Annotated in this window: 95 protein-coding genes, 3 tRNA genes and 2 pseudogenes (1 of these 100 cut by a window edge); 74 read left to right on the top strand and 26 right to left on the bottom strand. The window is 42.7% G+C overall.

Annotated features, from left to right (window positions below):
- Positions 1-80: 80 nt before the first annotated feature.
- From MHH46_RS24080 to MHH46_RS24025, 12 genes are all read left to right on the top strand, one after another.
- On the top strand, positions 81-1,334 hold the full coding sequence (locus MHH46_RS24080; RefSeq protein WP_076098555.1) for an LL-diaminopimelate aminotransferase: 1,254 nt from the start codon (positions 81-83) through the stop codon (positions 1,332-1,334).
- Between the two features lie 1,005 nt (positions 1,335-2,339).
- The gene (gene pyrR / locus MHH46_RS24075) at positions 2,340-2,903 is read left to right on the top strand and encodes a bifunctional pyr operon transcriptional regulator/uracil phosphoribosyltransferase PyrR (RefSeq protein WP_036683379.1); all 564 of its coding nucleotides are present in this window, start codon (positions 2,340-2,342) and stop codon (positions 2,901-2,903) included.
- Positions 2,904-2,907: 4 nt separating this feature from the next.
- Complete coding sequence (locus MHH46_RS24070; protein WP_076192043.1) at positions 2,908-3,813, top strand: aspartate carbamoyltransferase catalytic subunit; 906 nt, start codon at positions 2,908-2,910, stop codon at positions 3,811-3,813.
- Between the two features lie 109 nt (positions 3,814-3,922).
- Positions 3,923-5,206, top strand: a complete 1,284-nt coding sequence (locus tag MHH46_RS24065) for a dihydroorotase (protein ID WP_076128828.1) — start codon at positions 3,923-3,925, stop codon at positions 5,204-5,206.
- 115 nt (positions 5,207-5,321) lie between these two features.
- Positions 5,322-6,503 carry a glutamine-hydrolyzing carbamoyl-phosphate synthase small subunit gene (gene carA / locus MHH46_RS24060; RefSeq protein ID WP_051491286.1) on the top strand — a complete coding sequence of 394 codons (1,182 nt, stop codon included), beginning with the start codon at positions 5,322-5,324 and terminating at the stop codon, positions 6,501-6,503.
- A 1-nt stretch (position 6,504) separates the two neighbouring features.
- A complete protein-coding gene (carB, locus tag MHH46_RS24055; protein ID WP_076192041.1) occupies positions 6,505-9,732 on the top strand; it encodes a carbamoyl-phosphate synthase large subunit in 3,228 nt (1,075 codons plus the stop codon).
- A gap of 111 nt (positions 9,733-9,843) precedes the next feature.
- Positions 9,844-10,590, top strand: coding sequence for an orotidine-5'-phosphate decarboxylase (pyrF, locus tag MHH46_RS24050; RefSeq protein WP_076185241.1), 747 nt, complete (start codon positions 9,844-9,846; stop codon positions 10,588-10,590).
- Entirely contained in the window at positions 10,587-11,225 is a 639-nt protein-coding gene (gene pyrE / locus MHH46_RS24045; protein WP_076192038.1) for an orotate phosphoribosyltransferase, read from the top strand. The genes pyrF and pyrE overlap by 4 nt, the downstream gene beginning before the upstream one ends.
- Before the next feature lie 1,259 nt (positions 11,226-12,484).
- Positions 12,485-13,972: an ABC transporter substrate-binding protein gene (locus tag MHH46_RS24040; protein WP_076192035.1), complete on the top strand. Its 1,488-nt coding sequence runs from the start codon at positions 12,485-12,487 to the stop codon at positions 13,970-13,972.
- 112 nt (positions 13,973-14,084) lie between these two features.
- Positions 14,085-14,249: a hypothetical protein gene (locus MHH46_RS24035; RefSeq protein WP_167347621.1), complete on the top strand. Its 165-nt coding sequence runs from the start codon at positions 14,085-14,087 to the stop codon at positions 14,247-14,249.
- Between the two features lie 82 nt (positions 14,250-14,331).
- Positions 14,332-14,408 (top strand) — tRNA-Met (locus MHH46_RS24030).
- A gap of 44 nt (positions 14,409-14,452) precedes the next feature.
- Positions 14,453-14,526: transfer RNA gene (locus tag MHH46_RS24025), tRNA-Ile, on the top strand.
- Positions 14,527-14,965: 439 nt separating this feature from the next.
- Here the strand turns inward: MHH46_RS24025 and MHH46_RS24020 are convergent.
- Together MHH46_RS24020 and MHH46_RS24015 are read right to left on the bottom strand one after the other, a co-directional pair.
- Positions 14,966-16,183, bottom strand: a complete 1,218-nt coding sequence (locus tag MHH46_RS24020) for a sialidase family protein (RefSeq protein WP_076192033.1) — start codon at positions 16,181-16,183, stop codon at positions 14,966-14,968.
- 33 nt (positions 16,184-16,216) lie between these two features.
- Complete coding sequence (locus tag MHH46_RS24015) at positions 16,217-16,582, bottom strand: hypothetical protein (RefSeq protein WP_042191062.1); 366 nt, start codon at positions 16,580-16,582, stop codon at positions 16,217-16,219.
- Positions 16,583-16,992: 410 nt separating this feature from the next.
- Here MHH46_RS24015 and MHH46_RS24010 point away from each other — a divergent pair, with 410 nt between their 5' ends.
- A complete protein-coding gene (locus tag MHH46_RS24010; RefSeq protein WP_076192030.1) occupies positions 16,993-17,496 on the top strand; it encodes a hypothetical protein in 504 nt (167 codons plus the stop codon).
- An 863-nt stretch (positions 17,497-18,359) separates the two neighbouring features.
- Here the strand turns inward: MHH46_RS24010 and MHH46_RS24005 are convergent.
- The 7 genes and pseudogenes from MHH46_RS24005 to MHH46_RS23975 all read right to left on the bottom strand — a co-directional run bounded on the left by MHH46_RS24005 (position 18,360) and on the right by MHH46_RS23975 (position 22,225).
- Positions 18,360-19,349 carry a hypothetical protein gene (locus MHH46_RS24005; RefSeq protein ID WP_081387834.1) on the bottom strand — a complete coding sequence of 330 codons (990 nt, stop codon included), beginning with the start codon at positions 19,347-19,349 and terminating at the stop codon, positions 18,360-18,362.
- On the bottom strand, positions 19,346-19,840 hold the full coding sequence (locus MHH46_RS24000; protein WP_076192027.1) for an RNA polymerase sigma factor: 495 nt from the start codon (positions 19,838-19,840) through the stop codon (positions 19,346-19,348). Before MHH46_RS24000 ends, MHH46_RS24005 begins: the two co-directional genes overlap by 4 nt.
- Before the next feature lie 330 nt (positions 19,841-20,170).
- Positions 20,171-20,290, bottom strand: a pseudogene (locus MHH46_RS23995) (phosphomethylpyrimidine synthase ThiC); the annotation flags it as partial.
- A gap of 114 nt (positions 20,291-20,404) precedes the next feature.
- Complete coding sequence (locus MHH46_RS23990; protein WP_076192025.1) at positions 20,405-20,740, bottom strand: DUF3139 domain-containing protein; 336 nt, start codon at positions 20,738-20,740, stop codon at positions 20,405-20,407.
- 365 nt (positions 20,741-21,105) lie between these two features.
- Positions 21,106-21,267 carry a hypothetical protein gene (locus MHH46_RS23985; RefSeq protein ID WP_155288176.1) on the bottom strand — a complete coding sequence of 54 codons (162 nt, stop codon included), beginning with the start codon at positions 21,265-21,267 and terminating at the stop codon, positions 21,106-21,108.
- 66 nt (positions 21,268-21,333) lie between these two features.
- Positions 21,334-21,951 (bottom strand): ImmA/IrrE family metallo-endopeptidase, encoded by a 618-nt coding sequence (locus MHH46_RS23980; protein ID WP_405132523.1) that lies wholly within the window; start codon positions 21,949-21,951, stop codon positions 21,334-21,336.
- Positions 21,952-22,048: 97 nt separating this feature from the next.
- Positions 22,049-22,225 carry a YjfB family protein gene (locus MHH46_RS23975; protein ID WP_076098563.1) on the bottom strand — a complete coding sequence of 59 codons (177 nt, stop codon included), beginning with the start codon at positions 22,223-22,225 and terminating at the stop codon, positions 22,049-22,051.
- Between the two features lie 149 nt (positions 22,226-22,374).
- On the opposite strand from MHH46_RS23975, the gene MHH46_RS23970 reads away from it, so the two are divergent.
- Positions 22,375-22,524 carry a hypothetical protein gene (locus MHH46_RS23970; RefSeq protein ID WP_155288175.1) on the top strand — a complete coding sequence of 50 codons (150 nt, stop codon included), beginning with the start codon at positions 22,375-22,377 and terminating at the stop codon, positions 22,522-22,524.
- Between the two features lie 81 nt (positions 22,525-22,605).
- On the opposite strand, the gene MHH46_RS23965 is transcribed toward MHH46_RS23970, so the two are convergent.
- A complete protein-coding gene (locus tag MHH46_RS23965; RefSeq protein ID WP_076192139.1) occupies positions 22,606-23,037 on the bottom strand; it encodes a NucA/NucB deoxyribonuclease domain-containing protein in 432 nt (143 codons plus the stop codon).
- 106 nt (positions 23,038-23,143) lie between these two features.
- Between MHH46_RS23965 and MHH46_RS23960 the strand changes: the two genes are divergently transcribed.
- Positions 23,144-23,560, top strand: a complete 417-nt coding sequence (locus MHH46_RS23960) for a cytidine deaminase (RefSeq protein ID WP_076192022.1) — start codon at positions 23,144-23,146, stop codon at positions 23,558-23,560.
- Positions 23,561-23,734: 174 nt separating this feature from the next.
- Positions 23,735-25,210 carry a glycosyl hydrolase gene (locus MHH46_RS23955; RefSeq protein ID WP_076192020.1) on the top strand — a complete coding sequence of 492 codons (1,476 nt, stop codon included), beginning with the start codon at positions 23,735-23,737 and terminating at the stop codon, positions 25,208-25,210.
- Between the two features lie 73 nt (positions 25,211-25,283).
- On the opposite strand, the gene MHH46_RS23950 is transcribed toward MHH46_RS23955, so the two are convergent.
- Positions 25,284-25,772 (bottom strand): PH domain-containing protein, encoded by a 489-nt coding sequence (locus tag MHH46_RS23950; protein WP_076128858.1) that lies wholly within the window; start codon positions 25,770-25,772, stop codon positions 25,284-25,286.
- Between the two features lie 117 nt (positions 25,773-25,889).
- Between MHH46_RS23950 and MHH46_RS23945 the strand changes: the two genes are divergently transcribed.
- Together MHH46_RS23945 and MHH46_RS23940 are read left to right on the top strand one after the other, a co-directional pair.
- Positions 25,890-26,450: a hypothetical protein gene (locus MHH46_RS23945; protein ID WP_076192017.1), complete on the top strand. Its 561-nt coding sequence runs from the start codon at positions 25,890-25,892 to the stop codon at positions 26,448-26,450.
- Between the two features lie 214 nt (positions 26,451-26,664).
- Positions 26,665-27,000 (top strand): YolD-like family protein, encoded by a 336-nt coding sequence (locus MHH46_RS23940; RefSeq protein WP_076128863.1) that lies wholly within the window; start codon positions 26,665-26,667, stop codon positions 26,998-27,000.
- On the opposite strand, the gene MHH46_RS23935 is transcribed toward MHH46_RS23940, so the two are convergent.
- Positions 26,997-27,161, bottom strand: coding sequence for a hypothetical protein (locus tag MHH46_RS23935; RefSeq protein ID WP_169744799.1), 165 nt, complete (start codon positions 27,159-27,161; stop codon positions 26,997-26,999). The genes MHH46_RS23940 and MHH46_RS23935 overlap by 4 nt on opposite strands.
- A 117-nt stretch (positions 27,162-27,278) precedes the next feature.
- Between MHH46_RS23935 and MHH46_RS23930 the strand changes: the two genes are divergently transcribed.
- From MHH46_RS23930 to MHH46_RS23920, 3 genes are all read left to right on the top strand, one after another.
- Positions 27,279-27,965 (top strand): M15 family metallopeptidase, encoded by a 687-nt coding sequence (locus tag MHH46_RS23930; RefSeq protein WP_076192015.1) that lies wholly within the window; start codon positions 27,279-27,281, stop codon positions 27,963-27,965.
- Positions 27,966-28,040: 75 nt separating this feature from the next.
- Positions 28,041-28,517, top strand: coding sequence for a WGxxGxxG-CTERM domain-containing protein (locus MHH46_RS23925; protein ID WP_052097266.1), 477 nt, complete (start codon positions 28,041-28,043; stop codon positions 28,515-28,517).
- A 159-nt stretch (positions 28,518-28,676) separates the two neighbouring features.
- Positions 28,677-28,762 (top strand) — tRNA-Leu (locus MHH46_RS23920).
- Positions 28,763-28,930: 168 nt separating this feature from the next.
- On the opposite strand, the gene MHH46_RS23915 is transcribed toward MHH46_RS23920, so the two are convergent.
- The 4 genes from MHH46_RS23915 to MHH46_RS23900 all read right to left on the bottom strand — a co-directional run bounded on the left by MHH46_RS23915 (position 28,931) and on the right by MHH46_RS23900 (position 31,692).
- A complete protein-coding gene (locus MHH46_RS23915) occupies positions 28,931-30,142 on the bottom strand; it encodes a site-specific integrase (protein WP_076192012.1) in 1,212 nt (403 codons plus the stop codon).
- A 77-nt stretch (positions 30,143-30,219) separates the two neighbouring features.
- Positions 30,220-30,489, bottom strand: a complete 270-nt coding sequence (locus MHH46_RS23910) for a helix-turn-helix domain-containing protein (RefSeq protein ID WP_179086289.1) — start codon at positions 30,487-30,489, stop codon at positions 30,220-30,222.
- A gap of 529 nt (positions 30,490-31,018) precedes the next feature.
- A complete protein-coding gene (locus MHH46_RS23905) occupies positions 31,019-31,231 on the bottom strand; it encodes a helix-turn-helix domain-containing protein (RefSeq protein ID WP_256716537.1) in 213 nt (70 codons plus the stop codon).
- A gap of 74 nt (positions 31,232-31,305) precedes the next feature.
- Positions 31,306-31,692 (bottom strand): sigma-70 family RNA polymerase sigma factor, encoded by a 387-nt coding sequence (locus MHH46_RS23900; RefSeq protein WP_076192010.1) that lies wholly within the window; start codon positions 31,690-31,692, stop codon positions 31,306-31,308.
- A gap of 743 nt (positions 31,693-32,435) precedes the next feature.
- Between MHH46_RS23900 and MHH46_RS23895 the strand changes: the two genes are divergently transcribed.
- Entirely contained in the window at positions 32,436-34,211 is a 1,776-nt protein-coding gene (locus tag MHH46_RS23895; protein WP_076192008.1) for a family 43 glycosylhydrolase, read from the top strand.
- Positions 34,212-34,271: 60 nt separating this feature from the next.
- Here MHH46_RS23895 and MHH46_RS23890 read toward each other — a convergent pair whose 3' ends face one another.
- The gene (locus tag MHH46_RS23890) at positions 34,272-34,817 is read right to left on the bottom strand and encodes a TetR/AcrR family transcriptional regulator (protein ID WP_076192006.1); all 546 of its coding nucleotides are present in this window, start codon (positions 34,815-34,817) and stop codon (positions 34,272-34,274) included.
- A 160-nt stretch (positions 34,818-34,977) separates the two neighbouring features.
- Between MHH46_RS23890 and MHH46_RS23885 the strand changes: the two genes are divergently transcribed.
- The 3 genes from MHH46_RS23885 (at position 34,978) to MHH46_RS23875 (ending at position 39,976) form a co-directional block, all read left to right on the top strand.
- Positions 34,978-36,465 carry a carboxylesterase/lipase family protein gene (locus MHH46_RS23885; RefSeq protein ID WP_076192004.1) on the top strand — a complete coding sequence of 496 codons (1,488 nt, stop codon included), beginning with the start codon at positions 34,978-34,980 and terminating at the stop codon, positions 36,463-36,465.
- A gap of 22 nt (positions 36,466-36,487) precedes the next feature.
- Positions 36,488-37,573, top strand: coding sequence for a phosphotriesterase (locus tag MHH46_RS23880; RefSeq protein ID WP_076192002.1), 1,086 nt, complete (start codon positions 36,488-36,490; stop codon positions 37,571-37,573).
- Positions 37,574-37,717: 144 nt separating this feature from the next.
- Positions 37,718-39,976, top strand: coding sequence for a beta-glucosidase (locus MHH46_RS23875; RefSeq protein WP_076192000.1), 2,259 nt, complete (start codon positions 37,718-37,720; stop codon positions 39,974-39,976).
- Between the two features lie 94 nt (positions 39,977-40,070).
- Here the strand turns inward: MHH46_RS23875 and MHH46_RS23870 are convergent, their stop codons facing one another.
- Genes MHH46_RS23870 through MHH46_RS23860 form a run of 3 tightly spaced genes read right to left on the bottom strand, consistent with a single transcriptional unit; the run spans position 40,071 to position 42,849 of the window.
- Positions 40,071-40,784 carry a DsbA family protein gene (locus MHH46_RS23870; RefSeq protein ID WP_076191998.1) on the bottom strand — a complete coding sequence of 238 codons (714 nt, stop codon included), beginning with the start codon at positions 40,782-40,784 and terminating at the stop codon, positions 40,071-40,073.
- On the bottom strand, positions 40,781-42,175 hold the full coding sequence (locus MHH46_RS23865) for an MFS transporter (RefSeq protein WP_076191996.1): 1,395 nt from the start codon (positions 42,173-42,175) through the stop codon (positions 40,781-40,783). Before MHH46_RS23865 ends, MHH46_RS23870 begins: the two co-directional genes overlap by 4 nt.
- The gene (locus tag MHH46_RS23860) at positions 42,172-42,849 is read right to left on the bottom strand and encodes an SDR family oxidoreductase (protein WP_076191993.1); all 678 of its coding nucleotides are present in this window, start codon (positions 42,847-42,849) and stop codon (positions 42,172-42,174) included. Before MHH46_RS23860 ends, MHH46_RS23865 begins: the two co-directional genes overlap by 4 nt.
- A gap of 131 nt (positions 42,850-42,980) precedes the next feature.
- Here MHH46_RS23860 and MHH46_RS23855 point away from each other — a divergent pair, with 131 nt between their 5' ends.
- The 40 genes from MHH46_RS23855 to MHH46_RS23660 all read left to right on the top strand — a co-directional run bounded on the left by MHH46_RS23855 (position 42,981) and on the right by MHH46_RS23660 (position 102,008).
- A complete protein-coding gene (locus MHH46_RS23855) occupies positions 42,981-43,541 on the top strand; it encodes a TetR/AcrR family transcriptional regulator (RefSeq protein ID WP_076191991.1) in 561 nt (186 codons plus the stop codon).
- A complete protein-coding gene (locus MHH46_RS23850) occupies positions 43,534-44,748 on the top strand; it encodes a sensor histidine kinase (protein WP_076191989.1) in 1,215 nt (404 codons plus the stop codon). Before MHH46_RS23855 ends, MHH46_RS23850 begins: the two co-directional genes overlap by 8 nt.
- The gene (locus tag MHH46_RS23845) at positions 44,745-45,395 is read left to right on the top strand and encodes a response regulator transcription factor (RefSeq protein WP_076191987.1); all 651 of its coding nucleotides are present in this window, start codon (positions 44,745-44,747) and stop codon (positions 45,393-45,395) included. Before MHH46_RS23850 ends, MHH46_RS23845 begins: the two co-directional genes overlap by 4 nt.
- A 152-nt stretch (positions 45,396-45,547) precedes the next feature.
- Positions 45,548-47,761 (top strand): MMPL family transporter, encoded by a 2,214-nt coding sequence (locus tag MHH46_RS23840; protein ID WP_076191985.1) that lies wholly within the window; start codon positions 45,548-45,550, stop codon positions 47,759-47,761.
- Positions 47,762-48,000: 239 nt separating this feature from the next.
- The gene (locus MHH46_RS23835) at positions 48,001-48,435 is read left to right on the top strand and encodes a MarR family winged helix-turn-helix transcriptional regulator (RefSeq protein ID WP_076191982.1); all 435 of its coding nucleotides are present in this window, start codon (positions 48,001-48,003) and stop codon (positions 48,433-48,435) included.
- A gap of 83 nt (positions 48,436-48,518) precedes the next feature.
- Positions 48,519-50,702, top strand: a complete 2,184-nt coding sequence (locus MHH46_RS23830) for an ABC transporter ATP-binding protein (protein ID WP_076191980.1) — start codon at positions 48,519-48,521, stop codon at positions 50,700-50,702.
- Positions 50,699-52,522: an ABC transporter ATP-binding protein gene (locus MHH46_RS23825; protein ID WP_076191978.1), complete on the top strand. Its 1,824-nt coding sequence runs from the start codon at positions 50,699-50,701 to the stop codon at positions 52,520-52,522. Before MHH46_RS23830 ends, MHH46_RS23825 begins: the two co-directional genes overlap by 4 nt.
- 20 nt (positions 52,523-52,542) lie before the next feature.
- On the top strand, positions 52,543-53,253 hold the full coding sequence (locus tag MHH46_RS23820; RefSeq protein WP_076191976.1) for an AraC family transcriptional regulator: 711 nt from the start codon (positions 52,543-52,545) through the stop codon (positions 53,251-53,253).
- Between the two features lie 109 nt (positions 53,254-53,362).
- Positions 53,363-54,364 (top strand): zinc-binding dehydrogenase, encoded by a 1,002-nt coding sequence (locus MHH46_RS23815; protein ID WP_076191974.1) that lies wholly within the window; start codon positions 53,363-53,365, stop codon positions 54,362-54,364.
- 12 nt (positions 54,365-54,376) lie between these two features.
- The gene (locus MHH46_RS23810; protein WP_076191971.1) at positions 54,377-55,135 is read left to right on the top strand and encodes an SDR family NAD(P)-dependent oxidoreductase; all 759 of its coding nucleotides are present in this window, start codon (positions 54,377-54,379) and stop codon (positions 55,133-55,135) included.
- Between the two features lie 202 nt (positions 55,136-55,337).
- The gene (locus MHH46_RS23805) at positions 55,338-57,791 is read left to right on the top strand and encodes a glycoside hydrolase family 2 TIM barrel-domain containing protein (RefSeq protein WP_076191969.1); all 2,454 of its coding nucleotides are present in this window, start codon (positions 55,338-55,340) and stop codon (positions 57,789-57,791) included.
- A 101-nt stretch (positions 57,792-57,892) separates the two neighbouring features.
- Entirely contained in the window at positions 57,893-58,858 is a 966-nt protein-coding gene (locus MHH46_RS23800) for a sugar ABC transporter permease (protein WP_076191966.1), read from the top strand.
- A 12-nt stretch (positions 58,859-58,870) separates the two neighbouring features.
- Complete coding sequence (locus MHH46_RS23795; RefSeq protein WP_076191963.1) at positions 58,871-59,755, top strand: carbohydrate ABC transporter permease; 885 nt, start codon at positions 58,871-58,873, stop codon at positions 59,753-59,755.
- Between the two features lie 119 nt (positions 59,756-59,874).
- Positions 59,875-61,650: a sensor histidine kinase gene (locus MHH46_RS23790; protein ID WP_076191961.1), complete on the top strand. Its 1,776-nt coding sequence runs from the start codon at positions 59,875-59,877 to the stop codon at positions 61,648-61,650.
- Positions 61,625-63,229: a response regulator gene (locus MHH46_RS23785; RefSeq protein WP_076191958.1), complete on the top strand. Its 1,605-nt coding sequence runs from the start codon at positions 61,625-61,627 to the stop codon at positions 63,227-63,229. The genes MHH46_RS23790 and MHH46_RS23785 overlap by 26 nt, the downstream gene beginning before the upstream one ends.
- Before the next feature lie 132 nt (positions 63,230-63,361).
- The gene (locus tag MHH46_RS23780) at positions 63,362-63,787 is read left to right on the top strand and encodes a MaoC family dehydratase (RefSeq protein WP_076191956.1); all 426 of its coding nucleotides are present in this window, start codon (positions 63,362-63,364) and stop codon (positions 63,785-63,787) included.
- A 233-nt stretch (positions 63,788-64,020) separates the two neighbouring features.
- Positions 64,021-65,295, top strand: coding sequence for a glycoside hydrolase family 1 protein (locus tag MHH46_RS23775; RefSeq protein ID WP_076191953.1), 1,275 nt, complete (start codon positions 64,021-64,023; stop codon positions 65,293-65,295).
- Positions 65,296-65,429: 134 nt separating this feature from the next.
- Positions 65,430-66,977, top strand: a complete 1,548-nt coding sequence (locus MHH46_RS23770; RefSeq protein ID WP_076191950.1) for an ABC transporter substrate-binding protein — start codon at positions 65,430-65,432, stop codon at positions 66,975-66,977.
- 169 nt (positions 66,978-67,146) lie between these two features.
- On the top strand, positions 67,147-68,952 hold the full coding sequence (gene uidA, locus MHH46_RS23765) for a beta-glucuronidase (protein WP_076191947.1): 1,806 nt from the start codon (positions 67,147-67,149) through the stop codon (positions 68,950-68,952).
- A gap of 119 nt (positions 68,953-69,071) precedes the next feature.
- Complete coding sequence (locus MHH46_RS23760) at positions 69,072-70,652, top strand: glycoside hydrolase family 43 protein (RefSeq protein ID WP_076191944.1); 1,581 nt, start codon at positions 69,072-69,074, stop codon at positions 70,650-70,652.
- A 38-nt stretch (positions 70,653-70,690) separates the two neighbouring features.
- Entirely contained in the window at positions 70,691-71,449 is a 759-nt protein-coding gene (locus tag MHH46_RS23755; RefSeq protein ID WP_076191942.1) for an SDR family oxidoreductase, read from the top strand.
- A 386-nt stretch (positions 71,450-71,835) separates the two neighbouring features.
- Positions 71,836-73,641: an LTA synthase family protein gene (locus MHH46_RS23750; protein ID WP_405132522.1), complete on the top strand. Its 1,806-nt coding sequence runs from the start codon at positions 71,836-71,838 to the stop codon at positions 73,639-73,641.
- 47 nt (positions 73,642-73,688) lie between these two features.
- On the top strand, positions 73,689-74,399 hold the full coding sequence (locus MHH46_RS23745; RefSeq protein WP_076192133.1) for a glycosyltransferase family 2 protein: 711 nt from the start codon (positions 73,689-73,691) through the stop codon (positions 74,397-74,399).
- A 220-nt stretch (positions 74,400-74,619) separates the two neighbouring features.
- Positions 74,620-76,653: a beta-galactosidase gene (locus MHH46_RS23740; protein WP_081387831.1), complete on the top strand. Its 2,034-nt coding sequence runs from the start codon at positions 74,620-74,622 to the stop codon at positions 76,651-76,653.
- A gap of 245 nt (positions 76,654-76,898) precedes the next feature.
- Complete coding sequence (locus MHH46_RS23735; protein WP_076191938.1) at positions 76,899-78,503, top strand: extracellular solute-binding protein; 1,605 nt, start codon at positions 76,899-76,901, stop codon at positions 78,501-78,503.
- A 165-nt stretch (positions 78,504-78,668) separates the two neighbouring features.
- On the top strand, positions 78,669-79,523 hold the full coding sequence (locus MHH46_RS23730; protein ID WP_405132521.1) for an ABC transporter permease: 855 nt from the start codon (positions 78,669-78,671) through the stop codon (positions 79,521-79,523).
- Between the two features lies 1 nt (position 79,524).
- Positions 79,525-80,391, top strand: a complete 867-nt coding sequence (locus MHH46_RS23725; RefSeq protein ID WP_076191933.1) for a carbohydrate ABC transporter permease — start codon at positions 79,525-79,527, stop codon at positions 80,389-80,391.
- 58 nt (positions 80,392-80,449) lie between these two features.
- Positions 80,450-82,276, top strand: coding sequence for a sensor histidine kinase (locus tag MHH46_RS23720; protein ID WP_179086287.1), 1,827 nt, complete (start codon positions 80,450-80,452; stop codon positions 82,274-82,276).
- A gap of 1 nt (position 82,277) precedes the next feature.
- Positions 82,278-83,036 (top strand): helix-turn-helix domain-containing protein, encoded by a 759-nt coding sequence (locus MHH46_RS23715; RefSeq protein ID WP_256716535.1) that lies wholly within the window; start codon positions 82,278-82,280, stop codon positions 83,034-83,036.
- Between the two features lie 43 nt (positions 83,037-83,079).
- Positions 83,080-84,666 (top strand): glycoside hydrolase family 43 protein, encoded by a 1,587-nt coding sequence (locus tag MHH46_RS23710; RefSeq protein WP_076191930.1) that lies wholly within the window; start codon positions 83,080-83,082, stop codon positions 84,664-84,666.
- A gap of 1 nt (position 84,667) precedes the next feature.
- Positions 84,668-86,011 (top strand): GH1 family beta-glucosidase, encoded by a 1,344-nt coding sequence (locus tag MHH46_RS23705; RefSeq protein ID WP_076191928.1) that lies wholly within the window; start codon positions 84,668-84,670, stop codon positions 86,009-86,011.
- 930 nt (positions 86,012-86,941) lie between these two features.
- A complete protein-coding gene (locus MHH46_RS23700) occupies positions 86,942-87,514 on the top strand; it encodes a hypothetical protein (RefSeq protein WP_076191925.1) in 573 nt (190 codons plus the stop codon).
- A 32-nt stretch (positions 87,515-87,546) separates the two neighbouring features.
- The gene (locus MHH46_RS23695) at positions 87,547-90,612 is read left to right on the top strand and encodes a glycoside hydrolase family 3 N-terminal domain-containing protein (RefSeq protein WP_076191922.1); all 3,066 of its coding nucleotides are present in this window, start codon (positions 87,547-87,549) and stop codon (positions 90,610-90,612) included.
- A gap of 410 nt (positions 90,613-91,022) precedes the next feature.
- Positions 91,023-93,476 carry a beta-glucosidase gene (locus MHH46_RS23690; RefSeq protein ID WP_076191916.1) on the top strand — a complete coding sequence of 818 codons (2,454 nt, stop codon included), beginning with the start codon at positions 91,023-91,025 and terminating at the stop codon, positions 93,474-93,476.
- Positions 93,469-94,371 carry a LysR family transcriptional regulator gene (locus MHH46_RS23685; RefSeq protein ID WP_076191914.1) on the top strand — a complete coding sequence of 301 codons (903 nt, stop codon included), beginning with the start codon at positions 93,469-93,471 and terminating at the stop codon, positions 94,369-94,371. Before MHH46_RS23690 ends, MHH46_RS23685 begins: the two co-directional genes overlap by 8 nt.
- 246 nt (positions 94,372-94,617) lie before the next feature.
- Positions 94,618-97,062: a beta-glucosidase gene (locus MHH46_RS23680; protein WP_076191912.1), complete on the top strand. Its 2,445-nt coding sequence runs from the start codon at positions 94,618-94,620 to the stop codon at positions 97,060-97,062.
- A 6-nt stretch (positions 97,063-97,068) separates the two neighbouring features.
- On the top strand, positions 97,069-97,695 hold the full coding sequence (locus MHH46_RS23675) for a hypothetical protein (protein ID WP_076191910.1): 627 nt from the start codon (positions 97,069-97,071) through the stop codon (positions 97,693-97,695).
- Between the two features lie 21 nt (positions 97,696-97,716).
- A complete protein-coding gene (locus MHH46_RS23670) occupies positions 97,717-98,733 on the top strand; it encodes a glycosyltransferase family A protein (RefSeq protein ID WP_076191908.1) in 1,017 nt (338 codons plus the stop codon).
- Between the two features lie 123 nt (positions 98,734-98,856).
- Positions 98,857-99,972, top strand: a complete 1,116-nt coding sequence (glf, locus tag MHH46_RS23665; protein ID WP_076191905.1) for a UDP-galactopyranose mutase — start codon at positions 98,857-98,859, stop codon at positions 99,970-99,972.
- Positions 99,973-100,025: 53 nt separating this feature from the next.
- Entirely contained in the window at positions 100,026-102,008 is a 1,983-nt protein-coding gene (locus MHH46_RS23660; RefSeq protein ID WP_076191902.1) for a methyl-accepting chemotaxis protein, read from the top strand.
- A gap of 90 nt (positions 102,009-102,098) precedes the next feature.
- Here the strand turns inward: MHH46_RS23660 and MHH46_RS23655 are convergent, their stop codons facing one another.
- Complete coding sequence (locus MHH46_RS23655) at positions 102,099-102,839, bottom strand: alpha/beta hydrolase (RefSeq protein ID WP_076191900.1); 741 nt, start codon at positions 102,837-102,839, stop codon at positions 102,099-102,101.
- A 19-nt stretch (positions 102,840-102,858) separates the two neighbouring features.
- Positions 102,859-103,158, bottom strand: a complete 300-nt coding sequence (locus MHH46_RS23650) for a hypothetical protein (RefSeq protein WP_076191898.1) — start codon at positions 103,156-103,158, stop codon at positions 102,859-102,861.
- A 379-nt stretch (positions 103,159-103,537) separates the two neighbouring features.
- On the opposite strand from MHH46_RS23650, the gene MHH46_RS23645 reads away from it, so the two are divergent.
- On the top strand, positions 103,538-105,247 hold the full coding sequence (locus MHH46_RS23645; protein WP_076191895.1) for a glycosyl hydrolase family 95 catalytic domain-containing protein: 1,710 nt from the start codon (positions 103,538-103,540) through the stop codon (positions 105,245-105,247).
- A gap of 50 nt (positions 105,248-105,297) precedes the next feature.
- Here the strand turns inward: MHH46_RS23645 and MHH46_RS23640 are convergent, their stop codons facing one another.
- Complete coding sequence (locus MHH46_RS23640; protein ID WP_076191892.1) at positions 105,298-106,344, bottom strand: ketopantoate reductase family protein; 1,047 nt, start codon at positions 106,342-106,344, stop codon at positions 105,298-105,300.
- 169 nt (positions 106,345-106,513) lie between these two features.
- On the opposite strand from MHH46_RS23640, the gene MHH46_RS23635 reads away from it, so the two are divergent.
- From MHH46_RS23635 to MHH46_RS23615, 5 genes and pseudogenes are all read left to right on the top strand, one after another.
- Positions 106,514-107,044, top strand: a complete 531-nt coding sequence (locus MHH46_RS23635) for a TetR/AcrR family transcriptional regulator (RefSeq protein ID WP_076191889.1) — start codon at positions 106,514-106,516, stop codon at positions 107,042-107,044.
- A gap of 109 nt (positions 107,045-107,153) precedes the next feature.
- Positions 107,154-107,729 carry a LysE family translocator gene (locus MHH46_RS23630; RefSeq protein WP_076191887.1) on the top strand — a complete coding sequence of 192 codons (576 nt, stop codon included), beginning with the start codon at positions 107,154-107,156 and terminating at the stop codon, positions 107,727-107,729.
- A gap of 16 nt (positions 107,730-107,745) precedes the next feature.
- Positions 107,746-108,528 (top strand): AraC family transcriptional regulator, encoded by a 783-nt coding sequence (locus tag MHH46_RS23625; RefSeq protein ID WP_076191884.1) that lies wholly within the window; start codon positions 107,746-107,748, stop codon positions 108,526-108,528.
- A gap of 37 nt (positions 108,529-108,565) precedes the next feature.
- Positions 108,566-109,399, top strand: coding sequence for a 3-methyl-2-oxobutanoate hydroxymethyltransferase (gene panB / locus MHH46_RS23620; RefSeq protein WP_076191882.1), 834 nt, complete (start codon positions 108,566-108,568; stop codon positions 109,397-109,399).
- A gap of 123 nt (positions 109,400-109,522) precedes the next feature.
- Positions 109,523-110,268, top strand: a pseudogene (locus tag MHH46_RS23615) (transposase).
- 175 nt (positions 110,269-110,443) lie between these two features.
- Here MHH46_RS23615 and MHH46_RS23610 read toward each other — a convergent pair.
- Both MHH46_RS23610 and MHH46_RS23605 read right to left on the bottom strand, forming a co-directional pair.
- Positions 110,444-110,767, bottom strand: coding sequence for a hypothetical protein (locus MHH46_RS23610; protein ID WP_076191877.1), 324 nt, complete (start codon positions 110,765-110,767; stop codon positions 110,444-110,446).
- A gap of 174 nt (positions 110,768-110,941) precedes the next feature.
- Positions 110,942-111,721 carry a hypothetical protein gene (locus MHH46_RS23605; protein ID WP_076191875.1) on the bottom strand — a complete coding sequence of 260 codons (780 nt, stop codon included), beginning with the start codon at positions 111,719-111,721 and terminating at the stop codon, positions 110,942-110,944.
- A 180-nt stretch (positions 111,722-111,901) separates the two neighbouring features.
- Here MHH46_RS23605 and MHH46_RS23600 point away from each other — a divergent pair, with 180 nt between their 5' ends.
- Positions 111,902-112,234: a transposase gene (locus tag MHH46_RS23600; RefSeq protein WP_081387827.1), complete on the top strand. Its 333-nt coding sequence runs from the start codon at positions 111,902-111,904 to the stop codon at positions 112,232-112,234.
- Positions 112,235-112,442: 208 nt separating this feature from the next.
- Here MHH46_RS23600 and MHH46_RS23595 read toward each other — a convergent pair whose 3' ends face one another.
- The gene (locus MHH46_RS23595) at positions 112,443-113,297 is read right to left on the bottom strand and encodes an AraC family transcriptional regulator (protein ID WP_076191869.1); all 855 of its coding nucleotides are present in this window, start codon (positions 113,295-113,297) and stop codon (positions 112,443-112,445) included.
- Between the two features lie 266 nt (positions 113,298-113,563).
- Between MHH46_RS23595 and MHH46_RS23590 the strand changes: the two genes are divergently transcribed.
- Positions 113,564-114,025: a hypothetical protein gene (locus MHH46_RS23590; protein WP_179086285.1), complete on the top strand. Its 462-nt coding sequence runs from the start codon at positions 113,564-113,566 to the stop codon at positions 114,023-114,025.
- Positions 114,026-115,208: 1,183 nt separating this feature from the next.
- Positions 115,209-115,343, top strand: the beginning of a protein-coding gene (locus MHH46_RS23585) for a YolD-like family protein (RefSeq protein WP_076191864.1). 159 nt of this gene lie beyond the right edge of the window; 135 of the gene's 294 nt are visible here — the first part of the coding sequence; it begins with the start codon at positions 115,209-115,211; its stop codon lies off the right edge, out of view.

Genomic DNA, 115,343 nt, shown 5'->3' with positions numbered 1-115,343 from the left:
CGGAAACATACGCCATCCAAGGGACGGCGAAGCCGTTTCTTTTAAAAGTAGAATAGATATTCAGGAGATGAGATGACAGTATGAGTATTGAACAATACCAAGATAGCTTCATTCAGACTAATTTTGCAGACCGCATCGGCGGTGCCAATTATGGCAAAGACACTTCGATTTATAAATTCGAGAAAATCAAACGTGCTAAAGCATCCGCAAAACAGGATTTTCCTAACATTGAACTAATTGATATGGGCGTAGGCGAGCCGGATGAGATGGCTGATGCGGGTATCGTAGCTAAGCTTGCTGAAGAAGCAGCGAAGGAAGAAAACCGCGGATATGCGGACAATGGAATTGCCGAATTCAAGACTGCTGCTGCTGAATATTTGCGGGAAGTTTTCCGGGTGGAAGGAATTGATCCAGACACGGAGGTAGTTCACTCCATCGGATCGAAGCCTGCGCTGGCTATGTTGCCATCTTGTTTCATCAATCCAGGTGATATCACGATTATGACCGTGCCGGGTTATCCAGTCTTGGGTACACATACTAAATATTTGGGTGGACAAGTATTTACAGTGGAGCTGAAGAAGGAGAACAAATTCCTTCCAGATCTGAATGAAATTCCGGAAGACATTGCTCGTAAAGCTAAGCTTCTTTATCTAAACTATCCAAACAATCCAACGGGCGCTAGTGCCACTCCTGAGTTTTTTGCTGAGGTCGTTGCATGGGCGAAAAAATACGATGTAGTGGTTATTCATGACGCACCTTACGCTGCCTTGACCTATGACGGTTTGAAGCCACTTAGCTTCCTCTCCGTTCCAGGTGCAAAGGATGTGGGTGTGGAGCTGCATTCTCTTTCTAAGTCTTACAATATGACGGGCTGGAGAATTGGTTTTGTGGCTGGTAATCCGCTAGTGGTTAAAGCCTTCAGCGATGTGAAGGATAATAACGATTCCGGCCAATTTATCGCGATTCAAAAAGCAGCGGCTTATGGTCTTGCTCATCCGGAGATTACTGAAGCGATTGCGGATAAATACTCCCGTCGTCACAACCTGCTGGTTGATGCACTGAACAGCCTCGGCTTTAAAGCTGAGAAGCCAAAAGGTTCCTTCTTCCTGTATGTCGCTGCACCTAAGGGAATCAAAGACGGCCGTCGCTTTGAATCCGGTGAAGATTTCTCCCAATTCCTCATTCGTGAGAAGCTGATCTCCACTGTGCCTTGGGATGATGCAGGTCCGTTTGTTCGTTTCTCCGTTACCTTTATTGCTAAAGGTGAAGAGGAAGAGAGACGTGTCATCTCTGAAATTCAAAGACGTCTTAGCGATGTGGAATTTGAGTTTTAAGCATTGTTATTGAAATTAATGAGGCTGTCCCAAAAGTAGTGAATTCTACTTGGGGGCAGCTTCTTTTTTATGGAATAGGAAATGTTGTAGATGTTACTGTGCCCTATGACTATATACCACGTGTTGTGTATTGTAGTGCATTTTAGTGTAGTGTTCTGTTATTCGGGTGGGTGGTGGTTGACTGCAATATTTGATTTTCGTACAGCTTGCAGTAGATGATTTGTGGTAGCTGTGACGGTGGAATTTGTGCAGTGGACTTTCTGCGGTGGGCTTGTGTGGTGAGCGATATGCGTTCTGTGTTTGTGCGAAGTAAAGAGTGGGTTATAAACTAATTAGGGAAAAACTCCCTGAAATTAGCCGATATTCGCTCTAAATGTACGAAATCAGGGAAAAGTTCCCTAATAATCAGCGGGTTTTCTATATTATTTACTGAACTGGCCAATAATTAGGGAAGTTTTCCCTAATAACAAGTCTGATGAACAGAAATCACTGAATTTCAGGGAGAAATTCCTTAATTACTATATAAGTACCTCACCGATTGCATCATTTTCAGCATTACTAGGTGCGCCTTTTGAATCATTTGGACATTAAGTAGTGTTAAGAACATAAACGAGGCTGTCCAAAAAGCCATGAAACGGCAACTTGGGACCGGCCTCGTTTTTTATGCAGATATACTGAGTACCGCTTCCCCCTTGTTGTTAATAGAAGTAAGGAAGAGAAGTGCAAAAGTTTAGGCAGAGAAAGTTGACATGAGGGGGTTGTTCTGTCATAATTCTTGTTAAATGAATAGCGCCTTTAATTCAGTCCTGTGAGGCTGGCAAGGTAACGTGAATCGAGGTTCGCGACTCTTAGAAAGGTATCCGTGTGTAAATACGGAACTGTCTTTTTATGCGCGCGGCCGTCATCTTCCTCATCTGCGGATTTCACTCCTTGCCTGTTATAGGCAAGGAGTTTTTTGATTTCCGGGAACTTGAATAGGCGAACAAGCTGGAGGGTGACAAGATTATGGTTACTGAGAAAAATGTCATTATGGATGAAACGGCGATCCGCCGGGCCTTATCGCGTATTGCTCATGAGATTTTGGAGAAGAACAAAGGTATCGAGAATTGTCTGCTGGTCGGCATTCGGACACGAGGTGTGTATCTGGCACAGCGTATCGCTGAGCGCATCAAGGAGATTGAAGGCGTCGAGATTCCATACGGTGAGCTGGATATCACACATTACCGGGATGACCGTGAAGTGGAAGGCAGTGAAGCAGTAGTGAAGAGCAACGTCGTTATTACTTCAGGAAGTGCTGGCATTCATGATCAGAAAGTCATTTTGTTCGATGATGTACTTTACACCGGACGCACCATCCGCGCGGCGATGGACGCTTTGATGGATTGCGGACGCCCACGAATGATTCAACTGGCAGTACTGGCTGACCGCGGACACCGCGAGCTGCCGATCCGGCCGGACTACATCGGTAAGAATGTACCTACCTCAAAGCACGAGCAGATTGAAGTGGCGCTGAAGGAATACGACGGCAAAGATGAGGTCTACATTATTTCAAACCGGGAGGAACGATAACATCATGACACTTACCAAGGTAAAGGAACGTAGTCTGCTGGGAATCAAAGAGCTTGACCGGTCGGAAATTATCCAACTGCTTGACAGAACAGCATTTTGGGACAATCAAAGTGAAAAGCTAACGCCCATCTTGAACTCCCATTTTATTTCTAACATGTTTTTTGAGAACAGCACACGCACACGCTTCTCTTTCGAGATGGCAGAGAAACGACTAGGTGCGCAAGTACTTAATTTTACGGCTGCAGCTTCTAGTGTAGAAAAAGGGGAGTCGATCTACGATACAGTGCGCACACTGGAATCTATGGGGATCGATGCCGGAGTTGTGCGTTTGAAGCCTGCAGGTGTGCTGCAGCAGTTAGCTGAGAAGGTGTCCATACCGCTTATCAATGCGGGCGACGGCAACAATGAACATCCTACGCAGGCGCTGCTTGATTTATACACCATGACCAAAAGCTTTGGGGAACTAAAGGGCCTGACAGTCTCCATCATTGGGGACATTATGCATAGCCGCGTAGCGCGCTCTAATCTCTGGGGGCTTACGAAAATGGGAGCCAAGGTGCAGTTCTGCGCACCGGATAATATGAAGGCTCCTGAGCTTATGGAGTATGCGCCTTACGTAACTATGGAAGAAGCTCTTAAAGCGGATGTAGTAATGATGCTTCGAGTACAGCTTGAGCGCCATACTTCCGGCATTAAGCTGTCTGCTGAAGATTACCGTAGCCACTATGGTCTAACAGAAGAGCGGGCAGCTAAGCTGGCCAAAGACACAATCATTATGCATCCAGCTCCGGTTAACCGGAATCTAGAGATTGATGATGCAGTAGTTGAGTGCAGTCAATCGCGGATTTTCCCGCAAATGTCTAATGGCGTACCGGTCCGGATGGCGGTTCTCGAAAGAGCTTTACTATAAGCTTACAGAATGCTAACGTATAGAGACTAATAAATATACACAAAGATGAATTTTTATTATATAATAACGAGAGGGCCCGCAGCTGTGATCTGAGGGTAAAGGTAGAATCATGACAGTGATTATTAGAAACGCCAGCGTATTGAATAAGGAAGGCTTGCTTGAGCGCAAACACATCGAACTTCAGGAGGGTGTGATCTCGGCTATAATCGACGGAAATGAAGCTATCGGAGAAGCCACGGAGATCATTGATGCTGAAGGTAAGCTGCTCATTCCGGGACTCATTGATATGCATGTGCACTTGCGTGAACCGGGATTTGAACACAAGGAAACAGTGGAAACCGGAAGTCGCTCAGCTGCTAAAGGCGGATTTACAACCATTGCATGTATGCCAAATACTCGTCCGGTGACAGATAGCCCGGAGATCGTGCAATTTGTGAAAGACAAGGCGCGTGAAGCAGGACTAGTTAAAGTGCTTCCTTATGCAGCCATTACGAAAAATGAGCTCGGACGTGAGTTGACGGATTTTGCGGCGCTCAAAGAAGCTGGAGCTATTGGATATACAGACGACGGTGTGGGCGTACAAAGTGCTCAAATGATGAAAGATGCAATGAACATCGCAGCATCGCTCGATATGCCAGTCATTGCCCACTGCGAAGATAATTCGCTGGTTGAAGGCTGCTGTGTAGCTGAAGGTGAGTTCGCTAAGAAGCATGGCCTCAAAGGAATTCCGAATGAGTCAGAAGCGATCCATGTTGGACGCGATATTTTGCTGGCAGAAGCGACAGGCGTTCATTACCATGTATGCCATGTCAGTACTGAACAGTCGGTGCGGCTGATTCGCCAAGCAAAAGAGATCGGCATTAAAGTAACTGCTGAGGTATGTCCGCATCACTTGCTTCTTGCTGAAGACGATATTCCAGGCCTGGATGCCAATTGGAAAATGAACCCGCCGCTGCGCTCCCGCCGCGATGTTGAGGCGTGTATCGAAGGGTTGCTTGATGGCACACTAGATATGATTGTTACAGATCATGCGCCACATAGTGAAGAAGAGAAGGCGAAAGGAATGCAGCTGGCACCTTTTGGTATCGTTGGATTCGAGACAGCTTTCCCACTCTTATACACAGCGTTTGTAGAAACCGGAAAATGGGATTTATCCTTACTAGTACAAAGAATGACTGCCGATCCTGCACGGGTATTCAGATTGAACACCGGGGTTATGGAGATCGGAGCTCCTGCAGATTTGACACTGATCGATCTGGAGCAGGAAAAAGAAGTAGATCCAAGTTCCTTCGCAAGCAAAGGACGTAACACTCCTTTTGGCGGCTGGAAGCTTAAGGGTTGGCCAGTAAAAACTTGGGTGGACGGCAAAGCCGTATGGACTGAGAAAAACTAGCGGACTGGTGAGGCGAAATTGCTGATCTTTACAGATCAGCAATTTGAGCGCGTACACTCCGGAAGGCATGCAAGGCATACGTATTAGACTACAGAACATGAAGGAGTGGAAGGGAATGCAGGCGAGATTGCTGCTTCAAGACGGAACTTTATTTACAGGTACCGCATTTGGCGCTGAAGGTGAAAAGACAGGCGAGGTTGTTTTTAACACAGGAATTACAGGATATCAAGAGGTGCTGTCTGACCCTTCATATTGCGGACAAATCGTTACCATGACGTACCCATTGATCGGGAACTACGGGATTACGCGGGATGATTTCGAATCTGTTCGACCTTTCGTACACGGTTTTGTAGTGCGTCGTCATGAAGAAGTTCCAAGTAACTGGCGCGCAGAATACAGTGTGGACGACCTGCTGAAAGAATATGATATTCCTGGAATCAGCGAGATTGATACCCGGATGTTGACGCGGATTATTCGCCACTACGGAACAATGAAGGCGATCCTGACTACCTCTAACAAACGTGTAGAGGAATTGATGGAAATGATGGGCGACACTTCAATTGAAGAATTACGCAATCAGGTAGCTCGCACATCTACTCCAAGCATGTACAATAGTCCAGGAACCAAAGAGCGCATCGTCTTGGTAGATTACGGCGCGAAGGCTGGCATCTTGCGCGAGTTGAACAATCGCGGTTGTGATGTTGTAGTTGTACCTCATGACGTAACCGCTGATGAGATTCGTCGCCTCAATCCAGATGGTATCCAGCTGTCCAACGGCCCTGGGGACCCGAAAGACGTCCCACACGCAGTGAAGACGATCTCGGAATTGCTTGGTGAATACCCAATTTTCGGCATCTGCTTAGGTCACCAGCTGTTTGCACTGGCTTGTGGCGCGGATACAGAGAAGCTGAAATTCGGGCACCGTGGAGGTAACCATCCGGTTAAAGAATTGGAGAGCGGACGTTGCTTCATTACTTCTCAGAACCATGGCTACACAGTGAATGAAGATTCTGTGAAGAGCACGGATCTAGAAGTTACTCACATTAATAATAATGATAAGACCGTTGAAGGACTTAAACATACCCGTTACCCTGCATTTTCAGTACAGTACCATCCAGAAGCAGCACCGGGACCTCATGACAGCAGCTATTTATTCGATCGTTTCTTACAGATGATCGCTGATCATAAAGCTAACACACCTGTAAGCTCGCGCCAGGCGCAGCTTGCGGCAAACGCCAGAATCACGGCGCCAAAACCTACAGTAAAACAGCTTGAAGCCGTGAAAGGAGCTCTATAACATGCCTAAGAATGAAAAGCTTAAAAAAATATTAGTAATTGGTTCTGGACCGATTGTTATCGGGCAAGCCGCAGAATTTGACTACGCCGGAACTCAGGCCTGTCAGGCCCTGAAAGAAGAAGGCGTGGAAGTTGTGCTGATCAACAGTAACCCAGCGACTATCATGACTGACACCAATATGGCTGATAAAGTTTATATCGAGCCGATTACCCTTGAATTCGTAACTGGCATCATCCGCCAGGAGCGCCCGGATGGCTTGTTGCCAACTTTGGGAGGACAGACAGGTCTTAATATGGCTGTAGAATTGGCTCGTGCAGGAGTACTAGAACAAGAGAATGTTAAGCTTCTAGGTACCCAGCTTGAATCCATCGAAAAAGCAGAGGATCGCGATTTGTTCCGCGATTTGATGCGCGAATTGGAACAGCCTGTACCAGAGAGCACTATTATTACCACAGTAGATGAAGCGATGAAATTCGCTGAGGAAATTGGTTTCCCACTGATTGTACGCCCAGCCTATACGCTTGGCGGCACCGGCGGCGGGATCTGCGACAACGAAGAAGAGCTGCTTGAGACTGTCAAAGCAGGTATTCGTTATAGTCCAATTGGACAATGTTTGGTGGAGAAAAGTATTGCCGGCATGAAGGAAGTTGAATACGAGGTTATGCGTGATGCGAATGACAACTGTATCGTTGTCTGCAACATGGAGAACTTTGACCCGGTAGGTGTGCATACGGGTGATAGTATCGTTGTGGCACCTAGCCAAACGTTATCCGATCGTGAATATCAAATGCTGCGCAGCGCTTCACTCAAAATCATTCGTGCGCTGAATATCGAGGGTGGCTGCAACGTGCAGTTCGCACTGGATCCGCAAAGCTATCAATATTATGTAATCGAAGTAAATCCACGTGTCAGCCGCTCTTCGGCTTTGGCTTCGAAAGCAACCGGTTATCCGATTGCCAAAATGGCTGCCAAAATCGCGCTTGGTTACACACTCGATGAAATCGTCAATCCAGTTACTGGACAGACCTATGCTTGCTTCGAGCCTACACTTGACTATATCGTAAGCAAAATCCCACGCTGGCCGTTCGACAAATTCATTCATGCGAACCGTAAGCTGGGCACACAAATGAAAGCAACTGGAGAAGTTATGGCCATCGGTCGTACCTTTGAAGAGTCCATTCATAAAGCAATTCGTTCCCTGGAAATCGGTGTACACCGTTTCCGTCTGCCGGGCGCTGAGGATCTGGAAGAAAGCGTCCTGCGTGAACGTCTGGCAAAACCTGATGATGAGCGATTGTTCTTGATCGCTGAAGCTTTCCGCCGCGGATTTGGCTTGCAAGAGATTCAAGACATTACTAACGTAGACTGGTGGTTCCTGTCCAAAATCGAGGGACTGATCAACTTTGAAGAGGTCATCCGTGGGGATGAAAGCTTATCAGAAGAAACCTTGTATCAAGCTAAACGCAGAGGTTTTACAGACCGTGCGATTGCTGAGATACGTGCAGAAGGACAAGCGAACGGTAAATACACCAAAGAAGCTGATGTACGCGCGCTTCGTTTAGAGCGAGGATTAACGCCTGTATTCAAAATGGTAGATACCTGTGCAGCTGAGTTCGAAGCTTCTACACCTTACTACTACTCTACTTATGAGACTGAAAATGAGGTCATTCATTCCGATAAACAAAAGGTTATCGTGCTTGGATCGGGTCCAATCCGGATCGGCCAAGGGATTGAGTTCGATTACTCCACTGTGCATGCAGTGTGGGCGATTCAGAAGGCAGGTTATGAAGCAGTTATTATCAATAATAACCCTGAGACTGTATCTACGGATTTTAATACTTCGGACCGGTTGTATTTCGAACCGTTATTCTTTGAAGATGTAATGAACGTAATTGCGCAAGAGAATCCGATTGGGGTTATCGTACAGTTCGGAGGCCAAACAGCCATTAACCTTGCTGCACCACTAAGTGCGGCTGGCGTTAAGATTCTCGGAACTAGCCTAGACAGTATTGACGAAGCTGAAGACCGGAAGAAATTCGAAGCTTTGTTGGCTCGTCTGGATATTGCCCAACCAAAAGGAAAGACGGTTATCAACGTAGATCAAGCAGTAGAAACTGCACAATCGCTTGGGTATCCGGTGCTGGTACGTCCTTCCTATGTACTGGGTGGACGCGCAATGGAAATTGTATATAATGATGCGGAATTGCTTAGCTACATGGTAGAAGCGGTTAAGGTAAATCCGGAGCATCCGGTATTGATTGACCGTTACATGTTAGGTAAAGAGGTTGAGGTAGACGCAATTTGTGACGGTGAGACGGTAGTTATTCCAGGGATCATGGAGCATGTTGAGCGTGCAGGCGTTCACTCCGGTGACTCCATCGCTGTATATCCTCCGCAATATCTGGATGAAAGTCTGAAAGCAAAAATTGCTGAGATCACAATCAAGATTGCTAAGGAACTGAAAACGATTGGTCTGGTCAACATCCAGTTCGTTATCTATCAAAATGAAGTGTACGTAATTGAAGTAAATCCACGTTCATCGCGTACGGTTCCATTCTTGAGTAAAGTAACTGGAATTCCAATGGCGCATCTGGCAACCAAAATCATTCTCGGCGGCAAGCTGAAAGATGACGGTTATACAGAAGGTCTATGGCCGGAAAGTGATTATGTATCGGTTAAAGTGCCGGTGTTCTCTTTTGCCAAGCTGCGTAGAGTAGAACCAACGCTCGGACCTGAAATGAAATCGACGGGTGAGGTTATGGGCCGCGATAAATTGTATGCAAAAGCTTTGTATAAAGGTCTAATCGGAGCAGGAATGAAAATTCCAGCAACCGGCGCTATCATCGTTACAGTGGCAGATAAAGATAAAGCAGAAGCTGTAGAGCTTATGAAAGGCTTCCACTCGCTGGGTTACAAGATCATTGCTACCGGAGGCACCGCTCAAGCGCTTGAAGAAGCAGGTCTCAACGTAATGAACGTAAACAAGCTGGATGAAGGTGCGCCGAACATTCTTGACTTGATTCGTGGTGGGCAAGCCAACTTCGTCTTTAATACACTGACTAAAGGGAAAACACCAGAGCGTGATGGATTCCGTATCCGTCGTGAAGCGGTTGAGAATGGCGTCGTATGTATGACATCACTCGATACAGTAACGGCACTGCTCAGAATGCTGCAGACGATCAACTTCTCGTCACAGTCCATGCCTGCTTTTGTCGGTCAATTAAACTAATCTCATAAAGATGTATAGGGCGGTTTGCGTTTACGCAGACCGTTCCGCTATGCCTAGGGGCTAATAAATGAAGAGTGTGGATTTAAGTCTGCACTGGATGGGAGAACGGTTATGGGACAGGGAGATGCGAAGTGGAATGAAATGGCGAATCGCTTGATGATCGCCTTAGATTACCCTGATGTTGCTGGGGCAAGAACCTTGATTGACAAGCTGGAAGGGATTCCTTGTTATATGAAAGTGGGAATGCAGCTTTTTTATGCAGCCGGACCGGAATTCATTAATGAACTGAAATCTCGGGGGTATTCTGTATTTGCAGATGTCAAAATGCATGATATTCCTAACACGGTAAAAGGCGGGGCAGAAAGCCTTACGAACCTCGGTGTGGATATGTTTAACGTACATGCCGCAGGAGGCTCAGCGATGATGGCTGCTGCCCGGGAAGGCGCTGCTTCAGTAGTTAATGCGAATGCTGCGCTTAAAATGCCTTTGATTATCGCAGTTACACAGCTGACCAGCACGAGCCAAGAAGTGATGAATAACGAAATTGGAATCGCAGGAGAAGTAGAAGATACTGTGGTCAGATACGCTAAGCTGGCAGCCGCTGCAGGTCTGGATGGGGTAGTGGCTTCACCGCAAGAGTCTTCAGCGATCGCAGAGGCTTGTGGGCCCGCATTTTGTACAGTTACACCTGGTATCCGGCCAGCAGGTGCATCCCTAGGTGACCAGTCCCGGGTGATGACGCCGGGCAAAGCCATTCAGCAAGGCAGCCACTTTCTGGTGGTGGGCCGTCCTGTTACAACTGCGGCTGATCCACGTCAAGCAGCACTAAATATTATTGAGGAGATGACCCTAGCATGAGTACATTAAATAGAAGTGAACAAGTAGCAAGTTATCTGCTTACGATAGGAGCAGTGGCACTGCGTCCGCAGGAGCCTTTTACCTGGACCTCTGGTATTAAATCCCCGATCTATTGCGATAACCGTCTGACTATGGCTTACCCAGAGGTACGTAACTATATTGCTGATGCCTTCGCTGAGCTTATTAAAAGCCAGTATCCAGACGCAGAGGTGATCGCAGGTACAGCAACCGCAGGCATTCCTCACGCAGCTTGGGTAGCTGATAAACTTAATCTGCCAATGGCTTATATCCGCGATAAAGCTAAAGGTCACGGCAAGCAGAACCAGATCGAAGGACTGATTAAGCCGGGGCAAAAGGTAGTCGTTATCGAAGACCTGATCTCCACTGGCGGAAGCTCCATCAAAGCAGCTCAAGCTGTGCAAGAAGCAGGCGCAGAAGCGTTGGCTGTATTGGCAATCTTCAGCTACGAGCTGGACCGTGCGTTGGAGGCTTTTGCCGCAACTGAAATGCCATTACAAAGCTTATCCAACTATAGCACATTGATTGATGTGGCTCTTACACAAGGCAAGATCGCAGCTACAGATGTGGAACTGCTGAAATCTTGGAGAAAAGATCCTTCCGCATTTGGCGTTTAAACTAAATATCTGATTATAGTTTGGACGGGCCTCTCACATTTTGGTGGGAGGCTTTTCTTTTTAACTACACTGAGTGTAATAAAAAGGAAAGCTTAAAGCACACTCTGCTGTATAGGTGCATGAAGTACGTTGTTATTTATTGCAGAAAGATGCAATGATCCAGCCGCGGCAGGTGTAAACTCTGACACTCGGCATTCTGAAACTCTGCTGCTATGCGCTATCGCTCTATGATCTGGCTCTGAACACTCTGATACTCTGAAACTCTGCTGTTATGCGCTGTCGCTCTACGCTCTGAACGCTCTGACACCCGGTGATTCCATTGCGCTGTCGTCTCAAACGCAGAATAGTTGCAGTTTCTGCACTTAAACTAACCTTCCTTAGAGGATCTGGCGATATAGTTGCACTTTGTGCAATTACATCCACCAGAGATCCGCTGAAAGCACCTAATAACGTTTTTTAACTGCACATAGTGCAATTAAAAGGAGAAGCACAACACACTCAGCTGTAATAGTTGCACAAAGTGCAATTATCCTGCCGCAGAAGGGGCGATTTGTGCCGGTCACATGAAATGTAGCAGGTTAGTCAGTAGGTTAGTTAGTATGGAAGGAAAATGCTGTATTGGTAAAAGGAAAAGTAGAGTGGAGAGTAGGGTTTTGGTGTTTGCATTCACATTTCACATCTACATTTACATTCACGTTCTGACACTTGGCTGACCTGCGTTCTGTCGCTCTGGTATATTGCGCTCTGACACTCTGGATTCTGATACTCTGCTGCTCTGCGCTATCGCTCTGCGCTCTGAACGCTCTGACACTCTGACACTCTGGAATACTATACTCTGCCCCGGTGATGCCCTCGCAATGTCGTCTCAAACGCCGAATAGTTGCAGTTTGTGCACTTAAACTAACCTTCCTTAGAGGATCTGGCGATATAGTTGCACTTTGTGCAATTACATCCACCAGATAACCGCCGAAAGCACCTAATCACGTTTTTTAACTGCACATAGTGCAATTAAAAGGAGAAGCACAACACACTCGGCTTTAATAGTTGCACAAAGTGCAATTATCCTGCCGCAGAAAGGCATTTCAGTATCCTCAGGAAACTCCCGGAACGTTTTTTATAGAAATAATATGAAGAAATCGTAGCATAACTTTAAACAGCCTGTAACTTCCCCTCCTGAATAAAGCTATATACTGTTACTAGAATTATGGGTAATTATTCATAAGGTGGATGGATTGAGTATTTTATGGGAGGGTTCAAGAATGAATCATATAAATAATAATAGAAGGCTATGGCGGCGCTGGTTAAGCTTTGGAATATGTGCAGCACTCCTATTACCTTTAATTTCTGAAAGCAGGCATACAGCCTGGGCGGAGGCTTCTAAGCCATCTACAGAACAGCGCGTGTTACGTATTGGCAGCCTCTGGTCTGGAGAGGACGATTCTTCTTTTCGTCAGCAGTTTACAGATATGTATGAATTGCAGCATCCTGAAATCAAACTTGAGATTATTCCAGCCATCAATATGAATGAGCTTCGTTTTGACAGCACCTATCCAGAGGTTAACCCAGATAATCTGGAGAATATCCGAGCAATTATGGGCGGTGCACAGCCGGTTGATGTAATCGTCGGTGATAGTACATTGGTGAAGAGTTTGGTGGAACATAATCTGGTGCAACCGCTGGAGCCGCTTATCGCACGAGATCAATATGATTTAAGCAATATGGCGCCTACGATGCTAAGTGGAGTTCGTGAGCTGGGTGGAGGAAGTCTTTACGCGTTAGCGCCGACTTTTATGTCGAGTGCGTTATATTTTAACAAAGGTATTTTTGATGCTGCTGGTGTAGGTTATCCGACAGATGGAATGACTTGGGATGAAGTGTTCGCGCTGGCCGAAAAGGTGACCAAGAAATCGACAAATAAAGATAAGCGTATATATGGCTTTTCGATGAACCGTTATATGAGCGATCCTTTCTGGGATATGCAGACCTATGTCTCACCGCTGGAGCTTGCTATGTATGACAACAAGGGACATAAGATGGAGGTAAACCAAACACAGTGGAGTCAAGCTTGGACGACCTACAGCCAATTGGTGAAAAAGCAAATTACACCTGGGTTAAACGGTATGGATTTTATAGAAACAGAACGGAGTACCTATAGTCCTGTCCAAGGGGATCTCTTCCTTACCGGAAAAGCTGCAATGGTAATTGGAGAATACGATTATCTTAATGAGCTTGCAGGTGTGAGCCGCAATGCAGCAAAAATTAAAAATTATAATCCTGTCGATTGGGGTTTCGTTACCGTACCTACTTTTAAGGAGAAACCAGGAGTGGCTGTAGGTACTTGGGTAGGTAATATGATGGCTATCAACACTATGGCTGCTAATAAGGAAGATGCGTGGGATTTGATCAAATTCGTCAACAGTAATGAAGTAGCTAAAATTAAAGCCCATACCCGCGGGGAACTAACTTCCCGTAAGGATTACATTACTACGAAAGTACCTTCAGTAAATCTGGAGTCCTTCTATACGCTTAAACCATTACCAGCCAATGATCCTTTGATGAACGTCCTACAAACACAGAAGCCTGGAATTAGCCGTATTAACGATGTTGGGCGTCAACTGTTCACAGAAGTTTATCAGGGCAAGAGAACGGTCGAGAGTGCACTTAAAGCTTGGGAGAAGCAAGGGAATACGATGCTGGGTACGCTCGAAAAAGATCCCACATATTATTTTGACTCCATAGGGGATTGAGTTTTGGAATATGTAGAAGCCACCGGATTTCCGGTGGCTTATTTTGTGGAACTTGGGCATGATAAGTTCAGAGCAGCGTAAGATTAATTTGCGAAAAGGAGAAGAGGGCATCATGAATTGGATATACTTCGCGAAACTGTTCAGAACGAGATTTCAAGCAGGCTGTTTGGCAAAAAGACTGGAGCAAGATGGCTGGATTTATGGCTATCATGACCCAAGTTTTGTGGAGATTTATCGATCCCGCAAAGGAAGATATGGGGTTAGATTTTTGCCTTGAGAACTTTTACAAATTCATCCTTGACGTAGACCCATTTTGTACTGTATATTATTTATTGTCGCTGTTTGAATATTATTTCTGACGCGGGGTGGAGCAGCCCGGTAGCTCGTCGGGCTCATAACCCGAAGGTCGCAGGTTCAAATCCTGCCCCCGCAACCAATTTTATTACAACAGCAATTGTACATTCGGATATTTTTAGATCCGGGCCCTTAGCTCAGTTGGTTAGAGCGGTCGGCTCATAACCGATTGGTCGGGGGTTCGAGTCCCTCAGGGCCCACTTAGAGAAAACCCTTACGTAGTAAGGGTTTTTTGCTGTCTATAGGCTCCTTGTAAGTAGAAGTGGAAGAGTTGGAAAAGCGACAAAATAGAAAATGATCACATTTTGGTCACGGCGTTGTTAGATCCTCTGGTTTTATCACAGATCATCTGGAAAACGGTAAAAAGTATGTATTCTGTGGAATTGCCCTACTCTTGTATAGGAAAGGGGACAGTCATGACATATAGACTATTAAGTAGCAAGCACCATACGCCGTAGATTTTGATTGAATTAAAAGCATGTCCAATACGCTGAAATTGATGATTTCTTTGAACAGGTTAATGCTGAATTTTGATAAGAAGCAATAGAGGATGCCGCATATTCGCTCGGCATCCTTTATTGCAAGTGGATATACTAACTTAACAGCCTTTTAATTTATCATCAGAAGTTGATTAATAGCTTATTGATTATCACCAAACCAGATGTTCTCTGTACCGGTCCGCGTGTCTGTCCATACGCTCACTAGACGGCCTGTTTGAGGGACGATGGCATTACCGATGTAGTCCCCAATTAGGGGGATGCCGGTGACGTCAAAGGAAGTTGTTGTTATCCGGGTGTTTGTATACGTCATACCGCCATCTCTAGATGTTGCTAGATAAACATCAAGGTTGAGGGGGTTGACTCGATTAGTGTAATAGGTAACGAATATTGCACCATCCGCAGGGGATACGGTGATGGCTGGGAAAAAGTTTTGGGAGCCCACAGGACTACCTGTAATGGATATTGGTGCCCCCCAATCCACACCAAAATTAGTGGAGATAGCAAGAAAAATATCAGAATAACCTTCTCGAAAATCTTGCCATACAGCATAGACATTCCCTCGCGTCGTCGGTGCATTAGAAATATCTGCTGCGAGGGAAGGGTATGTCAGACATCTAAATGTATATCCCGGCAATGGATCTGGTGGGACTACAACGCTGGCGACCATGGTTTCAGGAGTAAAAGTGACCCCACCGTCTGAGGATGTGCGAATTTTAAGATCAGTATTACCGGGAGGCTGATTGATCCATCCCACGATAACAATCCCATTTAATGTAATTGCTATACCGGGGAATTCTTCGAATTCTTCGACCGAAGACAGCAGGGAGGGACTGGAATAGGTACTACCGTTATCTAGGGAACGATTGAAGAATATCGTATTTCCCGGTATGAATTGTGTGTTGTAATCATGCGTATAACCAGTATATACATTTCCAAAAAAAGGACTTGATCCAGCTTTGTCGGTGACAACGACCACCTGATCATCATTTACAAACTGCCCAAACCCTTGATTCACGATGACTGGCGGTCCGAATGAAGAGGCATTGTCGGCAGATGTATAGGAGACGATCGACCCGCTGAGACCGTCTGAATCGAAGGCGTGGGCTAATACTACGAAAGTGGTCGGGAAAATATAATCAATATGTGGTGCTTCGATGCCTGCAAATCCTGTCGGTAACGGCAATAACGTTGTTGTCCAAGTGGCACCTGCGTCAATAGATTTGTATAAACCTATATTAGGAGGGCCTAATCGAAGATCTACAGCTACGGCAACCATAACTGAAGGATTAAGCCAATTTACCGCGATGGTGGGCTCAAACTGAACGCTTGCGCTCGGTGAAAGTTGAATATTAACCATGCAAAGCTCCTTTCGTCATAGAGTTTTTGGTACTTACGGGTTCAGCTGAGCTATGAAAGTAAGTTCGGATTGAAGCACTCTTTGATGGGGGATGACGTTTCCTGACGAATCCGTTCCGAACACCGTGATAATCGTGTCTGCCGGTGCGTTTCCAGTTACGAGAAATTGGACTTCATAAGCTGAATTGCCTGCGATATTAAAACTGAGGAACTGGCTGGTGTTAGCATTAACATTTAATGAGTTGGAGTAGACTAAACCTTTACTAACCAAGGTATTCCATACGTAAACGTGATAGACTACGTTAGATGAAAAACTAAGGTTGTCATTATCGATATTAATGACCACGTTGGATGCTGGGGTAGTCCCTGTGTTCGTAATAATGCCTGTTGTTGTTGCCATGAGCTTCACCTCTTTATTAGTTTGCTATATATATATGAATTGAGATTCATTGTGTTTGGACAAGGGAATCAGAAAAATCGCGGAAATGAATACTGAGAGGTCTAATTAGGTGGGGAAATACAAATAAAATTTCAGCATGATCTGAAGATAACTTGATTATAAGTTGAACAGCAATTGACGATTTTTACGACTTCTCTGCCACTGCTGATCTTGTAAGGCGCATGCAGGTAACTATTCGCTATCAGGAGGAGAATTTTAAGAATTTTAAATAGAAGGTCTGACATTCATTTTAAATAAATGTTATAATTATAATATCAGTGTGTAGAGATATTGGTCTTTTTTATTGGGCCAAAAATATATGTCTCATGATACGTCTGCCATCTGAAATATTATTCACGGAGATGACAAACATGCATGGAGACACAAGACTGCCCAGAAACGGAAAAGAAGGTATACTATTTTTACTCATTATTTCAATCATTTCAGTTAACACTATTGCCCCTATTATTGTGGGTTTGGAACGCGGCTTCAGTAAGGAAGTGTATATAGATACACTAAAGGTTATTCCGTTTATGTGGATGATCGTAGTTTTATCCGTAAGATTAGTTGCAGGACCGATTGTTGGAAAAGTGATGCCGAAATTCATGGGACAAACCGATGGATTTAATGCAAGGATTCTGTTGAATACTTTATTGAATGTCACAGTGTTATCTATTTTACTATCAATTATCGGCACATGGGTTGGGACAAAACAAATAAGCCTGGATCCACTTAAAAACTTTCTTCACATCTGGCCGAGAAACTTTGGAATAGCATTTTGGATTGAACTGTTGGTTGCGCAGCCGATAGCAAGATTTGCAATGAAAACATTACACGCAAGACAGGATCGAAAATCGGAAAGTGTAAATGCGTAACTAGCTAGAATTTTGTAGACGAATAAGAAAAAAAGGAGCGTCCATGGTGGGCGTTCCTTTTTTGTAGCAATCGGAAGTACCGAGAGGGACCCTGTGTTCCTTTGAAATTTGATTCGATAACAATTACGTGAACGATGCTTCTCCTGTCGGACACAGCTGACCCTTAAAGCGGTTTTTTTCCACATTTGCAATTCTAACGGACTCCATAGTCACTATTGGCATAAAAAGTACCGCATTTGAGCCTCTTTCTAGGCATTAGCGTCCATGGAGTCCGAAACCATGCTCTAAAGGCTGAAGATCAGCAAATAGCGACATCTGGGTCCGATAGCTCGAGGTGGAGGAGGTTAGTTCGTTAATTCGTTAGCTCGTTAGTGCCGTGCTCCTCACAGATTTAGTTGCAGAAATTACAATGAGAAGCAGCTTTTAAAGGAACAATCAGTAGTCTCACCTCTACAACCAGTATATCTAGTATGCGGGCTCGTAAACCATACAGTAAAGCACAAAACGGCACTGCTCCAAACCATGAAATGGTTTTGAAGCAGTGCCGTTTTTGTTAGCAGCCAGCTAAATTGTCCAATGGAGAGCAGGGCGACCGAAACGAGGTACTCAATTACTTCCGATCGCAGTCCCAGTCGCCGTCCCGATCGCAGTCCCGATCGCAGTCCCAGTCGCAGTCCCGATCGCAGTCCCGATCGCAGTCCCGATCGCAGTCCCGATCGCAGTCCCGATCGCAGTCCCGATCGCAGTCCCGATCGAGTCCCGATCGCAGTCCCGATCGCAGTCCCGATCGCAGTCCCGATCGAGTCCCGATCGCAGTCCTGACCGCCGTCCCAACCGCCGTCCCTGGGTTTCCACCAGCATCCCTAAAGTTTCATGCTGTCCCACAGCTGCTGGAATGCCCCGGATTCGACCTCGAAGAATGCCGGTGCTTGACCGTAGCGTACAAGTCCTTGACCGAACAGCGTCAGCTCTACTCGGGCGTTGTCTTCCAGCTGCAAATAGATGATCTTACGGTCTTCGCTGTCGTAGATGCCTTGCTCGATCAGCGGCTCTGCTGCCAGCGGTTTGGCAGCTTGGAGGGCTGTCAGGAAGCCATCAAGCGCCTCGCTATTGGCGATTGGCGCCTGCTGCTGGAGGCCGTTGTTCCAACTGTTGAAGCTTTCCCATTGAGCTGAAGTAACTCGGCCTTCAAGATTCAGCTTGCCGAACAGGTCGGCGCCGCTGTTTATGGTGATGCCGTTCGTGTGCTCATACAGTTCGGCGAATACCTCGCCGTTGATTACCGAATAGGACATAATCAGGAAGCTGGAGTCATAGCCCTTCACGGAATAGAGATCCGTTTCGCCGATGTTCGAGGCTAACTCAATATATTCGTCGTTACCGCTCCATTCGTTGATGCCGCCTGTGGTGCGTCCCAACTTGTCACCGCGCAGAGCAGCAGCATCGGCAGCGTCAATGCGAGTCGCTGACTGTGTATAAATATTATTTTTATACACGACCAAGGCGATCATATCTGCCTTCACGCCGGACTCCTTATCTGGCAGTTTCAGCTTGGGAATGACAATGCTGCCGGATGTAGCTGTGCCTGAATTGCCAGCATTGCTTGCTCCCGGAGTTACCTGGGCAACCTGCCCTGGGGAGCTCTGACTGTTCAACTGCTGCCATATACTAGGCCCAGCCAGACCGATTCCTGTGGCGAGCACGACACTTGCTACGATATAAACGGTTTTGCGCGGACGCTTCCGCTCCTGCCGCTGCTCTATTTTATTGAACAATTCTTTTTTCATCTCTTCACCTGGTTTCATCGAATCCACCGCTTTCTTATATGTTGTTCGAAACTGATCTTCCTTCACTGTGGTTCCGCTCCTTCCAGCTCCAGTTTTAACAGTTGCCGTCCCCGCTGAAGTCTCATCTTCACGGCAGACTGACTAATCTGCAGAATCTTGCTGATCTCCTGGATGGGATAGTCCTCGTAATAATAAAGATGGATTACGGTTTTATACTTCATGGGCATCGCCATAACTAACTGCAGCAGAGCCCAGTCTTCGGGGTTGTCTGCCGCAATTGGCTCAGCGCTCTCCAGTTTAACCTCGCGCTTGCGCCAGCCTCTGCCCAGTAGTGTTTTACAATGGTTGGTGATTACCCGGATCAGCCATGCCTTCTGATGTTCGGCATCTTTGAACTCCGGCGCTTTTTCTATTAGCTTGATGAAGGTATCCTGAGTGGCTTCTTCGGCATCTTGCCGGCTGCCTAGATGGACCAAAGCGATCCGGAACAGCATATCTGCGTAGATTTCGTAACTCTTCATCACATGATTTCCCGGCCGGGTCATGGATCGCTGCATGATACTGTGCCCCCCTTTACCTATAACACCATTTAGGACGGCATTAGGTCACATTTTGTTCCTGAGAAAATTCCTTTGTGTTTGAGCGTAAAGAATACCTATTCATAAATTATCTCCAGAGGCTTACGGACTCAGAAGTCGTTATTTGCATATTTATAGGCTTTTGAGCAGGTTCGCGGACTCCAGTGACGCTATTCCTTAAAAAGGAGGTCTTATATGGTGTTTTTCATGCCAATAAAGGCTATGGGGTCCGCTACACTTTGAAATGGAGGGTTATACCGCGCATAAGATCAACTGTGTCCGATAGCTGCTAAGAACCACGCCAATGTTATCTGTAGTCAGTGGACCTAATGTATAAAAAGGGGCTTCGTTACAAGTTTCAAGTTGCTTATCCATATCCTCTTTAATCAAGTGCATCGGCGCATGTCCTGGACCCTCTACCATCACCTGTCTACGCAAATGATGTTTACCTATTTAGAGCAGGGAAGATCAAAAAAACACGTTTGCCCAAGCAGCCAAGTGCTGACTGCTGGACAAACGCGTCTTTTTTATAGGGCAACTCCTTCACGGGAGATTCTCCTCGATATGTTTATATGTATAGCTAGGATCATTACCTTTAACAGGAGCCCTGCTGTATTGAAAGATCCTTCCGTTTTCTTTTCGATAAAAGTATCTTGCGTAGGGTTCGTCTGCAAAAATCACCGTGGTACTTACGAGGGGAGCTTTGGCAATCTGGGTGTATACTTTATCAAAATCTTCTTTCTTATAATTTCTCGTCTCTACTAGATAATGAATGACTTCTCTGTTCATATGATTTTGGAAGTAGTGGAAGGCTAAGGATGTTATCCCATAGATTAAAAGGATTAGAACGATGAAGATTAGTTTTGTTTTTTTCTTCATTAATTCCCTCCATATAAATAATTTGTATATAGTTATAAGATAATATACTGAGACTGGTATGTCATTCATAGATATATGGCGCAGGAAGAAGAGAAAATACTGGAGCTGAAGCAGCGAATTAAGATGCTGGAGGATCAGGTAAGTCCAAGGCTGCCGGGGGTGAAAATCTTTTAGTTTTTAATATGGGGTTTTGTAGGTGTATTCGTTATTCTAATTCTTATTGGTGTGATACAGTTTGTATTTGCATAACAGATTATACAAAAAGGCAGCAAATAACGATAGTAATCCAGGCGTAAGCGAACGAAGAATTGCCGGGACATACTATATTTGCTGCCTTTTAACTTATGAAGAATAATGATTCTCTTTTAGTCCTCTTTGGGTTCTTGCAATAAAATGGAGAAGGTCCCCGTTTCGTGATCCACCTCAATCGTCTCAATGCCCACGAAATCCGGGATTTCGGGGTGTACTGCATCTACATTATAATCCGGATGAGTCAGTAATAATTCAATTACTTTAATGGCTTCCATGTCGTTCCCCCTCACGAGAAATTCCACCATAAATGAATATGCAGAGCACTATTGCAACTAAGCTTATTATCTCCGTGATCCGTTGCGAATATGTGTCAGTCGTTCTTCGTTTCTTCCCATCACGGCCAATAATTGCCCTTGGAACACACGTCTTTGGATCTGATCAATCCGCTGTAAGGCTAGCTCGGCAGGTACTTGGAATTCTGCTGCAAGATAGGAGATGGCATCTTCCCGTTGCTCAGGCAATGTCATGCGGGAGATCATGGAGTAAGGCATCGCCGCATACAAGATAAAACGCTCGGATTCATCCTCCTGTGCCCGCGTGAAATGCTCTGGCATCAAGGTCTGATTATCACTGCCATGGCGAAGGAGGTGACACAGTTCATGAAGAAACTCTAGCCGTTGAAGATTGGCTGGAAGGCGGTTGTCGATAAACAGGCTGTACATCCCTGCAGACGCTTCAATGCTCTTGCTTTTCACATCCAAATAATGAACCCAGATATTAAGCCGTTCTGCAATATACGATATTGAAATTTGTGAAGGCTGATGAAGATTTAATCGCTTGTATAAATCCTCCGTCCATTTCTCAAGCACAGTCATTTGATAATATGATTTCATGTTCTCCAACTTATTCACCTCGTTTAAAATCACTAATAAATCACTAATGGGATCGTATGTTCGCATAAATGCGCAAAAGAAAAGCCCGAAGGGCTATGTAGAGTAAAAAAATGCTAAGGATACACAGGAACATTCGTTCTCATGTATCCTTAGCATAAAGCAATTACACACTAATATCAAGTGTTTTTCCCAAATTCGGAGCAACGCTTTTGCCCAGCATTTCCACCATGGTTTGGCTCTGGGTTTCAGCCTGATTCTTGGCAATATTCATGACCTGTATCCCAACATTTTGAGCTAAGGATGCTTGGCTCATTGCCATTGATAATGCAGCTATATCCATATTGCACCTCCTTTGTGTATATCCTGTTTATCGACTGTCCACCTTCAATTCATTAGGTGATTGGCATTTGTTTGCCAATTCGCCCAAACGGCTTATCTCCTTTTTACATATCTTGTGCTGTAGTCATTAATCATTAGGAGGAATTGAAAATGGGAATGGAACATGGTTGTGGTTGTAACGTAGGTCCGGTAGTAAGTCCAGCATCAGTAGGTCCGGTGTGTAGTCCTTGGACTTCAACAGGAGCAATTCTGGTACTTTTCATCTTGCTGGTTATCATCACTAAAGCTTGCTTATTCTAAGTTAGCTGATGTGCAGTGTAGCCCTATCTGGCGAATGCCAGGTGGGGCTATTCTATTGCCTGGGGCTGGTCAGACAGACCGTTATTTAAACATAAATTCTACCCGGGTTCCGTCTGCATAATCCTCCAGCTGATTGCCAACCCAGCTTCCTGCCCCGCGGTTATCGCTTGGCGTTATGTATTCAATGTCGGCACCAACGCCGCCTTCCTTACACATAGCCATTGGCCATTCATCCCGGTCATATCCCTTTTTAGTGGGAATCCCTTTTAAGGACTCTTTACGGTTCTCTTCAGCCTGCTCTCGGTTAATCGTACATGTGGCGGATTCACCCTTCGCAATGGCATCCTGAATATGTTTGGCGGTCTCAGGATAGCGGTCTGATGGGAAGGTTAGCTGAACAACACTCGAATCGGATGGAGACGAGGGGTCTGTAGGCTCTCCGTTTTGTTCAAACCAGTAACTAGCCAAAGCAAGTAATGCAACAATGATGAGACTGGAGATCCATTTTTTCACTTTCAATTCTGCTCCTCCTTTTTTGGCACTTAAAATAGTATATCTTATATCATAATTCAGTGCGATTTAATATAATTAGGTAAAATAAAGGAGGGCGGAACTGGATATGGAGTACATAATTACCATTGAGGATCAGACGCTTATTGCGGCTGCCGAAGATATAATTACCAGGCGTTATGAATGGGGACGGCACCATGTGGGTGCAGCGCTTCGTACTAAAACAGGAGAGATTTTTACAGCGGTACATGTGGAAGCCAGCATGGGGAGGATTACAGTCTGTGCAGAGGCGATGGTGATTGGCAAAGCGATATCCGAAGGTTATAAGGAATTTGATACGATTGGTGCTGTAAGGCATTCTGACCCAGACAGCGAGGAAAAAGAGATTAAAGTAGTCTCTCCCTGCGGCATGTGCCGAGAGTTAATTGCGGATTATGGAATAGACTGCAAGATAATTGTATCGGAGGATGACCGATTAGCTAAATATGAAATCACTGAACTATTGCCTTTAAGGTACACGAGATAAGAAAAAAAGTAATGAGGAGCCGCGGAGCTCCTTTTTTTGTTGAGCCGTGAATTTATTCAGCAGTTCCTTATATCGTCCCAACTTATTTTACAACTTCATGTCCATTCGCTGAGTTCATGTCACTATCGTCCCCATACTATAACTTAAAAAGATTTAAAAGGATGGTGAGAATAGATGGAGCAGCGGATTATTCGTCAGATGGTTGATTCAGCATCAAGGTTCGTGGGCGATGTGCAGTGGCAGATGGCTTTTCGCAGATTACAAATGGCTCCGGCGGATTCGGGGCTGTCGTCCTCGGCTGAGCTATTGCTGAATACCCTCTATTACTTGCAGGGAAAGGGTGTGATAAGCGGCCAACATGATTATTTGGAAAGTGCAGACGAGCTCATGGAGAAGCTTAAAAATACGAGTGGGCAATATGCTGCGCTTCATGGCTACGAGCTGGGCGCAATCAATAATCAGTCACAGGCTCTAATTGACAATCAACGGAATTGGGTCGTCAGCAGTGCGATACGCTGGTCTAGGGCCGGCGGGATCGTAACGATGTGTTATCACGCTGCATTACCGGGGACAGCGCCAACTTGGGGGAATGTAAATACGAGCCTAAGCAATGCTGATTTTGATAAATATATAACCCCAGGTACCACCCAGTATAATGCTCTGTTAGCTGATCTGGATAAGATAGCCCTGTCGCTGAAAAAGCTTAATGACGCAGGGGTTCCTGTACTTTGGCGGCCGTATCATGAAATGAATGGTGGATGGTTTTGGTGGGGGCAAAAGAGCAATTACGCTGCATTGTGGAGCCTTATGTTCGATCGTTTTACCAATTATCATAAGCTGCATAATTTATTGTGGGTTTGGAGTCCAAATGCAAAAAATCAGTGGTGTGATGAGCCGGCAGAATACTATCCGGGCAGTGATAAGGTAGATGTGCTGGCGCTCGACATTTATGACGCGGATTTCAAGATTAGTCATTATGATAATTTATGGGATCTGGGTCGTGGCAAGCTGATTGCGATTGGTGAGAATGGAGAGCTTCCGTCTGCTGAACTGTTGTCCAAAACACAGCCCAAATGGTCTTATCAGCTGACCTGGGGGAAACTCCTCTATGAGAAGAATACCGATGCTGTGATAAAAGCTTTTATGAACGATAAAATGGTATTCACACGAGAGGAGTATGCTGCTGAGACCGCCGCTTTCGCTGCTATCGGGGATAGTGTGCTGGAGAGTGGACTCTGTGGCCAATATTACAATAACATGACGCTTAGCGGCACGCCTGCACTGTTGCGTACGGATGCCAATATTAACTTTTCATGGAGACAAGGTTCGCCTGATCCTGCCATTCGTGTAGATGCGTTCTCTGTGCGGTGGAGTGGGAAGCTGACGGCTGCTTTTAGCGAGGTGTATACCATTTATTCCTACTCTGATGATGGGATACGGGTATGGATTGATGGCGGGCTAGTCATTGATAGTTGGGTGAATCAGAGCGGCCAGGAACGAAAAGGGAGCATAAACCTGATTGCAGGTAAGCCGTATGAAATAAAGGTGGAGTATTATGAGAATGCGGGCGACGCCAGGGTTGTTTTGCAGTGGGAGAGTCCGAGCCAGATCAAGGGGGTTATCCCAGCGGGGGCATTTTATCTTCCTTAAAAAAGAGTACTTCAAGTGTGCAAGCGCAAGCAAAAAGCCCCGGTTTTCCGGGGCCTTTTTACGTATGAACGTCTTAAATTTGCTCGCGGTAGCTAATGTTGTTGGCGATCTTCTCGTCACGAACGGCTTTGCGCAGAACATCTTTGACGGTTTGGGCATCATGGATTTTTCGAAAAAGAAGCTGAGGCGCTGAGGCATCATCAGAAAATACAGTTAATGATCCAATGCCAAGCATCCGGTCCATTATAGACTGTTTTACGGATAAATCGCGTACGCGCAGCAATTCGATTTCTTCAACATTTTTACCGATAAGTCCGGTCTTTACCATAATACGCTGACTTGTAATGGTATATGAAGTTGTGTTAAGTCCTACGATTCCTTTGAGTCGATCCGAGATGCCGGCAGGTTTGCCTTTCCAGAGCACGACTTCTTGAATGACATGATTATCTACTGCGGGTCGATGAGCGGTTACTGGAGCGGTACCGTCAAGGCTGGTTCCACATTCTCCACAAAATTTAGCGCCCTGCTTGTATTCCGCTCCACAGGTGGTGCAATAAGGCATAAATACTCTCCTTTCCTGATCACAATTAAAATAATTATAACATAACAGTCATTTTACATATATTTCATTTGCGCTTTACACAAACCGACATTATCCTGTTAAGTGGAGGGATAAATAATGAAAAAAGCTTTACTAATAGGAATGCTGATGATGACTGTCATCCTTAGCGCCTGCAGCAATAATTCAACTTCATCGGCACCTGCCACGGAGGAAGAAGTGCAGGAGACCGTGCAAAACTTCTACAATGAAATGTCTAAACTTGAAGAGTCAGGAAAAACTTCTTTAGCGGATTTCAACGAAGCCATTGCTGGTTATTCAGCAGGAGAACTCACGGACAAGCAGTTGGAGAAGAAAATTAAGCAATTCCAGAGTACCGCAACTGATTTATCGAATCAAGCCGAGAAAGTAAAAATTTCCTCCAGCTTGCCGGAAGACATTCGTAAGTTGCTCGAAGAGTCTAAAGTTGCCTTTGAAAGTGCTTATTCTTTAAAAGAAGAGGCCTCTCAAGGTGCTGATTCCGCAAACGTTACGGCTGAGCAATTTAATGAATTGAATCAGAACGCTGATGTAGCGATGTTATTCGGTATTTCCAAGCTTAACGAGGCAAGAGAAGCAACAGGACTTATAGATTCCGAAGGTCAGGCTACCTCAGAGTCTGGGGACGTTGTTCAAGAATAAATCAAATCAGGCGCTGCGCAGTTTATCTGTCAGCGTCTTTTTGCTGCGAATTTTATCTTGAATAGATATACATTAATATACATCTTTTGAATAAAGAGTGACCCTTAAAAAGGTATCTTTTTCCTGATTATTGATTAATATGCGAAGATGCGGATATAATACAAACATACGTTCGTGTTCAGAGGAATAGATATATAATTAAGGAGGGGTTACCATGGGCAAAAAGCTGGAGAAAAACGGGCTGTGGGAAAGCAGCCGCATGATGCTGCCGGAGCATAAGATACGAATTATAAGAGATGAACGGGAAACGCTGCGCCGCATCAAGCCTATTCTGGATGAGCAGAAGCTGGAGGAGATTGAATGTACACTGGCTTTGTCGTTGCGGAGTCATGTACGAGTGACAGTTGTTCTTTTTGACCCTTTTGAAAATACGATGTTAAGTGGTTTTGTGACTTCCATTCACACCCACTCGCGTGAGTTTAAGCTGCAGTGGGCGGAGGAATGGAAGTGGATCGATGTGGATGATATTGTCGAGGTCTACATCGTTTAATGCTGAGAACCGTTGCCTTCGCTTTTCTCATAAGCGATTAAGGTAACGGTAGGATTACCGGTCAGATGTGCAATGGAAGCTTCAGCATTCCGAATAATTTCCAGTGCTTCTTCCTGTTCACTAAGGGCTGCAACTTTATAGCTATCGCTATGAATATCCATATGTCTCCCACCTTTCGTTAAATATTTTGTCCTTTTTTGTGGAAATCATCCTAAAGGGGACAGGGGTACAGGCAAATAGGGCAGCGGCATCATTGAATATACCAAAGGGGTGATTCTATGCTGACTTTGGAGCAATTGAGGGAAAAATCCGCGGCGCGTCTGGTCGGGCTTCATCCTGTCTTGGCGGCAGGTGCGAATGTTTTGATTCAGCAAAGCCATGCGAGAGGAGTCCCTATCGTTATTACTCAGGGTCTACGGACCATTGCTGAGCAAAATGCTTTGTATGCGCAGGGTAGAAGCAAACCAGGACCGATAGTTACCAACGCTAAAGGCGGTACCAGCTATCATAATTATGGTCTTGCGTTTGATTTTGCGCTTTTGCTGCCGAATGGCACTAGCCTTTCTTGGGATATCAATCGTGATGGTGATAAGGATAAGACAGCAGATTGGCAAGAGGTTGTACAGGAGGCTAAGCGGCTTGGTTTAGAATGGGGAGGGGACTGGACCTCTTTTAAAGATTATTCACATCTGCAAATGACTTTCGGTTTAACTATAGATCAACTTCGGGCAGGTAAACATCCAACGACGGACCAAGCCAAAGAGGCTTTAAAAAAGATTACCGGAGGGGATGATCAGGTGAACAAAGACGTTACAGTGACCATTAACCTAAACGGCCGCAAGCTTACCGATGGCGTTCTCGATACCGGAACAACTTATGTACCCATACGTGCGCTGGCTGAGGCGCTTGGAGCAAAGGTTACTTATGATGCTGTGACAAAGACAGTTAATGTAGTAAAAGAGTAAAACCACCATGCATAGACAGTGCCGTCCAAGGGGAAATTATCAGTGATAACTAACCTTAAAGGGAGGCATAACACTGTGAACAAGCTGATAACAAGCCTTGCATGCGGTACTGTATTATCAATGAGTCTAATGGGAGCTAGCTATGCATCAAATGCCGTGGGATCAGCAGCATTGGGCGGTATCCCAGCCGCGAATACCGGGATGGATGGGACTGCGGAACACACTCGGATGATGAATACGGAAGGCAATTTAATGAACGGCACCACGGGAACAATGAATCAGCATGAGAGCATTATGAAAGATAAGATCCGCATCGATGATAATTACAGACCTAACAACTACAACACCAATAACTACAATGACACCCGGAACAACTACAGAACCAACAGCACTGTCAACCCGGCAACCAACACCACACAGACCGGCAAATACCGTGCAACTAGTACAACAACGAATGCTGCAACTAACAAAGGATCTAATTGGGGCTGGCTCGGTCTGCTTGGACTTTTGGGTCTTGCCGGAATGAGAAGCAGAAGTGACGAGCGTAGATAATCCGCGTTTATAATAACCCGTATCGGTTCTGGCTGAACGGGTTATTTTTATTGTGAATAAAATTTTTTCGAAAAAGGATTGCGCGTTATCGATATTCATGATATTATATTTCTTGTCGCGTTATATGTGAACAACGTATGAAGCTTCAACACATAATATGCCGGGGTGGCGGAACAGGCAGACGCACAGGACTTAAAATCCTGCGGTACGTGAGTACCGTACGGGTTCGACCCCCGTCCTCGGCATCCTTGATTTATAAGGGTTTTTTCCGGAAAACCTTGGTTTTTGAAACAGTTTGGGAGAGAACTTTTTATAGAGTTCTCTCCTGCAGTTCTCTCCTTTTTCCGGAGGAGAGAACGAGGAGAAGATCGCATGACTCTCAGTAGTATTGAGGGTTATTCGATCTTTTTTTATTAAAAGATCAGGATACTACTCATTGTTGATGCTGAAGATACTTTGGAACTGTATTCCAAGTGAGAATAAATGTCGGCTGTTGTGGAATAGTTGCTGTGTCCCAGCCATTCCTGAATTTCTTTCATACTGACTCCATTGGCGAGTAAGAGGCTTGCACAACTATGACGCAGGTCGTGATAACGGATATGACGCAAACCATTTTTTTTAAGATTTCTAGTAAAGTTTTGTGTGATATAGCCGGGTTTAACTCGTTGTCCTAACTTATCCAAATAGATATACTCCTCATAATCAGTACAATATGATTTACCACATATGGCTTTATTAAGAGCTTGAAGCTCACGAATACGTAGCAGTAATTCTTCAAAGGCTGGCACAAGAGGCAAGGTGCGGCGGCTCGGTTTGTTTTTAGTTCTCTCCTTTTCAATGATGTGTTCTTTTCCCTCAAAATAAACCGGAGTTACAGTATGACGAATACTTATCGTTTTGTTAACGAAATTGATGGCAGTCCACTTAAGTCCAATCACTTCACTTCTTCGCAATCCATAAAATGCAGCAAGAATGACCGCAAGTTCAATCAGTTCGCCCTTAACTTTTTCAAATAGGATATTAATCTCCTGCTTGTTGTAAAAACTGCCGACAAAATCATTCTTCTTAGGTCGTTCAATTTTATCTGCGGGATTAGTGTTAATTAAATCATTTTTGAGAGCATGTTTTAGTGCTTTGCGAATATTAGCGTGATAATGGAGAACTGTGTTGGTTGTCACTCCATTTTTGTCAAGCTCATATTGATAATAATCTTGAATATGACTTGGTAATAATTCTTTGAGAAAAAGTCCCTTTTCTTCAAAGTAAGGAACAACATGATTTGTTATAATATTGTGGTAAGATGCGTAAGTGATAAATTCAACCTTGTGTTTCATCATTGCTAGCCACTGAAGCATGAAGACAGAAAATAGTGGACCCTGATCAAATGGCTCATCGGCTGGCATTTCTTCGCTAATTTCTTCAACTATCGGTTCTTCCTCAGGAACATTTAAAAGAAGAGTAAATTCCCTCCTTGTCTCTAATAGCAATGCTTCTGCTCTTTTTTTGTTTCCTTTTACCGTAAGGCCAGTAGGAATCCACTTTGGTTTTCTCTGACCTTCCTCATCCTTGCAATTCAAGACCATATAAAAAAGACCTTTTTTTTCTTGTAGGTGGCCTGCTACCATGAATATTCCTCCTTCATAGCAGCCCGCATTTCTCCTACCATTGACGTGTTAATTATAACACGCGTGGAAGGGGCGGTTCAATGCACTAAAGTGTTAAAGTGAGGAGGGTTAAAAGTGTGGTTGAACAAATTAAGATATAGTAGGATATTTATTTTAGGGATTTTATAATTGCGCCCAATCTTAAAATGATGAATTTTATTCTCTTGTAAAAGCTTATAAGCAGTCTTATTACTTATACCGCCAAGCATCTCACGCATCTGTACAACAGTGACAATGTCAGGAAAATCATGATATATTACAGCGTACATATCTGGAAGTTCTTTATGTTGGTAAAAATCACTCTTCATTAGTAAATTCTCCTTTATAACGGAATCTTAAGTAAAATAAACTTAGAAAGTTGTTTTTTCAGAGATAAATAGTCTTTATCAAGCTGCTGATGGTGTGCAACATCATAACTCCGGCAGTACCGAAGTTCCCCCTCATCCGAGCAGGCCGCCCCCAATACAGTAACGTTGGCCGGGCGGAAGTATCATTATCCCTCTTACTTGTTATGGCGATTCAAACCTACCATGGATTGATTTGAGCCAGAAGATGATCGCTCAGAGCTTTGGGATTTGTATGTATAATCCTAAAACCCATCATGGCGCTTCTGCTGCGTCGCTTCTGTATTTTTACAGAGCAAAGAGGAACGTACTTGATAAAAGACTTCTTTAATTATCAAAGGACACCGAAAATTTAATTACTGATAAATAATAGAGGATGTATTATTTATCTATTACAATTAAAAAATCTCCTCTGTATTTAAATGGTATTTAGTATTTGTGAATACAACCAAAAATAATAACATTGGCAATTAAATTGCCAAAAATAAGTAAATTATTTCAATGAATTATTTATATAACGATCTAGATCAAATCGACGGACTGCCATTATAAAAGAAATAATTAGGTGCTGTCTACAGTCTTCATTATATTGACCGTTGTGCCATGCATATTTATAGATTAATCGCTCATATCGAAAAATTAATTCTTCTTCAGCTAGCCTATCCCCACCCTGAGCTAACTCAATAAGATCCATTACTTCCCTCAAACGATTACCTCCTTTCTATGGAAGGTTCCAGTTTATAGTAGAAATGGGGGAGGGCATTCGGGGGGAATTTAACTCTACAACTCCAGTTGGTGCCTAAGTTTATCCAATAATGATCTTTTGGCTTTACTGACAGCTTGTTGAGTTAATCCGAATAAACAAGCAATTTCAGAATCGGTCTTTCCTTCGAAATATTTTAAAGTTATAAGTTTCTTCTCCATTGGACTTAATGCTCTGATGACAGAACCTAAGTAATCTTGTATCTCTACTAATACAGTAGGAGAAAGGGAATAAGAATAGACCATAAGCTGAAAGTTATCAATATCTTCGCCCATTGGTTGAAGGTATTGAGCATCTCGATCCACTTTTCTGAAAAATTCACGACTAGTATGGAACAGACATGTTTGGATGTAACGACTAAATCCCTTTTCAACATCGGATGAAATTTTAGGTCTTTTGTTCATTATGAACATCTCCTCTCTTTCTCAAATAGAAAAAAAGTTCGAAAAAAACAACTTCAGACAAATAATTGTAAAAATATAAAAAATATTAATTATAGAGTCGAATTTGATCGTCGTGACATTATCGAAGAAATTTACAAATTCGGATTTTGCATGATTTAATTAGTTGCTTTAAAATTAAACCCACTTAGCTTGTAGTATAAAAACAGCAGGTCTCAATAAGGAGACCTGCTGTTTTTAATTTTTAATGTCTAGTGATTAAATTACAGGTAATAAATAAAGTATTTCAGATGATAGTGCGAGTGTATAGGGTTACACAAAAAGTGAAATGTTTCTTTAAAGGAGTATATATTCGGTTGTGAAAAAAAACACTTAGCAGTTCAATCGGCCACAACTTCTCATTCTATCTTAAAGAACTATTGATCGTCATTCTAACAGTTTGAAGACTTTTTCAATGACACTTTGACGACTATTACAGGATATGATTTTAAATTGCATCAACAAATAACAATCTGAATTCTATGAATATGTACATGGATTTAAGGTTATGTAGAAGAATTGTTATTGGGTCAAGAATAAGCTTGTAGAGTATATTTTTAATCTTTTATTTAATTAGTCGTAAAAGTGTTAGTCTATTAGTCGTCAAACCGTTAGAAGACCAATGGGTTATTCCTTAAAATGATGTTAGGCAACTTACAATACTTTGACAGCGGAGTAATAATCAACAATTCCTGTAGGAGGTTAATATGAAATATTTATGTAATCCAATTAACGTTGGCTACAAGTACCAGTTTAACCAGACTGAAAGTGGTAAAATATCTGTCTCCCGTGAGGCGGCTGATCCATCCATGATCAATTTTAAAGGCAGATATTATATGTTCCCGTCGATGACTTGCGGTTTTTTGTATAGCGATGATATCGCTACATGGAATTTTCATTCGCTTAAAAGTTTGCCCGCATACGACTACGCACCGGACGTGAGAGTTGTTGGGGATTATGTTTATTTCTGTGCATCCTCACACGAAATCTGCAACTTCTACCGTACTAAAGATTTGTTCAGTGATGAGTTCGAGGAAATCAAGAGTACTTTTCCATTTTGGGATCCTAATTTGTTTGCAGATGACGATGGAAGAGTCTATTTATACTGGGGATCGTCAACTAGTTTGCCCCTTTACGGCATCGAACTTAACCCTGCAGATATGACGTCTATTGGTGAGAAAAAGGAATTGATCTTCGGTAATGTTGAGGATATTGGATATGAAAGATCGGGGGAAAACCACATACCACCTCATTCACCAGGGAAAATGACCGAGATGCTGAAGAATTTTGAGGAAAGTAAAGACAACATACCAGAAGAATTGAGAGCTGCAGCGCTGGCTTATGTAACGGGGGCCCCCTATATCGAGGGAGTATGGATGAATAAGCATAACGATGTGTACTATCTGCAGTATGCAAGTCCTGGCTCCCGTTATAACATTTATGCGGATGGGGTTTATGTGGGGGATAGCCCGTTGGGGCCTTTCAAGCTTGCCAAAAACAATCCGTACTCCTATAAGCCCGGCGGATTTATAGCTGGAGCTGGGCACGGCTCCACTATGAAAGATGAGTATGCGAATCTATGGCATACAGCCACCATGCGCATAGCCAAGAACCATAATTTTGAACGCCGCATTGGTTTATGGCCGGCAGGATGGGATGATGACGGAGAGTTGTTCTGCAATCAACGTTATGGTGACTGGCCAATCAAGGTAGATTTGGCCAAGCACGACCCGTGGGCACAACCGGAATGGATGCTGCTCTCCTACGCCAAGCCGGCAAATGCCTCTTCTTGTGCAGAGGATTATATCACCACCAGTGTAACAGACGAAAACGTTCAAACCTGGTGGAAGGCAGCATCGAACAAGCCGGGTGAGTGGATCGAGATCGACCTCGGCCAAGAATATGATGTTCATGCTGTACAGATTAATTTTGCGGATGATGGTCTATTTCTGTCTCCTCCGGATGGAGTAGAGTTTAGGGGCGAACTGGGTCAGGTGCGATGGATAGATGAAACTCCGCAGCCGACGCGATGGGAGCTGGAGGGGTCGGCAGACGGGAACACCTACTTCTTTATCGAAGACAAGAGCGAAGTGAACACAGATCTCCCCCACGACCTGGTAGTCATAGAGGAGGGGATAAAGGCAAGGTATATTAGACTCACAATCACTTCTCTTCCATACGAACAGGTTGCTTGCGTATCCGGATTACGAATATTCGGGCTTGGCAGCGGACCGGCCCCCGAACAAGCAACGGCTATTACAATAGAACGATTAAGTGATCTAGACATTGAATTAAGCTGGAAGGGCAATGGCACGGGCTATGTTGTAGAGTGGGGTTACTCACCTGACAAGCTCTACCACAGCTATCAGGTTTTCGGACAGAGCGTAAGAATTGGCGCACTCGTGAAAGGCCAGGATGTCTATGTAAGAGTAGATAGCTACAACGACAATGGTATTACAGAAAGTGACGTAATCAAAGTATAGTTAGCGGTTGCAAGCAGGCAAGGTACAATCACTCAATAAAAATAGAGAGACTGTACCTTTTTAGTTAAGTAATCCATCATGGGGTACTCCAGATAATCTATGAATATAAGTAGTCAACATTACGGCAATTTCTTCAGGCAATTGCTGATAATCATTCAGACTCCACTGATAAATAATTGCAGTAACTCCACCAGAGATGAATTTATTTAGAGAGGATTCGTTTAGCTGATCACCTAAATTCTCCAATAATGCTTTATGAATAATAGGCATTAAAATTTTATGAAACTCCATATAAATCTTCATAATTTGTTTGTTCTCATAATGAATGCGGCATATATCTAACATCATACGATAAATATCTTCCTCTGAAGAAGTACCCTTCTTCTCGCTGTTTTGTTGCAAAGATAGTTCACACATCTCCTCCACATATTCCGTTAGGATATCTAGCGGCAGCGAATAATATTTATAAAAGGTGGTCCGGTTGATCTGAGCCTCGTTGCATATTTGGGAAACGGTAATGTCCTTGATGTCCAAACGTTCGATAAGAGACCAGAGTGCGTTTTGTAGAGCTTGTTTGGTTTGAAGTATTTTTTTGTTTGTTTTCATCATATAATTCCTTTCAAATCAACAACTTTAGTAGATTCTGTCTAGTTCATTCCTTCGTTCTGGGTCACCTTATTGACGACTGATGACATTAAACTTACTGTAAAGATGTAACGAAGTCAACAAATGTTGATTTAAATTGATTAAGGAGAGGGTTAATCTTATGATTATTAACACCAAAAAAGGAAAAGTAGAAGGTTTTGAAACAGAAGGTGTCAACGCATGGTTTGGTATACCGTTTGGTAAAGCACCGGTGGGAGACCTGCGCTTTAAGCGTGCACAACCGGCTGATCCGTGGGAGGGTGTTAGAGATTGTAAGGTTGCCGGTCATGATCCTATCCAGTTTATCGCTTTCCGAGAGGGTGAAGATGAAGATTGCCTTAATGTGAATGTGTGGGCACCCAAAAATGCTGAAAACCTCCCTGTTGTTGTGTGGCTATACGGCGGTGGCCTTCATTATGGCTTCAACACCGACCCGAGCTATGATGGTGCTCCTATGGCAGCAAACGGTGTGGTCCGTGTTAATCTCAACTTCCGCTTAGGGCCGCTCGGTTATTACGATTTTAACCAGTTCGACGATTCCTTTGATACAAATTGTACAATTTCCGATCATATTGAGGGACTAAAATGGGTCAAAGAAAATATCGAAGCATTCGGCGGAGATCCTGGCAATGTCACCATTTTTGGAGAAAGCGGCGGCGGAGTAGCGGTATTTGATTTACTTGCAAGCCCAGCAGCAAAAGGTCTGTTTCAAAAAGCGATTTCACAAAGCGGCCTTCCCCGTCTCAGCGGTGGCAGAGAATATACAAAGTTAGTGATACCACGTTTTCTTGAATATATCGGGTTACAGCCTGAAGAGGTCTACAAGCTTAAGACGATGGATATTGACATCATTAAAAAGGCGGGTAGCAAGTTTTATGAGGATTTCACAACATTATTTGCAGGAATTAACATGCCTGGTCCTTTATTCGGTGATGATTTGTTGCCAGAACGTCCTTGGACCGCTATCCAGAATGGCAGTGCCGAAGGCGTCGATGTGATTATCGGATATAATCGTGACGAGGGTGATACCTTCATTCAGTCAACCGAAGTGGTGCAGGGGTGGTTTCCTTCCTGGGAATGTGTTGAGACTATGCTCAAAAACAACGGCAAAGAACAGTATTATCCGGAACTCAGAGCAGCTTATTCCGATATTGAAGATGAGCGTAAAGCGCTTAGCAGCTTTGTTAATGATTATTTCTTTGCCATGCATTCCTATATCTGTGCAGACAATCAGGTAAACCACGGTAATGTGTGGATGTATCGCTTTGATTTTGTGCCTGTTGCTTATCAGCAGCTTAATATGGGTGCTGTTCATGCAGCTGAGATTCCCTTCGCACTTGATACTCTGGATAGAGGTTATTTCTCTTATGCCACGAAAGGAACACCGCAGGATCAGCTGGAAGCTATCCGTGACCAGATTAATGGAGCTTGGCTGAATTTCGCTAAGACGGGTAATCCGAATGGCGGATCCATTGAATGGCCGAAATATGAAGGTAAGAACAGTCCGCTGCATATCTTTGACCTCGAGCCATCCAACAGGGATGTGCGATTAAGTGAACAAGTATTCGCAATATGGGACGAAATCGGCTTACCTTATGATCAAGAATAAGGTATTTAAGGAGCATAACCACATGAAAAAAATTACAACCGTGCTAGGGGATATTAAACCGGTCGAATTAGGGTATACCACGATGCATGAGCATGTGCTTGCAGACGCTTCCTTGTTAAATAGACAGGTTATGCACTTTAAGGGCAGAATACCTGATTATATGCTGGAGCTTCGTATGGAAAATCTGGCGGGCTTAAGACAGGGAATGTCCATTTTTTCAGATGATTGTTCATTGGCCGGAGATATTGATTTCGCAGTCGCTGAATTCAACGCATTCCAAAAGATTGGAGGTCAAGCTGTCGTTGATGCATCTCCAATAGGATTGAGGGCTCCAGCCGGGCAGTTGAAGGAAGCTGCCGAGCGGAGCGGAATCCACCTTGTTACATGTACCGGAATTTATGTTGCAGCCGCCCGTCCGGATGAATATATCGGCAAAGACGATATATTTATGTACGAAGTATTCAAAAAGGAAGTTGAAGAAGGTATCGATGGCACCGATGTTAAACCTGGCTTTTTGAAATGCGCGGTGAATGCGATCAATGAAGATGGTTCCATCGACAAGAGTGAATTAGATGCGCTTCGTGCACAAGCAAGACTCTCTAATGAAACAGGTCTTTCCGTTCATGTTCATACGGGCTATCCAATGACAAATGAACATCTATACGAGGTTGTGGATGTGGCTCTTAAGGAATGCGGAATGAATCCTGACAGATTGTTAATGATGCACCAGGACCAGTTTTTGCGTAGAGGCTGTGAGAATAATGTATATCTGAGTAGTCCTGAAATGGGAAGAAACGTTAATACGGAGTATCTTGAGAAGATTCTAGATCATGGAGTATATATAGGCTTCGATTCCTGGGGGACATTTGTAACAACGCTTCCGGATGATTATGACCGGGTGAAGGGCTTGGTTGCTTTATTAAAAAAAGGCTATGGTTCTCAGATTGTCTGTGGGCATGATTGTATAACGAAGGCGTATGGCAAAACTGCCGGTTCCTATGGATATACCCGGTTCCCGGAGATGCTCGGACAATTGCACCAGTTCGGTCTTGGCGAAGAAATCCAGAAAATCACCGTTGAGAATCCGGCAAAGCTCTTATCATATTAACCTGCTAATGAATATAATCTTCACAGAAAAGGGTAGCACGGGTCTTAGTCCTAAATTCCACGGGATTTAAGGTCTTTTTTTAACATTAAAGTTAGTTGTGAAGCAGCAGCACAACTTAAAGATTATAACCAGGAGGGACGAATCATGGAAAGAAATATTGAACAATTGATTTCGGAAATGACTTTAGAAGAGAAAGCGGGTCTGTGTTCTGGATTAAACTTCTGGCAAACGAAGCCGATTGAACGATTGGGAATCCCGTCCATCATGATGACAGACGGACCTCACGGATTGCGGAAGCAGGAGGGACCTGCAGATCACTTGGGGTTACATGGCAGCTTGCCCTCCACTTGTTTTCCGTCCGCAGCAGGTCTGGCTTGCTCATGGGACGTGTCACTGACCCGTAAAGTAGGAATTGCACTTGGGGAGGAATGTCAGGCAGAGGACATTTCAATTCTGCTAGGACCGGGTGCCAATATGAAACGCTCGCCGCTTTGCGGCAGAAACTTTGAATACTTTTCTGAGGATCCGTACCTATCAAGCGAGATCGCGACCGGCCATATTGAGGGAGTACAAAGCCAGGGTGTGGGAACATCGCTGAAACATTTTGCAGTCAACAATCAGGAATATCGCCGAATGTCTGTCAGTGCGGAGGTGGACGAACGTGCGTTGAGGGAAATCTATTTGGCAAGCTTTGAAGGGGTTGTGAAAAAGGCGCAGCCATGGACAGTGATGAGCTCCTATAACAAAGTGAATGGAGATTACGCTTCGGAAAACCATCGATTGCTAACGGATATCTTGAAGGAAGAATGGGGGCACGAAGGATTTGTTGTTTCTGATTGGGGGGCTGTCAACGAGAGAGTCCGCGGACTTGCAGCAGGCCTGGAACTCGAAATGCCGTCCAGCAACGGTAAGGGAGACAATAAGATTATAGAGGCAGTACGCAATGGCTCTTTGACTGAAGAGGCACTCAACCGAGCAGCGGGTCGTCTACTCAAGGTCATCTTCAAAGCCGTTGACAATAAAAAACCAAATGCTTCTTATAGTGTGGAGGATCATCACCAACTGGCTCGGGAAGTAGCGAGAGAAAGCATGGTGCTACTTAAGAATGAGGATTGTATTCTGCCACTTAAGAAGGAAGGAAACATAGTGGTTATCGGCGAGCTTGCAAAAGCTCCACGTTATCAGGGTGGCGGCAGCTCTCATGTAAATCCTACTAAGTTAGACGATATCGCCGCGGAGCTTAAAAAATCTGCAGGCGGCGCAGCGGTCATGTATGCGCAAGGTTATGAGATTGCGAGCGATGAGGTAAACGAGCGCTTGGAAGCAGAGGCGATCCATTTGGCTCAGGCATCGGACGTGGCTATTATGTTCATTGGATTGCCGGAGCGATACGAGTCTGAAGGCTATGATCGTACGCACTTGCGTATTCCAGCAAATCAAATTGCTCTAATAGAAGCTATTTCTACAGTGCAGTCGAATCTCGTTGTCGTACTGAGTAATGGCTCTCCTGTCGAGATGCCATGGCTTTGTAAGGTGAAAGGGCTGCTAGAGGCGTATTTGGGTGGTCAAGCACTTGGCGGAGCGATCGCCGACTTGCTATTCGGTGATGTTAACCCGTCCGGCAAGCTGGCTGAGACCTTCCCAATGATACTGGAACATAATCCGTCCCATCTGAATTTTCCAGGGGAAGGCGATAGAGTGGAATACAAGGAAGGCTTATTTATCGGATATCGCTATTATGATATGAAGAAGATTGAACCGCTCTTCCCATTCGGCTTTGGCTTAAGCTACACAAGCTTTGAATATACTGGCCTTACGGTTAGCAACAAAACATTGAAGGATACTGATTTCGTCAACGTTACACTACAAGTGAAAAATACAGGTAATATGACGGGTAAAGAGATCGTTCAGCTGTATGTACATGACGTGGCGAGTAGCGTTATTCGTCCGGCAAAAGAATTGAAGGGCTTTGAAAAGGTTGAACTAAAACCAGGAGAAACTAAAACCGTGTCCTTCACACTTGGAAAGCGCGCCTTCGCTTATTATAATATCAAATTGCAAGATTGGCATGTTGAAACGGGGGAGTTCAATCTCTTGATCGGAATGTCCTCTAAGGACATTATACTGACAGAATCCGTATATGTGGAGTCTACAGTTTCTCTTCCGAAAAGCTACACTAGAACTTCAACGGTCGGTGATTTGATGGCAGATCCGGATGCTGCGCAGATTGTTCAAGCAATTCTTTCGAGTCAATCCAGAAATGGAATGGACGAGAATGCTTTCAGTTCAGAAATGCTTCAGGCTATGATGAACGGGATCCCGCTGCACGCACTACTCAATTTCAGTGGAGCTGATTTCACTGAAGAAATGCTGGATGATATGCTCGAGAAATTAAATAATTAAAAAACGGTAAGCAAACTATTTAATAGACATTAAGTTAAGAGGCAGCCGAAGGGAGCTGCCTCTTAACAATTAACATTCAGGATGTCGCATCGGTTCAAGAATTGTGTTCAGGCAATTCACATCCTGTTTCTGCAGTGCAAATGTCTGAAGAAGCCTGAGAATTCTCTACTGATTGTACATCTGTCCATGCTTGTTCCAGCTCTTGTAGAAAAACATCTGATGTCTGTGCACCGGATATTGCATATTTTCCTGCGATCAGAAAGAATGGAACACCGCGTACACCGACTTTTGTTGCCATTTTAGTATCGTTACGGACTTCTGTGGTATAATCCTCGCCTTTCAGTATTCTGAGCGATTCATCGCGATTCAGGCCTACTTGAACCGCTAATTCAGCCAGTACCTCGTGACGACCTATATGCAAGGTATCAGTAAAATAGGCTTTCATTAGCCGTTCGGTCATTTGCAGTTGCTTCCCTTGAACGGAAGCAAAATGCATCAGTCGATGTGCATCAAATGTATTAGTTCGTATCGTCTTGTCAAGATGATATTCAAGTCCAGCCGATTCTGCCAGGTGTATCATATGATTTACACTTGCCGAGGCCTGTTCGTTAGACATTCCCATTTTTTGTACCATCAATTCGTATGTGCTAGGGTTGCCGTCAAGTGATGCATGGGGATCCAGTTGAAAGCTTCTTATCGTGATGTCTACTCGTTCATTATGCAGAAACTTGCTCAGTCCCTCTTCAAATCGGCGCTTTCCTATATAACAAAACGGACATGCGAAATCCGACCATATTTCCACTTTCATAATTGCTCCCCCCTCTGCCAATTCTTATTACCTGTACGTCCAAAATGCCAAAAGTATAATAAAGACACGATTAATACAACTACGGCCATACCTGCACAGATATTGCTGTACACCGTTCCAGAGGCATACAGATGCAGCGGATTCAAGGTCAGTGAGGAATCCCCGTAATCAATAATCTTACCAATAATAACCGTCGACATTGCTCCTGAGAGAAACATTATCATAGAAAAAAGCCCCATGCCGATGCCGACCTGTTCCTGTGTTAATGTTCGTGAGACGGTATTAGATAGACCAAACTGCATAGAAACCTGACCAACACTTCCGGCAATCAGAATTAAGGCTACTACCCAAGGATCTGCACCTGCCATAAGCGACAGCAGGAAGAAGCAGAGAAACATCAGAGTCATAGCCAGACTCACAAGTAGCGGATTTCCATGGCGGTCGGCTAGCTTACCTGCACTTTTTCCAAACACCGCGGAGATGAATGCTCCTGGAAACACCACAAAACCAACCATACCTGGAGATAGTCCGTTCAACTCGGTCAATAATTGCGGTATTACAAATGAGACTCCCATTACCACCGCCGCATTCAAAAAACCGATGACCAGCGCTGTAACATAACGCCTATTGCCAAAAAGTGCCGGTTGAATAAATGGAGTTTTCGCCTTAGTCAATCTCCAGATAAGCAACAAAAGCATAAGAATTCCGGCTAGCGTTAACCAGCCGTTACTCCAAGTTATCGCTAATAGTAAGAAAGCAACCAGGGCAGCGAGCAAACCGGCCCCAAGCGCATCAATTGTACCGCTAGATGGGGGATGATCAGGCAAGTATTTTCGGAAAAATGGTAATGCAACAAGAACTATAAGAGTAAGGCCAAAGAGTACCCGCCAGTGGAAGGTCTGAACAATAAAGCCTCCTACAATTGGCGAGACAGCAGTTCCGATCGCTAATCCCATCGAAACCATGCCGAGTGCATGTCCCCGATTCTTTGGCTCATAATAGCGAACAGGAATGATTAAAGCTGCTGCCGGAATGACAGACGCACCTGCTGCCTGCAAGATCCTTCCGGCAATGACGGTTGAAAAATTGGTGGAGAAAAGTCCAATCAGTGAACCGCCGGCAAAAAAAAGCAATCCGATGGTTAATAAATTTCTTAACCTGAATCGGTCAGAAAGCTTTCCAAATACCACTGTTCCAATAGCATATAAAGATGTGAAACCAGTCATTACCCAACTGACTTGAGAAGCTGTCAGTTCGAACTCTTCGCGCATTTGCGGTAGTGCGACATTAAACATGGCAGCATTCATCACAGATAAAATCAAAGTGGCCATCAAGACCAGCAGAAGCCGCTCTTTCTGCTTACTCTCTATTGCAATTTGATGTTCCGTCATAATTCTTGAACAGGCTTGAAATCTTTAGGGAAAGTTTCTTCGAACTTATCTTTGTTGCGATACAGCTCATACCAAGCCTCTGCAATCAAATCCGGATCTCCTTCTGTTCCAGGTTTAATTAGGGTTCCTATGGCCAAGAAGCCTACATAGACCCCGTTAACCTTCAATGTCTCATGCAGATTGGATGCATAATTTCGTAATGCGGCCATAACGGCACTCCCATTACCGAGAAAGGGGAGTGGATATTGCGCAGACACCCCGCTAGAGAAAAGAATGGATCCTTCGCCTTTTTGTTGCATTTCAGGTAGTACTTCATTTACACATTGAATGGCTGGAAGCAAATAGCCGTTTACGTACTCCAAGACGCTTTGCGGTGTAGTCTCCAGTATATGTTTGTAAGTTTCAAGGCCTGCGGACGGGCTGAATTCCAGTACGTCAATTCCGCCAAAATCGCTTTTCACCTCACCAAGTGCTCGCTTTAATTGGGTCAACTGGCTGATATCAGCTAAGTAAAACTTGGCTTGATTGTCCATATTATTAAGTTCTTGAATGATTGCTGCCAATTTATCGGCGTTGCGGGCAATTAAAGCTACTTTGAACTGTTGTTTACCAAATCTTTTGGCAATAGATAATCCTAGGCCGGGACCGGCTCCGACAATGGCAATGGTTTTCATGGATAACCTCACCTTCCTTTGATATATTTAAAACAACTCATGTCGTTTTAAGTCAAGTCTATAAGTTGCTGTCTTACTAAGCAACCAACAATAATCCATATATGTGGAGATAGGGAGTTGTAGAGTTATTTATGACCATAAAAGTCAAGAATATCAGGAAGACTGGAACAAGGCAGGCAATAATTGAAGCGTTTTTAGCAATTGCCAGTAAAAAAAGTATTGAAAAAATAACGATTCTTGAAATAAGTGAACGTGCTAATGTAAATCGGGCTACATTTTACGCTCATTTTCTGGACAAATATGAAGTATTGGATGAAGTAATCGGGGAGTCCGCTGCACAGATGGTACAATTACATACAAAGGATGTCTATCTATTCAATAAAGAAAAAATTAATCAACTTGTTTATGCAGTGTTTGAGTATTATGAACAGATAAACAACACCTGCAAAGGCAATTATGAAAGCAAAATTCCACAGCTGCGTTCCCGAATGATTGATACTTTACGCAGTCACTTGGAAAAGTGTTTAGCAAATATATATGAGCAAGAAGATCGCACATTCTATGCACGGATTTACGCCGCTCTAAGCTATGAGGCAGGTTATCTATGGGCAACAGACCAAACGGGATTACTACTGGGGGAAGCAGCAGAGAAGGTAGCTGACTTAATTATGGGGGGATTGCCTAATGTTTAATTTGCTAAAATTCTATGGTAATCGTGAAACAACCTCATTTATCCAAACCATGAATGATTTTAGAATACCGGTACTCATTTGGTCCTCGCTGGTTTATGGTTCGACAACTATTCAGAGCATAAGGGAATTTCATTTAGCAGAGTATTTAATTTTCAGTGCATTATTCATTATTTTTCTTTATGTAAACTGGGAATCAGCTCTTTTTGCTAAGCGATATACATGGTCTTTTTTTATCCTGCAAGGTTCATTAATTTCAATTAGCTCAATTCTTATGCCTTCAGCTGCTGTAACTATATTAGTGGGTTTACTACCTGTCCTGGTGGGGCAGAGTATTGGATTCTACTATAATAAAAGAAAAACCATACTGGTCATTGCCTTAAGTATAACTATATTTATTAATGTATTAGTCTGCGTAGGGGAATTTCACAACCTAACTTTAGTGCTTGCTCCTTTTTTATTGTTAATTATTGTCGTGTCAGCATATACAGGTCTGTTTTTTCAGCAAGTACATTCACGATTGCGGACGCAAAAATATTTGCATGAACTGGAGGCTGCATACATGAAGGTTGAGGAATTAACACTAGCGAATGAAAGACAACGGATGGCTCGTGACTTACATGATACAATGGCACAAGGCGTTGCCGGATTAATCATGCAGTTAGAAGCTATAGGCTCTTTTATTACAAACGGAAATATTCATAGGGCACAAGAAATTTCTCTGCGTTCCACAGATCAGGCTCGCAGTATTTTGAAGGATGCACGTAAAGCGATAGATAACTTACGTCTCAAACCAGAATTTAACGAGAAGAGTTTTTCTGAAGAAGTTAGAGATGAGATCGATCGCTTTATCAGTTCAACAGGGATCAAGGTTTCTGTAAATCTCAAGGTGGATCATAAATTATCGAAGAATTTAACCGAGAATATCTTGTTGATAATAAGCGAATGTATGATAAACATTCTTAAACATGCTAATGCTACAAATGTCTGGGTTAGTGCTGAGGTCTCAAATGATTTTCTTGTGATCGAAGTTAAAGATGATGGTGAAGGTTTCATTATGGAAAAAATTGTAGAACAAAAGGGACATTACGGGTTATTAGGAATACAAGAACGGGCAAAGTTGTTACGAGGATCAGTAGAAATAACAAGTAATAATAGCGGAACCCTTGTAAGAGTGAAGGTTCCAATATTTGAAGGAGAAAATGAATGAAACCCTACAAGATATTAATTGTTGATGACCACAGTGTCGTGCGGGAAGGCATAAAATTGATCTTGGAAACGACAAATAAGTTTGAGGTTATTGGTGAGGCAGTCAACGGTGTCGAGGCTCTAAGACTCGTAACAGAGCTTTTACCTGATGCAGTGCTAATGGACTTAAGGATGCCGGTTATGGATGGAATAGAAGTTATGAAGGTTCTAAAAGACAAAGGTTCTTCTATACCAATTATTATTTTAACCACATATGACGAAGGTGATTTGATGCTAGAGGCATTGAATCTAGGTGCAAAGGGTTATCTGCTAAAGGATACAACAAGTGTGGATTTATTTCGCGTAATTGAATCAGCCATTGTTGGTGATACTATTCTACTATCAGATATGATGACAAAATTAATATCCATAACCAAAGAAAAGTTATCTCCCGTTGCAGAGGAAGAGAATGTATTAACAATTAAAGAATTGGAAATTCTGCGTTTAGTTGCGAGAGGATATAAAAGTAAAGAAATTGCGTTTGATTTTGGGATCTCAGAACGAACCGTAAAAGCACATTTAACAAGCATTTATAGTAAGCTTGAAGTTGATTCCAGATCTAAAGCTGTTGCAGTTGCACTAGAAAAAAAGATGATACATTTAAATTAGTTAAAATCCAGAAGGAGTAATATCTTTCTGGTTTTTTTTGTTTCTGTGTGGAATTGCCCAAAGGTACATGTACTTCTGCCTATTGGTACGATGTAATCACATGCTGAATTATCTAAAATATATTTATGTTTAAATAAAGGGGTGGTTGTTGAGTGGCGAAGTATTTATTTCGACTGGGATCATGGTCCGCGAAGAATAGTATAAAAGTCCTTGTAGGTGGTTTAGTTGTTTTATTATTACTTGTTGGTATAGCAATATCTTTAGGACCCTCATTTAGTTCAGAGATGTCAATACCTGGTTTAAAGTCAGAAGATGCCATGAAATTATTGAGTACTGAATTTCCGGCGCCTGCTGAGGAAGGTGGTCAGATTCAACTCGTGTTTAAAGCTCCGGACAAGGCGAATCTTACAACTGAACCGGAAAAACAATTTATTCAAAAGTATTTGAAGGAGATTGCTAGCGATTCTGAAGTAAAAGGGATTTCTGATCCTTATGAAAGTATGACGTTAAGTCCTGGGAATAACATAGGATATGCGATAATTACGTACATGCAACCGGATGTTTCTGACGAATCCAAAAACGCTCTAATCCACATTACAGAATCTATGCGTAATGAAGGATGGCAAGCTGAGCTAACAGGATCGGGATATGCAAGTTTGATAACAACTAGCGCCGGAGTTAGTCCTACCGAAACCATAGGTGTTCTTGTTGCCTTTATTATTTTGTCAATTACATTCGCTTCTTTTCTAACCGGCATTTTCCCTATCATAACCGCACTGGTAAGCCTATTGATAGGGATAATGTGTATATTAATTAGTTCAAATGTGATGGACATGTCATTAAACTCTATATCGGTAGCAGTAATGTTAGGGTTAGCTGTAGGAATTGATTATGCTATGCTTATGATTTCTCGATTCCGCCAACAACTCGGAGAAGGGTATGATGTGGAAACGTCAGCTGCAATCTCAAATGCTACGGCTGGAACCTCTGTTGTATTCGCGGGAATTACTGTCGTTATTGGTCTGGGAGGTCTTGCTGTAGCTAGAATCCCCTTTATAACAACAATGGGTATTGCAAGTGCATTTAGTGTTATAGCAGCCGTTTTAGTTGCAATTATAATAATGCCTGCAATATTCGGGGTCTTAGGTGAACGGTTTAGTTATAACAAGCAGAATAGGTTTTTAAAATTATTTAGTAGGTCTTCCAAGAAAAAAGGTTCGGAAAGCCGATGGGGGAGATTTGTTACTAAACGCCCTTGGTTAATTGTTATTTTTGGGGTTTCCTTCTTGTGTGTGCTGGCAATACCTTTTTTCCATATGAACCTGGGTATCCCGGATGATGCACAAAAGTCTACATCAAAAACAGAACGCCGTGCTTACGATCTTATCGCGGAAGGTTTTGGTGCGGGTTATAATAGCACAATAGTTATTTTGGCTAAAAGTAATGACGAAAACATATTGAATGCTTCCATTGAGCAGTTAACTGAGGAATTAAAAAGTGTTCCGGAAGTAAAAAGTATCACTCCTGCTATTCCGGGAAGTTCAGGGGAAGTAAAGATGATTCGTGTTACCCCTAATACAGGTCCAAATGATATTGAAACTAAAGAGCTGGTTCATCTTATCCGTGATAAAGCATCTACATTAGAAAATGATGGACAGGTGCAATTATTCGAGACAGGAAGTACCATTGTTAACATTGATATTTCAGAACACTTGAATGCGGCAATCGTCAAATTTGCAATAGTAGTTGTTGGGCTTGCGTTCCTATTACTAATGCTCTTATTCCGGTCATTGTTAATCCCTATTAAAGCAGTCCTGGGTTTTGTTCTATCATTAGTGGCAACATTTGGTTTCCTTGTATTCGTAATACAAGATGGTCACATGGGGAGCATCTTCGGCTTTCATGCAACTGGACCCATACTAAACTTCCTGCCTATTATGGTAGTTGGTGTTCTATTCGGTCTTGCCATGGATTACGAGGTATTCTTGGTCAGTAGAATGCGTGAAGAATACAAACATACTGGTGATGCCCGCCGTGCTGTTCTTGCCGGAATTAAAGGCAGCGGAGCTGTAGTAACGGCAGCAGGATTAATTATGATCTCTGTATTTGCCGGATTCATTCTGGCTGAAGAATCAATGGTCAAGTCCATGGGATTTGCTCTTGCTTTCGGAATCCTGTTTGATGCATTTGTTGTACGCTTAATGCTTGTTCCGGCTATTATGACTATTCTAGGAAAATCAGCTTGGTATCTTCCTAAATGGCTTGACCGTATCCTTCCGAATGTAGACATAGAGGGTGAGGCGATCATGAAGGAGTTGTCTGAGAAAAAGGGATCTGACAAAATAACCAACTCTTTGTGGGATTAGTCTCCCATTGACCATGACGAAAATAAAGCAAAAGCACTCGACTCGAAAGAGGTGGGTGCTTTTGCTTTTTATAAACTAATAAGTCGTCAAACCGTCATTCGAAAAGTCGTTATATCGTTAGAGAATGATGAAAACTTCCCCTATGCTTAACCCTAAGGAAAGTAAATATATAGGTCGTAATGGAGGTGGGTGCTTAAGATGACTATGCGACTGCACGATATACGAATGAGTTGGACTGCATGAAGCCGCCTAAGTCTATAGGATTTGAAATCAAGGTGTTGGCCAACTTAATCAAACGGAAATTAGACGATGGCTCATTAGATGATGGGGAGGAGAGCTTGACCGGCATGCAAGGTTGGATCATTGGTTACTTAAAAGCCAATCGGAATCGTGCTGTGTTTCAGCGGGATATTGAGAAGGATTTTAATGTCCGGCGTGCAACGGTGACTGGAATGCTGCAGTTAATGGAACGAAACGGACTTATTATTCGTGAACCGGTGATACATGATGCCAGGCTTAAGAAGCTGACCCTGACTTTGAAAGCCGATAGAATGCACGAACGGGTCGTTAAGAGATTTGAGGAATTCGAGAACCATTTGCGCAGTGGATTGAGTGAAGAAGAGATAGTTGTATTTATTGAACTTGCTGAAAAGTTAAAGAGGAATCTGAACTAGTGATTGCCATGCCTATATTGTTAGGAGCCTGACAGTAAGGGCAAGAACAACTTGTATCTGTCCGAGAAGGAAGGTGGAGTGGTATGAAGCTTATCTTACGTTATCTAAGACCTTTTGCCTTTACGTTGGCAGTTAGTCTGGCCTTTCTGCTGATTCAGGTATTCTGTGATTTAGGTCAGCCGAGATTAATGAGTGAAATGGTCGATATCGGCATTCAATCGGGAGGGATTGAGTCTGGAGCACCTGAGGCGATCAGTGCCGAGGGAATTGAACTGTTGAATATCTTTCTAGACGAGCAGGACGGAGCAATCCTTGCGGATGGATATTCTTTAGTTTTGGCTGGAACGAACAAGGAAATCTCAGCACGTTACCCTACTGAAGATAAGCAGGATATCTTGATTCGGGATGACCCGCACTCAGAGGACGTAGACCGGGCCTACACCCGCGCAGTTCATGCACTTGTGCTTTCATTAGAGAAGTCTGAGTCTAATGACGGAAATCTGAAACTGGAGCAATTGTACTCCATGCTGCCGTTCTTAGCAGAACGTAAAGCTTCTGGTGAGTTGACCTCCTTCATCAGCTCGGCAGCAACAGATAATTCCTTGGTCAGTTCTCGAATTGGAGTAACGTTCACCCGCCTTTTCTATAACGAACTTGGTGTTGATCTGAAGCAGTTCCAGCGGGCTTACATGATTGAAATTGGAATGAAAATGTTAGGGGTATCATTACTCGGGGGGCTCGCAGCAATTATGGTGGGCTGGTTTGGATCCAGGATCGGTACGTCGGTTGCGATGCAGCTGCGCAGAGACATCTTCGAGAAAGTCACCCGGTTCCCAAAAGTAGAGTATGAACAGTTTTCACCCGCATCGCTCATTACTCGAACCACTAACGATGTGCAGCAGATTCAGCAGTTGATCTTGACGGGACTACGTTTATTGCTCTTTGCGCCTATTATGGGCATCGGAGGTATCATTCTAGCTATTCGCAGTAGCTTGTCAATGAGCTGGATTATCGCAGTATCGGTCATTTCAATCTTTGGTATTGTCTTTGTCTTATTTTCCTTATCAATGCCGAAGTTTAAGACGCTGCAGAAATTAATCGATAAGCTGAATTTGATCACCCGAGAAAATTTATCCGGTATGTTAGTCATCCGTGCGTTTGGAAATGAAAAGTACGAAGAGACACGGTTCGAACAAGCCAATAGCAATCTTAAGGTGACAAACCGGTTTGTTCAGCGGACGATGGCATTCATGTTTCCGGCAATGACGTTGGTCATGAACCTTATTATCCTACTAATTATTTGGGTAGGAGCAGGAGCGGTAGCGACTTCCGAACTTCAAATTGGTAACATGATGGCCTTCATGCAGTACGCCACACAAATCATTATGTCTTTCTTACTCATGTCATTGATGTTCATGATGATCCCGCGTGCACTGGCTTCGGCGGAACGGATTCAAGAAGTACTTGACACCGAAGTGAGCATTTCCGATCCCAAACATGCGAAGTCAATTAACGTCGAAGAAGGAGGGAGGGTAGAATTCAAGAACGTTTCCTTCCAGTATAAGAATGCGGAAGAACCGGTTTTGGAAGACATCAGTTTTACGGCATGGCCAGGTCAGATGACGGCCTTCATCGGTACAACTGGTTCAGGTAAATCGACACTAGTGAACCTTATTCCTCGTTTTTATGATGTGACTGATGGCGTAATTACAATAAATGGGATCGATATTCGTGAACATTCACAAGAGGAGCTACACATTAATATAGGCTACGTTCCACAGAAGGGATTTTTATTCTCTGGAGATATTGTTTCAAATGTCCGGTATGGAATGGAGTCTGCAGATGAGTCGGAATTTGAGGAAGCATTGGAAGTAGCTCAAGCGAAAGGATTTGTACAGAATATGCCGGATGGAATAAAGACAACAATTTCTCAGGGAGGAGTTAACGTAAGTGGAGGTCAAAGGCAGCGGCTTGCCATAGCCCGTGCACTGATTAAGAAAGCGCCTATTTATATTTTCGACGATAGCTTCTCAGCACTAGATCTGAAGACAGATGCGGCTCTCCGAAGAGCGCTTAGACCTTTCACTTATACTGCGACTGTCTTGGTAGTTGCACAACGTGTAAGCACGATTAAGCATGCAGAGCAAATTATCATGCTGGATAAGGGGAGGATCGTTGGTAAAGGAACACATCCAGAATTGCTTAAATCCTGTGCTTCTTATCGGGAAATTGCAGAATCCCAGCTGGAGAAGGAGGCATTGGCATGAGCAAAGCCGGATTAAACCCACCCTCCGCCCAAAACTTCAAGGCTGGGATGAAGACACTGTTAACTTACCTGGCACCATTTCGCTGGAGGATTACTACCGTGGCTTTCCTTGTCGTAGGCGCTACACTATTTAACATTGTCGGACCAAAAATACTTGCTAAGGCGACGGATGAACTTGTGACGGGCATTTCATCGAATATGCAAGAGGTTTCCAGTACAATCGATTTTCACTTTATCGGTAGAATCGTGCTTTCGTTAGCGTGTTTGTATGTACTTGGGGCCTTATTTAGCTATTTTCAGGGACACTTGATGGCTGATCTTGCAACTAAGATTTCGTATAATCTCCGTAACGCAGTCATGACCAAGATCAATCGTATGCCTCTTGGATATTTTCAGCGTAATAGTCAAGGAGATATCTTGTCCAGAATGACGAATGATGTGGATACTATGGAACAAACTCTCAGTCAAAGTATCACCCAATTGCTCACTTCCATGGCTACGGTCATCGGAGTTGTGGTGATGATGCTGACAATTAACTGGCAACTGACGCTAATCACTGTTGTGACAGTGCCCGTCTCGCTGTTTTTCGTTATGCTTCTTGTTCGGGTGTCACAAAAGCATTTTCGGCATCAACAAGAGTTTCTCGGGCGTGTCAACGGACATGTAGAGGAGACGTACAGCGGCCACATGATTATGAAAGCTTTTAACGGCGAGAAGAAAGCACTGAAGCAATTCGATGCGGAGAATATAAAGCTTGCTGGATATGCGAAAAAAGCTGAGTTCTACTCCAGTTTAATGATGCCAATTACGATGATCATAAGTAATCTCGGATATGTCTTGATTTGCATCGCTGGTGGGTCGATGGCTGTTAACGGAAAAGTGAGCATTGGCGATATTCAGGCCTTTATTCAATACGTGAGGAATTTTTCCCAGCCAATCATGCAGTTGGCGAATTTATCAAGCCAACTCCAACGGCTGGTTGCCGCTTCAGAGCGCGTGTTTGATTTTTTGAATCAGGAAGAAGAAGAAGAGGAAGAAGCCTTTATACCCGTGGATGAAGTAATGATTCAGGGTAATATCCAATTCGAGCACGTAAAGTTTGGCTATGAGAAGGGGAAGCCGATTATTAAAAACTTTTCACTGGATGTTAAGCCGGGACAGCGCATTGCGATTGTTGGCCCGACGGGAGCAGGGAAAACAACAATCGTCAAGTTACTGATGCGATTCTACGAGCTGGACGACGGGAGGATTCTTATTGACGGGAATGATCAGGCTGAATTCAGACGGAAGGATATCCGCGGCAAGTTTGGCATGGTCTTGCAGGATACATGGCTGTTCAATGGTATAATTATGGATAATATCCGTTATGGAAACTTAAACGCATCGAATGAAGCAGTTATTGAGGCCGCCAAGGAAGCTCAGGTCGATCATTTTGTAAGGACTCTGCCTGAAGGTTATCTGATGGAATTAAACGAGGAGACGAGCAACGTATCACAAGGCCAGAAGCAATTACTTACGATAGCAAGGGTCATTCTGGCTGATCCGAGAGTGCTCATTATGGATGAGGCGACCAGTTCTGTGGACACAAGAACGGAAGTTTTGATTCAAAAGGCGATGGATAAACTTATGGAAGGCCGGACCAGCTTTATTATTGCACACCGGTTGTCCACAATTCGGAATGCTGATATGATCCTTTGCATGGATCAAGGTGACATCGTTGAACAAGGCACGCATGATGAATTGCTGAGGAAGGGCGGGTTCTATGCGAACCTGTATAATAGCCAGTTTGATCAACCGGAGATGATCGCGGATTATCTCTAAAAGAATTTGAGGTGCTGTACATGGAGAAGTTAAACGAAATCACTGACGCTTATGCCCTAAGAAAAGGAAACGATTCTCTATCGTATTTGCTCAGCTGCATTCGCAAGGGAAATAGCAGCCAGATTGAGACTGAGCTTAACGATCCGGAGTATCTCCAATTTACTGAAATGATCTTTAGACATGAGTACTCTTTTGCCTATATGATCATCCAGTTCCTGTGGCCCCAAATCGTCCGCGCTGCTGTAGAAGGCGGAATGCCGGAAATGGCCGCATCGGGGTTGTACAGGAGCTATATTGATAAAGCTAGGCGGAGTAAATCAGTTCGGGTACTGTTAGAAATGCATAAGCAAATCTTTCTCGAGTATTCGTATAAGGTTGCACAGTCGGCCGTTGATTCGTATTACTCACCACTTGTTCGCAAATGCCGTTCGTTCGTAAGGGGGAATCTGTATGGGCGTCTCTCTATAGGTGAAATTGCCCGAGAGCTTCATTGCAGTCGAAGCCATTTAGCCCATGTATATAAGAGTGAGACAGGAGAGACGCTGACCGCCCGTATCCGTCTTGAGAAGATATTCGAGGCCAAGCTGCTTCTAGAGCACTCTTCATTCCCGCTTTCCAACATTGCTCAGAAGCTGGGCTATAGTTCGCAAAGCCATTTTGCCGATACCTTCCGCAAGGTAACAGGGATGACACCTGGCCAATTTCGTAATCAAGCTGAAGTAGAAAGCTAGAATAAAAAAAGCACAAATTTGATATAATTTGCATGATGTTTGTATCCTCCCATATTCTGTGCTGTTATGTTTATAACTGATCGCTAAAGAATATGGAGGTGCTGTATTTATGAAAGCAGCAATTTATCGAGGTGTTCGTGATGTGGTTATTCAAGAGATTCCGGACCCGATTTTAGGCGAGAAGGATGTCATTATTCAGAATTTAGTCTCCGGCATTTGTGGTTCGGATATCGCTGCCTACACTCATGGCGGGGATAAAGTGCTTATTTATCCCAATAGCGAATTCGGACATGAAATGATCAGTGAAGTGATTGCAGCGGGACAAGATGTAAAGGATTTCAAAGTCGGCGATCGAGTGTATCCTTATCCGACCTTCGCTAAAGGAGACATGATGCGTGCGGCTACCATTGGAGGATTCTCCGAGAAAGTTCTTATTCCAAATGTTCTGCTGAATCATAGCTTATATAAAGTACCTGACAAGATATCCAATACAACCGCAGCTATGATCGAACCATTTACAGTCGGTTTTTATGGTGCAAAGCGAGCTAATCCTGAGCCTGGCCAGACGGCTGTTGTGTTCGGTTCAGGTATCATTGGGGTTGCTGCTGCCTTTGGGTTAAGGTCGAGGGGAGTGGAGAAGATCTTAATCGTAGATATCAGCGATTTTAGACTTGATTTATTGAAACAATTCGATTTTGAGGTTTGCAACTCCATGAAGGAAGACCTTGGAGCCAAATTGGCTAATGTTTTCGGTGTGGAATCCGAACTATTCGGCGACAAGATAAACGTAGATATTTTTATTGATGCAGTCGGTGTAGAACAAATTCCGCAGCAGTTCCAGCAATACGGTAAGATGGGCGCGAAGATGGTTGTGATCGGGATCCACCATACACCGCGAGTAATCGATCTTCAAAAAATTACGATGCATTGCCAATCGATCATCGGAAGTGCGGGTTATGAAGACGTAGATTACGTACTGAATTTCATGAAAAAAACTACTTATAATCTGGAGAATCTTGTAACTTCAGAGCACTCATTAGACGAATTCGAATTGGCGATTGCTGCTGCAGGTAACAGTAAGAACGGATTAAAAGCCGTTATAAAATATTAAGAGGTGTCACAAATGAGATTCAAAGATAAAGTCGTTATTATTACTGGAGCCGCTGCAGGTTTAGGGAGACAAAATGCAATCCGTTTTGCTAAAGCAGGAGCAAAGATAGCAATTTGTGATATTCAAGAAGAAAAATTAAAGGAAACAGTAAAGCTGTGCGAAGCAAAAGATACAGATGTAATAGCAACAATTACCAACTTAAAGGAACAAGAACAAATGAAGGAATTTGTTCAGGAAATTAAACAGAAATTCGGCCATGTGGATGTACTAATTAATGGGGCAACTTCTTCCAATTATATGGTGCCTTTTCTAGAACAAACAATTGAAGATTTAGACCATTCTTTAAGAACCCAACTCTATGCAACCTGGTCGATGATGCAACTGTGTTTTCCTTTAATGCAGGAAAAGGGCGGCTCAATCATTAATTTCATAAGCAATGCAGTGCAAGGTTTAGATGGATATGCATCGTATACTGCAGCTAAAGGAGCTGTCGGGGCACTAACTCGAACTGTCGCTATCGAGTGGGGGAGATATAATATTCGCGTGAACAATGTAAGTCCTATAGCGATAACTGATACGGTAATAAATGACTCTCCGAAAGAACTTTATGATGTAATTATGACTCAAGTTGCGAAATCCAGTCCGTTTAAAAGAGTTGGAATACCAGAAGATGATGTTGTCCCGGTTATTTTATTTCTGGCTTCAGAAGATAGCAGATGGATCACTGGGCAAGATATACGTGTTGAAGGCGGCGTAGATATTCACTGGTAGACTATGAGTTATAGATTGTTTTTTAGTATTGAGTTGAAAATATAGATTCTCTTAAGCCATTGCCGATCCAGGCGTGGCTTTTTTAATATCCTATGGAGCAAATTAGTCGCTAAAACGTCAATGAGAAAGTCGTGAGAGTGTTAGTGAGGATTTGAAATTCTCTTTATCATAAGTAACAGAATTAAGTGAAGGGAGAAGGGAAATGAAGAGACTGAACATTGATCGGGCATGGGAATTTGTAAACGGTAAACCGTCTCAAATACCTGGATATAGTATTTCTCAGGCCAGTATCGTAAATTTACCCCATGATTTTATGATCGGGACAGATACCTTTAAGGATGCCCCTGCTGGATCGTTAAGCGGTTATTATGACGGAGGAGTTGGTACCTACACGAAGATGTTGGATATTCCGGAAGAGTATGCCGGGAAGCGGGTTTTAGTGGAGTTCGATGGATCGTACATGAACACGGCTGTATCATTGAACGGGCATCTCGTCACCAGGCATCATTACGGATACACACCCTTCCATGCCGACCTCACTCCCTATATAAAGCCGGGAAAGCCGAACCGCCTATCCGTAACCGTTAACAATGGGGCGCAGCCGAATGCAAGATGGTACACCGGCTCCGGTCTTTACCGCCATGTAGACCTGCTTTGTGCTCCACAGGTTCATATTGCACCATGGGGGATTTATGCCTATACGTCACATATTGTAAACGGCACAGCCTTCATTGTTGTAGAAGTGTCGGTAGAGAATCATACGGGCAAAAGTGAGCATGTATGGGTGGATGTCCAAATAGAAAAAGAGTCAGGAAGAACCGACGCGGGTCACGGCAGGATCAAGATATATCTCCCAGCAGGCGAAACAGTCACCGGACGGGTGCATATTTCAATTGAGAATGCTGAGCTATGGGATATCATTTCACCAAATTTATACCGGATTACCGCTAATTTGTCTGGTAAAGACATTGTACTAGATGAGGATAGTACTCTATTCGGTATTCGTACCATTTCCGTAGACGTCAAAAATGGATTTATGCTGAACGGTCGAACTGTCAAACTTAAGGGCGGCTGTGTTCACCATGACAACGGGATTCTTGGTGCCGCATCTTATTATGACAGTGAGTTCCGCAAGATGAAGCTGCACAAAGACAATGGCTATAATGCGATTCGCTGTGCACATAATCCTCCATCGAGAGATATGCTGGAAGCTTGTGACAGGTTAGGATTGCTCGTTATTAATGAAGCATTCGATGTCTGGACCATGGAGAAGAACATCCATGATTACAGCCAATATTTCGAATTGGATTGGAAGGAGGATATGAGAGCCTTTATTTACCGTGATCGGAATCATCCCTGTATCATTATGTGGGCTACCGGCAATGAGGTCCCTGAGCGAGGAGGCATGTCTGACGGCTATGCATGGGCTGCCAAGCTTGCGGCATGGGTGCGAGAGTTAGATTCGACACGTCCGGTTACCAATTCGTTGTGCTCCTTTTTCAGCGGACTTGATGACGAAGACACGGAGAAATTTTATCAAAGTTTAAAGAGTACATCTGAAAGTAATGGTGGACTTCAAAATCTGGATTCGGAATTCGGCCGAAGTGTCTGGGGCGACTATACTGAGGCTTTCTGTGCCCCCCTCGATGTCGTTGGTTATAACTACTTGAATTACCAATACGAAGATTCCATTATGAGATATCCTAACCGGATCATCTACAGTTCTGAAAGCAAACCGCTGGATATGGCCGAATATTGGCATGACGTTGAACGCTTCTCCCATGTTATTGGCGATTTTAATTGGACGAGTTATGACTACATCGGTGAAGCGGGTCTAGGCAAGCAGCTCTATCTTAAGTCTGATGAGGTGGGACAAGCAAGTATGCTGATCCATATCTCCCCGTATCCTTGGCGTCTTGCCTTTGACGCAGACTTCGATCTATGTGGCTTTGAGCGCCCACAACTCGCTTACCGCAGAATTGTATGGGGATCTGAAGAGACGTTTATTGCCTCCCATAATCCGGAGAACTATGGCAAAACGGAGATTCTGGCGCGTTGGGGATGGCCGGAGTGTGAAAATACGTGGTGCTGGTCTGGTTATGAAAAGAAGCCAGTACGGGTCGAGGTCTATTCGGCAGCAGACGAAGTGGAGTTGATCTTGAACGGCAAGAGTCAAGGTAGAAAGCCAGCCGGTAGGGAGAATCGTTATTCTGCTCAGTTTGAGCTTGTTTATGAGCCGGGATTATTGAAAGCAGTAAGTTATAAAGCCGGTAAGAAAATATCTTCTGACTCGCTCATAACTGGCGGGGAGCCTTCAGATATTCGGATTACGCTGGATAAGAAGGAGCTGGCAGCAGATGGGCAAGCGCTGGTTCATGCAGTTGTAGAAATTATCGATGCCAAAGGCCAAACGGTACCAAATGCTGAAGTCAAGGTGTTGGCCAAAGTGGAAGGTGCAGCTTCATTAGTAGCATTCGGTACCGGTAGGCCGCAGACGGCCGAGAACTATACAAAGGGTGAATTCACATCATATAAAGGCAGGCTGCTTGCAATTGTACGCGCAGGTTATGAATCAGGAAATGCCCTTCTTACAGTGTGTATTCCTGGACTGGGAACCGCCACTTCCAATATTCCGGTTGTCCAGTTAAAGTCGTAAAACTGTCATTGAATTAGTCGTCAAACTGTTAGTTGGGCGGAAGTACATCCTATAGGATAAGGATGTAGCATACATGAAAACAAATAGGAAGGGGATCGGATATGAAACCAGCCGCAACAGCCGCGGCAGTACAAGCCGGGCCAAAAGTGAAGAAAACAAAGATTAATTACAGGAAACATGCTCCGTTACTTATTATGATGATTCCGGGCCTACTGTACTTGCTCGTTAACAACTATCTCCCAATGTTCGGAATTGTCATCGCTTTCAAGGATATCAATTTCGCCAAGGGTATCCTTAACAGTGATTGGGTTGGATTAAACAATTTCGTATATTTGTTCAAAACGTCGGACGCTTTTATCATTACAAGGAACACGATCCTGTATAACCTTGTGTTTATCTTCCTTGGTACGACACTGGCCATTGCCTGTGCAATCTTGTTAAACGAGCTTAAGAATAAAGTAATGCTCAAGTCGATCCAAGCGATCATCACCATGCCGCATTTGATCTCTATGGTCATTGTAAGTTATCTCGTATACGCATTGTTTAGCGCAGAAACAGGATTTATGAACCATACAGTGCTGCCATGGTTTGGTATGGAGGATGGAATTATGTGGTATAGCGAGGCGAAGTACTGGCCTGTTATCTTGACCTTGGTTCATTTCTGGAAGAGCATCGGTTATTCCAGTATCGTCTTCTTCGCTTCGCTTATCGGCATAGATGAGGAGTATTATGAAGCAGCAAGACTGGATGGCGCGAGTCGTTGGAAGCAGATTACTAATATCACCCTGCCGATCATGATGCCGGTCATCATCTTGATGACACTACTCAGCATCGGACGAATATTCTACTCCGACTTCGGTTTGTTCTACCAGGTCCCAATGGCTTCCGGAGCATTGTTCGAAACAACGGAGACGATTGATACGTACGTCTTTAAAGGACTCATGGGTTCGGGTGATCTGGGCATGTCCACGGCAGCAGGGGTCTATCAGTCTATTGTCGGATTTGTTCTTGTCATTTTCGCCAACTATACAGTACGTCGATATAGCAAAGATAATGCATTGTTCTAAGGAGGAAGCATCATGAAGTCGGATGGCAGATTTCTTGGCTTGTTAAGTATTATAATTATGGTATTGTTCGCTGCTGCATGTATCATTCCGTTTGTTCTGCTAATTTCGGGCTCGTTAACGGATCAGAATGCGATCGTAGCACATGGTTATTCTTTTATTCCATATACGTTTAGTACAGACGCTTACGTTTATTTATATGATAGAGGGTCCGATATATTGCGGGCATATGGTGTAACGGTGTTCGTAACAGTAGTCGGAACTGTCGTCGGTGTGACTATTACGACACTTATTGCTTACCCGCTATCCCGAAGAGAAACACCACACCGAGGATTAATTACATTTCTTATTTTCTTCACGATGTTGTTTAACGGTGGCCTTGTACCCAGCTACCTCATTTATACGCAGTTATTCGAAATGAAGAATACCATTTGGGCACTGATTTTACCGGGAATACTTACGAACGGCTATTATATGATGATGATGCGAACATTCTTCCAGTCGACTGTTCCACCAGCCTTAATCGAATCAGCACAATTGGACGGGGCAAGTGAGTACCGGACCTTATGGTCTATCGTGCTTCCGATTTCAACTCCCATCCTGGCTGCAATTGGAATGTTCATTGCAATCTTCTACTGGAACGATTGGCAAAATGGTATGATTTACATTACAAATCCGGCACTCTTTAGTATCCAAAACTTATTAAACCGGATTATGCAGGATATTCAGTTCATTACAACGAACATGTCTTCCAATTCAAGCGAAGCGATGTCGCAGATGCCAACCGATTCTGTAAAGATGGCGATGGCAGTTATAGGTGCACTACCGATTCTAGTAGCATATCCATTCTTCCAGAAATACTTCATAAAGGGTATCGTCATCGGTGCTGTTAAAGGATAAACTAGGAAAGAGTTAAATGATTAGGTGTCCAACAGGCTGCAACTCTATAATATGGGTTGTGGCATTTGGACTTTCTTTACTTGTATGTATTGTTGAAACCCTGTCGAAGGAGCCCTGTCATGACTAATCGCAAATGGCTGTTCGGACGAAGCGCTTTGCGTCGCAAGTTAATACAAAGCGTGTTGCTGATGACCGTTCCTCTGATTGGAATGCTATTATACAATAACTTCTATGCTATCCATGTAGTTCGAGGGCAAGTCGCTGATTCATACAGTAATTTGCTGGGGCTGTACATGAATCAGATTGATAGCAGTTTGAATGACGCTGATGCTTACATGAATACGGTAGGAGGCTCAGGTTATGACTTGACTTCCCTGGGACGGGCCTCAACGGACACGGAGTATTATAGCGCCAAGGTGTATATGTTCAACAAGCTTTCAAGCGATATTTTACTATATGATTCGATAGACAGTTTCTTCGTTTATGAACCCAAACGATTGGATTTTATGATAGTCCCCAAAAGCAACAAATCGTATGAAGAGATTGAGAATAGCACGGATTATATTGTGAATTGGATTCAAGAGGGCACTTACTCAACGGGTACGGCTACTACTGGATGGCAACATCATAAAATTGGGCATGAACATTATCTGATTGAATTTGTTCAATATGGAAATGTTTATCTAGGAGCTTGGGTAAAGACCGAACAGTTGCTCAGGCCGCTGAAATCTCTTCAGATTGGTGCGGGTGGCGAAGTGTTGCTTGCGAATGCGGAGGGGGAGCCAATTGCGACAACGGGTATTGTTAGTGATCGAGGGATAGAATTAAAACAAAGTATGAATAACTATTATCTTTCCGGTACAAAAGAGAAATTCCTTGTGGTAGGTACGCCATCGAAGAGAGGGGCGTTTAGTTTAATAGCTTTTATTCCAGATCAGGATATCTTAGCTAATCTTCCATATCTGCAGTGGGTTATTTGGATGATTACCGCTGCTGGATTGCTTTTTGTTCCATTGGGGCTATACGCGATAAGACAGTCAATTTTGGTTCCATTAACCCGGTTAATGCGAGTAATGAAGAAAGTCCGCACCGGAGACTGGAGCCAACGTGTGGAACTGCGGGAAACGTCAGAGGAGTTCCAAGTGCTCGGCGAATCGTTTAACGCTATGATGACGGAAATCGATACTCTTCGTGTAAATGTATTCGAAGAGCAGCTAAATAAGCAAAGGGAAGAGCTGCAGCGCCTACAAATGCAGGTGAATCCTCACTTCTTCTTAAACTCATTAAATATTGTGTACAATCTTGCCAAAGTCAAAAACTACGAGCTAATCATGCAAATGACATTAGCACTGATTCAATACTTTCGGTTTTTGTTCCGGAGTAATACCTCTTTCGTGAAGCTCAAAGATGAGCTTGAACATACGCGGAATTACATGGACATTCAGATGTTGCGCTTCCCAGGACGATTATCTTGGCGCCTTGATACACCGGACTATTTATCAGATGTCCCAATTCCCCCGCTTGTTATTCAGTCTTTTGTCGAAAATTCAATCAAGCATGCGATGACAATGGAAAAAACTATTCATGTTGCCGTAAGCATCAGATTTGCCGATGATGAAAGCGGTTCTCACCTGAAGATCCGAATCGAGGATTCAGGTCAGGGGTTTGATAATGAGGTGCTTAAGGAACTGCAAGCGGGCCGAAGCGTCGAGAATCAACTGGGCGAACGTACGGGAATCTGGAATGTCCAAAGGAGATTAAAACTGTTGTATAGTGAGCCCCTTTCCATTCACTTCTTTAACGATAATGGATCGGGCGGTGCAGTAGTGGAAATGATTATACCGACCCGCCCGGAAAGGGGGAAGCCAGATGAACAATCAAATGCTTATTGTTGATGACGAAATTCATGCTATTGAAGGCGTTAAAGCTGATTTGGATCTTACAAAGCTTGGGATTATTAAGTTGTTCACAGCTTATAGCATGCGGCAAGCTCAGGCTGTATTCGGGCAGGAGATCATCGATATCATGCTGTGCGATATTGAAATGCCGCAAGGCAGCGGCCTCGAACTAGCGGCCTGGGTAAGGGAACATCATCCGGAGACAGTGATAATCTTTCTGACTAGTCATGCTGATTTTAAATATGCAAAAGAAGCGCTGAAGCTGGGAAGTCTTGATTATTTGCTTAAACCCGTACTTACAACCGATTTGGAGAAGGCAATCGTAAGTGCGCAAAATGTACTCGACCAGTATAACGAAAAAAATCGCCATGTCGTCTCTCATCAATTGTGGACGAAGCATCATGCCTATATCATCGAGCGGTTTTGGCAGGATCTTATCAATCATTCGACACCACGTACCCCTCAAGCGGTACGTGAGCAGGTAGAGCTTCATAATATTCCGATTACGATAGAATCTGTTTTCATACCGGTGTTATGTTCCATCCAACGATGGAATAAGACATTAAAACGAAGAGACGAAAAAATACTGGAATATGCTTTAAGGAATACCGCTGAAGAGATGATTATCGGGAGTCACTCTAACGGTATTTGTTTTCAACTGGATCGGGGGATGCTGCTCATTATCCTTGAACACAACAGAAACGCAGATGTGTGTGATGTTCAATTTAAAGAAGCATGCAGCCGGTATATTTATTCCTGTAATCAGTATTTTTACTGCGACCTATCTTGTTATTTAGGTAATCCTGTAGAAGCTCATGAAATAGCGGATATGGTAATGGAATTGAGAAATCGGGATCGTAATAATGTTGCAACGGTCAATAAACTTTTCACAGAAACTGAGGCCATTCAGATCGGTCATATAGTCACACTTCCGGAGCTAAGACACATTGCTTTGCTAATGAAGACGGGAACGAAAGAAGCCGTTTTTAGCGAGGTGGAAAAAATTCTTAGTACTCTCATTTTGAAGCAAGAGATGAATGCGGAAGTACTCCATCAATTTCATCAAAACTTCATGCAGCTGCTGTACTCATACCTTAATGTCAGAGGTGTTCAGGCCTACAAATTGTTTGGAGACGATCAATCCAAGGAATTATCCCAAAGGGTAGGACGTTCGGTCACTGATATGCTGGAGTGGGTGCGTCATGTTGTCGGCAAAGCTATGAAACAAGCAGATGTGGTCAGAGAGACAGAGACAGTTCTTGAAACCGTTAAACGTTATATTGTACTTAATTTGGAACAAGATTTGCCTCGTGAACAGGTGGCTGAGCAGGTGTTCTTAAACCCCGATTATTTATCAAGAATGTTTAAGAAGGAAACTGGTTATTCGATTTCAGATTATATTCTTATGGAACGAATCAATTATGCGAAGACATTACTGTCACAGACGAACATATCAATTAGTTCAATTGCTACATCTGTTGGTTATACGAACTTTTCTCATTTTGCCAAAATATTTAAAAAAATCGCAGGGATTGGTCCAACCGAATATAGAACTCAGCACAGAAATGGAGAATAGGCCAATAAGAGGTTTCTGGCTTTAAAAACAACAGACGAGGGAAGAGCTATAAGCAAACATGTAGTTCAGCTTGATAAAATGTATATGCCGTTATAGTATAAATAAATAATCAATCCATTTTGAGGTGTATCCATGAGGTTTAATGAGTTTTTTGTCGGACAAATATTTAAAACCAACTCTTTAAGAATCACGAAAGATAGTATTACGAGTTTTGCATCGGAGTATGATCCACAATATATGCATTTGGACGAAGATAGAGCAGAGCAAGGAAGGTTTAACGGAATTATTGCTTCTGGAATACAAACTCTTGCTGTTTCGTTTAAACTTTGGGTTGAAACGGGAAGTTATGGTGATGATGTAATTGCCGGAACAGCTATGAATAATATTAAATTTATAAAACCTGTGTATCCAGATGATGAACTTTATACCATTGTGGAAGTGATTGCAGTTAGAGAGAAAAAGAATGAAACGGGTATCGTTACAGTGTTGTTGTCAACCTACAACGATAAAGATGAGAAAATTTTTGAAGGCGATCTATCCGTTCTGGTCAAGCAATAATTTCATTCGAACAAGACGGCGGCAGTTCAGGACTTATTTACCCGGTCCCAAACTGCCGCTATCTTTATTTATATATGTATTTAAAGTAGCAAACGGTTAACTAATTGACTTTTTTAGTATAGGAACAAGTCTGGAAAGTAACATTGAAATAGTCGTCAAAACGTTAGTTAGTACGATTAGCAAACTATAAAATTAAAATAGTAACTCATTATCATCGTACAGGAGGAAACATAATGTCACTTCAATTTCCTAAAGGCTTTTTGTGGGGAGCCTCAACTGCAGCTCACCAGGTGGAAGGTAATAATGTGAATTCTGATTTCTGGCTGATGGAGAATTTGGATGAATCAGTATTTGTAGAACGCTCCGGAGATGCGGTGGACCATTTCCGGCGTTATCGCGAGGATATCGCTTTAATGGCTAATTTAGGATTTAATGCTTATCGCTTCTCGATCGAATGGGCAAGGATTGAACCGGAAGAAGGCGTGTATGATAATGTGGCTATCGAGCATTATCGAGATGTTCTAAAGACCTGCAATGAATATAAAATCACACCGATTGTGACGCTGCATCATTTCACTTCACCAGTCTGGCTCATTCAATCAGGAGGATGGGAGTCGGAAGACACCCCCTCACGTTTTGCCCGTTATTGTGGCAAAGTTATGCAAGAATTAGGTAAACTCATTCCCTATGCATGCACCATTAATGAGGCGAATATCTCCATTGGAATTACCAAGATCATTAAAAAGCATCAATCACAAGGTGCCGCTCAAGTCGGGATTAACCCGGGGACTGGAGCGCGTTTGGAGACATACGCTAGAGGGTTGAGAACTGCTTTTGGCATTCCGCAAGAGGAGGTGTATTCTTTCCTGGGTCCTCGTTCAGAGAGAGGATTGGGGATCATATTCCGGGCACATACAGAGGCCAGAACAGCCATTCGGAACGTTTCTCCGAACACTCAAGTTGGAATTACTATGTCGCTATATGATATTCAAAGCTTACCCGGAGGGGAAGAACACGCATCCAACGCGCTCAAAGAAGAATTCCTTCAATTCATATCTTATTTGAAAGATGATGATTTCTTTGGCTTACAGAACTATACTCGATCGGTTTACGGACCTGAAGGGTTCTTACCGATTCCCGAAAATGCCGAAAAGACTCAGATGGGTAACGAGTATTACCCACAAGGGTTAGAATCCGTTATTCGCTGTGTTTCCAAATACTTGGATAAGCCGATCTTTGTTACGGAGAATGGTGTGGCAACAGACGATGACGAGAGACGCATCGCCTTTATTGATACTGCATTAAAAGGTGTACATGCTTGTATCCTCGACGGGATACCCTTAAAAGGATATATGCACTGGTCGCTGATTGATAATTTCGAATGGCAACTTGGTTTTTCCAAACAGTTTGGACTCATCGCAGTTGATCGTACAACGCAAGAGCGTCTACCTAAACCCAGTGCTTCTCATTATGGTAATATTGCAGCGAGTAATATGTTATTTATCTGAAAGATGTATGAGGTGAGAAACCTATCAACGAAGTCGTGAAAGCGTTATCCATAAAGTCGTCAAAGCGTTAGTCTATAATTATATAGAAAGTTATGATGGGTCTGTAGTTAACTTATTCGATCAGGGGGATCGTAATGAAAACAAAAGCAAAGCTTATCAGTATGGCCTTAGTTACAATAATGTTAATGGGGATTTTTACCGGATGTTCATCTTCTAATAATGATGGTAATGAATTAACTCCTCAAGAAACAACCGGAATAAATGCTAATTCTTCTGACTCAGGAAAGGATAGTGCGACAAAAGATCCGTTTGAAATTACGATGGCTCTTCCGGTTTTTGGTCCAATACCGGTAGATATTGAATTGGTTCAGAATGAAATAAGCAATATAACCAAAGAAAAAATTAATGCAACTGTAAAAATACTTCCAATCAGCATCGGTTCGTACAATCAACAAATGAACTTGATGAGTTCCAGTGGCGAGAAGCTGGATATGTACATCTCTCTATCATCCATGTATAACTCGGAAGTATCAACAGGTAAATATATTGAATTGGATAATCTGGTGGACATTTATGGTCAAGATCTTAAAGCTCAATTTGATTCCGTATATTTGAACAGTGCTAAGATTGACGGAAAGCTTTATGGGATCCCTGTCCTCAAAGATTTTACAACTGGAGTTCCTGGAATTTTGATGAGAAAAGATTTGGTTGAAAAATATAAGATTGACATCTCGTCTATTAAGTCAATAGATGATTTAGACCAGGTATTCCAGACCATCAAAGATAACGAGCCCGCCATGACTCCGCTTGGAGTTGGCGTATCAGCACCTCTGAGCCAGTACTTGTGGTATGACAAACTTAGTGATCGTTATGGTGTTTTGCCGGAGTTTGACAATGGTTTAAAAGTAGAGAACATATTCGAGTCGAAAGAGTATGAGGATGCATTGAAAACGATGCATCGTTGGTTTAAGGCTGGCTATATCAATAAAGATGCAGCAACCAGCCAGGCTAATTCCTCAGATATGGTGAAAGCAAACAAGGCATTTTCATACTTCGTGACAAACAAGCCGGGGACAGTTGAGGGCGATAGTCGACTTACCAATCATGAGATGGTAGTTGCTCCATTAAAAGATAGAGCATATTCCACAACAAGTGATACATTATTGGCATTGTGGGGCATTTCCGTTAACTCTAAAAATCCCGAAAGAACGATGATGCTATTGAACCTGATGTATTCTGATCCGGATATTGCCAATTTACTCACATGGGGCATAGAAGGAAAACATTATGTGAAGGTGACGGATACAACCATTGATTTCCCAGCAGGTATTGACGCTAAAACGGTTGGATATTCCAATCAGAATTGGATTGTCGGAAACCCGCTTCTTACTTACACGTTTAAAACTGAACCAGTGGATAAATGGGAGCAAGTGAAACAGGCAAATGCTAATGCGACTAAATCTAAGGCCCTAGGCTTCCTGTTTAATACTGAACCAGTTAAAAACGAGATGACGGCTCTCAAAAATGTTCTTACTCAATATGAGAAAGTTCTCGAAACCGGAACTATCGATCCAACTGACAAACTTGATGAATTCAATACAAAGTTGAAGGCTGCTGGAATTGAGAAAGTTATCGCAGAGAAGCAAAAACAGCTTGATGAGTGGGCAGCTGCAAATCAATGAAATTTTGGGGGACCAGGTCTGAAAAGTGACCTGGTTTTTCCTTTGCTGAAGCTAACAAGTCGTGAAAGTGATACTGCAAATGTCGCCAAACCGTTAGTGAGTGGGGGCAGGATCACATATCATTATAATTAAGCTGGAAACTTCAAATAAAAGGAGCCGAAGAACAACTATGCTATATCCTATCGTAACCGACACACGTTGCATTATTGATTTATGCGGGATTTGGAATTTTAAACTGGATTCAAGTAAAGGTTTTCAAGAAGAATGGTATAACGAGCAGCTAACGGATACAATCTCTATGTCCGTTCCGTCCTCTTTCAATGATACGGGGGTTACCGGTGACATTCGCAACCATGTGGGCTGGGTATGGTACGAGAGGAATGTTACGGTGCCGAGTCTACTGTTCTCGGAACGAATTATGCTACGATTTGGATCTGCTACACATAAGGCCAAAGTATACCTTAACGGGAAGCTTGTCATCGAGCATATTGGTGGATTTACGCCTTTTGAAGTTGAAATCAATCCGTATCTGCAAGCCGGTAAAAACCGACTTACAGTTGCGGTTAACAACATTGTTGACGAAACAACGCTTCCGATGGGGGATTACAACGAGATGGAAGTTCCGGGCGGAGGAAAGGTCATCAAGAATAGCCCTTATTTTGACTTTTTCAATTATGCTGGGATTCATAGACCGGTTAAGATTTATACAACCCCCAAGAATGCTTACATTCAAGATGTTAGTATAGTGACAGAATTGAACGAGGCTACAGGAATCGTTAAATATAAAGCGTTAATTAAAGGAGAGGCTGAGGTTAAGGCCATATGCATTGATCAGTCTGGAGCGACGGTTGGAGAATGCAATGGAATATGCGGTACTATTCAACTTGAACACGTTAAGCTTTGGGAACCGCTAAAATCATACCTTTATCAACTCAAGCTAGAAATCCTGCAGGAGGGACAAGTTGTCGACACTTATGAGCAGCCTTTCGGGGTACGTACGATTGAAGTAAAAGATGGTAAATTCCTTATCAATAATAAACCCTTCTACTTCAAGGGCTTCGGCAAACATGAGGATACACCAATCAATGGCAGAGGCCTAAACGAAGCAGCGAACGTCATGGATTTTCGATTAATGAAATGGATCGGAGCCAACTCATTCCGCACTGCACACTATCCTTATTCAGAAGAAATTATGCGACTTGCGGACAAAGAGGGAATCGTTGTTATTGATGAGACTCCTGCTGTCGGGTTACACCTCAGCTTTGCCATAACCCCCAAGCAAGGAGCCAAGCGGAATACTTGGGACACGATTAATACACAAGAGATTCATCGGCAAGTGGTGCAAGAAATGATTGCGCGTGATAAGAATCATCCTAGTGTGGTTATGTGGTGCATAGCGAATGAACCAGCTTCCGAGGAGGATGGAGCTGAGGAGTACTTTAGACCGCTCGTGGAATTGGCTAAGGAATTGGATCCACAAACCCGGCCCGTTACGATCGTTAATATTATGATGGCTACCCCGGATATTGATAAAGTGGCTGAATTCGTCGATGTACTGTGCCTTAATCGTTATTATGGCTGGTATGTGTTTGGTGGTGATTTTGAGACAGCCAAAGCCGTGTTGCGGCAAGAACTGAATAGTTGGATTGAACGCTGTCCCGGCAAACCGATTATGATGACGGAATACGGGGCGGATACGATTGCTGGCCTGCATGATGTAGATCCCGTCATGTTTACGGAAGAATACCAAGTCGAATATTTACGGGCGAACCATGAGGTCTTCGATGAATATGAAGCTTTTGTCGGAGAACATGTGTGGAACTTTGCCGACTTCCAGACCAGCCAAGGTGTAGTAAGGGTACAGGGAAATAAAAAGGGTGTCTTTACACGGGATCGAAAGCCAAAGGCAGCCGCCCATGAACTGCGCAGAAGATGGCAAGCAATTCCTAATTTTGGGTATAAAGCAAACGACTAAAATAAACGCGAGAGTAAGAGACGTTGGTCAATAAATTCCAGCGTCTCTAACATATAATGTATTCATAAAACTAGCCTGCTCATAGGGGGAAATACAAGCATTGCGAAGGAGAGAAATCAATGAAATTCAATAATCCTGTCATTCCAGGCTTTCATCCAGACCCAAGCGTATGCCGTGTCGGAGAGGATTATTACCTGGTCACGAGCTCGTTCGAATACTTTCCTGGTGTACCGATTTTCCATAGCAAGGACTTGGTGAATTGGCGTCAACTGGGACATGTCCTGACACGGGAAAGCCAGCTTCCTCTTGCCCGCCAACTGCCTCCAGGATGGTCACAAGGGATCTACGCACCTACGCTCCGCTATCATAGAGGCAGATACTACATGATTACGACGAACATTACACTACAGGAAACCTTTTTCGTATGGACGGAACAACCGGCGGGGCCATGGTCGGATCCCGTCTATCTTGAGGGATGGGGGGGAGTCGATCCGTCCCTGTTATTCGATGAGGACGGTACTGTGTATGTGACTGGCACGGCGAACTTCAACGGAGAGCATGCCGGCATTTACCAGGCTGAGCTTGACATGGAGACAGGTAAACTGCTGACAAAGAGAAAACTGATTTGGGAAGGTACCGGGGGCAGTCATCCAGAAGGACCCCATTTATATCAAATTAATGAATGGTACTACCTTATGGTTGCAGAGGGCGGTACGGAATACGGACATATGGAGACCATTGCACGTTCCCTTCATCCGTATGGTCCCTACGAGTGTAACCCTAACAATCCGATATTGTCGAATCGAAGTACGTCAAAGCCGATTCAAGCAACAGGCCATGCAGATCTCGTGCAAGCCGCTGATGGGAGTTGGTGGTCTGTATTTCTGGGTATTCGGCCTGTCGGGAATGCAAAGCGGCATCACTTGGGCCGTGAGACCAATCTGGCACCAGTATGTTGGACCGACGCCGGATGGCCAATCATCGGAAATAACGGGATTGCAGAGATCGAACACGACGCAGGCGGTCTGCCGCTTGGAGAACCTGAAGAACCGGAGAGCCGGGAAGATTTTAATGCCTATATGTTGTCACCTGAATGGAATTTCTATCGGAATCCAGTACCTGGTTCCTGGTCACTGACAGATCGTCCTGGATGGCTAACACTGAATGGACAGGCTACGACTTTGAATGACAAGGAATCACTTGCATTCATCGGACGCAGGCAGCAACACAAAAATTGCGAGATATCGGTCCTACTGTCATTTCGGCCTTTATCAGAAGGCGAAGAAGCTGGACTTACGATCTTTATGAACGAGAAGTTCCATTACGAAATCGCTAAAATAATGGATAAAGGACTAACGAAGCTTATACTTAGGAAGAGGATCGGAGGAATGATAAGCACTGTTGCCGAGATTGAATATGACGAGGAGACAGTTGTCTTCGGAGTTTCGGCAGATGAATTATGGTATACCTTTACCTATTCCAATCCAGGCAGCGAGCCCAAGCCGTTCGGTCAAGGCGAAGTTGCTTTTCTTACAAAGGAAATTACAGGCGGATTTACTGGCGTCTACGTAGCCATGTATGCAACCGGGAATGGAAAAGACGCGCAGTCACCTGCTTACTTCGACTATTTTGATTATGTTCCGCTGGAGGATAAGCCACTTGATATGTTTGCGGTGATGGGTATCAGCAGGAATAAGTAGAAATTTCTACGATTAGCTTATCATGAGGTTGGTTAAATATGAAGCTCTCAGGACAAGTAGCAGTTGTGACAGGGGCAGCGTCAGGCATGGGGAAGGCCATTGCTGAGCTCTTCGCCGAAGAAGGAGCCCAGGTGATCGTTTCAGATCTTAACCTCGATTCTGCGGCCAAGGTGGTGGAAGGAATTATAGCTAGAGGCGGGAATGCAATTGCAGTCGTGACAAATGTCGCCGTAGAAGAGGACGTCCAGCGATTGATCGATACTGCATTCAAAAAGTTCGGGACGGTGGATATTTTGGTTAATAATGCTGGAATAATGGATAATTTCGTTCCGGCAGGGGATATCACGGATGACTTATGGGATAGGGTATTTGCAGTGAATACGACCGGACCTATGAGGACCACACGCAAGGTTCTTCCTATCTTCACGGAAAAGAAGAAGGGAGTCATCGTAAATATTGCTTCCGCAGGAGGGCTCTTCGGTTCGCGTGCTGGTGCAGCTTATACCGCTTCCAAGCATGCAGTCGTAGGCTTTACGAAGAACGTCGGCTTTCAATATGCAAAACTCGGTATTCGCTGTAATGCAATAGCTCCAGGTGCCGTGAACACAAATATCGGTGCCTCGCTACAAGCGCCGAATCCATTCGGAGCAGAACGTGCCTCGATTGGAATGGCTATCAATCCAGGATTAGGACAACCAGAAGATATCGCGAAGGTTGCTTTATTCCTGGCATCGGATGATTCGAGCTTTGTCAACGGGACAACGGTTACGGCCGATGCAGGCTGGACAGCTTATTAGAACAACTTCTGGGTCGCAACGATCCGTATATCTGTGAAGCGACTGTGATTATAACTTTTGTTGCCAGGAAACATCTATCAAATGCGATTGATAAAAGTATCTTTTGCTTTTTTTTTGCGTGTGTGAAAAATATAAGAGGGCCTCTTTGAAGCGTTAGGTATTGCTTCAAAAGGGGCCCTATTTTGCATTTGCCCAAAGGTGCAGATCCTTTCTGCACCTTTGGACGATGTCAGAATTTATTTTGGACTATAAAATAATGTGTATAGTCTTCTAAAAAGCGTGTCGCTTAAAAGGTGAAATTACAATGATTTTAAGGGAATGGTATTATGGAAAACTTATTAAGACTAAGACACAAACTACTGTTCCAATTTAGTTTGATCTTGTTAATGAAGAGTGCGGTGGCCTGGTTTGTAGTGTTTAATGATAGTCCGAATTGGAATATGGTGCTGACAGAATTTCCATTCTTCATCATAGTATTCTGTCTAATTGAGTGGTTTGCGGCTAAACGAAAGCTCCTGTATTATATGATTGCTAATTTTTTGATTACGATAATCTACTTCGCCGTTCTGATGTATTACAAATACTACGGTGTAATTGCCACCTATCATGCCCTGCAGCAGGCAAAAAAAGTTACCAACGTAGGAGAAAGCACATATTCATTGATCTCCCCTTACTATCTCTTCATCTTTGTGGACATCTTATACTTTGTATTTGTTATGTTTTGTCCTAAGTATATTACCAGATGGAAGGAAAAAGGCTTAACCCGTATGAGCCGTAAGGCTCTGATTGGCATGATGGTTGTGTCTCTCGGACTCTGTACCTTCAATATCTGGCCTAACCATGCCAGTATGAATGAGATAAAAAAGGCAAAAAGTATGGGGATACTGAACTATGAAGTATATAAGATTATTGTAGACACTACCGGGAAGGAAGAACTCATTGATTCCAAAGAAATCACACAACAGGCCGTTGATCAGTTGAAAGGTATTGATAACCTGAGCGCACCTGAGTACTGGGGTACAGATAAAGGCAAAAACCTGATTATCGTACAAATGGAATCCTTTCAAAATTTCCTAATAGGGCTAAGGGTCGGTGGACAGGAGGTTACCCCTAATCTGAACAAGCTGGCTAAGGAAAACACGTACTTCAGCAGCTTTTATACGAATGCGGGCCAAGGGACAACCTCAGATGCCGAGTTTGTCGTTAACACCTCATTTTATGTACCTGAGAATGAACCAGCTACCTCATCCGAATATATGAACAAAGCATTGCCGAGTCTGCCACGACTGCTTGGCGGTAATGATTATTTCACAGCTACGTTCCATACCAACAATGTCGACTTTTGGAATCGTAAGGATTTATACAAAGCCATCGACTTTGATCAATATTATGACCAGTCCTTCTACGGAGACGAGGATCATATCGCTTTCGGTTCTTCGGACGAGATGCTGTTTGCCAAGACCATACCGGAGCTAGTAAAGATGGATAGCCGGGATCAGCCTTTCTATGCCATGATCATCTCTATGAGCGCGCATCATCCCTTCCATATCCCAGAAGAGAAATACAAAATGGAATTGCCTAAAGATTACGAGGGGACACTGCTTGGAGAATATATTAGGGCCCAGAATTATGCGGACTATGCAATGGGTGAGTTTCTGGAAGAGCTGAAGACCAGAGGACTTTGGGATGATAGCCTGGTTGTATTCTACGGTGACCATCAGGGTGTTCCAATGTATAGCCTTACCGGGGAGGAAAATGATCTGATAAAATCGCTAATCGGGCATGAATACGGCTATACAGACATGTTCAACATTCCGTTCATTGTTCATTCTCCCGGCGCGAAGCTTCCATCCGTTATGGAGGGTACGGGTAGTCAGATCGACATTATGCCGACGTTAGCCAATCTGCTCGGCGTATCTATGCAGAATCAGCTGCATTTCGGTCAGGACCTGTTCAATCAAGAGAGTAATTTGATCCCCCTCAGACACTTTTTACCGACAGGGTCTTTCGTGAATGAACAGAGTATTTATGTCACGGGCAATGATTATACCGATGGGAACAACTACAGCTTAAGTGACAACACGATTACTACGAACGGTTCGAACGAAGCGCAGTTTGCCACGGGTCTGCATTTGCTCGAGCTGTCCAACAGCTATCTGCTTCAACTGCCGAATGATGGAGAAGAAAAATAATGCGGAGCTGTTTTTCATCATCCAATTCAGAAATTGAGGTGTTCCCAATGATCTATCTTTCAGTCGTCGTGCCTGTCTATAACGAAGAGGAAAATATATACGATCTTTATTTGAGTATCACTGACGCATTGAAAGGAAAGATTGAAAATTATGAAATCGTGTTGGTGAATGATGGAAGCAAGGACCGAAGTTCTATACTGTTGAATGAAATCGCCCGGATGGATTCAAATATAAGAGTTATTCATTTCCAAAAAAACCACGGGCAAACGGCAGCCATTTATGCCGGAATAAAAAGTTCCAGAGGGGAGTTAATTACCCTTATGGATGCCGATTTACAGACAGATCCCCGGGATATCTTCCGGCTGATGCCATTTATCGATAAAATTGATTTTGTAAACGGAAGACGCATAGATCTAAAAGATGCCAGACTTAAAAAAATATCCTCTCGTATCGGAAATCGAATCCGTAATTGGATCACTGGAGAAGCGATTTATGATCCTGCATGTCCCCTGAAACTGTTCACGCGAGAAGTGGCAGATAGCTTTCATTTATACAATGGGATGCACCGTTTTCTGCCGACACTAGCCAAGATGAACGGGTTCTCTGTTATTGAAGTAACGGTAACCCATCAAAAAAGAAAACACGGTGTATCTAAATATGGGATTTTGAAGGGGAGCTATACGGTTTTCATGGATGCCATAGTTATTGGATGGCTTAAAAAAAGAGGGATTATATACCAAGTTAAGGAAAGAACATAATAAAGTTCATTGAGATTACGCCAATAATTCTCTTCTAAATACATTTGATGGAGGATTAGTGTGAGGTGTTTTGAACAGAATCTATTAAAACTCAGGTGAAAATTAAAATCAAAAAAATACCCTAGAAAGTCCCTAACTCTGTCAGTTATAAGTATGTAAGCGCTCTGTTATTATGTGAAAGGACGATTATATATTGAAACTAGACTATTAAGTTAATGAGGTGAAACAATTGATTAATGTAGGAACGAACTACCATCCGCATGATTGGCCTCGGGAACGCTGGCCAGTTGATATTCAATTGATGAAGGAATCCGGATTCAATCTCGTTCGCTTGGGGCATCTATGTTGGGACAGCTTTGAACCTTCGGAAGGGAATTTCACGTTCGAATGGTTTGATGAAGTGATGGAACTATTTGCGGAAGCTGGAATCAAGGTTGTGCTTGATATTGCAACTCGTCCTGCACCGACTTGGTTGCACAAGAAATATCCAGGAATTGACCTTTCGGATCGAAACGGTAACCGGCTTGCTGCAGTTCATCGGTATATGGATGATGTGGGAAATCCGGATTTCCAGAAATATGCCTACCGTTTTGCCGAAGTAATAAGCAAACGCTACGCAGATGCTCCAGCCCTTTATGCATTGGGACTATGTAATGAGGTGGGTAGCGGAACGCCGAGCTTCTCAGAAGAGGCACGTCGGCGTTATGTGGGATGGCTGAGAGAAAAGTATGTTACGATTGAGCACTTAAATCTTTGCTGGGCTGCGCATCGATGGTCACGCAAATTGAACAGCTTCGAGGATGCAGAGTTCCCTGTGGCAGGTGCGATGAATGGAGCTCCAGAGAGAATGCTGGACATGTGGCGGTTTTTCTCGGACGAACAGCTAGTTTATCTAAAGGGATTAAGGGATATAGTCCGCAGGAATGCCCCGAATGCCAGAGAGTCGACCAATCACTGGGGAGAACATCCAGGCTATGGATTTGATTATTTAAAGGCTTATAGAAGCACATTTGATATTCCAGGAGTTGGATTTTATCCTGGTGTCAATCCGGAAGATAGAAACGCTCTTCACGGAACCTGCTTTACAATGAACCATAGGATAGGCGAGATGGACAAGCCAATTTGGTGTCTGGAATTTCAAACAGGGTCGTTTGGGGCATATGCTCCACCAAAAGGTGTGCTAAGAATGTATGCCTATCTGGCTTTATTATTTCGTGCAGAGACTATATGTGCCTGGACATGGCGATCAATGTTGGGTGGTGAAGAACAATATTTTTACGGATTGTTGGACCATGATGGTCTCCCAGGAAGAAAGCTGGATGAATTCCGGCAGTTCACTTCTGAACTCGATAAATTAACTGATTTGGGATTACCCTATATGCCAAATCCCGAGATCGCACTTGCCTATTCTTATGAAGCTTTCAAAGTCTCCGAAAATCAGAAGGCATACTACAAAACTGCTTATCTGAAACAAGTTATAACAACGTATCAGGTTTTGATGGCAGACAACACAGAGTGCAATGTTGTGAATTTGCGGAAAATTGAAAAGGATTACAAGCTTCTATTGATTCCCGGACATTGCATTATGGACGAAGCTTCTGCCCAAGCGGTTCGTCAATTTGTGGAAAAAGGCGGAACGGTTATTATGACAGCGTATTCTGCTAAAGTAGATGAAAATAACCAGGTGTTCAGCTCAACTTTGCCGGGCAGACTCAGCGATGTATTCGGCATCCGTGCGGGTGCATTTGAACGCCCGATTTATCATACTTCCGATGCGAACGAAGGCGGACTTCAGAAGGAGCGGATGAATCTCCGCCGTGAATCGCCACGGATCCGCATGGGCGACAAAATTATGGATACACCAATCGATTATTATGAGATTCTGGAACCTAACACGGCAGAGACCTGGGCTGTATTTACCGATATTGACCGGGAATTACCGGCTGTTACCGCAAATAATTATGGACAGGGGACAGCCATATATACAGCTGTTCCTGCACAAGCAGATGTTCTGCAAGCGCTGCTTGAGGGTTGCTATGAAAGGTTGGATATCCGGAAGGGAATTACTACTCCGGACGGTGTCGTTGCCCGCCAAATGGGTAGTTCGGAAATTTATGTAAATACGACTGCTTTGGAGCAGACTGTAATCTTGCCCGCGAAAGCCCATAGCTTATTTTCAGATAATGTAGTTGAAGGCGAAATGGTGCTGAAGCCTTATGGCGTAGAGGTTCTTGAACATTCGGACCTCACCTAAATATAGTCAACGGTACAACATGATGTTATATAATTCCAACAAGCCGGAGCGCAAATACACCGGCTTGTTTCGGTTTTGGTGAATAAAGTAAGCGATTTCTTAAATCCTAAAAACACCTGAGTAAAATCCTAAATCTCCCGGTTTAAGCATTAAGGCTAATAGTATAATCTAAATGCAAGCGCAATCATTAACGCTATTAAACTAAAAATTGTGCTAAATAAAATTATCAAAGGGGGAACATATGGATGCTTAGAAGAAAAATTCTTAGCACTATGATGATTACAGTGTTATTACCCGGTATTATTGCTGGCTGCTCTTCGAACAACAATAACGGGAATGCTAAGTCAACAAACAGTGCTCAAACGACCAATGCAGGAAGTACACAGGGGCCAACAGATAGTAAAGTCGTTGATCTTGAAGTTTGGTGGCCAAATACTGGCTATAAGGGAATTGAGAAAGATAGTCCGTTATACAATCAATATGCCGATTTACTTGGTGTTGGTGTCATTAGCCCCTATGTAGAATGGAATGGCGGCACTGACTACTTGAACACTCTCAATATGAAGATTGCTGCTGGTGAAATGCCAAACGTATTTCTTCCATGGAATGGAAATGAAACCGATCTTGCCAAAAATGGTGCTATTGCAGATTTGACAGACTTGTTGCCTGAATATGCACCGAACCTATGGAAGCTAATTCCTGAAGATGTGTGGAATGTAGTTAAAGCAAATGACCCGACAGGACAAGGGAAAATTTACTGGATTCCAGGTATTAAAGGATATGAGAGAACAACGGGTATGATCCGTAAGGACTGGCTGGACACTTTAGGGTTGCAAATTCCAAAGACTCAAGATGAATATGTGAATGTTTTGAAAGCGTTTAAAGAAAAAGATCCAAACGGTAATGGTACAGCGGATGAAGTTCCTACCGGTGGCAGACAAAATGCCCGGTGGATGGATCACCTATTCAATATGTATGGTGTGGCTATGGTCGAGGGATATCCAGATTGGGATATCTATAATGGGGAATTAACATACTCGGCTGTTTCACCCAATATGAAGGATGCTCTTGCTTTTATTTCCAAACTCTATAAGGAACAGTTAATGGATCAAGAGACATTTCTTAATGACAAAGCTGCTTGGGATGGAAAAGTGGATGGGAATCTAGTAGGAAGTTATTTTCAATGGGCTGAGACATCCTATCTCCATCTTGGTCTCATTGAACAATCTACTGGTGTGAAGGCAGACTTCTCGGTACTTCCGGTTCTTGAAGCTCCTGGATATGAGGGTCAAGGTTTTATTACTACTAAGCAAGTGGGGAATCCTGAATGGGTGGTAAGTGCTCAACAAGATGATGAACACCTGAAGGCGAGTTTAAAGTTTCTTGATGGTATTGCTGACCAATCCAAATGGATGGACATTTACTGGGGAGCGGAAGGCATGCATTACAGTGTAGTAGATGGTAAAAAAACCAAATTACCAGATGATAAGAGTACTCAGCAAAATCGTCTAAACTCATACGATCAATTTGGAAACATTGAATTTAAAGAGCAATTGTTGACTGAATCAGCATCAGAAAGCGATAAATGGCAATTTGAACAAAGCATTCGGAACATGAAGGATCTTCAGCAGTACGTAAAAATTATTGCTGGTGATGGTTTGCCTTCTACCGTATATACCGATTATCCGGATATCAAGAATAATACACTCTGGTATGAATATGCGACAAAAATTATTATCGGAACCTATTCCATCGATAAATTTGATGAGTTTGTGGATAAGTGGAATAGTTCTGGTGGTGAAGAGGTAACAAAAAGAGCAAGAGAATGGTATGCCAAGCTCGAAAAGTAACGGAAGTAAAAAATAGAAACTTAAGGAGAATGGGCAGTTTGATTGCTATCGGATTGCCCTTTTCTTTCTTAAAACAAATAAATAAACAGGATGGAGTGGAGAATCCATATGCAAGCTACTGGTCGATTTTATCAGCATGCGCGAAAATGCTGGCCGTTGTATCTCATGGCTTTGCCTGGGTTGGTTTTTTTCATTGTACTACGCTATATTCCTCTTGGAGGATCTATTATCGCTTTTCAAGATTATTCCTTATTTAAAGGGATAGCTAACAGTCCTTGGGTTGGTTTCAAGCATTTTAAGATTTTGTTTGATTCTCCTGATTTTTATCGTATTTTTGCGAATACGCTGATTCTCGGCTTTTTAAAAGTCGTTGTCATATTCCCGGTACCGCTTATACTGGCTCTTATGATTAATGAAGTCCGGGCAGTACTGCTGAAAAAAGGGATTCAAACTGCACTTTATATCCCGCATTTTTTATCATGGGTAATTATCGCCGGTATTGCCTTCGACATGTTTTCATTAAATGGGATATTTAATACGGTACGCGATTGGTTTGGTTATGGACCGAACCTGATTATGCAGGATGAACGTTATTTCCGTTGGATCTATGTATTCACTTCTATATGGCGGGAGGCTGGCTGGGGAACAATAATCTATTTGGCGGCTATCAGTTCTATGGATCCCCAGATCTACGAGTCAGCCACTATTGACGGGGCTTCTAAAATGAAACAGGTCCGGCATATTACATTACCTCTTCTACTACCAACCGCATTAGTACTTTTCTTGATTAATCTTGGAAGTTTCCTTGATTTAGGTTTCGATCAAGTGTTCACTTTGCTTACACCAATGACGTATTCCGTTGGAGATATTATTGATACTTACGTATATCGGTCGGGTATTCAGGAAGCCCGTTACAGCTTTGCTACAGCAGTCGGTCTGTTCCAGGCCATTATTGGATTTGTACTTGTTTATGTTTTCAACCGAATTTCAAAAAAAGTTACGGGCGGGGGGTTGTGGTAATATGTCAATGTCCTTTAGTGAAAAAGTCATTCAAAAATGCATCGTTGCTTTTCTAATTATATTATCGGGAATTGCTCTGATTCCCCTAATTTCAGTTTTGTCCGTTTCATTCAGTTCAAGGGTTCCGGTAGAACTGAACCAGGTGACGATTTGGCCGAAAGGGTTTACACTGGACTCATGGAAATACGTACTTGACCGGCCAGATCTGTGGAGATCATTCGGGGTTACGGCAGTTGCGACAATTGTTGGGACCGTTCTAAGCTTATTGATCACCGCGCTAATGGCCTATCCACTCACTAAAAAAGAGTTTACGATAGGAAAGGTTGTCATGGTCGCCGCAGTTATAACCATGGTATTTAAGGCTCCGCTAATTCCATACTTTTTGACGATGAAAAATATTGGTCTGTATGATAATCCGTTAGTTCTTGTTATTCCGCATATACTTACTGCGTATAACCTGATTATAATGCGGACTTTTTTTCAGGAATTCCCTCATGAGCTTGAGGAGGCTGCTGTTGTTGAAGGGGCGGGATACTTCCGGTTATTATTCAACATTGTGCTTCCGTTGTCCAAAGCCGTACTTGCCACACTTGGATTATTCTATGCGGTGACGCTTTGGAATCAATTCCAGCATCCGCTAATGTTCATCCAGAATCCGGACTGGTATCCACTGCAGATAAAAATAAGACAGTTTATTACAAGTGACAACGAACTGCAAATAGTGGGTAATATGTCACAACTGAACTACAGTGCCAGAACGCTTCGTGCAGTTACCATTGTGTTTGCAATTGTCCCGATCTTAATGATTTACCCTTATTTACAGAAGTACTTCACTAAGGGTGCAATGCTGGGTTCCGTAAAAGGATAAGTTGTAACTCGTGCGCTGTCGCCCTACTGTTCATTCTAATATGAAAGCGGGAGACAGCATGATAATTAGCGCGATACGCCGACGGATTGGTGAAATGAAGCTACGGAACAAGCTGATGTTCAGCTATTTCGTGGCTTCCATCATTCCGATTATCGTAATCAGTTTTACTATCTACCATTTATCCGCAAAAAGTGTGGAGCAAGCATCCAAGGAATTTGCTTCAATGTACATTTCACAGGCGACCACGAACCTGAATGATTTCGTAGACAAGTCCAATAGGATAACTCGTTCGGTACTTCAGGAAACGGATATTATGGGTATTATGAATAACCGCAGTCAGTTAACAATGGAAGATTCGATTGAGACCCAAAAGGTGATTTCAGGATATTTTGGACAGATGTCTATGGAATATCCAGAGATTGAAACAGTGATGCTGATTAGTGCAGATGGGAAAATTTATGATTATACCAAAGCTCCCGATAAGGTGAATACAGATCGGTTGGTGGAGCAAGTCTGGTATAAACACATTCGGGGATCCGAAACAGCATTGTTTATTACCCCTATACATGATAAAAGTTATTACGGAAATTCAAAAGGAGATGCCACATTTACGGTCGGAAGGATACTCCGTAATTATAACGGGTCCTATGCCGGGATGATTTTACTTGATATGGACCCTGTCCATCTGATTAATCTGAATGAGGATTTCCTAATGCTTGGCAACCGTTATAACATCAAGATGATTATCACTAATGATGAAGGCGAGTTAATATATCATTCTGACGGTGCCACTGGGAAGAAAGCATGGAAGGACATTATTGACGACAAGTACTTTGCTGATCTTTCTAGGAGCGGGCAGGACAATATTGTGTTGTCAAAAGATGCGTATGACGGACGACTGCGGATTAATACAGAGATTCCACTAAAAAATCTTCTGGCCACAATTAATAATATAAAACATGTGACAATATGGTCGATCATAGTGTTCCTGTTTTTCATTGCACTGCTTTCAATACTGTTCAGCTATAAGATCACCAAACCTGTATTAAACCTGAGGCGCAGTATGAAGCAGGTGGAGATTGGAAATTATACGTCGCTTATTCAGGCTCCAGTGGCTAATGATGAGATCAGTAATCTGGTCAAAAGCTATAACAAAATGATTATAAAAATCAAGGAGCTTATCGAGGATGTCTACCTCGCAGGGTTAAAGCGCAAGCAGGCACAGTTTCTCGCCCTTCAGGCACAGATTAATCCGCATATGCTTTACAACACTCTTGAATCAATCCGGATGAAAGCCGTGGTCAAAGAACAAGACGACATCGCCGAAATGATAAAAATTTTAGCCCGTATGTTCAGACATTCTCTAGGCAAACAGCGTGAATACAATCTGGTAAAACATGAGGTAGAATACGCTGCGAATTTTTTATTTCTGCAGAATATCCGTTACGATAACCGGTTTGTGCTTGATGTTCGCTTAAGCGATAGAGTGCTAGGGACTCCCATCATTCCACTTGTTTTTCAGCCAATCATTGAGAATAGTATTAAACACGGCTTTCATAATTATGATAGTCAACTGCATATTACAATCGAAGAGGAGATCACAGAGACTGGAGATGTCTTGATTCGAATCACGGATGACGGGTATTCCATGACCGCCGAAAAGGCGTTTGAGATTAATGAACTTCTGTGTTTATCTGATTTGGGCGGAATGTATCAAAATACCGATGATGGAAATGGTGAAGGTGGAATTGGTCTTTACAATATTGCAGAACGTATCAGACTACAGTATGGAGATACTTATGTTCTAAGAGTACGTTCCGATGAAGAGGCAGGAACAGTTGTTGAAATGCGAATCCCACTTCAAGATTCATCAAGGGGGAACTGAGTTGAACTATACTATGGTTTTGGTGGATGATGAAAAAGGGATTATTGATGGGTTAAAGGTCATAATACGACGTTATCTACCACAATGTGAAGTTATCGGCTGTGCTTACGATGGAGACGAAGGGTATGAGCTTGTGCGTCGCTTACAGCCCCAAATTGTAATTACAGATATCCGAATGTTGCATGTAGACGGACTAGAGATGATAGAGAAGCTTAAGAAGGAAAGTGTAGCCTGCAAGTTCATTATCCTTAGCGGGTATGCTGAATTTGAGTATGCGCGTAAAGGGATGTATCTGGGCGTACGATATTATTTGAATAAGCCTATTGAGGAAGAGGAACTTCAAGACTGTACGAATCAAATTATCAAGGAAATTGAAGAAGAACGCGTTCACGGTGAATTGCTCGCTAAGTATCAGCCACCGGCTAAGGATTCTTTTTCAAAAAAGGATATTATTACTGAGATTAAACAGTACGTTGCCGATAACTTTAACAATAATATAAGCCTTGCAGATTTATCTAACCGGTTCTATCTGAACCTGAATTATTTAAGCCAACTCTTCAAAGAAAAAACGGGACAGAATTATCTCGAATATTTGACGCAAGTCCGGATGGAGCGGACGAAGGAGTTGCTGACCGAAACCGATCTGAAAATTTATGAAATTGCTCAGATGGTGGGCTACAGCGATCCGACCCATTTTTCCAAAGTGTTTGAACGAGCAGCCGGGTGCAAGCCAACTGAATACAGGAAAATTCATAGTTAGAAGTTTTTAAACGCTGATACCATATGTATAAGGAGTTGTCCTCATGATTGAAAATCCAATACTATCAGGTTTTAATCCGGATCCATCTATTGTTAGAGTTGGTGAAGATTATTATATCGCAACCTCAACATTTGAATGGTTTCCAGGAGTACAGATTCACCATTCAAGAGATTTAAAGCACTGGCGGCTACTTACCCATGTTCTTACAGAGGAATCACAGCTTAATATGGTTGGAGATCCCGACTCCTGTGGAATCTGGGCCCCTTGTTTGACATATGATAATGGGCTTTTTTATTTGATTTATACAGATGTAAAGAGCCGATTAGGTGTGTTTAAGGATACTCATAACTATCTCGTCACAGCAAAGTCTATTGAGGGTCCCTGGTCCTCACCTGTCTATCTGAACAGCAGCGGTTTCGACCCGTCGTTATTCCATGATGAAGATGGACGGAAATGGCTTGTCAACATGCTATGGGATCACCGCGCTAAGCACAATTCATTTGGGGGTATCGTCCTTCAAGAATATAGCATACAGCAGCGAAAACTAATCGGCGAACGGAAAAATATTTTTTTAGGAACTCCGATTAGATCCACTGAAGCACCCCATTTGTACAAGCAGAACGGTTATTATTATTTGTTAACCGCTGAAGGCGGTACCAAATATGATCATGCCGCAACGATGGCGCGTTCTAAAAGTATAGAAGGACCTTATGAGGTAGACCCGCAAAACCCCATTTTGACTTCTTCAAACCGGAAAGAGTTATATCTTCAAAAATCAGGCCATGGCTGTATAGTGGAAACTCAAGCAGGAGAATGGGCTATGGTACATTTAGTGGGAAGGCCTGTAGCTGATGATTTTTGCATCCTTGGTCGTGAAACAGCAATTCAAAAAATGGAGTGGAATGATGAGGGCTGGCTGCGGATTAAAGGCGGGGGTAACGCTCCGATTTCTATGATTCATGAGTTCTCTTTGCCGGAGCATACTTTTCCTGATGAACCGGATACCGATCATTTCAACAGCAGCAAATTAGGAATCCATTGGAATACGCTGAGGCTGCCGGCAGATGATACATGGCTTACACTAACAGAACGTCCTGGATATTTGCGCTTGAGTGGAAGAGAATCGTTTAATTCGAAGCATCGCCAGAGTCTTGTTGCCCGTCGCCAGCAAGGGATAAACTGTGAAGCGGAGACTATGCTGGAGTTTCAGCCTGATCATTTTCAGCAGATGGCTGGGATGGTATTATACTACGACACTCAAGACTATGTATATTTGCGGATCAGCCGTGATGAGGTGCTCGGCAAATGCCTTGGGCTTGTCCGCTGTGTAAAAGGTAAGTGGGAAGAAATTTCGGATGCAGAAATTTCTATCGAGGAAGCCGAATACTGCAAGTTAAAAGTCGTCATCTTTGGCAGGGAAGCCTGCTTTTATTACGCTATAAATGATGGAGAATGGACGCCGATTGGTCCGAAGTTGAATATTCTGCATCTTTCAGATGAGGGTGGAGAATTTATAAGGTTTACAGGCAATTTTATAGGTCTCTGCGTTCAGGATTTAAGTGGTACAGGCAAGCATGCGGATTTCGATTATTTCCGCTATACCGAACACACACGTGAAGGAGGTAATTAATTTGGCAATCATTAAATTCCCCGATTCTTTCCTCTGGGGAGCGGCTACGGCAGCCTATCAGGTTGAAGGAGCCTTTAATGAAGACGGCCGGGGATTGTCTATATGGGATACTTTCGCACATATTCCGGGAAATACGCATGATGGGGACAACGGAGATATAGCTTGCGACAGCTATCATCGATATGAAGAGGATATCGCACTTATGAAGGAGCTTGGCATCCAGACCTACCGATTTTCGATTTCCTGGCCGAGAATTCTGCCGAATGGAACGGGTGAAGTAAATGCTAAAGGTCTTAACTACTATCACCGCTTGGTCGATAATCTGCTTGAGAATGGAATTGAACCTTTTTGCACCTTATATCACTGGGATCTTCCGCAGGCTTTGCAGGATCTGGGTGGCTGGAAGAACCGTGATACTATCGACGCTTTTGTCCGGTACTCCGAAATCATGTTCAAGGAATTCAGCGGCAAAATCAAGTACTGGGTAACCTTCAATGAACCTTGGTGTGTATCCTTTAAAGCTCACTACGAAGGAGATCAGGCACCGGGTGAACAGAATCTGCAGAGTGCCATTGACGTTGCCCACCATATTATGATCGCTCATGGAAAGAGCGTTCAGCGGTTTCGCCAACTTGGCTTGTCCGGACAAATCGGGTACGCTCCCAATGTCAGCTGGCGTGAACCATTCAGCTCTAGACAGGAGGATATAGAAGCCTGCTACCGCAGAGTGGGCTGGATGGTAGAATGGTTCATAGACCCTCTACTTAAGGGTGAGTATCCGGAGTTTATGATACAAGCCTTTGCAGCTAAAGGAGCACATGTGCATATTCAACCTGGTGATATGGAATCAATTAACCAACGGATTGATTTTCTCGGTATCAACTATTATATGGGATCGGCCGGACGCTATAAAAAAGGTGAAGGCTTATTTGATATGGAAGACATTGATGAAGGCTATGAACGTACCGATTTCAACTGGCCGATCTATTCACGCGGCTTCTATAAAGTCCTAGTACATATTACAAAGCGTTACGGACCCATCCCTATCTATATTACCGAGAATGGGGCATGCTACAATGATGAGCCTACCTTGGGCAGAGTTCATGACGGGAAGCGGATTGAATACTTGCGTAAACATCTGATTCAACTCAGTCGGGCAATAGAATCCGGTGTGCAAGTAAAGGGATATATTACTTGGTCTCTAATGGATAATTTTGAATGGGCTTCCGGCTACAGCAAACGTTTTGGGCTGATCCACGTGGATTATAACACGCTTGAAAGGACGAAGAAAGACAGTTTCTACTGGTACGAAAAACTAATAGCTAAAGGGTGGCTAGAAACTTAACTGTTGGTTCTTACTGCCAGCAAGCCCCGATGGAACAAAACCCAAAAATAGCGCTTCTCCATTAACGGAGAGGCGCTATTCTACTACTAACTTTATTGATTTTTTAGGATAGACATTATAAATTAATAAGTTTTAAAATTCTTTACATATAGGTTTTTTGAAAGCTTTTTGGATTTGTAATAAAGATAGTAAAAAAATGAGAAATGAATGAGTGAAATTAAAACACTGGGTATATAAGCATTGTGAATACCTAGTGAATATCCAATAACTATATCATAAAGGTGTATGCAGTACGAACTATCCCAAGCTGAATTGGAGCAAAAGTTTGATATGCAATCTTTGTAGCAATAAAAGAAGCACTCCATAATAAAATGGCTGTGATACATGCTAGGAAATATAAGTGAGTCGATGGATTCTTCTTCATTAAGCACCCTTCTTTATAAGCCACTTCTGCAGCATCTTTATTTTCGCTTATCTTATCAGAGACAATTGAAAAAATCCAATAAGTAAACTGAACTTGATTGGGTGGGTTCTACTAATGTCGAAATAGAGCATAGATAAGCTCTTTTTCATCTGTGAAATCCACATTTGAACAGTTTTTATCTTATATCAACTAAAAGTCTATACCCTTAAACTTTTAGTTGATATGTATATATGCACTAGTGTGTTAAATTCGAATATGTATTAAAGGTGATTCATTACATGAAATTAATTACAGGAGATGGTGAAAGGGAGGAAAGCATGTTATAAAGGGAAGCATATAACGGACGGAGTAATTTGATTCGTATGAAAAAAGGGGAAAATTTATAAGATGCAATTTTTTCCATTAGAAATTATGTTTGTCAGACAGTAATCAAAGATAGGTAATGATGTAAGCGGTTAACAATCTGTTTAAATGTTCCTTAAAATTTAAAAACACGGAGGATTTTTATGAAAAATATAAAGGGTTTAAAAACGCGGTTTATGGCAATTGTGATGGTTGCAACTATGGCTCTAGGACTTGCAGCCTGTGGTGGCGGAAGTAAAGATATTTCCGGTACTTATTCCATTGACTATACGACTGAGCAACTTTCAGGGAATTTATCTAGTAACGGATATTTGATTGCTATCAATGCTACGCAGAAGAACACTTTGGTTCTGAACAAGGATGGAAACTATGAATACACCAAAGTTGTTAGCGGAGAAACGGCAAAAGTTGCTTTGACTTATAAGTTTACTGGTAGCTACACGAACGACGGTACTGCGGTGACTTTGAAAGTACCGACTGATGTGGAATTCAATGAGGACTGGGGACAGCTAAAAGAAGCTGGCAAAACGAACTCTGAAGGCAAAGCTTCTGAAGGCGCGACTGTGCAAAAAGCGGAAGGTGTAAGTATTGAACCTTCGAAATTCTTCTCATCACCGTACTATGCTGAGAGCGAAGCCAAAGATGTAGCAATTACAGTTGATACCGATAACGATTCATTTACTTTTGCTGAAGCAACTAGCTCTGATGATGAATAACGCACGCGAATTAGAAAAAGGAGGATTATTCTGTGTCAAGTAAAAAAAGGATGAAAAAAAAGCCCTATCTGATCCTATGGTCTAGTGTGTATATTGTTATTTTATGCGTAGTCGTTGCGCTTAATAGTGTGGCTATTTATTGGGATAAGGCTTTAGGCGAATTTATGGGGACGGTTGGGGAAGGTGTTACTTCCTCGGGTACTTCCGAAGTGGACACAGAGTACTATAAAAGTGAATATAGCTCCACTGATGAATTACACAAAGCACAGCAGACACTTGCTGAACAGATTGTTGGGGAAGGTACCGTATTATTAAAGAATGATGATGTTTTGCCTTTACAATCCGGTTCTAAAATCAGTTTGTTCGGGCTGTCTTCTTCTATCGGGGCAGCGTCCGGTTCGGGTTCCGGTGAAGTTAGTGAAGCTTTGGATAATTCATGGAGTAAGTCCATCGGTGATGCAGGTTTTGAAATTAATGAAACGCTATTAAATTTCTATGCAAACTCCGGACATAAGCGCGGCATTGGTACTGCGGCAAGTGATGGTACCGCTAAAGGTGAGTGGAAAGTAGATGAAGTTCCTCAAGCAGAATTCACACAAGAAGTAAAAAACAGTTATTCTGCTTATAAAGATGCGGCGGTGGTTATCTTCTCACGCGGAGGCGGTGAAGGCGGTGACTTACCTACAGAGATGTCCAGACATGAAGGCTCTTCCGACGAGAGTTATCTTGAACTTGATTCGAACGAACGTGACCTGTTGAAAGCGATTAAAGATGCAGGCTTCGAAAAAACAGTAGTTATTATTAACAGTTCCGGTGCTATGGAACTTGGTTTTGCGGATCAGGAAGAATTCGGAGTTGATGCTTGCCTTTGGGTGGCAGGAACAGGTGCTACCGGTATTAATGCAATGGGTAAAGTTCTATCAGGTGAAATCAATCCATCCGGCAGATTGGTTGATACCTATGTATACGATAATTTCTCTTCTCCTGCTATGCAGAACTTCGGTGATTATCGTTACGCTGATGCAAGTGGCAAGCTTACAGATTATTCCTATGTGAACTATGGAGAAGGTATTTATGTCGGCTATAAATACTATGAAACCAGATATGAAGATGTTGTCATGGGAACGGAAAATGTAGGAGATTATAATTATGATTCTACTGTGAAGTATCCGTTTGGTTACGGATTGAGCTATACAGATTTCAAATGGAGTGATTACAGTGTTACCCCGAATGGGGAAGATGTCACTGTAAAAGTAACAGTAACCAATACAGGGAAAGTTGCAGGTAAGGATGTTGTAGGAATTTATTATCAATCACCCTACACTGATTATGATAAAGAAAACGGAATCGAAAAGGCCTCTGTAAATCTTGTTGAATTCGCGAAAACAGGACTGATTGAAGCGGGGCAATCCGAAACCATAGAAATATCCTTTGGCAAAGAAGAAATGGAATCCTATGATGCGAAGGGAGCAAAAACATATATTCTAGAAGACGGTGAATATCATATTACAGCAGCTCCTGATGCACATGCTGGGGTGAATAATATTCTTGCTGCCAAACAATACACAACGGATAACGGAATGACACAAGCTGGTGATGCTGCTATGGTTGGCACATACACAGTGAATGAATTCACTAAGCTGGACAAATCCGCCTCTGGCGGTACCATTACTAATAAATTTGATGAAAGTGTTATCAGCGATTTTACCTATCTCACCAGAAGTAATTGGAAAATGATGGATAACGGTGCTCTGACCTATGCTACCGGAACCATGCAAGGGGTATCTAATGTTACAGACGCAGCAGGTACTGTTGGGACTATAACTGCAGACGAGAATACACTAGCTGCTCTGAAGGAGACGGGTCGAGCTGCTTCGGGAGTCCCTGAGGGCAACAGTTATCCGGAATCTTCAACTTATACCTATGGAACAGACAACGGTTTGGAATTAGTTGATTTACGAGGTAAGGATTATAACGATCCGATGTGGGATGATCTGCTTAATCAAATGAAACTTTCTGAAATGCACTCTTTGTTTGGCAAGGGTGGTTATGGTACATCTGAAATACTCAGTATCAACAAACCTAAGACATTTGAATACGATGGACCATCCGGGATTGCTAACTTTATCTCTGGAGAGAGCAGTTTCTCATTCCCGGCTGAAATTGTTTTGGCGGCTACCTGGAATGTGGAACTTGCTGAGCAGATGGGGAAACTCATCGGTGAAGATGGTATTAGTACAAAGACAAGCGGTTGGTATGCGCCAGCTATTAATACCCATAGAACACCTTTCTCTGGAAGAAACTTTGAATACTTCTCAGAAGATGGTATTCTTTCAGGGAAAATAGCGGTAGCTGAAGTTGGTGGCGTTCAGTCTAAGGGAGTTTATGTATACCTGAAGCATTTTGCACTCAATGATCAAGAAACAAATCGTGCTGCTAATGGTCATGTAGCGACCTGGTCAAACGAACAAGCAATCCGGGAAATCTATCTCAAGCCATTCCAGTATGCGGTAGAGAGAGCGGATGCCCACGGTGTTATGACAGCACTCAACCGTATTGGGACGAAAATGACAAGCGGACATTATAACCTTCTTACAGATGTTTTAAGAGGGGAATGGGGCTTCAAGGGTGTTGCTATAACGGACTACTTAAGCGGTCAAACTGGTGGATCTGTTGACATGATGCTCTCTGCAGGTATGGATTTAGTGCTTGCTACTGCTGCAAACACACTTTCGGATGCAAAACAGGATTGGAGCAGATACGAGCTTAGGGAGGCAGCACACAATGTGTTGTATAATACCGTAAATAGTCTGGCAATGAACGGCTTTGAACACGGTTCTGACTATAAAGCAGGTACTCCTGTTTACAAAATTATTCTTTATGCATTTGACTTGTTAGTGGCTGTAGGTATTCTATTCGGAATAATTTCAGTAGTGAAAAAAGTAAGAATGACTGATGAGCAATATGCAAACCGTAAGAGAATGAGCAAAAAGGCAAAACGTATCCTTTGGATAGTATTAGGTATTGCCATTGTTACTATCGCCATTGTATTCTTTATAGTTGTCCTGCCGCTCCTTCAAAAAGCATTTTTAATGTAGCTGTAAGTACGTAAAAGAATAAATAAAAAGCGCAGGCTGTAATTCACATTGGTGATTTGCAGCCTGTGTATATTTAATGAGAGGTTTTGCTTAAGATTGGATATTAAATTCCGGAAAGGAGGAGTATGTAATATATCTGCAGGAAATTACAATTTTCATGCATGAATTGTGCTAAGCCACCAGTAATAATCCTATAAGCGTAGGAGTGTGAATTATCTTGGAAATACGCATGGCGGATTAGTTGAAATAAAAAATCAGTGGTATATACTCTACCATAGACACACTAATCGTCATTCTTATTCCAGGCAAGCATGGGATGGAACTCATCCATTGTACTTCCAGTTTATGGGGAGAGGGAGTATTGATTTTATGTCATTTGAATTAAAAGCTTCTAAAAAGAGGAATTAAAGATGAAATATAGAGATTTAATTAAGGAAATGACTTTAGAAGAGAAGGCTTCCCTAATGTCAGGGAAAGATTTCTGGACCACTCAAAATATTGATCGTCTTGGAATCAGTAGTATGTTTCTTGCCGATGGTCCGCATGGGATTAGAAAGCAGGCAATAGCATCAGATAAGCTTGGACTTAATGCAGGGATTCCCGCAACTTGCTTCCCAACAGCTGCGACAGTAGCGAATAGCTGGAATGTGGAATTGGGGGAGACAATCGGAGAATATCTTGGGCAAGAGGCTGTTGCACAGAAAGTTAACGTGCTTCTGGGACCTGGTGTTAACATGAAGAGAAATCCCCTATGTGGTAGAAATTTCGAGTATTTCAGTGAAGATCCTTATCTTGCCGGTAAAATGGCTGCTGGTTATATTAGAGGTGTTCAATCACATGGAATTTCAGCTTGTGTGAAGCATTTTGCTGTTAACAATCAGGAAGAAAGACGCATGGCTATTGATACAATTGTTGATGAAAGAACACTCAGAGAAATCTATCTGACTGCATTTGAAATTGCAGTGCAAGAAGGCAAAACTAAAACCGTCATGACTTCCTATAATAAGTTAAACGGGACTTACACCAATGAAAACATGCACTTAATGCAAGAGATTTTGCGGAACGAATGGGATTTTAACGGAGTGGTGGTCACTGATTGGGGCGGCAGTAATGATCGCATAGCCGGACTGCTAGCCGGTAATGAGCTGGAAATGCCAACAACCGCAGGGGAAACAGATCGGGAAATTATTCAGGCGATTCATACCGGAAAAATTAAAGAAGAAGTACTGGATGAATGTGTAGACAGATTACTGGAGCTTATTTTTACAACAGAAGAAGCCTATAAGAAGATTCATGTTGATTTTGACGTGGAAAGGCATCATAGAGTAGCACAGAAGGCTGCGGAAGAGTCTATTGTCCTATTAAAAAATGAGGGGAATATACTACCGCTGAAATTCGGTAAAAAAGTTGCGGTAATTGGAGATTTTGCCAAAGATGCACGATACCAGGGGGCAGGATCCTCTATTGTAAATCCTACCATTCTGGATCATACATTAAATTGTTTTGAAGAATCGGGAATTATCAGTATTGGTTTTGAAGCTGGCTTTGAACGCTACGGACAGAAAAATATTGAAAAAGTAAAAAGCGCATGCCTGCTTGCGGAAAAAGCAGATGTTGTTCTTCTATATATTGGCCTGGATGAAGTTACTGAAGCAGAGGGACTTGACAGGCAGAATATGAAAATTCCTGAGAATCAGATAGATTTGTTAGATGCCGTATTTAATGTTAATCCCAATATTGTGGCGATTCTTTCTTGCGGTTCTGCAGTTGAAATGCCATGGATTGGTAAAGTACGAGGATTAGTACACGGTTATTTAGGCGGACAAGCAGGAGCACGATCCATTCTTAGAGTTTTGTCGGGTGATGTGAATCCTTCAGGCAAATTAGCTGAAACATTCCCCCTCCAATATGAGGACACACCTTCTCTTCTTCATTTCTCAGGTAAAGAGGTTACTGTTGAGTATAGGGAAAGTATTTTTATTGGTTATCGTTATTATGATACTGCCAATATTGATGTGCTCTTTCCGTTTGGATTCGGGCTCAGCTATACAACCTTTGAATACTCGGATATTCAGATTGCTAAGGAGGGAGTAACATTTAAGCTAACCAACGCGGGGCGAGTTGCCGGAATGGAAATTCCGCAGCTTTATATCCGATGTAAATCTGATGCAATATTCAGACCTAATATGGAGTTGAAGGGATTTGTTAAGATTTTTATAAATGCGGGTCAAACGAAGACGATAACTATTCCATTTGACGACAAGACATTCCGCTATTTTAATGTAACAACAAATCAATGGGAAATTGAAGAAGCGGAGTATGAGATTATCATTGGTGCTTCAAGCGCTGATATCAGACTAACCGGTATCCTTGCGGTAGAGGGGACGGGAGCTCCTATCCCATATAACAAGGTTAAGCTTCCATCGTATTATTCTGGAAAAGTAAATAATGTCGGTCTAGAGGAATTTGAGTACTTGCTTGGAGATAAGGTGCCTATATCCACATGGGACCGGACACAACCGCTTAGTTACAATGATACGATTGCGCAATGTCAGTATGCAAAGGGCAGATTTGCAAGATTAGCCTATCATACAATCGTTTTTGCACATTGGTTTTTGAGGAAAATAGGCAAGCGGGACACAGCGAATCTAATAATGATGTCCATTTATCATATGCCGTTCAGAGGAATAGCAAGAATGACGGGCGGTGTAGTGAATATGCCAATGCTGGACGGGATTTTAATGATTGCAAACGGGCATTTCTTTAAAGGATTGAATCATGTAATAAAAGAAAGAAGAAAGATGCGAAAATACCGTAAAAGCATCAATACACTGGAAATAGGCAGTAGGCAGAGATATGAATAAAGACGCATTAGAATGTTTTATTAAAGTGTATGAGAAGAAAAGCGTGACGTCGGCGGCCAAGGACTTGTTTATATCTCCGCAAGGATTAAGTAAAACTATAAAACTGTTAGAATTAGATGTAGAAGCAGAGTTATTCTTCCGAGGTCCCCATGGAATGGAGGCTACTGATTGCGGAGAGTTATTGTATGCACGGGCTAAACATCTCTGTTATCTTATGGATGATATCAAGAAAGAAATTGGTATCATGAGTGGAGGAAAGAGCACTTTAAATGTCTTGGTTAATTTCTCCACAACACCTTCTGTTCCACCAGATATATTGTTTGGATTTACCAATATGTATCCACAATTCCAAATGAGACTAAGAGAATTCCCGGATGAGTATCCAATTGGCCGGATATTTCAAGAGGAGTTTGATGTCGGGATCGTATTGGGACAGCAGGAAATTGATAATTGTGAAATTGAATTAATTCAATTATGTGAAGTAGTAGCGGTTGTATCCAAAAATCATCGGTTGGCAGGAAGAGATGAGATTTCGATAATGGAATTAGAACATGAACAACTTGTCTTGAAATCTGTGGAAAAAGGGAAAGAGCACAGTTTAATAGATAAATGTTTAGAACATGGGTTTACACCTCATGTTGTTCATGAATTTAGTAATATTGCTACTGCTCACATACTCTGCGAAGAGAGTGGATATCTAGCCATTTCAGTAGATCTTATGGAAGAGTTCTATAGCAATGAAAATTTAAAAATTATAAGATTAATCGAGAAGATTCCCCAGAATATTTATTTGGTCAGTAGAAAAAGAGATATTCAGACTAGAGCAGTTTCGTTATTTCTTAGTTATATTAAAAATTATATTAATGAGAAAACAGGTCATATTGATGTGGAGTAATACATCATATGACCTGTTTTTTATGCTTTAAACTAAAAGTTTATCCCTCTAACTTTTTGGTTGATGGAGAATTCAATAGATAGGGGGTAGTATAAAAAGTGCAGGATGAAACTTAAAATTTACGTATATATATAAAATGTAAGGGAGGGGGAGTAAGTAAATGAAAGCGTAGACAATCCCCTTTCTTATAATTGGAGAGAGTTCCTGTAGGTGGAGACATACTAAATTACAAAAAGAGGAATCTAAATGAAACATAAAAGTTTGATTGGAAAAATGACTTTGGAAGAGAAAGCATCTTTAATGTCAGGAAAAGATTTTTGGACCACTCAAAACATAGATCGTCTTGGAATCCCTAGCATATTTTTGGCGGATGGACCGCATGGCATTAGAAAACAGGCAGCAGCAGCAGATCATCTAGGCCTTAATGCCAGTATTCCGGCAACCTGTTATCCAACTGCTGCGACAGTAGCCAATAGCTGGAACTTGGAACTTGGCGAAAAGCTTGGAGAGTATCTTGGGGAGGAAGCCGTTGCACAGCAAGTCAATGTTCTTCTAGGACCTGGTATTAATATGAAAAGGAATCCTCTTTGCGGAAGAAACTTTGAATATTTCAGTGAAGATCCATACCTTGCCGGTAAGATGGCTGCCGGTTACATTCGAGGTATTCAATCGCATGGGATTTCAGCATGTGTGAAGCATTTTGCAGTGAACAACCAAGAAGAGCGACGGATGTCGATTGATACTATTGTCGATGAAAGAACGCTTAGGGAAATCTATCTGACTGCATTTGAAATTGCAGTTAAGGAAGGCGAAACGAAAACGGTTATGTCCTCCTATAATTTGTTGAACGGAAGTTACACAAATGAAAGCACGCATTTGATGAAAGAAATCCTGCGGGATGAATGGGATTTCAATGGGGTAGTGGTAACTGATTGGGGCGGCAGTAATGATCGTGTAGCAGGCTTGTTAGCAGGTAACGAATTGGAGATGCCAACAACAGCAGGCGAGACCAATGAGGAAATCATTCGAGCCATTCGAAGCGGAGAAATCGCAGAAGAAGTATTAGATGAATGTGTAGATAGACTGCTTGAGCTTATTTACACAACAGAGATAGCTTCTAGTAGGCCTAAAGAGTATAGTGTGGAAAAGCATCATAAGGTAGCACAGTGGGCCGCAGAAGAGTCTATAGTTCTTCTTAAAAATGACGAGAAAATATTACCCCTGAAAAAAGGGAAAACGGTTGCCGTGATTGGAGATTTTGCAAAAGCCCCTAGATACCAGGGAGCTGGATCCTCTATCGTAAATCCAACCATACTCGATAATGTTTTAGAATGTTTTGACAATTCGGATATTGTCAGCATCGGATATGAGCCGGGATTTGAACGTTACGGGAAGAAGAATTCAAAAAAAATAAGCAAGGCTTGTGATATTGCTAAAAAGGCAGATGTTGTCCTTCTCTATATGGGACTTGATGAAGTTACGGAAGCTGAAGGATTAGACAGGAAAAGCATGAAGATACCGGAGAACCAGATTGATTTATTAAATGCTTTGTATGAAGTGAACCCCAACATTGTGGTGATTCTCTCTTGTGGTTCTGTGGTAGAAATGCCCTGGATTAATAAGGTTAAAGGATTGGTGCATGGTTATTTAACTGGGCAAGCTGGTGCGAGAGCCACAGTCAGGATTTTAACAGGTGATGTAAATCCTTCGGGAAAGCTGGCAGAAACTTATCCCGTTCGTTATGAAGATACCCCTTCCTATTACCAATTTCCGGGCAAGGAGGTTAGCGTTGAGTATAGAGAGAGCATTTATATTGGCTACCGTTATTATGATACGGCAAATAAGAAGGTGCTTTTCCCGTTTGGTTACGGACTTAGCTATACAAACTTTGAATACTCGAACATTCAGGTATTCAAGGATCAGGTAACATTTAACTTGACTAATACCGGAGATGTATCCGGTATGGAGATTGCTCAACTGTACGTAGGTTGTATGTCAAAGGATATTTTCAGAGCTAACAAGGAATTGAAGGGATTTACTAAAGTATTTCTAGAAGCGGGTGAAACTAAAGAAGTAACCCTGTCATTTGATGATAAAACCTTCCGCTACTTCAATGTAAAAACAAATAAATGGGAAGTTGAAGAAGCGGAGTACACGATCAATATTGGTGCTTCAAGTGCTGAGATCAGATTAAAAGGCACCTTATTGGTGGAAGGAACAGGTGCACCACTTCCATATGATAAGAAGAAGCTTCCTACCTATTATGCAGGTGTAGCAAGCAATGTCAGCTTAGATGAATTTGAGAACCTAATTGGATATAAAGCGCCTGTGTCTAAATGGGATAGATCACAACCACTGGGTTATAATGATACGATTGCCCAGTGCCAGTATGCAAAGGGGGGCGCTGCAAGATTTGCATACCATTTGATGGTTTTTGCACATTGGTTCTTAATTAAGATTGGAAAAAGAAGTACAGCTAATATCATCATGATGTCTATCTATCACATGCCCTTCAGAGGTGTTGCGAGAATGACAGGCGGTATTATGAATATGCCAATGCTGGATGGAATCCTGATGATCGTAAATGGTCGTTTCTTCAAAGGATTCAATCATGTACTAAAGGAAAGAAGTAAAATGGTGAAGGTCGCTAAGGTAAAAAAGACCATACCAAACGCGATAAAGGAGACGTAGAATAAAATGAACGATGTAAATATTAATAATAAAAAATCAGGTACGGGTTTAGTGGGGGCTTGGAATAATTACAAGGAAAAGCATCCTAGTATTGCCCAGTTTCTAGTCTTCTTTTTGCTTAGTACCGGAATGACCGTATTACAACTGATTATGATGCCTGTGTTCAAAGGTATATTCGCACAAACATCATTAGTCGATACAAGCTTTCGAATTTTGCAGTTTGGCCATAATTTTGATGGAAGTGATTATTATCTTTTTGATTATGGATCAGGTTCACTTGCTTCCGGCGGTGGAGGCGGGCTTGCCTATTTCCTCGCAGTTCAAATTACGATTGGAATTGCCCAGATCATTAACTTTTTCTTACAGCGGAATATTACATTTAAGTCTAACAGCAATATTTGGACGGCTGCCTTCTGGTATGTATTGGCTTATTTTGTAATAACAATAGGCGCTGCTGCAGCTCAAGGGTTTTACAAAGCCCCTGTTTATAACTTGTTGATGAATACTTGGGGGATGGGCTCATTTGGTGAAACAGCAGCAGATCTTATTACAATGATGATTAATGCTGCAATTTCCTTCTGGGTATTCTATCCGATATTTAAAGTGATTTTTAAGCAAAATCCAGAAAAATAGGGAAGTAAAGGTAGTGTTCGTATGAAACTATTATCAGTGGTAATTCCTTGTTATAACTCACAAGACTATATGAGATATTGCATTGAGTCCCTTTTGCCGGGGGGCGAGGATGTAGAGTTGCTGATAGTAAATGATGGCTCCATGGATCAGACCGGAGAAATTGCGGATGAATATGCCCACAAATATCCGTCTATAATTAGAGTAATTCATCAGGAGAATGGCGGACATGGAGAAGCTGTTAATGCCGGTATCCGAAATGCGAACGGGTTGTACGTAAAGGTAGTGGACAGTGATGATTGGGTAGATACAAGGGCCTATCTCAAAATTCTAAAAACCCTACGTGATTTTGGTACAGCAGAGAACTCTATGGATATGGTTATTAGTAATTTTGTATATGAAAAAGAAGGCGCAAAATATAAGAAAATTATGAAATATGATAATGTGCTTCCAGAGGGAATCGTTTTCTCCTGGGACGATATTAAGCGTTTTCGTAAAGGACAATATATCTTGATGCATTCTTTAATTTACAGAACCCAGCTATTAAAGGACTGTGGACTGGAGCTTCCGAAACACACCTTTTATGTAGATAACTTATTCGTATATGTACCGCTCCAGCATGTTAAGAAAATGTACTATATCAATGTGGATTTTTACAGATATTTCATTGGCAGAGAAGATCAATCGGTCCAAGAAAATGTCATGATTAAAAGAATCGATCAACAGATTAAGGTTAACAAGCTTATGATTGAGCAGGTACAAATTAGTAATATTGAAAGTCCAAAGCTTCAGCAATATATGCTTCATCATTTGGAAATAGTGACGGTTATATCCGGTTTCTTCTTAATACGTTCAGGAACGGCTGAGAATCTTGAGAAGAAGAAGGAACTATGGAGGTATATCAAGCACAAAGACGTAGAGCTGTATCGTGATCTCAGATATGGTATTATGGGTGGTTTATTGAACTTACCAGGCCGCCCGGGACGCAGTATTTCAGTTGGAGCATACAAAATAACACAAAGACTAGTTGGTTTTAACTAAAACATTGATAATCGCTATAAGCCTTGAACGGGTGTGGAAGAGACTCCGAACCATTTCGCCGTGGTTCCATCTCTGCACTCGTTTTTTCTTTGCATAGCAAAATATTATTGGAGAGTGACATTTATGAATAAAAAATATGACTATCTAATAGTAGGGGCAGGTTTATATGGTGCTGTGTTCGCTCATGAATTGAGAAAAGCAGGGAAAACATGCCTGATCATCGATAAACGGGACCATATCGCAGGAAATATATATACCGCAAAGGTTGATGGTATTCAGGTGCATAAATATGGTGCGCATATTTTTCATACCAGTAATAAGGAGGTGTGGATTTATCTAAACCAGTTTGCTGAATTCAACAGATACATTAATAGTCCTATAGCAAATTATCATGGTGAAATCTATAATTTGCCCTTTAATATGAATACATTTAATAAAATGTGGGGAGTTGTAACACCGGATGAGGCCAAGAAGAAGATAGAACAGCAGCGTAAAGAAAATTATGTTGAGAACCCTCAGAATTTAGAGGAGCAGGCTATAAACCTGGTTGGCCTAGATGTATATAACAAACTCATTCGTGGCTACACGGAGAAGCAATGGGGTCGTTCCTGCAAAGAAATACCTGCATTTATTATCCGCAGACTGCCCGTTAGATTTACTTACGATAATAATTATTTCGATGATCCCTATCAGGGTATACCCGTAGGCGGATATACGGGAATGATTAAACGAATGATTGAAGGCATTGAAGTGAGGCTGGGGACAGATTACCTTGAAGATAAAGTGAAATGGGATGAACTCGCTGAAAAGATAGTCTATACAGGCCCAGTCGATGCGTATTACGGCTACAGATTTGGTGTTTTAGAGTATAGAAGCTTAAGGTTTGAAACAGAGGTTATAAATATGACTAACTATCAGGGAAATGCTGTAGTGAATTATACAGACAGCAGAACACCGTATACTCGCATAATTGAGCATAAGCACTTTGAATTTGGCACTCAGCCTAAGACAGTGATTAGCCGAGAATACAGTGAAGAATGGAAACGGGGGGACGAGCCCTATTATCCCATAAATGATAGCAAAAACAGTGTGCTGTATGAAAAGTATAAAGCATTAACAGAAACTCAAAGCAATGTTATATTTGGCGGCCGCCTAGGGGAATACAAGTATTATGATATGGATAAGGTTGTAGAAGTTGCTTTACAGAAGGTACGAGAGGTTTTGCAGTCTGCATTATGATCCGAATGAATTAATACTTCCGCTGCACCTTGAAGAAAAGGAGTTTAACTAAATTGAATATTACCCGAACACTTCGTTTTAGATTAACACTACTCATTTTGATGCTGACGCTCATACCTCTGTTTAGCCTTGCCATATTTCAAATTAATCAGTTTGAAAGCGGAACCACTCACAGCATTGATAACCAAAAACTGGATTTAGCAGAAAGCAATATTACCACCATTGACCGCTGGCTGAACACTAAGGTTTCAGCCATTAATGAGGTGCTGAGTGCAACGAAAGGATATTATCAACTAGACGCATCACAGAAATTAGCTGCCGTTCAAGCGGTTGATAAGACTGATGAGGAAGTCGTTTCAATCACTGTTATAGAAGCAAGTAACGAGGAAGATAGTGACTTGGCAAATCAAGAGTTTTATCAAAGAGCAAGGAATACGAAAGAACCGGTCATAAGCGATTTACTCCCCGGTTTTACAACTGAAGCGAACCTAATTATGCTCGCTGTCCCATATCTGGATGACAAGAATGAGTATCAAGGTATGATTATAAGTGTTTTTACTGGGAGTGCATTGAAGCAATCCATTGGACAAATTCAACTTGAGAAAACAGGATATGGAGTACTGCTATCCAGCAAAGGAGACTTCATGTATCATCCTGATGCTGAAAAATTGAACACTAATTATCAAAATACGCTAAAAAGCGAAAGTATGCTTGATGCATTCACTAATTCAATTTTAGTAAAGGAACACGGATCAATTCTTTATACCGATGATGACGGTATAAAGAGAACTGCAGCTTTCTCTACAGTTCAAAGTACAGGTTGGAAAGTACTCGTTACTGTGCCGGAGGAAGAAGCCTATGCACAGGTTCATTCAGCACTTACAACTACCAGGATTATCATTATATTTACCATAGTATTGGTAATTCTTATTTCAATCACTATAACAGGCTTAATTACTACTCCCATAAAACGTCTTTCTAAGTTTGTGAATTTTATGGCGCAAGCTGATTTTACATCAGTTATTCCTGCGAATATAGCAAAGCGCAAAGATGAGGTAGGGCAATTGGCTCAATCTTTGGAGAAAATGTCAGGATCTATTCGTGAGATCCTTAATCAGGTGAACGAAGAAACATCGAATGTGAAATCTAATATCACCCATTCTGCGCATAGCATGTACGTGCTGGGAACTCAGGTTGAGGAGGTTTCAGCAACAACCGAGGAGATGTCAGCCGGTATGGAAGAAACAGCGGCGATGGCCCAGCAAATGAGCGAAACTTCTGCGGAGATTAAGCAAGCCGTAAGTTCGATTGCTGATAAGGCTCAAGTTGGATCTGCTATGGCTGAAATGATTTCTGATCGAGCGAAACAGTTGAAGGAGACAGCAATAGCCTCAAGGGATGCAGCACATATAATATACAATGCCATTGATACAGAATCTAGATTAGCGATTGAACAAGTCACGGCTGTTGAGCAGATTCATCTATTGACAGACTCTATTCTGCAAATTACATCTCAAACGAATCTGTTGTCGTTAAATGCCGCAGTAGAGGCTGCTCGTGCTGGGGAAGCAGGCAAAGGATTTGCTGTAGTTGCAAGCGAGATTCGGAAATTGGCAGAGAATTCGGCAAACACGGCTAGTGAGATCCAGAGGGTCACATATAATGTAATTGATTCTGTAAAGGGATTAACATTAAGTTCTAGAAAAGCATTAGAGTTCATTGATAAGAAGGTCATTAAGGATTATAACGCGATGGTCGATACTGGGGAACAATATTACAAAGATGCTGAGTCTATACAACTTCTGGTTACAGATTTCAGTGTGACCGCAGAACAATTACTAGCTTCCATACAAAATGTGGTTTATTCCATTAATGAAATCACCGCTTCAAATAATGAAAATGCTCAAGGAACAAGCGACATTGCGGATCGATCCTCGGAATTGCTTAGCCAATCTGCGGAAGTAGCTAAGCTCATGAAAGTCTCAGAGGAAACCGCACAAAAGTTACTGACAGCTGTGTCTAAATTTAGAATATAATAGTATGATTGCTTTTATGCTGAGCCAGACCTTGCATCTATAGAGGGTCTGACTCGGACTCTTTTAGTAAGAAGTACGGTGAATTTAATATCAAATAAATGAATTTAACATAAATTTTGCGGATGCAGATAATTCTCTCTTACTCTCTGGAGTGTCCTTGCCTGTAGTGGTGAAAGCATGGAAACAGTTTGTATACTCGGTTGTCTCAACGAATACACCTGCTTTTCTGGCTTTCTCAGCAACATATTTACTGTCAATGGCCAGAAACTCACCTTTATCATACACAATCTTCATTGGTGGCAAACCTTTAAAATCAGCAAGGATAGGTGAAATATAAGGATTCTTTAGATCTTGATTAGGGGCATACATCTTTGTAAGCTGATTCATACCAGCAGCGGATACTGTTGTTTCATCAGGACTATCTTTTCTCACTATTCTACCTGACATATCTGCGACAATACTATTAATAACAAGTGATGCAGGTAATTTGAACTTCTCATCCCGTGCCTTTAAGGCAATCACTAAAGATAAATAAGCGCCGCCACTTTCTCCAATAATGCTTATTTTGCTATCTGGATTTTTTTCGACTAGATGTTTATAAACTGCGTAGGAGTCATCAAATCCTGCAGGAAAAGGATCTTCCGGAGCTAATCGGTATGAACAGGCAACTACTGTACAACCTGTGGCGAGCGCTAACTGAGAAGAGTACGGGCCTGCAGTTAGGCGATCTCCCGTAACTAATCCTCCACCATGAACATAATAGACGATGTTATTACTAATAGGATTCTCAGGTTTAAAGATGGCAACATCGACTCCAGCGAAAGTATCCAAATGTAACGCTACACCCTTCTCAACTAAATACTTCCACAAATATCTCAGGATAATCCGTTGAGATATTATCATTTTCAATATAATGGGTCATAAAACCAACTGCGATATTAGCGCACATATTTGCTTCCATTTCTGCATGAGGTCCATGAGAAGAAGCAAGATATTCTTCCTGAATAAATTTTTTTAATGCGCTGATAATATCTATTTGTTCCGTCCTGATTTTCATCAGAGATTTTAACGCGGTTCTATTTTTAATGAAATATGCGCTGCTCAGATCATTGATTTCGCTGAAATGTACTGGTTGCTTTATCTTTGACAATAATTTTCTCGAAGGGCTTATTTTGCAGCAGCTCTAAAAATGCATTCATAATATTTCTGTCCGTTCGCTTATATTGCAGATTTTATCATTTGGTTTTTCGTTATCTAAATGAAGCATTCCGGTTGAACTGATATGAGAGTAGGATTTTGGATGTCGACTTGTCCCAGAATATTTTCGTGCCAGCCTGGAGAGTCCTCTCCGTTCTGTAGTTTCGGTAGACGGAAGCCAGTTCATCCTGTCTGGAACAGCGCCGGAGCATGTCTCCCCTAACTACTTCAACATCGAGGAACCCGTCCGGTATGGAGAGAAGGGATTAAATTACACAGGACGGTTAGCCATCATTCACCAAGGCGGGGGATTAAAGGCAGATCTGAACGGTTTGCATGTTTTCGGTGCCACCAGTGCTACCCTTTACTTCAGCGCAAGCACATCGTTTGATACACATACAGGCGCCAGCAGCCCCGGCCGGGACCCTGAGAAGCTTACAACTGAAATCATGGGGGCAGCCCTTGCTCAAGAGTACTCTGATCTCTTCAACCGACACCTTGAGGATTACCGCCGGTTGTTTGGCAGAGTCTCCCTGTATCTCGGAGAGAGTCCCGCTCCTGAAGACATGCCGACTGACAAGCGCATCGCCGAGTACGGAGCCCGCGATCCCGGCTTAGTAGAGCTTTTGTTCCATTATGGACGTTATCTGCTTATCGCGAGCTCGCGTCAGGGAACCCAGCCGGCGAATCTTCAGGGAATCTGGAACGAAGACACCCGGGCACCCTGGAGCAGCAATTACACCCTGAACATCAATACCGAAATGAATTATTGGGCTGCAGAGACCTGTAACATGGCTGAACTACATGAGCCGTTGATCCGGTTTATTGAGCGGCTGTCCGAGAACGGCAAAAAGACGGCGGAAATTAACTACGGAGCAGGGGGCTGGGTGGTGCATCATAATTCCGATTTGTGGGCGCAGACGGCGCCGGCTGGTGAGTACGGGCATGGGGAGCCGGTCTGGGTGTTATGGCCAATGGGCGGCGTCTGGTTAACCCAGCATCTATGGGAGCATTATGCCTTTAGCGGTGACAAGGAGTTCCTGCGAAATGTAGCCTACCCGGTAATGAAGGAGGCTTCGTTATTCTGCCTGGATTGGCTGGTGGAGGATGATGAAGGTTTCCTGGTGACCTCACCATCCACTTCCCCGGAGCACAGGTTCCGGACGGATAATGGGCTGCATGAAGTGACTAAGGCTTCCACTATGGATCTTATATTAATCCGTGAACTGTTTGACAACTGCTCTAAGGCCGCAGAGCAGCTGGATGTAGATCAGGATTTCACCGCAATACTGGCGAACCGGCTTCAGAGGTTAAGACCCCTTCGGATTGGCAGTAAAGGACAACTACAGGAATGGGCCGGGGATTATGAGGATGAGGATGTACCTCACCGTCATGTTTCCCACCTTGCAGGAGTATATCCGGGACGGACGGTTACAGAGCATATTGACCCGGAGCTGTATAAGGCAGCTAAGCAATCATTGGATATCCGGGGCGATGAAGGAACGGGATGGAGTCTCGGATGGAAGATCAGCCTATGGGCCAGATTCAAACAGGGCAACCGCGCCTTAGGCTTACTCTCGAATTTGCTGACACTTGTAAGTTCGGGGGATTCGGAAACTCGTAGAGGGGGCGTGTATGCCAATCTGTTCGATGCCCATCCTCCATTTCAAATTGACGGTAACTTCGCAGCAACGGCCGGAATTGCAGAGATGCTGCTGCAGTCTCATCAAGACTATATCGAGCTGTTGCCGGCGCTCCCCGGGAATTGGAGGGACGGTTATGTCAAGGGACTGCGGGCCAGAGGAGGCTATGAGGTTGATGTGGAATGGAATGACGGGCACTTATCAGCAGCGGAGATTAGAGCTTCGATTACGCAGACCTGCCATGTGCGGGCTGACCGCATGCTGCATATCACCTCCGGCGGCAACGAAGTCAGTGGGCAGCAAATGACGGATGGAAGTGTTGCTTTCCAAGTTGAACAGGGGAAATGTTATTCGCTGTTGAATAGATTAGGAGAGAAGGGGCTATCCCAAACGCCATGAAATGGCTGCTTGGTGTAGCCCTTATTTGTGCGGATGGTAATAGGTAATCTTTACGTGGCTCGACTCTTAGCTTCATGTTCAACCAGACGTTGCAATAATTCCTTCGAAGCCTTCATACCTCTGCCCTGAAGCTGCCCCTCTGCAATCGAATTCCGTATAGATTCTACATCCTGGGCCTTCACCTTACCGCCATGATGGAAACGATTGAACGCCTGATAATCTAACGGCAGCATATCTTGTTCCATTTTAAGATGTATTTTGGCTGTCAGGTAGGGGCCCATCACTAAACCCATAATCTTGCCGATCAGACCATGCTTGGGCAAGGCTGCTATTTCACCCTGCGCACGGCAGGCGAGCCGCCAAAGATCTTTATTGGCGATAACGGCCGTGAAATTCGGCCAGCCTGCGATATCACAGGCGGCATACACGGGAAAACCTATGCTTGAGTAAATATTGAACATAGCCGGACTGACCTGACCACAGCGTGAGACCCCGGATTCATTATACAGTGCCACAAATTGCTTGGCTGCTAGTTTATTATTATTTTCGACCTGGAAACCGATCTTGTTCGCTGGATGTTTGTAACAGACAATGGCTTGGGCAATGAGTTTGGGGTCTGTGGGTTCACGTACAGGCAAGCCTGCCTTGGACTGATGACTTAATGTCCCCAGTATTCCTCTCAACAGTTGGTTTTCCGGAATTCTCATGGTTAGAAGATAATGTTCACGAATCCCGCTTCCAAACGCATTCATAATTACTGTAGTTGTAGAGTTACGAACGATATCACCCAATCGGGATAACATAGCTGCGCCTTCTGGTGAACGGCTCACACTGCCGTCTAATGTAATAATAATAAATGAATACTGCTGAGGCTGTATTTCTTCTATATCCTCTATGACATTAAAGCCGCTGAATTCTTTCAACGTGGCATCGTCATAGCAATATAGCTTCTGAGGAGGATCGAAGGCTGCTTTACGTCCTTTTCGTACAAGAAAGGTAATACCGGCGCCTGATAAGTGGAGATGGTATCCTACAGAGAAACCTACTGCTCCAGCACCTACTATAAGAATGTTTGTTTTATTTGAGGGAATTGTCATTGTAGTTCATCTCCTTAACGATTCATTAAGTGAACACTTGTTGATTTAATATCGTAAAGACAGTATAATCTACACATCTAAGCAATCACAATCATCAATGTATTTGCAAATGGTATGAAGTAAACAGATTACATCTATTATGTTGATCGGATAGAACAAGGGGGAGCTTATGGTTGGAATTAAGAATAATAGAAGAACTAAATATACGATCAATCTCATTAAGGAGAGCTTCCTGTTTCTCTTGGAAATCAAAAAATTACCGCAAATAACGGTTACTGAAATATGCAACCGCGCAGATATTAACCGTGGTACTTTTTATTTGTACTACAAAGATCCTTATGAATTATTTGAAGTTATGCAGAATGAATTTAATAATGAATTAGCGGAAACATTGCAAGAAGGAGACAAGCCCTGTACATCTGAAGAATCCATGATCAACCTGTTGAACATCATTCAAGATAAGAAAACCATGTATCAGATCCTAATTTCGGAGAGTGGAAAAAGCGGGTTTTTAACACGAATCTTACTTGAGCAAAACTCGAACGAACCGTTTATAATGGACTATTCCTTCACATACAAGGTTCATGGGTCGATTGGAGTTATTAATCAGTGGCTCGCGTCAAATGACGGAGAAAGCCCGCAAACCATTGCCAGACTCATTCTTTCCTTGGGTCATGAGAACATAAACGTTCGAAAATAGGTTCTAAGAGACTTTTTAGAAATCTATATAATAATTGCTGCAATAATGTACTACATTCAATCGACTCTTTCGATGTATTCTTAAAGAATATATTGAAGGGGGCCTCACTGTGAATATCGTATCATTCCTATTATATTGTTTTATTGTTACTTTTACGCCTGGACCCACAAACATTGTCATATTATCTACTGTTAATAATTTCGGGTCAAAAAAAGCTATGAGATATACGTACGGAGCAACCATTGCCTTTGGCATGCTTCTTGCGGTATCTGCTGTTTTGAATACTGCTCTAATCACAATTATTCCGAAGATACTAATTTATATGCAAATTATTGGTAGCTTATATATGCTTTATTTGGGGTATCAAATCTCAAAAATGAATACTTCTAAATCATCTACAAACCAAACGGGTACTTTTTCATCCGGCTTCTTCATGCAGTTCTTAAATCCTAAGGTAATCATATTTACGTTGACGGTATTGCCGAATTTTATTATGCCATATTATGATTCGGTACCAGTAATTTCAATAAGTGTTGCGGTTGTAACCCTTATCGGATTTTTAGCATTTGCAACTTGGGTTCTTTTCGGTACAATCTTCAAGGAGTTTTTACAGAGAAACCAGAAAGTAGTTAATTTCCTTATGGCATTATTTATGGTGTACGCAGCAGTAATGATCTGGATATAGGGATGAGGGATGTTTCGTGAACAAATTTATCTATAAGAGATCAGCTGGTATTACTGCGTTATCAGCACAGATTAGCGATTTTGAGTACAAAAATCACTCTCATCAAGAATATGCAATTGGCGTAACATTACGCGGTATTCAACATTATCATTTGAATGGCAACTTACAGCTATCTCATCCAAAAGGAGTTATGTTATTTAATCCGGAACAAACACATGACGGAAGAGCATATGACAAAATAGGGCTTGATTATATTATGCTTTATATCGAACCACAAATGATTCTAGATCTTATAGAGAAAAAGGATGTTGTACGTCTTTTAGAACCTGTTGTGTACAGTTCTAAGCTAAGACAAAAAGTGTTAAGTCTTTTTCGCGCTATATCAAATGAAAGAGATGAGGCATTATGCTACGACTTGTTTATTACTTTAATAGAAAGCCTTATGCAAACCGATCTCTCTTCAGATTATAAAAGAGATGATACTGTAATTCGGAGAGCGAAAAATATTATTCATCAAACGAACTTGGAGAGCATGCTTAGAATCGATGATATATGTAGTGAGCTTGATCTATCTAAATTTCAATTCATCCGTTTTTTTAAGGCGCATACGGGAATCACTCCATATCAATACTTTCTTAATTTAAAGGTTGACTATGCGAAGCGGATAATTGAAACCTATGGAGATATTTATTTAGCGGTAGCTATGTGTGGTTTTGTAGATTTAACTCATTTAAATAAATTATTTAAGAATGTTTATGGGACAACCGCATTTGATTACATGTCACATATAAAAAACTAATGATATACTAACTCAACAGTTTGAGGAGGAAGTGTGCTTGATACAAACAACTGATTTACTAAAAATGAAGCGAAATCAAGATAAAATTGTAATGATTACTGCCTATGATTATCCTTCTGCAAAACTTGCAGAGAAAGCGGGCGTAGACGTCATTTTAGTTGGGGATTCACTAGGAATGGTTGTTTTGGGATATGATTCAACCATTCCTGTTACACTCGAAGATATGATTCATCATACAAAAGCCGTCAAACGAGGAGCAAAAGAGACCTTTATCATTACAGATATGCCTTTCTTAACCTATCATCTATCAGTTAAAGATACATTACTTAATGCCGGAAAATTAATTCAGGAAGCCGGTGCCCACGCAGTGAAACTTGAAGGTGCCGATGACGTAATCGAACATATTGCAGCCCTGACGAGTGCGGGGATTCCTAGTTGCGCGCATCTTGGCTTAACCCCGCAAACAGTCGGCGTCTTAGGAGGATATAAGGTACAGGGGAAAGATGCAGTAGCAGCTAAGAAACTGTTGGAAGATGCTAAAAAATGTGAAGCTGCAGGGGCATTTGCTCTTCTTTTGGAATGTGTACCAAGACAACTCGCAGGGGAAGTATCCCAAGTACTTTCGATTCCGGTCATAGGTATAGGTGCCGGTGTAGATGTAGATGCCCAGGTTCTTGTCTACCATGATATAATTGGTTATGGTGTTGAGAGAGTTGCTAAGTTTGTAAAACAGTATCAATCAATGGATAATCAAATATTAGACGCTATTAAAGCGTATACTGTTGATGTGAGAAATAGTCAGTTTCCTGAAGAGAGACACTCCTTTACGATGAAGGAAGAAGAATTGAATGCACTCTATGGAACAAAATGAATTCATCTGTAGCTATAGAGTAAAACGTTACTTTATTTGCTCCCTCACTGTAGTGAATGCCCGATATCTGTTTAATAGAGGAATTGTCGATACTGCCTAACCTCAGTAAGTACTAAAGATAATATGATTGCTGAAATGTTTAAGGTTGCCTTAGAGCTCGAAGAACCATGGAAATTGACACATATAGAATATGATAATAAAGACGAGGCCTGGTATCTATTCATCGACTTCGAGCGGAGCGCGATGTTCTCTTGTCCGTCCTGTGGTGCTGCATGTAAAGCCTATGATGCGGAGAAGAAGGTGTCATCTGGATTTTTGGAATTGGAAAACTTATATGCACGCCCGTGTCCCTCGGACCAACTGCACAAACTGCACAAGGTGACCCTCGTTCCTGTAAAGTGGTCACGTCCCCTATCCCACCTCACGCTGCAATTCGATGCTTGGGCCATGCGGCTTATGGCGGAGATGTTGGTCAATGCAGCCGCAAGAGAACTTCGAGAACACAATACACGGATGTGTCTGATTTTTCATTACTACGTCTATGTAGCCATGAATGAACTGGATCTGACGGGTATGAAACGAATTGCTGTAGACGAAACTTCATCCCGTCGGGGCCATCGCTACATCACTTTATTTGTAGATGTAGATACCAAAACGGTGTTGTTTGCAAATGAAGGAAAGGGTAAAGAGACGCTAGAGACATTCGAGGCATTCAGGAACAGTTCCCTGAGGCTGAGAGTACCTTTGATAAGTTTCAAGTCATGAAAATGGTGAATGGGGCCGTTGATGAAGTTCGCAAAGAAGAACAAAAGCGAGTTCCTGAATTGAATAACAGTCGATATCTGTGGCTAAAAAGGTATCTACCTTAAAGAACGAACAGAAGCTGAAACTGGAAAAACTAAAGGACGGGCACTTCCAAATGGGAAAATCTTACCGCTTAAAGCTATCTCTGCAGGAGCTCCGGACACAGCCTCAAATTCTAGCCGATGTCTATTTACGGGAATGGATGGGGTGGGCTAGACGCAATGTTGTCAGGTTAAGCATTTATAGCCCTCGCCTCTTGGTTTTTTTATTAGCTTTTGTCTGTTTGTCGCGCGTGAAGGAGCGACCCTTGACGACAGGAACAATATTACGCTGTAGTTCTTCCAGAAAGCGAGCCTGTAGAGTCTCCCGTTTTCCATCATCCTCTTCCAACGCCATTTCAATGAGCCGGTTACGTAGTTTGCCGACCAAGATATTTTGGTTTATTCGATACTCGCTGTACTTCAGGGGCTCCGTTCGTTTAGTTTCCATCATTTGTTCCTCAGCCTCTTGTTCCCTTACGGAAGCCATGTTGCAGCAGAACCCTAGCGTAGAAGTCCTGCTCAATGAGTTGGGGCTCCTGTCCCGAAAATTCTCAATCTCAAACTTCTGTTTCAAATCATCAAAGCAAGTTTCATTTCCCCATCTTAAATACAGCGGCTTACTCGCTTCGTAACTCAGTTCATCCGCGCTGACGTTCGTCAGCAGGATTTCCGTTTCGCCGGTGGACAGCTCTATTTTCTAGACTCGAACGTGCAACACTGTTCCCGGCGGAATGATCTTACCCTGCTTCTTAAGCTGGTAGGCTCTGGCTTTCGTAATTTCTATCGTTACGTTTTCATCCGGCTGAATGGTGTTCATGATTTCTTTGTAGAATGATCCTTGTGCCCGCATCAAGTAAGCGATCCCTCTCTCTTGCAAGTACAACAAGAAGTCCGCAGACGGATAACCACGATCAAATTGAATTAGATTTCGAACTGAGGATGACTCCAACTGCAACAGATGTTCAATATTGCGTTTGGCCAAATCGCGTTCATTATCGTCATATCGACTGAGACAGGTGCTTACAATCAGTTTGTTTTCCACTTCGTACAAATGGGAAGAGAGAGCTCTGGCGATCCGAAACCCAATCTTGTATGTTGTGGTATACCCATAAACACTCCGAGTTTCCGAGGTATTGGGTAGTTCCATCACGCTGCCATTCATCGGCAGTAGCCGAAAACCGTGGTGCGTTTTTAAAGCATTCTCTTCGTAGAAGGCTCGAACTAATTCGTCGTTCAGCATCGTAAACGCAGTGGGAGAGAATTTTTGTCTGGCTTCGGAGAACGATTGTTTCGTGTATGTGGTTTTTGCTGCTTCTTCTGGCATAAATCGCTCTCGAAACTCATCCAACTCTAACTGTGTTGGTTTTCGAACCATTCGAAGGACGAGCAGCAGCAACGGAATAAATCCCATTTTTCGATTTCGTTTAAAATCTTTCTCGTACCGCTTTGCACTTTCTTTAAATTCATCGCTTTTCATCTTGTTAAACACATGGGATATCGTAGTGGATTTGTTTTTTCACACGGATTCATCCATTCCTATCGTTTACCTCTGCTATACCAATTTCTACTAACCTGACAACATTGGGGCTAGACGCTCCCAACTGAAACCTATGATGGAGTTATCCAAAACCTTGATTTAAGATATGCCTATGATCTCATGACTGGCGTCAGGTTTACAGGTGGGCTAGGTTTGACGCTTACCTTGAAGCGACACGAAGAATGCATCTTACGATGGTTTCATAGTCGTATGACGAATGGCTTCCTTGAAGTTATTAACGGGCTCATCCAAGCGGTAAAGAGAAAAACGCGGGACTACCGTAATGTCCAAAACTTGATTGCGATGGTGTACATGACAGCGAACAAGCTTAGACTCCCAACGCTCGCAGCTCGTCGAGGGCAGTACCCCTCCCCTTTATACAAGGGAGTTAAGAATCTATTAAAACAAATAAGATATTGTGACCCTCCGGTTCCGAGGTCTATACATACATAGAGGCTCTTTTTTTCTTCGCAGATGAGGCTAGTGATTCTGGTTTTTCAGACCCCACTCCAGCAACTCATACCTTGAATTCTCGAAAATGCCCCCACCAAAACTAAGAAGAACAAGAACGTCCGTTTCTATCAACTGAAGGTTGGATCTTTAGTTCACCCTGTAATAAGAAAGGTTTTGTTTAGAAAAATGAACTCCTGAAGTTGAATCATTAATTATACAGATCCTTCTGGTTCCTCTCTCGGAATTTGCGGGGGGATTCACCGATTACACGGGTAAACAGAATGGAGAAATAATTGGGGTTGTCGTATCCAACCATTTTGGCGATCTCCCATACCTTCTTGTTGGTACTGGCCAATAGTCTCATGGCTTCTCCCATACGGCGCTGAATTAAGTAGTTGATCGGTGAGATTCCGAAATTGTTCTTGTATATGTGAACCAGATAATAGGAGTCGATATGAAAAAATTGTGCCAGGTCCATAAGGCTTAGCTTGCGTCTGTAATTAGTGTCTAAATATTCTTTGATTTGATTGGCAAGCGGGGATTTCCCTTCCTTTGTAGTATGATGCTGCAAAAGAAGCATGCGTTCAAGCAGGAGCAGGATAGCTTCTAATAAATGCTGAGAGATCTGTTCATAACCACTATTTCGCAGCGAAAACTCGCCAAATAATGTCTTCATCAGCAAGGACAGCTCATTTGAATAATGGTTCGAACGAATGACTGGTTCTCGGTCGGGTTGAATGACCCAATCACGTTGTTCGGCAATAGGAGAGTTGAAGCGAAATCCGCAGTAATAGGTAAACAATGGTTTGTCTGGATCAGACTGCTCCTCATGCAAAATCCCCCGATTATAAATCAATACATCCCCTTTTTTTGCAGTATAGGCCTTACCATCAATCACAAACGAACCGATTCCGCCTTCAATAAAAATAACTTCATGCAAATCTTCATGCTTATGAAGCGCAAATTTCCACTCCGGGTTGTCGCTTAACTTACCAGCGTAAATCAGCTTGCTGTTGTAGGCGAAAGAAGTATGGGTTAATAATAAGTCGTTGCTCTCGCGCATAAGACACCTACTTTCAAACATTATTGATTGGATGACATTATAATGACAAGATATATCATATTTTACCGAAAGACAACAACAACCTTTATTGTTCCCCGTTCGGTTCATTTGTAAAATTGATATGAGGATAAGAAGAGATTTTAAGCGAATGGATGTGGTGACATATTGATACTTGACCACGGCGCGGTTCGCCATACCTGGGAAGAGAAAGGATACGTGCACATGCGAAAAGCAGTTCCGTTTTTCTACGTGTTGCGTTTTGAAGCGTGGAGACAAATGGAGAGTCAGCCATTGACGGGTTCCTTGAATCATCATCAGTATATCTGGGACATCCGGTCTATGCCACGGATATATTCGGCATTTGCCGTTATCTTGAATACTCCCGCTATCTGGGTGGAGTTTTGCAGTGCGAAATCGACGGGTATCCTAGACTCTTGTCCGTTAATATAGACGGAAGCAGTATTAACATGCAAGATGGAAATCGAATTTTAGCTCTTGAAGCCAACCTGGCTGATTTAATTATTATTGACCAGCGGCGATTGCGGATTACGAGTTATACGGATAGAGATTGGTTCCCCCTAAGGTATATTCCGGCTCAAGAGAACAATCATGCCTTGATCAAACAGCGGGAGCAGCAATATCTCGAGGGGCAACATCCCCCGGCTTTTCTTACTGAACTTGGTCAACAATTGCTCGGCCACCATCAGTGGGGAACAGAGAAACAATAGAGTGAAGGAGGAGATAAAATGTGGGTTTTACTAGGGTTGCTGATCTGGACGTTTCTTTGCAGTACGATTCTGATATCCGCCAGCTATGCTATATCACTTGATGACAAAACATCCCAGATATAAGTTCAAAAGATCGATCTATTAAGCAATATATATAATAATTATGTATCACTTGGATCATAAACAAGTTGGATAAGCTGGAGGTTAAAGACCTCCTGAATTTCGAGGACTAAGGACTTAATTCAGCAGTTAAATCCGGATACTATCAATGTGGCTAAAGGCGGAGCTTCCGTGATGCTTCTCATTAAAGATATTGAGAAATCTCATGTATTTACTGCAGGAGATGTACTGCTTGGCAATGTCTCCAAGAGGGGGATTGGATTGTTATAGCCGGAAGCGGCGAAGTTAGAACGGAAACGCTTGCCAATGCCAACTGGCCTTGCGAGAATGAGAAGTCTCCATCGTGGGGATGTTTTTATTCTGATAAGAGATCTTGATAGCGTTAACTGTTAAATCTAATGTGAATTATCAAGTTACCCCTAAGGGCTTCGATAGAGGAATCAATATGCAGTAGGTACATGTTTTACGGTCCAAAATATAGATATTAACCAATAATTCAATAGGTGAGATATTCCGTTTAAACGGAATATTTCACTATTTTTTGTTATAAATTACCTTTCAAGTAGAACAACAGAAGCCTGATGCTATTAATATTTCTGCTATTTTCTCCTCATTCTGTGCACTACAAATGCTTGCAGGAGGAAGACTAAAGGTTGGAAAGGAATACCAGTCATATGTATAGCGTTTGCGAATGCCATTAATCTTAATCAAAGTCAAAAAGATGATCGCCATGAATGTAATGGAATGGTACGGTACTTAAGAAGCTTGGGGTAGAATTACCCAGCAGGCCGAGCTTGCTGCTAAGACAAAGACTGTATACTCGTTGTGAGTTACAGTCTTTGTTTTTGTGTAATCAAAATTCATTTTAGCCATTTCGAGAGTACTTAGCTACTACTGATGTAAGTTATCATTTAATAAATTTATAACGCCACCACTGAGCAATATATGCAAGTGATACTAAGTTAATCATTGATAAAAGATGTTCGCATATATATAATACAAACAAATGTTCTTTTATAGGTGTTTGCTAGACTTACTGTACAAATTATCAGGAGGATAATAGATGAAAAGAAAAATAGATGGGGATTTATTGGATAAAGAAAATATTATATTACGTACAAAACCTAAACTTACTAGGGTTCAATTACTAGTGATAAAAAGTGCCATAAATAAGTCTATTGAAGATCATAGTCCATTA

The organism is Paenibacillus sp. FSL H8-0175 (assembly GCF_045040615.1).
GTDB classification, from domain to species: Bacteria; Bacillota; Bacilli; order Paenibacillales; family Paenibacillaceae; genus Paenibacillus_AQ; species Paenibacillus_AQ odorifer.
The sequence above is the reverse complement of the archived record's forward strand: the minus strand, read 5'-3'. Positions and strand labels throughout refer to the sequence as shown.

Coding starts and splice junctions, on each gene's coding strand:
- MHH46_RS23805 (WP_076191969.1), top strand. CDS start 55,338: ATGAAGAGACTGAACATTGATCGGGCATGGGAATTTGTAAACGGTAAA.
- MHH46_RS23845 (WP_076191987.1), top strand. CDS start 44,745: ATGAAACCCTACAAGATATTAATTGTTGATGACCACAGTGTCGTGCGG.
- MHH46_RS23910 (WP_179086289.1), bottom strand. CDS start 30,489: ATGAAGAGTGATTTTTACCAACATAAAGAACTTCCAGATATGTACGCT.
- MHH46_RS23880 (WP_076192002.1), top strand. CDS start 36,488: ATGAAAAAAATTACAACCGTGCTAGGGGATATTAAACCGGTCGAATTA.
- uidA (WP_076191947.1), top strand. CDS start 67,147: ATGCTATATCCTATCGTAACCGACACACGTTGCATTATTGATTTATGC.
- MHH46_RS23690 (WP_076191916.1), top strand. CDS start 91,023: ATGAAATATAGAGATTTAATTAAGGAAATGACTTTAGAAGAGAAGGCT.
- MHH46_RS23885 (WP_076192004.1), top strand. CDS start 34,978: ATGATTATTAACACCAAAAAAGGAAAAGTAGAAGGTTTTGAAACAGAA.
- MHH46_RS23600 (WP_081387827.1), top strand. CDS start 111,902: ATGACTGGCGTCAGGTTTACAGGTGGGCTAGGTTTGACGCTTACCTTG.
- MHH46_RS23985 (WP_155288176.1), bottom strand. CDS start 21,267: ATGGAAGCCATTAAAGTAATTGAATTATTACTGACTCATCCGGATTAT.
- MHH46_RS23800 (WP_076191966.1), top strand. CDS start 57,893: ATGAAACCAGCCGCAACAGCCGCGGCAGTACAAGCCGGGCCAAAAGTG.
- MHH46_RS23970 (WP_155288175.1), top strand. CDS start 22,375: ATGGGAATGGAACATGGTTGTGGTTGTAACGTAGGTCCGGTAGTAAGT.
- MHH46_RS23870 (WP_076191998.1), bottom strand. CDS start 40,784: ATGAAAGTGGAAATATGGTCGGATTTCGCATGTCCGTTTTGTTATATA.
- MHH46_RS24015 (WP_042191062.1), bottom strand. CDS start 16,582: ATGGCAACAACAACAGGCATTATTACGAACACAGGGACTACCCCAGCA.
- MHH46_RS23955 (WP_076192020.1), top strand. CDS start 23,735: ATGGAGCAGCGGATTATTCGTCAGATGGTTGATTCAGCATCAAGGTTC.
- MHH46_RS23760 (WP_076191944.1), top strand. CDS start 69,072: ATGAAATTCAATAATCCTGTCATTCCAGGCTTTCATCCAGACCCAAGC.
- MHH46_RS23855 (WP_076191991.1), top strand. CDS start 42,981: ATGACCATAAAAGTCAAGAATATCAGGAAGACTGGAACAAGGCAGGCA.
- MHH46_RS23835 (WP_076191982.1), top strand. CDS start 48,001: ATGAAGCCGCCTAAGTCTATAGGATTTGAAATCAAGGTGTTGGCCAAC.
- MHH46_RS23930 (WP_076192015.1), top strand. CDS start 27,279: ATGCTGACTTTGGAGCAATTGAGGGAAAAATCCGCGGCGCGTCTGGTC.
- MHH46_RS23950 (WP_076128858.1), bottom strand. CDS start 25,772: ATGCCTTATTGCACCACCTGTGGAGCGGAATACAAGCAGGGCGCTAAA.
- MHH46_RS23865 (WP_076191996.1), bottom strand. CDS start 42,175: ATGACGGAACATCAAATTGCAATAGAGAGTAAGCAGAAAGAGCGGCTT.
- pyrF (WP_076185241.1), top strand. CDS start 9,844: ATGGGACAGGGAGATGCGAAGTGGAATGAAATGGCGAATCGCTTGATG.
- MHH46_RS23940 (WP_076128863.1), top strand. CDS start 26,665: ATGGGCAAAAAGCTGGAGAAAAACGGGCTGTGGGAAAGCAGCCGCATG.
- MHH46_RS23670 (WP_076191908.1), top strand. CDS start 97,717: ATGAAACTATTATCAGTGGTAATTCCTTGTTATAACTCACAAGACTAT.
- MHH46_RS23720 (WP_179086287.1), top strand. CDS start 80,450: ATGATAATTAGCGCGATACGCCGACGGATTGGTGAAATGAAGCTACGG.
- MHH46_RS23795 (WP_076191963.1), top strand. CDS start 58,871: ATGAAGTCGGATGGCAGATTTCTTGGCTTGTTAAGTATTATAATTATG.
- MHH46_RS23860 (WP_076191993.1), bottom strand. CDS start 42,849: ATGAAAACCATTGCCATTGTCGGAGCCGGTCCCGGCCTAGGATTATCT.
- MHH46_RS23890 (WP_076192006.1), bottom strand. CDS start 34,817: ATGAAAACAAACAAAAAAATACTTCAAACCAAACAAGCTCTACAAAAC.
- MHH46_RS23790 (WP_076191961.1), top strand. CDS start 59,875: ATGACTAATCGCAAATGGCTGTTCGGACGAAGCGCTTTGCGTCGCAAG.
- MHH46_RS23820 (WP_076191976.1), top strand. CDS start 52,543: ATGGAGAAGTTAAACGAAATCACTGACGCTTATGCCCTAAGAAAAGGA.
- MHH46_RS23725 (WP_076191933.1), top strand. CDS start 79,525: ATGTCAATGTCCTTTAGTGAAAAAGTCATTCAAAAATGCATCGTTGCT.
- MHH46_RS24035 (WP_167347621.1), top strand. CDS start 14,085: ATGAATTGGATATACTTCGCGAAACTGTTCAGAACGAGATTTCAAGCA.
- MHH46_RS23875 (WP_076192000.1), top strand. CDS start 37,718: ATGGAAAGAAATATTGAACAATTGATTTCGGAAATGACTTTAGAAGAG.
- MHH46_RS23785 (WP_076191958.1), top strand. CDS start 61,625: ATGAACAATCAAATGCTTATTGTTGATGACGAAATTCATGCTATTGAA.
- MHH46_RS24010 (WP_076192030.1), top strand. CDS start 16,993: ATGCATGGAGACACAAGACTGCCCAGAAACGGAAAAGAAGGTATACTA.
- MHH46_RS23595 (WP_076191869.1), bottom strand. CDS start 113,297: ATGCGCGAGAGCAACGACTTATTATTAACCCATACTTCTTTCGCCTAC.
- MHH46_RS23775 (WP_076191953.1), top strand. CDS start 64,021: ATGTCACTTCAATTTCCTAAAGGCTTTTTGTGGGGAGCCTCAACTGCA.
- MHH46_RS23685 (WP_076191914.1), top strand. CDS start 93,469: ATGAATAAAGACGCATTAGAATGTTTTATTAAAGTGTATGAGAAGAAA.
- MHH46_RS23745 (WP_076192133.1), top strand. CDS start 73,689: ATGATCTATCTTTCAGTCGTCGTGCCTGTCTATAACGAAGAGGAAAAT.
- MHH46_RS23700 (WP_076191925.1), top strand. CDS start 86,942: ATGAAAAATATAAAGGGTTTAAAAACGCGGTTTATGGCAATTGTGATG.
- MHH46_RS23990 (WP_076192025.1), bottom strand. CDS start 20,740: ATGAAGAAAAAAACAAAACTAATCTTCATCGTTCTAATCCTTTTAATC.
- MHH46_RS23770 (WP_076191950.1), top strand. CDS start 65,430: ATGAAAACAAAAGCAAAGCTTATCAGTATGGCCTTAGTTACAATAATG.
- glf (WP_076191905.1), top strand. CDS start 98,857: ATGAATAAAAAATATGACTATCTAATAGTAGGGGCAGGTTTATATGGT.
- MHH46_RS23900 (WP_076192010.1), bottom strand. CDS start 31,692: ATGAACAAAAGACCTAAAATTTCATCCGATGTTGAAAAGGGATTTAGT.
- MHH46_RS23945 (WP_076192017.1), top strand. CDS start 25,890: ATGAAAAAAGCTTTACTAATAGGAATGCTGATGATGACTGTCATCCTT.
- MHH46_RS23635 (WP_076191889.1), top strand. CDS start 106,514: ATGGTTGGAATTAAGAATAATAGAAGAACTAAATATACGATCAATCTC.
- MHH46_RS23935 (WP_169744799.1), bottom strand. CDS start 27,161: ATGGATATTCATAGCGATAGCTATAAAGTTGCAGCCCTTAGTGAACAG.
- MHH46_RS23915 (WP_076192012.1), bottom strand. CDS start 30,142: ATGGTAGCAGGCCACCTACAAGAAAAAAAAGGTCTTTTTTATATGGTC.
- carA (WP_051491286.1), top strand. CDS start 5,322: ATGCAGGCGAGATTGCTGCTTCAAGACGGAACTTTATTTACAGGTACC.
- MHH46_RS24000 (WP_076192027.1), bottom strand. CDS start 19,840: ATGCAGCGATCCATGACCCGGCCGGGAAATCATGTGATGAAGAGTTAC.
- MHH46_RS24080 (WP_076098555.1), top strand. CDS start 81: ATGAGTATTGAACAATACCAAGATAGCTTCATTCAGACTAATTTTGCA.
- MHH46_RS23680 (WP_076191912.1), top strand. CDS start 94,618: ATGAAACATAAAAGTTTGATTGGAAAAATGACTTTGGAAGAGAAAGCA.
- MHH46_RS23750 (WP_405132522.1), top strand. CDS start 71,836: ATGAAGAGTGCGGTGGCCTGGTTTGTAGTGTTTAATGATAGTCCGAAT.
- MHH46_RS23605 (WP_076191875.1), bottom strand. CDS start 111,721: ATGAAAAGCGATGAATTTAAAGAAAGTGCAAAGCGGTACGAGAAAGAT.
- pyrE (WP_076192038.1), top strand. CDS start 10,587: ATGAGTACATTAAATAGAAGTGAACAAGTAGCAAGTTATCTGCTTACG.
- MHH46_RS23960 (WP_076192022.1), top strand. CDS start 23,144: ATGGAGTACATAATTACCATTGAGGATCAGACGCTTATTGCGGCTGCC.
- MHH46_RS23815 (WP_076191974.1), top strand. CDS start 53,363: ATGAAAGCAGCAATTTATCGAGGTGTTCGTGATGTGGTTATTCAAGAG.
- MHH46_RS23780 (WP_076191956.1), top strand. CDS start 63,362: ATGAGGTTTAATGAGTTTTTTGTCGGACAAATATTTAAAACCAACTCT.
- MHH46_RS23980 (WP_405132523.1), bottom strand. CDS start 21,951: ATGCGAACATACGATCCCATTAGTGATTTATTAGTGATTTTAAACGAG.
- MHH46_RS24040 (WP_076192035.1), top strand. CDS start 12,485: ATGAATCATATAAATAATAATAGAAGGCTATGGCGGCGCTGGTTAAGC.
- MHH46_RS23640 (WP_076191892.1), bottom strand. CDS start 106,344: ATGACAATTCCCTCAAATAAAACAAACATTCTTATAGTAGGTGCTGGA.
- MHH46_RS23895 (WP_076192008.1), top strand. CDS start 32,436: ATGAAATATTTATGTAATCCAATTAACGTTGGCTACAAGTACCAGTTT.
- MHH46_RS23755 (WP_076191942.1), top strand. CDS start 70,691: ATGAAGCTCTCAGGACAAGTAGCAGTTGTGACAGGGGCAGCGTCAGGC.
- MHH46_RS23675 (WP_076191910.1), top strand. CDS start 97,069: ATGAACGATGTAAATATTAATAATAAAAAATCAGGTACGGGTTTAGTG.
- MHH46_RS23810 (WP_076191971.1), top strand. CDS start 54,377: ATGAGATTCAAAGATAAAGTCGTTATTATTACTGGAGCCGCTGCAGGT.
- MHH46_RS23730 (WP_405132521.1), top strand. CDS start 78,669: ATGGCTTTGCCTGGGTTGGTTTTTTTCATTGTACTACGCTATATTCCT.
- MHH46_RS23825 (WP_076191978.1), top strand. CDS start 50,699: ATGAGCAAAGCCGGATTAAACCCACCCTCCGCCCAAAACTTCAAGGCT.
- carB (WP_076192041.1), top strand. CDS start 6,505: ATGCCTAAGAATGAAAAGCTTAAAAAAATATTAGTAATTGGTTCTGGA.
- MHH46_RS23975 (WP_076098563.1), bottom strand. CDS start 22,225: ATGGATATAGCTGCATTATCAATGGCAATGAGCCAAGCATCCTTAGCT.
- MHH46_RS23830 (WP_076191980.1), top strand. CDS start 48,519: ATGAAGCTTATCTTACGTTATCTAAGACCTTTTGCCTTTACGTTGGCA.
- MHH46_RS24065 (WP_076128828.1), top strand. CDS start 3,923: ATGACAGTGATTATTAGAAACGCCAGCGTATTGAATAAGGAAGGCTTG.
- MHH46_RS23735 (WP_076191938.1), top strand. CDS start 76,899: ATGCTTAGAAGAAAAATTCTTAGCACTATGATGATTACAGTGTTATTA.
- pyrR (WP_036683379.1), top strand. CDS start 2,340: ATGGTTACTGAGAAAAATGTCATTATGGATGAAACGGCGATCCGCCGG.
- MHH46_RS23710 (WP_076191930.1), top strand. CDS start 83,080: ATGATTGAAAATCCAATACTATCAGGTTTTAATCCGGATCCATCTATT.
- MHH46_RS24020 (WP_076192033.1), bottom strand. CDS start 16,183: ATGGTTAATATTCAACTTTCACCGAGCGCAAGCGTTCAGTTTGAGCCC.
- MHH46_RS24070 (WP_076192043.1), top strand. CDS start 2,908: ATGACACTTACCAAGGTAAAGGAACGTAGTCTGCTGGGAATCAAAGAG.
- MHH46_RS23850 (WP_076191989.1), top strand. CDS start 43,534: ATGTTTAATTTGCTAAAATTCTATGGTAATCGTGAAACAACCTCATTT.